This is a genomic window from Burkholderia singularis, from assembly GCF_900176645.1.
GTDB classification, from domain to species: Bacteria; Pseudomonadota; Gammaproteobacteria; order Burkholderiales; family Burkholderiaceae; genus Burkholderia; species Burkholderia singularis.
The window spans coordinates 1-112777 of sequence record NZ_FXAN01000126.1; the positions used below are offsets into that span (position 1 = coordinate 1).

The following is a 112777-nucleotide window of genomic DNA, read 5'->3' on the forward strand; positions in this document are numbered from 1 at the left end:
CGGCAGACCGGATTATTTCTTGGCCGCCACGGCGGCGGCAACGGCCGCGCCGCAAAGAGCGGGGGCGGCCAAGAAATAATCCGGTCTGCCGACTATCCGGGTGTGATGCCTCCTTCAGCCGCCGCTGCGGGCGGCGGATTCCCGCGGCTTGCCGCGGGCTTTTTGCATGGCGCGCGTGCGTCTGTCCGCTGGTTTACAATCGATCAATTGTTCGGCATCGGATATACGCGACGTTCATGGCTTACAAAACTATCGAAGACACCATCGGCAATACGCCGTTGGTGCAATTGGTCCGGCTGCCGGACGACGAAATTCGCGCGCGCAACAACGTGGTGCTCGCGAAGCTCGAAGGCAACAATCCGGCGGGCTCGGTGAAGGATCGTCCGGCGCTGTCGATGATCCGCAAGGCCGAGGAGCGCGGCACGATCAAGCCGGGCGACACGCTGATCGAGGCGACGAGCGGCAATACCGGCATCGCGCTTGCGATGGCCGCGGCAATTCGCGGCTACAAGATGGTGCTCATCATGCCGGAGGATCTGTCGGTCGAGCGCCGCCAAAGTATGGCTGCGTATGGCGCGGAAATCATCCTGACGCCGGTGAAGGGCGGCATGGAGTTCGCGCGCGATCTCGCCGATCAAATGCAGTGCGAAGGCCGCGGCGTGATTCTCGATCAGTTCGCGAACCCCGACAATCCGCTTGCGCATTACGAAGGCACCGGCCCGGAGATCTGGCGCGAAACCGAAGGCCGCATCACGCATTTCGTGTCCGCGATGGGAACGACGGGCACGATCATGGGCACGTCGAAGTATCTGAAGGAAAACAATCCGGCGATCGAAATCGTCGGTGCGCAGCCGGAGGAAGGCTCGCGCATTCCGGGCATCCGCAAATGGCCGGACGCGTATATGCCCAAGATTTTCGACAAGAGCCGTGTCGATCGCGTCGAAGGCGTGAGTCAGGCCGCATCGGAGTCGATGGCGCGCAAGCTCGCGTCCGTCGAGGGCATTTTCGCCGGTATTTCGTCGGGCGGCGCATGCGAAGTGGCGCTGCGCGTCGCGCGGCAGGTCGAGAATGCGACGATCGTGTTCATTGTCTGCGACCGCGGTGACCGATATTTGTCGACCGGAGTATTTCCCGCATGACACGCGTGAGCGATGGGCCGCACACGCGGCACGCCGCCGGATTGCATAAAAAAGCGCCGCTTGCGGCGCTTTTTCGTATCGGCGTGCGGCGGCGATTACGCTGCCGCGCGGCTCGACTTACTCCGATGGCGACGCGGCTTCGGCGGGCGCGTCGTCGCCGGTTGGCGTCGACAATGCGCCGTTCGCCGCCATCTGCGCTTTCACGCGCTCGCCGAGCTGATACACCGCGAGCGCATAAAAGAAGCTGCGGTTGTAGCGAGTCAGCACGTAGAAATTTTGCAGTCCGAGCTTGTATTCGGTTGGGCGGCCGGGCGTCGGCAGATCGACCACCAGCACGGGCGTGCTGCCCTCCGACGCGGCGTCGACGGCCGGCTCGTCGAGCGCGAGCCCCGCGCGCAGGAATTGCGACAACGTCCAATGCGGCTCGGGCTTGCCGTCTGCGGCCGCCTGCGCAACGCCACGGCTGCCCTGGTCGGGTGCGATGTTCCAGATCACCGGCCGGCCGGTTTCCCAGCCGTGCTGCTTCAGATAATTCGCGACGCTGCCGATCGCGTCGGCGGAACTGGCGCGCAGGTCGATATGGCCGTTGCCGTCGTAATCAACCGCGTATTCGCGGATGCTGCTCGGCAGAAATTGAGGAATGCCGATCGCTCCCGTATACGAGCCGAGCACCGAGGTCGGGTCGAGCTGGCTGTCGCGCGTCCACACGAGGAAGTCTTCGAGGTTTTTGCGGAACGTCGCCTGGCGGTCTTCGCGGTTAGGCGTGCTGGGGTAGTCGAACGCGAGCGTCGTCAACGCGTCGAGCGTGCGGAAGTTGCCCATGTAGCGCCCGTAGATCGTCTCGACGCCGATGATGCCGACGATCATCTCGGGCGGCACGCCGAATTCCGCCGACGCGCGTTGCAGCGTCGCACGGTTCGCGCGCCAGAACTTCACGCCCGCGTTGATGCGAACCGGATCGAGAAAGCGCGCCTGATAGACGCGCCAGTTCTTGACGGACGGCGTCGGCGCTGGCAGCACGAGCTTCGCGGCGGTTGCCGAATAGCTGACGCGCGAGAAGAGCGCGCGCAGCGCGTTTGCATCGAAGTCGTGGCGTGCGGCCATGTCGGCGATAAACGCGTCGATCTTCGGATTGTTCGCGTAACGCTGCGGGACGATTTCCTCTTCGAACGTCTGAGCGGCCGGCGCGGCCGGTTGCGGCTGCGCTTGCGCGACGGTGGCCGCGGCCGGCGTGGTTTGCGCGGCCGCGATGCCGGCCGACAGCAAAGCGGCGAGCGACAATGCGGCCAACGGCGTGCGAAGGCGCAAGGTGAACGAGACGGAGGATACTGACGGATTGAAATTCATGTCGAAGCGAAGCAGGCTGGCGAACGGACTCGGCGCAGTATAACCGACGCATCCACTACGCCCCGGCAGCGCGCGGCATGACGCGGTTATGGTAAGTTAGGCGCGAATCAAGTATGAAGCCGCGCACGACACGCGGTATCGCACACATCGATCATCACTGAGGGAGACCCGCCGCGCATCCGGCCGCCCGGCGGAATCAGCTTATGACAACGGCCTTTTATACCCACCCCGATTGCATGCTGCACGAGATGGGGCAGTGGCATCCCGAGTCGCCGGCGCGGCTGTCGGCGATTCAGGATCAGTTGATCGCGAGCCGCATCGACGAACTGCTTGCCCATGAAACAGCGCCTTTCGCGAGCGAGACCGCGCTTGCGCGCGTGCATACGCGGGCGCACATCGATTACATCCGCAATCTGATTCCGGACCAAGGGCACGTGACGATCGATCCCGACACGCTTGCCAATCCCCACACGTGGCGCGCGGCGATGCGCGCGGCGGGCGCCGCCGTCGACGCGACGGATGCGGTGCTCGAAGGGCGCTACGACAACGCGTTTTGCAGCGTGCGCCCGCCCGGCCATCACGCAGAGCCTGCGCGCGCGATGGGCTTTTGCTTCTTCAACAATATCGCAATCGCCGCGCGGCACGCACTCGATATCCACGGGCTCGACCGGGTGGCGATCGTCGATTTCGACGTTCATCACGGCAATGGCACCGAAGCCGCGTTCGCGAACGACGAGCGTGTGCTGATGTGCAGTTTCTTCCAATCGCCGTTGTACCCGTTCTCGGGCGTCGATCATCAGGCGCCGAACATGATCAATCTGCCGATGGCCGCGCGCACGAACGGAATGGCGGTGCGCGAGGCGGTCGAGATGATGTGGCTGCCGCGGCTCGAAGCGTTCCGGCCGCAGATGTTGTTCGTGTCGGCGGGCTTCGATGCGCATCGCGAGGACGACATCGGCGGGATGGCGCTCGTCGAGGCCGACTATGAATGGCTGACCGCGCGGATTTGCGATGTCGCGCGGCGGCACGCGCAAGGCCGCATCGTGAGCTGCCTCGAAGGCGGCTATAACCTTTCCGCGCTCGGGCGCAGCGTGGTCGCGCATCTGCGCGTGCTGGCCGGCGTTTGAGCGCCGCGCGCCGGCGCGTGCGGATTGCGGAATGCCGAGGCGTTTGCCGGGAAGGCCGGACATTCGCGCGCATGTCTCCGAAATTTCGTTGCTTCGAATCCGCCCGAACCCGCTTTGGGTGCGGCGCGCGGCAGGCCCGTCAGCCGCGCTTGGGCGTGCGCGACAGAATCCAGTCGATCAGCGCGCCTATCACGCGCTCGCGATCCAGATCGTTGATCGTTTCGTGATAGCTGCCTTCGTAGAGCGTCAGCGTCCGGTCGGGTGAGCCGACGTGCGCGCCGAAATCGCGGCTGCCGTCCGGTTCGGTCAGCTTGTCGGCCGTGCCATGATAGACGAGCACCGGCAGGCGAAGCGCCGCCCGGCCACGCTCGATTTCCTGCATCGCGGCGAGAATCCCGGCACCGGTGCGCGCCGGCACCGGGCCGTGATGCACGAGCGGGTCCGCGCGATTGGCAGCCACCACCGCCGGATCGCGCGACAGCAGCGCGGCATCGATCTTGAGCGCCGGAAACCGCGGCCAGATGCGGCTGACGAGGCGGCTCGCCGCCAGCATCCAGCGCGGCACGTCGCGGCCCGGCGCGAGCGCGGGGCTCGACAGGATCAGCCCGGCAAGCGCGCGCCGGCGGGCGGGCGCGCATTGGATCGCATAGAGCGCCGCAATCGCGCCGCCCATGCTGTGCCCCATGAGGAAAAGCGGCGTGCCGTCGTCGCGCGCGGCGGCGGCGACGATCGCGTCGGCATCTTCGAGAAACGCGTCGAAGCGCTCGACCCAGGCGCGCTCGCCGGGCGAGCATCCATGCCCGCGCAAATCGGCGCTGACGAGTTCGATGCCCGCCGCATTCAGCCGTTCGGCGAGCGCCTGATAGCGGCCCGCGTGCTCGGCGAGCCCATGGATGAGCGCCACGCTCGCGCGCGGCGCGCCGAACGATGCCGCGACGGGCCAGCGGTGCGCCGCGAGTTCGAGTCCGTCGGCCGTGCGCACGCGCGGCTGCTGTAATGCCGTGCCGCTGGCGGTTGCGGTGCGGTGGCCGGCTTCGGTCGAGGCGGTGGCGTCCATAGGTAGGTCTCCGGAATATGTCGTTCGTCGCCGAGCAGGGCGGTGCGCCGATCATAGACGCCGTTTGCGACGGCCCGCTCGGGCGCGGCCCTCTAATTGCGATTTGTTATGAAAAGGTTGGAATCGATTATTAAGAGATATGTTGCGAATGCGGTAAACTCGCGGGTCGTTTCCCGTATGCGGCGGTCGACTGGCGAGGCCCGACGTGAGAGGCCGCGCCGCCCGCCGTTCTGTTTACATGATTGAAATTCGTAATCTTTCGCAACGTTTCGAGGGGCCGCGCGGCTGGATCGAGGCGTTGCACAACGTCAATCTGACGATTCCGCGCGGCGAGGTGTTTGGGATCATCGGTCGCAGCGGCGCGGGCAAGAGCACGCTCGTGCGCACGATCAACCTGCTCACGCGGCCCTCGGAAGGCAGCGTGAGCGTCGACGGGCGCGATCTGACGAGCTTGTCCGCGAGCGAGCTGCGCGCGGCGCGGCGCGACATCGGGATGATCTTTCAGCACTTCAACCTGCTGTCGTCGCGCACCGTGTTCGGCAACGTCGCGCTGCCGCTCGAGCTTGCGGGTGCGAAGCGCCCGCAGATCGAGGCGACGGTGCTGCCGTTGCTCGAACTCGTCGGACTCGCCGCGCAGAAGGACCGCTATCCGTCGCAGATCAGCGGCGGCCAGAAGCAGCGTGTCGGCATCGCGCGCGCGCTCGCGAGCAAGCCGAAGGTATTGCTGTCTGACGAAGCGACATCGGCGCTCGACCCCGAGACGACGCGTGCGATCCTCGATCTGTTGCGGCGCATCAACCGCGAGCTTGGCTTGACGGTGGTGCTCATCACGCACCAGATGGAAGTGATCAAGGAGGTCTGCGACCGCGTCGCGGTGCTCGACGCGGGGCGCGTCGTCGAGGAGGGCAACGTGATCGACGTGTTCATGCGTCCGCATCACGAAGTCACGCGCGCGCTGATCGGCGACGTGATCGCGCAGGAATTGCCGCCGGCGATGAAGGTACGCGTCGCCGAGCGGTTGAAGGCGGGCGCAGGCCATCTGCTGCGGCTGGCGTTCACCGGCTCGGGCGTCGATCAGCCGATTCTGTCCGAGACGATTCGCCGCTACGAGCTGGACTTCAACATCCTGCATGGGCAGATCGACGAGATCCAGGGCCGCGCGTTTGGCTCGCTCGCGGTGCTCGCGACGGGCGAGCCGGGCAAGATGGGGCAGGCGCTCGCGTATCTGCGCGAGCAGGGTGTGGTCGTCGAGGAGCTGTCGCATGTTGAGTGAAATGTTCGATATGTTCGTGCAGTCGTTCTGGGAGACGCTGATCATGGTCGGCATCTCCGGCGCGCTCGGCGCGCTCGTCGGGTTGCCGCTCGGCGTGCTCGTTTATCTGACCGACCGTCAGGGCGTGTTGCGCAATCTCGCGGTCAATCGCGTGCTCGGCGGCGTCATCAACGCGGTGCGCTCGACGCCGTTCATCATCCTGCTCGTCGCGGTGATTCCGTTTACGCGTCTGGTCGTCGGCTCGTCGATCGGCACTGCGGCGGCGGTCGTGCCGCTCACGCTCGCGGCCGCGCCGTTCATCGCGCGGCTCGTCGAGACCGCGCTGCGCGAGGTCGATCGTGGCCTGATCGAGGCCGCGCAGGCGATGGGCGCGACGACGAGCCAGATCGTGTTCAAGGTGCTGCTGCCGGAATCGCTGCCGGGCATCGTCGCGGGGCTTACGATCACGTTCGTGTCGCTCGTCGGCTATTCGGCGATGGCGGGCGCGATCGGCGGCGGCGGGCTCGGCGATCTCGGCATCCGTTACGGCTATCAGCGTTACTTGCCGGAAGTGATGTGGATGGTCGTCGCGATCCTGATCGTGTTCGTGCAGATCGTGCAATCGTTCGGCGATTGGATCGTGCGGCGGTTGAGTCATAAATAATCATCGATGAGCGAAGGCGCTTGCGTGCCGCCTCGTGAGGCGGCACGGCTCGATTCGGTTTCGGAGATCGGAAGATGCGGCGAAGAATGATGCTGGGGCTCGTGGCGGCGCTGGGTGCGGCCGTCTGCGCGACGCTCGCGCACGGGCAGGCGCAGACGACGATCAAGGTGGGCGTGACGGGTGGTCCGCACGCGCAGGTGATGGAGCAGGTGAAGCGGGTGGCGGCGAGCAGCGGGCTCGACATCCGGATCGTCGAATTCTCCGACTACGTGCAGCCGAATGCCGCGCTCGCGGCGGGCGACATCGACGCGAACAGCTATCAGCACGCGCCGTATCTCGAGCAGCAGGTGAAGGATCGCGGCTACCGGATCGTCAACGTCGCGCAGACGGTCACGTTTCCGATGGGCATCTATTCGAAGCGGGTGAAGACGCTCGCCGAATTGCCTTCCGGCGCGCGCATCGCGATCCCGAATGATCCGACCAATGGCGGGCGCGCACTGTTGCTGCTGCAAAAGCAGGGGCTGTTGAAGCTGCGCGCCGGCGCGGGCCTGAAAGCGACCCGTTTCGACATCGTCGGCAACCCGAAGCAATTGAGGATCGTCGAGTTGGACGCCGCGCAGATTCCGCGCTCGCTCGTCGACGTCGAGGCCGCCGCGATCAATACGAATTATGCGATGGAGGCTGGGCTCAAGCCGAAACAGGATGCGATCGCGATCGAAGGGCCGGGCGGACCCTACACGAACGTGCTTGCGGTGCGCGCGGGCGACCAGGACAAACCGTGGGTCGCGAAACTCGTAGCCGCGTACCGGTCGCCCGACGTGAAGCGCTTTATCGAGCGGCAATATGGCGGCGCGGTGATCGCCGCGTGGTGAGCGCGGCGGCGCTTGCCGCGGATTAGAGGCGGCGGTCGAACCCCCGGGCTTGGCGTCCGGGTTTTTTCTCTTTTAAAATAGAACGATCGTTCGCTATTGGCGGCGTATCGCGACGTGGCGTTAGTATCGGCAGGCGCCGAGCGTCGGCCGCCGTAAATTGAATGGCCGGCTTAGCCGCCGCGCGGGCGAGTCGCGCTATAAAATGGCCGCTGGTCGTATTCGTAACTTTGGAGCGTGTGCATGAAAATCCTGGTGCCAGTGAAAAGAGTGGTCGATTACAACGTGAAGGTCCGGGTGAAATCGGACGGCACGGGCGTCGACATCGCGAACGTGAAAATGTCGATGAATCCGTTCGACGAAATCGCGGTCGAGGAGGCGGTGCGGCTGAAGGAGGCGGGCGTGGCGACGGAGGTGGTCGCGGTGTCGGTGGGCGTCGCGCAGGCGCAGGAGACGCTGCGCACCGCGCTTGCGATCGGCGCGGATCGCGCGATCCTCGTCGAGTCGAACGACGGCGTCGAGCCGCTCGCGGTCGCGAAGATCCTGAAAGCGCTGGTCGACAAGGAGCAGCCGCAGCTCGTGATTCTCGGCAAGCAGGCGATCGACGACGATTCGAACCAGACCGGCCAGATGCTCGCCGCACTTGCAAATCTGCCTCAGGCGACGTTCGCGTCGAAGGTGACGGTGGCGGACGGGAAGGTGAACGTGGCGCGCGAAGTCGATGGCGGCGCGGAGACGCTGTCGCTGACGTTGCCTGCCGTCGTGACGACGGATCTGCGTCTGAACGAGCCGCGCTACGTGACGCTGCCGAACATCATGAAGGCGAAGAAAAAGCCGCTGGAAACCGTGAAGCCGGAAGACCTCGGCGTGGACGTCGCGCCGCGCCTGAAGACGCTGAAGGTGGCCGAGCCGCCCAAGCGCGCGGCAGGCGTGAAGGTGCCGGACGTGAAGACGCTGGTCGAGAAGTTGAAGACCGAAGCGAAAGTGCTGTAAGGGGAGCGCATAAACATGACGATTCTGGTAATTGCCGAACACGACAACGCAGCGATCAAGGCGGCGACGCTGAACACGGTGGCGGCCGCGCAGAAGATCGGCGGCGATATTCACGTGCTGGTCGCGGGCCATAACGCGCAGGGCGCGGCGGACGCGGCGGCGAAGATCGCGGGCGTCGCGAAGGTGCTGCTCGCGGATGCGCCGCAACTGGCCGACGGTCTCGCGGAGAACGTCGAGGCGACGGCGCTGAACGTCGCGAAGGATTATTCGCACATCCTGCTGCCGGCGACGGCATATGGCAAGAACATCGCGCCGCGGATCGCGGCGAAGCTGGACGTCGCGCAAATCTCCGACATCACGGCGGTCGACAGCCCGGACACGTTCGAGCGCCCGATCTACGCGGGCAACGCGATCGCGACGGTGCAGTCGAGCGATCCGGTCAAGGTGGTCACGGTGCGCGCGACGGGTTTCGATCCGGTCGCAGCCAATGGCGGCAGCGCGCCGGTCGAGAAGATCGAAGCGGCGGCGGATGCGGGCGTGTCGCAATTCGTGAGCCGCGAAGTGACGAAGCTCGATCGTCCGGAACTCACGAGCGCGAGCATCATCGTGTCGGGCGGCCGGGGGCTCGGCAGCGGCGAGAACTACACGAAGGTGCTGGAGCCGCTCGCGGACAAGCTGCAGGCGGCGCTGGGCGCGTCGCGCGCGGCGGTCGACGCGGGTTATGTGCCGAACGACTACCAGGTGGGGCAGACGGGCAAGATCGTCGCGCCGCAGCTTTATATCGCGGTGGGCATTTCGGGCGCGATCCAGCACTTGGCCGGGATGAAGGATTCGAAGGTAATCGTCGCGATCAACAAGGATCCGGAAGCGCCGATCTTCAGCGTCGCCGATTATGGCCTCGTTGGCGATCTGTTCGCGCTCGTGCCGGAACTTGTCAACGAACTGGGCTGATGCATTCGGTGGTGCGCGCGATGTCGGCGCGCGTTGCATCGGCGGGTCGGACATGAACGAAGGGGCGCGGTGAGCGCCCCTTTTCACACCATAAGCGAGAAGGAGAGGAGCAAATGAGCTATACCGCCCCCGTCAAGGACATGCTGTTCGTGATGAAGGAGTTGGCCGGCATCGACGAGGTCGCGAAGCTGCCCGGCTATGAGGACGCCGGTTTCGATACGGCAGCCGCCGTGCTCGACGAAGCCGCGAAATTCTGCGGCGAAGTGCTCGCGCCGCTCAACGTCGACGGCGACAAGAACCCGAGCAGCTGGAAGGACGGCGCCGTCACCGCGACGCCGGGCTTCAAGGACGCGTTCCGGCAATTCGTTGAAGGTGGCTGGCAGGGGCTGCAGCATCCGACCGAATACGACGGCCAGGGGCTGCCGAAGCTGATCGCGACGCCGTGCATCGAGATGCTGAATGCATCGAACCTGTCGTTTGCGCTGTGTCCGTTGTTGACGGACGGCGCGATCGAAGCGCTGCTCACGGCGGGCACCGATGCGCAGAAATCCCGCTACGTGCCGAAGCTGATCTCCGGCGAATGGACCGGCACGATGAACCTGACGGAGCCGCAGGCGGGTTCCGATCTCGCGCTGGTGCGCTCGCGCGCCGAGCCGCAGGGCGACGGTTCGTACAAGGTGTTCGGCACGAAGATCTTCATCACGTGGGGCGAGCACGACATGGCGGCGAACATCGTCCATCTCGTGCTGGCGCGCACGCCGAATGCACCCGAGGGCGTGAAGGGCATTTCGCTGTTCATCGTGCCGAAGTTCCTTGTCAACGACGACGGCAGCCTCGGCGCGCGCAACGATGTGCATTGCGTGTCGATCGAGCACAAGCTCGGCATCAAGGCGAGCCCGACGGCGGTGCTGCAATACGGCGATCACGGCGGCGCGATCGGCTATCTGGTTGGCGAGGAGAATCGCGGCCTCGAATACATGTTCATCATGATGAACGCGGCGCGCTTCGGCGTCGGCATGCAGGGCATCGGTGTCGCGGACCGCGCGTACCAGAAGGCGGCCGAGTTTGCGAAGGAGCGCGTGCAGAGCCGGCCGGTCGATGGTTCGGCCAAGCAGTCGGTGACGATCATTCATCATCCGGACGTGCGCAGAATGCTCGCGACGATGCGCGCGCTCACGGAAGGCGCGCGTGCGCTCGCCTATGTCGCCGCCGCGCATAGCGACATCGCGCACCGTGCCGGCGACGAAGCCGTGCGAGCGAAGCATCAGGCGATCTACGAATATCTGGTGCCGATCGTGAAGGGCTGGAGCACCGAGATGGTCAACGACGTCGCGAGCCTCGGCATCCAGGTGCATGGCGGGATGGGCTTCATCGAGGAGACGGGCGCCGCGCAGTATTACCGCGACGCACGCATTCTCGCGATCTACGAAGGCACGACGGCAATTCAGGCGAACGATCTCGTCGGCCGCAAGACGGCGCGCGATGGCGGCGCCGTCGCCAACGCGATCGTCGCGGAGATTCTGCAGACGGTCGATGCGCTCGGCGGCCATGACAGCCCGGCGTTCGCGGTGATGAAGACGCAGCTTGCGAACGGGGCGCGGGCGTTGTCGGCGGCCGTCGATTTCGTCGTGGCGAACGGCAAGGCCGATCCGAACGCGGTGTTCGCGGGCAGCGTGCCGTATCTGAAGCTCGCGGGCATCGTGCTGTGCGGCTGGCAGTTCGCGCGCGCGCTGCTCGTCGCGCAAGCGAAGCGCGACGACGATCCGAAGTTCTACGACGCGAAAATCGCGATCGCGCAGTTCTACGCGGAGCACATTCTCGTGCAGGCGAATGCCTGCGAGGCGGCGATTACCAGCGCGAAAGGCGGGCAAGGCGTGCTCGCGTTGGCGGAAGATCAATTCTGATTCGCGGCGCGAACCGAGTGGCCGGCGGGCGGCTACGAATTGGCTGGCCAAACAACAAAGGGCACCCTTTGAACGGTGCCCTTTGAACCACACCCCAATGGCGGACATAGATCCAGCCCTTGGGGTGTTTTTCTTGAATTGCTCGTTTTTTGCGCCTTCGCTCGATTGAATCGACGCGAACGAATCGCGCCGCGCGCGCGGCGCAATGCGTTATGCGTAGGCAGGGCGATGCTCGCCGTCCGTCTCGCGCAAATACCGGTGCACCGACAGATCGTCCGCGCGGATCGCCGGCTGCTTGCCCGAGATCAGATCCGCGAGCAGTTGGCCCGAGCCGCACGACATCGTCCAGCCGAGCGTGCCGTGGCCGGTGTTGAGGAACAGATTCGATACGGGCGTGCGACCGACGATCGGCGTGCCGTCCGGCGTCATGGGCCGCAACCCGGTCCAGAACGTCGCGTTCGACGTGTCGCCGCCTCCGGGGAACAGATCGTTCACGCACATTTCGAGCGTCTCGCGGCGCGCTTCGCGCAGTCCCTTATCGAAGCCGACGATTTCCGCCATCCCGCCGACGCGGATGCGCTCGTCGAAACGGGTGATCGCGATCTTGTAGGTTTCGTCGAGCACGGTGGACACGGGCGCTTTCGCCGCATCGACGATCGGTGCGGTGATCGAATAGCCCTTGAGCGGGTAGACCGGAATCTTCACGAGATTCGCGACGAAGTTCGTCGAATACGCCCCGAGCGCGACCACGTATGCGTCCGCGCGCACGATCTCGGTGCCGCTATGCTCGCTGCCGCATTGCACGCCGGCGATCTTGCCGCCCGCGATCGCGAGCGCGTCGATGCGCGTATTGAAGCGGAATGTCACGCCGAGTTGCTCGGCGAGCGCGGCCAGGCGCGTCGTGAAAAGCTGGCAGTCGCCCGTTTCGTCGCCCGGCAGCCGCAGGCCGCCCGTCAGCTTGTGCGAGACGGCGGCAAGCGCCGGCTCGGCCTTTTGCAACTCGCTTGCCGACAGCAACTCGAACGGCACGTTCGCATCGCGCAGTACGGCGATGTCCTTCGCGGCGCCGTCGAGCTGCTGCTGCGTGCGAAATACCTGAAGCGTGCCACCCGTGCGGCCTTCGTATTGGATGCCGGTGTCGGCGCGCAGCGCCTGCAGGCAGTCGCGGCTGTATTCGGCGAGACGGACCATGCGGCCCTTATTCAAGGTGTAGCGCTCGGCGCTGCAATTGCGCAACATCTGCCACATCCATTGCAGCTGGAAGCGCGTGCCGTCGAGGCGGATCGCAAGCGGCGCGTGCTTTTCGAACATCCATTTGAGCGCCTTCAGCGGCACACCCGGCGCCGCCCATGGCGCCGCGTAGCCTGGCGAGATCTGGCCGGCGTTCGCAAAGCTCGTTTCGAGCGCGGGGCCGGCCTCGCGATCGATCACGGTGACTTCATGCCCCGCGCGCGCCAGATAATAAGCGCTCGCCACGCCGACCACGCCGCTGCCCAAAATAACCACACGCATAGCTGCTCCAGTTCGAAAACGGCGGATGATGCGCGGGTTGACCGATGGATCCTGCAGTCTTCATCCGACCTAGTTTTTTTTGCTATGGTATTTTTGTGTGTCTAGGTTTTGTTATTGTATTTTTTCGATTTTCAGTAAAAACCGATGAGAACTCAACGTCAGCCAGTACGCGCGCTCGACAAGCTCGACCGGCGCATTCTGAAGCTTCTGCAAATGGATGGCCGGATGGCGATGAAGGATCTCGCCGAGCGGGTCGGCCTGACCGTCACGCCTTGTATCGAGCGGGTGCGGCGCATGGAGCGCGATGGCGTGATCACCGGCTACCACGCGCATGTCGATCCGGCGCAACTCGGCGCGGCGCTGTTGGTGTTCGTCGAGATCACGCTCGACCACAAGAACGGCAACATGTTCGAGCAGTTTCGCCGGGAGGTGATGAAGATCGACGAGGTGCTCGAATGTCATCTCGTGTCCGGCGATTTCGACTACCTGATCAAGGCACGGATCGGTGAGATGGCCGACTACCGGAAGCTGCTTGGCGACATTCTGCTGCAGTTGCCGGGCGCGGTGCAGTCGAAGAGTTATGTCGTGATGGAGGAGATCAAGGAGACGCTGACGATCTCGGTCGGAGAATGAGAGTGCGATTGCCCGGGTAGGTCGGCGGATACGAAGCGCTTGGCGCGGTGGGTCGAATGCTGTATAAATATACAGTATCGACGGCCGTGTTCGGTGGCGGCCGTGGCTGCTTCCGAGGGGTGTGATGAGCGATCGATCCGACGTCGAATATCCGGTGGCGCCGCCCGTGCCGCGCAAAGGGCGCGGTGCGGTCGGCAATCTGCAAGGGCGTTACGAGACGCTCGAGCGCGAGATGGTCGACGACGGTTGGCAGCGCGGCGAGGAGGGCGAGCCGCCGGTGTTGCGCACGCAGGTATTCGAGGAGCGCGCGAGAACCATCCTCACGCGCAACGCGTCGCCGGACATTCCGTTCAACGTGTCGCTGAACCCGTATCGCGGTTGTGAACATGGTTGCATTTATTGTTTCGCGAGGCCGACGCACAGCTACCTCGGGCTGTCGCCGGGGCTTGATTTCGAAAGCCGGATCTATGCGAAGGTGAACGCGGCCGAGTTGCTCGAACGCGAACTCGCGAAGCCTCGCTACGTGCCGGAGCCGATTGCGCTTGGCGTCAGTACCGACGCGTATCAGCCAGTCGAGCGCGATCTGCGGATCACGCGGCAGGTGATTCAGGTGATGCGCGATCATGGCCAGCCGTTTGCGGCGATCACGAAGTCGTCGTTGATCGAGCGCGATCTGGATCTGCTTGCGCCGATGGCGGCACGCGGGCAGGTGATGGCGGCGGTCACGATCACGACGCTCGATGCCGAGCTTGCGCGTGCGCTTGAGCCGCGTGCGGCAACGCCCTCCCGCCGGCTCCGGACGATCCGGACGCTGAGCGAAGCGGGCGTGCCGGTCGGTGTGAGCGTCGCGCCGATGATTCCGTTCGTTACGGAGCCCGATCTCGAGCGCGTGCTCGAAGCTTGCGCGGACGCAGGCGCAACGCACGCCAGCTATATCGTGCTGCGCTTGCCATGGGAGGTGGCGCCGCTTTTTACCGAATGGCTGGCTGCCCATTTCCCTGATCGCGCTGAGCGGGTGATGGCTCGCGTGCGCGACATGCGTGGCGGGAAGGACTATGACGCCAATTTCAGTACGCGGATGAAAGGGGACGGAATGTGGGCGGATGTGCTCAAGCAGCGCTTTCGGATGGCGGTCAAGCGCTACGGGCTCAACGAGCGGACGCGCGGTATTCTCGATTTCACGCAGTTTCGTGCGCCGCCACGTCCATCCGTCGTCGCGAGGCCGCGGCGCATTGCGGCGCCGACGGGCGAGAGTCCGCAATTGGACTTGTTTTGAGCGTCGATTTCCGCTGCCTTCGGATCTTGGCGCGTCGATCGCGGGTACGCGCCCGTTATTGCGAAATCTGCTTCGCGGCTTCGACCTGGGCCTCGAAATACGTCTGGAAAGCGAGTGCGAGCCCCGTCATGAGCAGGAATGCGCCTATCAGCAGCGAGAAAATCACAATGAACACGACGCCCCAGCCCGATCGGCTATGCCGGCCAGTGCTGGCGTTGAATTGGGAATCCCATTTGTCGTCCGCGCGCAGTCCGTAGACGAGTGCAGCGAGAAACGCCGCGAGCAGCGAGATCGCGCCGGGTAACGCGAGGCCCCAGCCGAGCGTTGCAGTACGCTGCGTCGCCGCGAGCAGCAGGAAGCCAGGGATGCCGATGATCGTTGCGAGTACGTGTGCCCAGCCTGCGAGATCTTTCCAGCCGTACAGATAGAAGCGGTGCGCGCCGAGTGAGCCGAATAGGAAAGCGAGCAGAGCGGTGAGGGTCTTCGATCGGAAGCGAGGCGGCGTGGACGGGCTGCTTGACATGACTTGCCGGTTGAGGGTCTTTCTATGCGAACGCATCCGGGTTGCCGGAGCGCCGCGGCCGGCTGGCATTCTACGCTCAGGGGCGCTTCGTGGTCATGTGATGATTGCGTCAACGGGTCGCGCTCGTGGCGGGAGGTTCGCCATTTGCCATGTCATGTATCGGCGGCGAGCGGTCGTACCGTTGCCGTTTCCGGGCGATTTGCCGCCACCGCCATCATTCGACGACATTCGATATTCGGTGCGGCCTGGTGTCCAGCTCACAGCCGCCCGCGCAAACGGTGCCGAAGACGGCTGGTCGCGGCGCGCGAAACCAGCGGCGGTCACGAAATGCTGTGGCGAGAACGAGACATTTTTTGCTAAGCGTGCCGCCACAAAAAGTGCGCGAGCCGTCGGCAATAAGAAAGCGGCAAGGGCAACACGTATGACGTCAACATTTTTTGGCTGGTAAGTGTTTGTTGCGCCATCAAATTCGGGCTATAATCTCACGTTTCAGTAGTTTTCGAACCCGGTTTCCCGAAGGAATTCATATGGTCATCATCCGTCTGGCTCGCGGCGGCTCGAAGAAGCGCCCGTTCTACAACATCGTCGCTACCGATTCGCGTAACCGTCGTGACGGCCGTTTCATCGAGCGCGTCGGTTTCTACAACCCGGTCGCGACGAAGGGCGAAGCGCTGCGTATCGCTCAAGACCGTCTGACGTATTGGCAAGGCGTGGGCGCACAGCTGTCGCCGACCGTCGAACGTCTCGTGAAGCAAGCGCAGAAGGCGCAACCGGCTGCCTAATATGGCTCGGTTTGCCGGAAGTGCCGGCTGCGAGGTGGTCTGATGCCCGGTCACGATTCCGGCGGTGTGAAGCGCGGGCGGCCAGCGCCGTTCGGCGTATTTGTCCGCAAGCCGGTCGGGCACGCTCCGTCGGACGGAGCGGGTGGCGACCCGGCAGATTCAGAAGCAGTTCGCATCGAGTCGGCGCAGTCTTGGCCGGATGATGCGGTCGAAGTCGGCGCGGTGGTCGATGCATACGGTCTCAAGGGCTGGATCAAAATCGCGGCCCATGCCGGCGCAGGGCGTGGCGGCGACGCGCTGCTGAAGGCCCGCCACTGGTGGTTGCAAAAAGGCGGTGAGCGCAAGTCCACGCGTATCGTCCAGGCGAAGCCGCATGGGGACGCGATCGTCGCGCATCCGGCGGGCTTGGCCGATCGCGATGCCGCGCTCGCGCTGCGCGGCTTTCGCGTGTTCGTGCGCCGTGGCGATTTTCCGGCGCTGTCCGACGGTGAGTTTTACTGGGTCGATCTGATCGGCCTTGATGTGGTCAACGAGGCGGGCATCGCACTTGGCAAGGTCGCCGATATGATCGACAACGGCGCGCATTCGATCATGCGCGTCGAATATCCGGCGATCGGCAACGATGCTCAGCCGAAAACCGGCGAGCGGCTGATTCCGTTCGTCGGCGTATATGTAAAGGCGGTAGAGCAAGCGGCGGGGCGCATTGTCGTCGACTGGGAAGCCGATTACTGAAATGGACGAAGCCACGCAAAGCGCGATCCAGTTCGATGTCGTGACGCTGTTTCCCGAGATGTTCCGCGCGTTGACCGACTGGGGCATCACGAGCCGCGCGGCGAAGCAGGGGCGGTTCGGTTTGCGCACATGGAATCCGCGCGATTTCACGGCCGACAATTACCGTACCGTCGACGATCGGCCATACGGCGGCGGCCCAGGCATGGTCATGCTTGCGAAGCCGCTGGAGGCGGCGATCGGCGCGGCGAAGGCAGCTTTGTCGTCGCAGGGGATCGCGGCGCCGCGTGTCGTGATGATGTCGCCGCAGGGCGCGCCGCTCACGCACCAGCGAGTGATGCGGATGGCGAACGAGCAGGGCGTCGTGCTGCTGTGCGGTCGCTACGAAGCGATCGATCAGCGGCTCATCGACCGCTGCGTCGACGAGGAGCTGAGCCTCGGCGATTTCGTGCTGTCCGGCGGCGAACTGCCGGCGATGGCGCTGATGGATGCCGTTGTGCGGCAGCTGCCGGGCGTGTTGAACGATGCGCAGTCGGCGGTGCAGGACAGTTTTGCCGACGGGCTGCTCGATTGTCCGCATTACACGCGCCCGGAGGAGTACGAGGGCGCTCGGGTGCCGGACGTGCTGTTAGGCGGCCATCATGCCGAAATCGAGCGTTGGCGCCGGCAGCAAGCGCTGAAGAATACGTTCGCGAAACGTCCCGATCTGATCGAGCGGGCGCGTCGCGACAAGCTGTTGAGCCGTGCCGACGAGGCATGGCTCGCGAGTCTCGCGAAGGAAGCGAAGGCGCCTTGAGCGTCGCTCGTGCCGTTCGCGAAAAGGCGGCGCCGTCCATGCGTGGGCGGCGCCTGATGTAAATCCATCCTCTATCGGGGCCGAGCCGGGAGACCGGCAGGTGCGAACGCCGACAAGATGGCTATAGGAGTCAGTCATGAATCTGATTGCAAAACTTGAGCAGGAAGAGATCGAGCGCGCGCTCGCAGGCAAGACGATCCCCGAATTCGCCCCGGGCGACACGGTGATCGTGAACGTGAACGTGGTGGAAGGTAACCGCAAGCGCGTTCAGGCTTACGAAGGCGTCGTGATCGCGAAGCGCAACCGTGGTCTGAATTCGTCGTTCATCGTCCGCAAGATTTCGTCGGGCGAAGGCGTCGAGCGCACGTTCCAGACCTACTCGCCGCTGTTGGCCAGCATCGTCGTCAAGCGCCGCGGCGACGTGCGCCGTGCGAAGCTGTACTACCTGCGCGAGCGTTCGGGCAAGTCGGCTCGAATCAAGGAGAAGCTGGTGTCGAAGGATCGCACCGCTGCTGCTGCGCAAGAGTAAGAGCTGTAAGGAAAAAGCACCCGTCAGGGTGCTTTTTTTATTTCGGCGCGACAATGTGGCCATATTCATCGAATAAGAGCTTGTCCTTGATCCGTCGCCCTATCATCGACCCCGAAGCGTTGCCGATCGTCGCGACTGGCGCGGATTTGCCTCCCGTGCCGGCCGAGCGCCTGACGCCGGCGAGCCTGCGCGAACGGTTCGCGCGGCCGCCCGAGTGGCGGCAGGAGCCGCACGAGTCGCATTCGATCGATATCGAGCTGCGCAGCGCGTCCGTGCTGGTGCCGATTGTCGTGCGCAATCGCAGCCTCACGATGTTGCTGACGCAGCGAACCGATCATCTGAGCGACCATGCGGGCCAGATCAGTTTTCCGGGCGGGCGCCACGAGCCGGGCGACCGCGATGCGATTGCCACTGCGCTGCGCGAGGCGCGCGAGGAGATCGCGCTTGCGTCCGAGCACGTCGAGGTGCTGGGTGTGCTGCCCGACTATGTGACGAATACCGGCTTTTGCGTGTCGCCCGTCGTCGCGCTCGTGCATCCGCCGTTTACGGTCCAGGCAGACCCGTTCGAAGTGGCCGAGATCTTCGAAGTGCCGCTCGACTTTCTGATGAATCCGGCGCATCACGAGGAGCGCACATTTCATTGGCAGGGCGGTGAGCGCCGGTTTTTTGCGATGCCTTATCCGCGCGATGCGGGTGGCGGCCGGTATTTCATCTGGGGCGTCACGGCTGGGATGCTCCGTAATCTGTACCGTTTTCTCGCGGCCTAGTGCTCAGTCGCGCGCCTGTTTTGCGCGCCGCCGCCGCAGGTTCGCGAGTGGTTCACGCCGGGCGTGCATCGACCAGACGCCGCGGCGGATGCATGCGGCGAGCCATTGAACACGCGCTGTGCTATCGTTATGCGAAAAATCAATTATCCGTAAACACGGCTTTTCGCATGACTTTCTTCTCGGTTCTTCTTGCGCTCATCATCGAACAGATCCGCGCGCTGTCGCCGAACAATCCGGCCTTTGCGCTGTTTCAGTCTCATGCGGAAACCGCCGCGCACGGCTTTGACGCCGGCAAGGAGCGGCATGGGGTGCTCGCGTGGCTCGTCGTCGTGCTGCCGTGGGTGTTCGCCGTCGCCCTGATCTATTTTCTGCTGTACAAAGTGAGCTTCGTGCTCGCGTTCATGTGGAACGTCGTCGTCGTGTATTTCACGCTCGGCTTCCGCCAATTCAGCCATTACTTCACCGATATCCATCTCGCGCTCAACAACGACGATGTGCCGCGCGCGCGCGACATTCTTCGCGAATGGACGGGTATCGATACGGTCGATATGCCGGTCGGCGAAATCGTCCGTCATACGTTGATTCATGCCGTGGTCGCGTCGCACCGGCACGTATTCGGCGTGTTTTTTTGGTTCGTGCTGCCGGTTGGCCCCGCGGGCGCGGTGTTGTACCGGATCGCGGAATATCTGTCGCGTAGCTGGCGCGCGCCGGCGGACGAGCGTACTGCGGCGTTTTCGACGTTCGCGCAGCGCGCGTTCTTCGTGATCGACTGGGTACCGGCGCGTCTGACCGCGCTCGGGTTTGCGATCGTCGGCAATTTTGAGGATGCGATCTACGCTTGGCGCAATCATACGCGGCAGTGGCCTGATTCGAATGACGGCGTGTTGCTGGCGGCCGGCGGCGGTGCGCTCGGCGCGCGGCTCGCCGGGCCCCTCGCCGAACCGTCGAGCGTCGACGCGCTTGCATCGGGCGATACCGATCCGCTGACGGTCGGCGACGACTGCACGCCGCGCACGCTGCAATCGGCCGTCGGTCTGGTTTGGCGCGCGGTGATTTTGTGGATGCTGTTGCTATTGATGCTGACGATTGCCGTCTGGGTATCGTGACGGCGGCAAGAGGCAAACTTGCGTGGCTGGTCCGATAAGCAAAAAACTGGCTTCGCGCTTCGCTTGAATCGCACCCCAAAGATTGGACGCCCATCCGATTTTTGGGGTGTTTTTCATGAGCCGGCCTGGTGCGGCGTTTTTGCCGCTTCGGGTATCTTCGCGGATCGCGGCCTTCATCTCGCGGCAATGGCAAGGGCAATGACGGCGGCGACGGCATTTTGTGGGCGATATCGCATCTATCGCATGTCAGCTGTCGCGCGGATCGCGGCCCATGCCGCAGTGCCAGCAGGCGGTGAATTGCGGATCGAGCATCTCGCCGCAGTGCGCGCAGCGCCATGGCGACGCGCCGGGTGCCGGTTCGAGCGAGGCCGCCGCGAGCAGCCGCCGCGCCAGCGCTTCGTCGCGCTCATCGTCGAGCCATAGCTCGGGCAGGCACGCATCGAGCGGCAGGCCGCCGAGTGCGCCGCCCGCGTAGCGGTTGTGCAGCTCGCAGCCGATGCCGGCGACATCGAGCACATTGGCCCAGTGCTGGGCAGTGGCGAGATCGGGAGCCTTGAAGCGCATTGCGGAGTCCTCCTGCGTGCGGCCGAAACTCGAAAAGCAGCGAGCCGGCGGCCCGTCGACGGATGCGTCGAACGGGTTGTGAGCGTGGCCGCGCCGGCCCGCGCATCCGGCTGTCAATCAACGGACGACTTGACTCGCCTCGTGTACGAGCTGCGCATACAGCGCATGACGGGCTGGTGCGATCCGGCCGTCGGCGAGCGCGTCGAGAATCGCGCATCCCGGCTCGTGCAGATGGTGGCAATTATAGAAACGGCAGTGCGGCAGCAGCGGCCGGAACTCGGGGAATGCGCGTTCGAGGCGCCCTTCTGTCAGATGATAGAGGCCGAATTCCTGAAATCCCGGCGAGTCGATCAGCGAGCCGCCCTCCGGCAGCGGATAGAGGCGGGTGAATGTCGTCGTATGGCGGCCGCTGTTGAGCGCCGCCGAAATCTCCCGCGTTGCCGCTTCGGCGTCGGGCACAAGCAAATTGACGAGGGTCGATTTGCCCATCCCGGATTGGCCGAGCAGGATCGTCGCATGGCCGGCGAGGCGCGGCGCGAGCTGCGCGCGCGCGTTGTCGGGCGCGCCCTTGACCGACAGTTCGAGCACATCGTAGCCGAGGGCGCGGTATGGCGCGAGCCGCGCGCGCGCGGCCGGCAGCGCGGCGCCGACGTCGATCTTGTTCAGCACGACGATCGGCTTGAGTTCGTTCGCCTCCGCGGCGATCAGCGCGCGGCCGAGCAGATCCTCGCTGAAATGCGGCTCGGTCGCGAGCACGATCAGCAACTGATCGAGATTCGCGGCGAAAAGCTTCGATTTGAATTGATCGGAGCGGTACAGAAGATTGCGGCGCTCGTCGATGGCGACGATCACGCCTTGATCGGCCGACGTCTGCTCATAGCGCACGTTGTCGCCGACCGCGATCTCGCTTTTCTTGCCGCGCGGAAAGCATTGCAACAGCGGGCCGCCCGTGGCTGGCGAGACGATGTAGTGGCGGCCGTGCGCGGCGATCACGCGGCCTTCGGCGCGCTCGCCGCCGCGCGCGGCGGCCCTTGCCGCCTGCTTGGTCGACGCGCGCTTCATGAATGCTTGAGCAGCCGGTCGATGCGTTGCGACGCGGGCGGGTGCGAATAGTAGAACGCCGTGTAGACGGGGTCGGGCGTGAGCGTCGATGCGTTGTCCTCGTAGAGCTTGACGAGTGCGTTGACGAGATCGCGCGGGTCGGTCTGGCTCGCGGCGAACGCGTCGGCCTCGAATTCGTGCTTGCGCGAACTCAGGCTGCCCAGCGGCGTGACGAAGAACAGGAACACCGGCATCGCAAGGAAGAACAGGATCAATGCGACGCCCGCGTTGCTGCCCGACATCGACGGCATCACGCCAAGGCCCGCGTAAAACCACGCGCGCTGCGCAAGCCAGCCGAGGAGCGCGAGCAGCGCGAGGCTCAGCACGAACGACCAGACCATGCGCTTGAGCACGTGCCGGCGTTTGAAATGGCCAAGTTCGTGCGCGAGCACGGCCTCGATCTCGTTGCCGGACAGGCGCGCGAGCAGCGTATCGAAGAATACGATCCGCTTGGCCGCGCCGAAGCCCGTGAAATACGCGTTGCCATGCGCGGACCGGCGGCTGCCGTCCATCACGAACAGGCCCTTTGCCGCGAAGCCGCAGCGCTTCATCAAGCCTTCGATCCGCGTGCGGAGCGCGTCGTCGGACAGCGGCTCGAATTTATTGAACAGCGGCGCGATGAAGGTGGGGTAGAGCACCAGCACGAGCATTTGGAAGCCGCCCCATACGGCCCATGTCCAAAGCCACCAGTACGACCCCGCCTGATTCATCAGCCACAGCACGACGAACAAAAGCGGCAGGCCGAGCGCGGCGCCGAGCAGCGTGTTCTTCGCGAGATCGGTGAAAAAGAGCCGCTTTGTCATCCGGTTGAAGCCGAAGCGTTCCTCGATGCCGAACTGGCGGTAGTAATCGAACGGCAAGTCGATCGCGCCCGAAATCGCGAGCACGGCAGCGACGAGCGCCACCTGCTGGCCGTAGCCGTGGCCGAGCCAGCGCGTGAGCAGCGTGTCGAGCGCGCCGACGCCGCCGAACAACGTCAGCCCGACGAGCACCGCGGCGCCCGCGACAATCTCGATCATCGCGAAGCGGGTGCGCTCGATGGTGTAGTCGGCCGCGCGCTGATGCGCGGCGAGCGGGATGGTGGTGCTGAATTGCGCGGGCACGCGGTTGCGATGTGCGGCGACGAAGCGGATCTGCCGGGACGCAAGCCACAGCTTGGTGCCCGTCATCGCGACGAGCGCGGCGGCGAAGAGCAGGGTGAAGGTATAGGCGGACATCGAGGGCGTGAGTAGGTATCTATGCGAGAATTATATGTTCTTGTGCACACCGTCCGTTGGCGGGTTTGCCGGCGGGGCGGTCAGCTTTGCCGGCCGGCCGCCGGAGCGGCGCGCGGGGCGTTCCGCCATGTGCGCAGTGTGTTTTCGCATTTGCCAATTTCGCAGGATCGACATGACCGATATTTCCGCCGCGGCCGGCCAGCCCGCGCTCGTTCGCAATGAACTGAACCTCATCTGGCTCGATATGGAAATGACGGGTCTGAATCCGGATAGCGACCGTATCATCGAAATTGCCGTGGTCGTGACGAATTCGACGCTCGATATCGCGGTGGAGGGGCCGGTGCTTGCGATTCATCAAAGCGACGAAACGCTCGCGAAGATGGATGACTGGAACAAGAACACCCACGGCCGCTCGGGCCTGATCGAGCGCGTGCGCGCGTCGAGCGTCACCGAGGCGGCCGCCGCCGCGCAGATCGAAGCGTTTCTCGGCCAGTATGTGCCGCCCGGCAAATCGCCGATGTGCGGCAATTCGATTTGCCAGGACCGGCGATTCATGGCGCGCTGGATGCCGGAACTCGAGCGTTTTTTTCATTACCGCAACCTCGACGTCAGCACCCTCAAGGAGCTGTGCCGGCGCTGGCAACCGGCGGTCTACAAGGGCTTCCAGAAGCGTGCGATGCATACGGCGCTTGCCGATATTCACGAATCGATCGACGAACTCAAGTATTACCGCGAGCATTTCCTGATTCAGCCGGTGACGCAGGCTGCGGCCGGCGGGGCGGCGTAACGCGCCCGTTCGCGCTCGCGTGCGGCGCGCCGCGCCGCACGCTGCCGGCTTGCTGCAATGCGTCATGCGACGAACGTCACGTGCCGCATGACTTCGGGGCGCGCACCGCGCTCTTGGGCCGGAATGCCGCGCAGATGTGCGCATGCGTGTCGACGTAAGGTCCGCCGATCAGATCGATGCAGTACGGCACCGCAGCGAAGATACCGGGCACCTGAATCTTGCCATCGTCGCCGCGCAGCCCTTCCAGCGTTTCCTTGATCGATTTCGGCTGGCCGGGCAGGTTGACGATCAGCGCCGCGTGGTCCGGCGTTTCGCGGATGACCGCGACTTGCCGCGACAGGATCGCGGTCGGCACGAAATTCAGGCTGATCTGCCGCATCTGCTCGCCGAAGCCGGGCATTTCCTTCGTCGCGACCGCGAGCGTCGCCTCGGGCGTCACGTCGCGGCGCGCCGGGCCGGTGCCGCCGGTGGTCAGCACCAGATCGCAGCGTGCGATGTCGACCAGCTCGATCAGCGTGGCCGAGATCGTCTGCGCGTCGTCGTGGATGAGCCGGGTCTCGGCGCGCCACGGCGATGCGAGCGCGCCCGCGAGCCAGTCGGTCAACGCCGGAATGCCTTTGTCCTCGTAGACGCCGCTCGATGCGCGGTCGCTGATCGACACGATGCCGACCACGAGTTCGTCGGGATGATTACGCTGGGTCGTCATGATCGTCCTCGGCGGCGGGGGAATCCTCGCCGTGCGAATCTGCCGCGGCGCTCGCCGTCTTGATCCATTGGAACAGTTCGCGGAAGTAGCGCGGCGGCTTGCCCTGCTGCGCTTCCTTGCGCGCATTGCGAATCAGCGTGCGGCCCTCCTGCACGTCGGCCGACGGATATTCGCGGATGAACGCGGTGAGCGCGTCGTCGTTCGCGAGCAGGTGCTCGCGGGTGCGCTCGATCCAATGCAGCCGCGCGGTTTCGGCTTTATTGACGCCGCGCTGCGCGTCGAGCGCGGCGCGCAGCGCCGCCGTCTCGCCGTCGGACAGCGAGCGCATCACGCGGCCGACATATTGGACTTGACGGCGCTTGCCTTCGTGATCGGTGATCCGGCGTGCCTCGGCGACGGCGTCGGCGAGATCCTCCGGCATCGGCATGCGCTTGAGCGCGTCCTTCGGCAGTTCGACGAGGGCGGCGCCCAGTTCCTGCAGCGCGTGCATGTCGCGCTTCAATTGCGATTTGCTGGGGCGATCGTAGCCGTGGCCGGCATCGTCGGCGGCGGGCTCGATCGGTTGGATGCGGGTTTTGCGTGTCATGGGCGGCATTGTATCGCGGCGCAGCGTTCGCCGAACCGCGTCAGCGGCGCCGGACCTTGCTATGATCGCGGGATACGCACATTTCGAAACATGCGGGCGATCCGCCCGCCACCGGATACCACGACGATGGCTGCAAACCTCGCCGACGCCCCCGCGCGTCATTTTCCGCATACGCAGGACGAACTGAAAAACATCGCGGCCGACATCCTCCGGCACGCGAAGGCGCTCGGCGCGACCGACGCCGCCACCGAGATTTCCGAGGGCGACGGGCTGTCGGTATCGGTGCGGCGCGGCGCGATCGAGACGATCGAGCACAATCGCGACAAGACGGTCGGCGTGACGGTTTTCATCGGCAAGAAGCGCGGCAACGCGAGCACGTCGGATTTCTCGCCGGCGGCGCTGAAGGATACGGTCGCGGCGGCATACAACATCGCGCGCTTCACCGCCGAGGACGATGCGGCGGGGCTCGCCGAGGCCGAGCTGCTCGAGACCGAGCCGCGCGATCTCGATTTGTATCACCCCTGGCACGTGTCGGCCGACGACGCGGTTGAAATCGCGCGCCGCGCGGAGGACGCCGCGTTCGCGGTCAGCCCGCAAATCCGCAATTCGGAAGGCGCGAGCGTATCCGCCCAGCACTCGCAATTTGTGCTCGCGACGTCGCGCGGCTTCGTCGGCGGCTATCCATACTCGCGGCACTACGTCGCGTGCGCGCCGATCGCGGGCAGCGGGCGGCTGATGCAGCGCGACGACTGGTACACGTCCAAGCGCCGCGCGGACGATCTCGCGCCGCCCGAATTGGTCGGCCGTTACGCGGCCGAGCGCGCGCTCGCGCGGATCGGCGCGCGCCGTCTCGATACGCGCAAGGTGCCGGTGCTGTTCGAGGCGCCGCTCGCGGCGGGGCTGCTCGGCGCGTTCGTGCAGGCGGTAAGCGGCGGTGCGCTGTATCGCAAGACGTCGTTTCTCGTCGACAGCCTGGGCAAGCAAGTATTCGCGCCGCACGTGCAGGTGGTCGAGGACCCGCACGTGCCGCGTGCGATGGGCAGCGCGCCGTTCGACGAGGAAGGCGTGCGTACCCGCGCGCGCAGCGTCGTGAGCGACGGCGTCGTCGAAGGCTATTTTCTGTCGACGTATTCCGCGCGCAAGCTCGGCACGCAGACGACCGGCAACGCGGGCGGCTCGCATAACCTGGCGCTCAGGAGCGCGCAGACGCAGCCTGGCGACGATTTCGACGCGATGCTGAAAAAGCTCGGCACGGGCCTGTTGCTGACCGAATTGATGGGGCAGGGCGTCAATTATGTGACGGGCGATTATTCGCGCGGCGCGGCGGGCTTCTGGGTCGAGAACGGCGTGATTCAGTATCCGGTCGAGGAAATCACCGTCGCGAGCACGTTACAGGAGATGTTCCGCCATATCGTCGCGATCGGCGCGGATACGATCGTGCGAGGCACGAAGGAAACCGGCTCGGTGCTGATCGAGCAGATGACGATCGCGGGGCAGTAAGTGCGAGCGGCAGCCCAGCCGCCGCGTCGCAGTCGATAAAAAGCGCCGCTTCGCTTGTCGCGGCGCTTTTTGTTTGCGCTCGAGCGGCGGATTGCGCCGATATCGGCAACGCATGCCCGTTGCGCATGCGCCGGTGAATGCGGGGCGCCGATCCGTCGAACGGATGACGCGTCAACGCGTGCCGGTGTTGTTCAGCCCGGGTGTCTGCGCCGGTAAACGACGAATGCGTAGGCGAAATCATTCGGCATCGCCGCGCGATGCGCATCGCGCGACACTTCTTCCCACTGCGCCGTATCGGGCGTGGGAAACGACGCATCTCCTTCGAAATCCTGATCGATCTCGGTGACGAGCAGCTTGTCTGCTTGCCGGATGCCTTGTGCGTACAGTTGTGCGCCGCCGATCAGGAACGCTTCGGCCGCGCCGTCGCGCGCGGCGAGCGCGAGCGCCGCGTCGAGCGACGTCGCGGTGTCGCAGCCGTCGAAGCGCCGCGCGCCGTCGCGTGTGACGACGATATTGCGGCGGCCGGGCAGCGGCCGGCCGATTGATTCGTATGTCTTGCGGCCCATGATGACGGGCGCGCCCATCGTCGTTCGCTTGAAATACGCGAGATCCTCGGGAAGTTTCCACGGGAGCTGGTTGTCGCGGCCGATGACACCATTGCGGGCGCGCGCGACGATCAGGGTCAGCGTCGTCATGACGGAAAAGGAAGCGGAAAACGCAAAGGCCCGATTCTACCGGATTGCGCTGAGCGCGATGACGGCGCTCGCGCGGCCGCGCGGGGGCCATTGCCGGACGCGGGCACGGCCGGGCCGCGATTCGGCTGGCTTGCTAAAATGGGCGCGATGCGGCCGCTTGCCGCGGCCAAAGGAATTCGCATGAAACAGTATCTTGACCTCGTTCGCACCATTCTCGACACCGGCACCTGGCAGACCAACCGCACCGGCATTCGCACGATCAGCATCCCCGGTGCGATGCTGCGCTTCGATCTGCAACAGGGCTTTCCCGCCGTGACGACGAAGAAGCTCGCGTTCAAGTCGGCGATCGGGGAGTTGGTCGGCTTCCTGCGCGCGAAGCGCAGCGCGGCCGATTTTCGCGCGCTCGGCTGCAAGGTGTGGGATGCGAACGCGAACGACAATGCGCAGTGGCTCGCGAATCCGTATCGGCTCGGCGACGACGATCTCGGCGACGTATACGGCGTGCAATGGCGCCGCTGGCCGGGCTACAAGGTGCTCGATGCGCGGGCCGATGCGCAAATCACCGACGCGCTGTCGCGCGGCTATCGCGTAGTCGCGCAATTCGAGCACGGCGACGCGCGCAAAGTGCTGATGCATAAGGCGATCGACCAGTTGCGCGATTGTCTCGATACGATTGTCCGCGATCCGTCGAGCCGCCGCATTCTGTTCCACGGCTGGAATCCGGCGGTGCTCGACGAAATCGCGCTACCCGCGTGTCACCTGCTGTACCAGTTCTTGCCGAACGTCGAGCGGCGGGAGATCTCGCTGTGTCTGTACATTCGCAGCAACGACGTCGGGCTCGGCACGCCCTTCAATCTCGCCGAAGGCGCGGCGCTTTTGTCGCTCGTCGGCCGCTTGACGGGCTATGCGCCGCGCTGGTTCACGTATTTCATCGGCGATGCGCACATTTACGAAAATCAGCTCGACATGCTGAACCAGCAGTTGCAGCGCGAGCCGTTCGCGAGCCCGCGGCTGGAGATCGCCGAGCGGGTGCCCGAGTTCGCGAAGACGGGCAAGTATGAGCCGGAGTGGCTCGAGCGCATCGAGCCGTCGGATTTTTCGCTCGTCGACTATCGGCATCACGAGCCATTGACCGCGCCGATGGCGGTTTGAGCGACGCGTTGGCATTGCGGGTTCCGGCCCGTGTCTGCAGAGTAAAAAAACCCGTGAATTTCATGGGTTTTTTACTGGGTGCGTTATGTGTGCCGGCGTGCATTGAAGTGTGCGTCGAACGCGTGCGGCTGATCTGGGCGCATCGGATGGGCCGGTGCCTGGCGCGCGGGCGGGGAAGGCGCGCGCGGCGCGGGCTGCGGTGACGGTGCGGGGCGAGGCTCGATCCGGGGCGCTTCCATTGTCGGCAGGGACGCGGGCGGACGATAGTCGTTACGCGGCGCCGCGTTCGGCGGCGGCGTTTCGCGCTGGGTGCCGTGCGGCATCTGCCGGACGGCGAACTCGTTGCGCTGCGCTTGCCATGCCGGCTGCGGGCTTACCGGCGACGGCATTTGCGGTGTGGGCGCAGAGCGCGCCGCGCGGATCGGCGGCGGTGCGCTTGGCATCGGTGACCGGTAATCGGGCAACGTATCCGGCACGCCGTTCGGGCGCGATTGAGCGGCCGACGCAGGCACTGGCCGATCGTTCGCGCCGCTTGCGCGCTGCTGCGCGATCGGCGGATGCGGGACGGACCATGACGGCTGCGCGCGCGGCGTGTCACCCGGCGTGCCGGCATGGTTGCGCACGGAAGGCTCATCGAACGCGGGCGGCCTCGGCACGCCGTTGTTGGCCGATGGAGCGGGATTGACCGGCCGCATTGCGTTCGGCGGGACGGAAGCCCCGTGCGCAGCATTGTTTTGCGGCATCTCCGGTTGTGTCGCGTTCGCGGGTGGTGCGCCGGCTTGCGCACGCTGGGTGGCGCGCGCGGCCGCTGCCGGATTACCGCCGCCGGGTTGCGGGCCGCGCAGCGGCGGCGCGAGTGGCGTGTGCGTGTCGACGAGCTGTACGTTGCGCATCGCCCAGTGGCTTGGCTCGCCGGTATTGCCGATCGCGTGCATCTGCCGCATCGCGTAGTTCGGCGGCGCAGCGGTCTTCACGACGGGGACGCCGGCGCCCGGTACCAGCGCGCCGCTTTGCACCAGGTGCGCGGCGAGCCGGTCGCGATAGGCGGCGGGCACGACCGGATTGCGCGTCGCGACGATCGAGCGTTGTTCGACGGCTGCGGGCGGCCGGTACACCGCGTTGCGCAACTCGCCCGCCAAGCTCTGCCGCACGGGCGCAAGGCCGGGCGCGCCGGAGCCGATGCGTGCGTTGCGCCATTGCTGCGGATCGACCTTCTGCGCGAAATGCGCGACTGGCTGGCCGTGAACGAACGCCGTCGCGGGCACGGCCGTCACCGCGTTCGGCGCGTGGAAGTTGACATACGTGTTATGGATGTTCGTGATGTTCGTCACGTTCACCGTCTTGTTGACGTTGACCGTGTTGATCGTGCCGTTGTTGACGATCACGGTTTGATTCACGCGCTGATAGTAGTGCGGGCTCCAGCCGCCCCAACTCGGCCGCCACGGGTCGCGCGGGCCGAGCGGGAACCACGCGACGCCCGCCGCGGCGATGCCGCCGATCGCGAGGCTCACGCTCCAGTCGAACCCGCCGCCCGCGCCGCCGACGAAGGCGACGAGCGCCGGCGCATAGCACGGCGGCGGCGCACTGACGACGAGCGGCCCGGGCACCCATGCCCACGCGTTGCCGACATACGCCCAACGGCCATAGTGGTAAGGCGCGAAGCCCCATGGCTGATCGTCAATCCAGGTCCAGCCCCACGGCGCCTGCCAGATCCAATGGCCGGTCCGGTACGGCGCCCAATCGGCCGGCACCGCGCTCGGCACCCAGACTTCGCCGTAGTCGGGGGTGTCGCGCCACGTGCCGTTCGCGTCCAGATCCTGATAACCGGGAATGTCGCGCGACACGTAACGTGCCGACACCGAGCGCTCCTCGGCCGCATCGCGGCTCGCCGCCCATTCGTCGAGGCTGTTGGGCGGCGGTGCGGGGGTGGTGTCCGCCACCTGCAACGCGGTGCCCGTGAAGACGACGCGTTGGTCGGCCGATACCGGCATCTGCGTATTGTCGCCATAGACGGTCGCGCTGCCGCGTCGCACGGTGACGGCCGTGCTCGCGCCGTCGGGCGCGACATCGACGCGATAGTCGCCGGGCGAGCCGACGGCGAGCGCGAGATTCGGCGTGTCGATCTCATACGACGTGCCGGGCGCCAAGTCGCGCACGTGCGTCGACAGCGTGCCGAGCGGCACCTTGAGCTGCGCGTTCGTATCGTCGAGATTGAGGATCGACAGGCTCGTCGACTGTCCCAGGCGCACCGCGCTCGAACCGATGTGCAACTCCGAGCGCGCGCCCGCATCGTTCCACAGCTGGTCGCCCGTCGTCAGCGGACGGTTGACGGCCGCATATGACCAGTCGCTCGCGCCCGCGGGCTCTGTCGTGACGGCACCGGACAAATAATTCAGCCGCGCGACGCGGCTGGGCGGATCGCCGTCCGGTTGCTGCGTGGCGGCTGCCGCCGCGGCACGCGCGTCGAAGGTTTGTGCGAAAGCCGGTTGCCACGCGGCGAGCGCGGCCGCCGCGGCAATCGTGTAGCGTGCGATGCGTGGCAGATTGGGCAAAGCGCAGGCGGCTGACATGGTCGTGTGGTCTCTGTTATGTCCGGCGTGGCATGCGCCGTATGAGTCCACTCTATCCGCTGCGCATGTTTCAATGCCGGTCTTTTGTTATGCAATTTGATGCGCATGTAACAAGAGTTGTCCGCGCCGCCCGTTTCGTCAGAGCGATGAAAGCCCGCGTCATCGGCGGGTAAGCCATGCATCGAATGCGCGCTGGCCGGCCGGCGTCACGCGCAGCACGCGCGGCTTGCCCGCCTGCTCGATCCAGCCGTGCTGGTGAAAGCAGCCGAGCAGCGCCGCGCCGAGCGCGCCGCCGAGGTGAGGGCGCCGCTCGCTCCAGTCGGCGCACGTGCATGCGAAACGGCGGCGCTTCGCGCGCTCGCTGACGACGTCGATGCCCCATTGCGCAAATTGCGCGGTGCCCGTTGCCGTCACGTCGATCGTGCCGTTTTCGGCAGTCAGCCAACTGCGCGCGCTCAATGCGTCGAACATCTGCACCGCGAGCTCGCCCGCCATGTGGTCGTAGCAGGTGCGGGCGTAGCGCATGTCGAGCGGCACGGTGCGCGCGGCGCGCAGCGCCGGACGCTGCTGCGCCGCCGCCTGCGCGACGTTCGCCAGCGCCTCGATGGCCGCGGCGACGTCGGGCGATGCGATCCGGTAGTAGCGGTGCCGGCCGCGCACGTCGAGCGCCAGCAGGCCGCTGTCGGTGAGCCGCGCGAGGTGCGCGCTCGCCGCGGAAGGCGAGAGCCCGGCGATCAACGTCAACTCGCCCGCCGGGCGTGCGCTGCCGTCCATCAGCGCCCACAGCATCGTGGTGCGTCCGGGGTCGGCGAGCAGCGCGCCAATACGGTTCAGGCCGGGGAGGGATGGGTGGTGGTCGGAGGCGGGCATGGGCGATCCTGACGGGCGAAGGGGGCGGTTGGGAGTGTAGACGGTTGGCGGCTCCGATGTTTCCGGATTGGATGAAATATCGAATGCGCGGCGCGGGCGGGGCGCGCGTAAAATGCAACAATCCGCTGACTAAACGCGGCGCGCGGCCCTTGCGCGCCGCACGCTCGACCATGCTTCGTTCAATCAAGATTCTTGCGCCGATCCTGCTGATCGCAGCCGTCTGCGCGGGCTGCGCGCAAGGGGGCGCCAATGCGGGCGCCGGAACCGGGAGCATCGAAATGTACGGCACGATCGACCGTGGCGTGACGATTCGCAATTGAGGCTGCCGGTGCGCGATGAGGTGGTTCGGTCGCGCGGTTCCGACGGCATGTCCGGCGTCGGCGTTGCAACCGGCGGCCGCGCGCCGCCCGGTGGACGCCTACGGACCCGTGGCGGAGCGGCTCGCCGGCTGCGGCTTTATGTCGCGGCGCAGTATAATCGACGCGTCTTTTTGCATTGCCGCAATACTGGAGCCCGCCGAGATGCCAGCTACTCCCACCGCGCCTGTTGATCGCACCGAAACCGTTTTCCGCTTTCTCGCCGAGCCGACGTCCGTCAATTTCGGCGGCAAGGTGCATGGCGGCGCGCTGATGAAATGGATCGACGAGACCGCCTATGCATGCGCGGCGATCTGGTCGAGCCGTTATTGCGTGACGGTGAGTGTCGGCAACATCCGGTTTCAGCGGCCGATCCTCGTCGGCAATCTGGTGGAATTGAAGGCGCGTGTCGTGGCGACGGGGCGCACCAGCATGCACATTCACGTATCGGTGCACGCCGGCGACCCGAAGGGCGGCGTGCTGCGCCAGACCACCGATTGCCTCGTCGTGTTCGTCGCAGTCGACGAGAACGGCAATCCGGTGCCGGTGCCGCCGTTCGTGCCCGCTACCGACGAGCAGAAGCGCCTCGCGCAGTACGCGATGGACGTGAAGGACGCGCTCGACAAGATCGTCGAACTCAAGCCCGAGGAAGTCGCGAAAGGGGTGGTGTGACGAGCGGATGCCCGCGGGGGCGGCGCGACGGCGTTGCCCCCGCGGATCGATCATGCGCGCGCACCCCGCACTCCGCACCCCGACGCGCGCGGCGCGGCTAAGCACGCGATGCGGCGCGCGTCGCCCGGCCAAGGCGGCATGCGCAGCCGGGTGACGTGGGGCTCGGGCTTCGAGCTTCGAGCGGTGCCATGTGGTTGGGGCGGCTACCGCCTCGTTCGATCCGCTCAGGCCTATCCCGTGGCACGGCCTGCCGCCGGTGCCACCGTATCGCGCCTTCTCGAGCCGTTCGCGCGCGTTAATTGCCGACCATCTGCTCCGGACGCACCCATTCGTCGAACTGCGTTTCGGTGACGAAGCCGAGCGCGAGCGCCGCGGCCTTGAGCGTCGTGCCGTCCTTGTGCGCCTTCTTCGCGATCTGCGCGGCCTTGTCATAGCCGATATGCGGATTGAGCGCCGTCACGAGCATCAGCGATTCGTTCAGCAGCGTGTCGATGCGCGCGAGGTTCGGCTCGATGCCGATCGCGCAATGATCGTTGAAGCTTTGCGCGCCATCCGCGAGCAGCCGCACCGATTGCAGCACGTTGTGCGCGATCATCGGCCGGAACACGTTCAGCTCGAAATTGCCGCTTGCGCCGCCGAAGTTCACCGCGACGTCGTTGCCGAATACCTGGCAGCACAGCATCGTCACGGCTTCGGACTGGGTCGGATTGACCTTGCCCGGCATGATCGAGCTGCCCGGCTCGTTTTCCGGGATCAAAAGTTCGCCGAACCCGCAGCGCGGTCCGCTCGCGAGCCAGCGCACATCGTTTGCGATCTTCATCAGGCTCGCCGCAACGGTTTTCAGCGCGCCATGCGCGAACACGAGCGCGTCGGCCGCCGCCATCACCTCGAATTTGTTCGGCGCGCTCTCGAACGGCAGCCCGGTCAGCCGGCCGATCTCGGCCGCGACGCGCGCGGCGAACTGCGGATGCGCGTTCAATCCGGTGCCGACCGCGGTGCCGCCCTGCGCGAGTTGGTACAAGTGCGGCAGCGCCGATTCGACATGGCGAATGCCCTGATCGAGCTGCGCGACATAGCCCGAGAACTCCTGGCCGAGCGTGAGCGGCGTCGCATCCTGCAGGTGCGTGCGGCCGATCTTCACGATGCCGGCGAACGCGTGCGCTTTCGCGTCGAGCGTCGCGCGCAGCGTGCGCAGCGCGGGCAGCAGATGCGCGACGATCGCGCGCGCAGCGGCGACGTGCATCGCGGTCGGAAACACGTCGTTCGACGATTGGCCGCGATTGACGTCGTCGTTCGGATGCACGTTGCGATTTTCGCCGCGCTGCGCGCCGAGCAATTCGCTCGCGCGGTTCGCGATCACTTCGTTCAAGTTCATGTTGGTCTGCGTGCCCGAGCCCGTTTGCCAGACCGCGAGCGGGAACTCGTCAGGGTGCTGGCCCGCGATGATCTCGTCGGCGGCGGCGATGATCGCGCGCGCCTTGTCGTCCGGCAGCACGCCGAGTTCGAGGTTGACGGCCGCCGCCGCGCGCTTGATCAGTGCGAGCGCGTGGATCAGCTCGGGCGATTGCTTTTCGGTCGAGATCTTGAAGTTTTGCAGCGAGCGCTGCGTTTGCGCCCCCCATAGACGGGCGGCCGGCACTGCGATTTCTCCGAACGTATCGCGTTCAATCCGTACTGCTTCGGTCATGATGGCTCCTTTAGGTCACGGGAACGCCGCGCCGCACGCGGCACAGGTTTGCGGGGACGGGCACCGTTCTCGCGACGGCGGGTTCAATCGGCAAGCATAGCGCCGCGCGTGGTTTTGTGCCGCGATGCGAAGCGGATGGGATCGCCCAGCGAGAGGTGGCGCGGGCGCGATGCGCGGAACGAACGGTGGAAAGGAGGCGGCAGCCGCCGGATAGATGAGCGGCCAGGGGCTGGGGAGCCGTAGAGCCAGGGAGCCGGAAATCGGGAGCGCGGGGCGGAGAAACGGCGGGAAATCCGCCAAGCCGCGTTGTCTGCGAAGGAACGATTGGCTGGCGCATTCGAAGCGGTGCCGCGCCGCTTCGGCACGACATTCCGCAACCGGCGTCGCGATTCGCCATGCGCGCGGCCTGGCCAAACGCATCGCTGCGGCCAGCGGCCAGCGAGCCGATCAAGCGGCATGAGACGGCCCGGCATCAGCGCGCTTGCAAACCCGCGCGCGCCGGGGCGGCCTTCATCAAGGGCGGTTTCCCGGGCGCTCGACACGCTTACCCGTGCGCGCCCAGTGCCACGCTCTTGCGGTGGAAACGCCAGGTCATCAGCACGGCGACGCTCGCCAGGCCGGCCGCAAGCCCCCACCACAGCCCGCGCGCGCCGAGCCCCGCATGGAACGCGAACCAGTAGCCGGTCGGAAAACCGATGCCCCAGTAGCCGAGCGCTGCGGCGAGCATCGGCACGCGCGTGTCTTTCAGGCCGCGCAGACAGCCCGAGCCGACCGTCTGCATTCCATCGACGATCTGAAACACGGCGGCGATGCCGAGCAGCGATGTCGCAAGCGCGACCGTGTGCGCGTTGGCCGGATCGTCGAGTTTCAAGTAAAGGCCGACGATCGCATGCGGTGCGGCGATGAGCACGAGCCCCGATAGCGACATGAACGCAATGCCGAGCCCGAGCGCGACGAAGCCCGCGTGCCGCGCGGCGACGGCCGCGCCTGCGCCCGCCCAGTAGCCGACGCGAACGTTCGCCGCCTGCCCGATGGCGAGCGGCACCATGAACGCCACCGATGCGACGTTGAGCGCGATTTGATGCGCGGCGAGCGATGCCTCGCCGAGTACGCCGACGCTCAGGCCGGTGGCGAGAAATAGCGTCGATTCGACGCCGTAGGTGATCGCGACCGGCCAGCCGATGCCGAACAGCTCGCCCATCAGCGGCAGCCGCGGCCGCGACACGGCGACGAAATGCTTGAATGTCGACTGCCCGTGCAGCAGCGTGACGAGTGCGATTGCGCTAAGCCAGATCGTGATGGTCGTCGCGGCCGCGGAGCCGAGAAAGCCGAGCCTCGGCAATCCGAATGCGCCGTGGATCAAGCCGTAGTTGAGGAATGCGTTGACGCCGACGCTGGCGACCGATACCCACAGCAACCGCCGCGCGGCGCCGATCGCCGGCAGAAACGAGCGCATCAGCCCGACGCCGATCAGGCTGCCGGGTGCGGCGAAGCGCAGCACGGCCGCATATTCGCCGACGTTGCGCGCGAGCGTGGGCGGCTCGCCGAACGCGCGCAGCAACGGCTCGGCGAACGATAGCAACGCGAACGCCGGCACCGTGAGCACGAGCGACAGCGCGAAGCCCGTCCAGTAGATATGCGGCACGCGATGCTCGGCCTTCGCGCCGCGCGCGTGCGCGACGCTCACGCTGACCGACGTCAGCACGCCTTGCAGCAGCGTGACGACGACAAAAAAGAAGTTCGCGCCCAGGCCGCCGGCGGCGAGCGCGTCGGGGCCGAGCGAGCCGAGCAGCACGGTGTCGGTGACGCTCATCGCCATCTGCGCAAGCTGGGCGATCGCGAGCGGCGCGGCGAGGCGCGCGGTGTCCGCGGCATGGCGCGATAGCGTAGGCGGCGCGGCGGCCGCTCGTGTGAAACCGGAAGAGGGCATGGACGCGTTTGCGCAAGCGCTTTGCCTGCGCAATGCTTATTTTTGGGAGACGATCAGCTTACGGGTTTCGGCATTCGCTGTCGATTACGGCTGCCGATGGCCATGCGGCTGGCGTGGGCAAGCGCGGCTACGGCGCGCCATGCACGGCGATGCGCGTATCGCCGACGAGCACCGCCTGACCCGCGCGGATCTTGCAGGTCTTGCGCAGCTCGATGGCGCCGTCGACTTTGACGGCGCCTGATGCGACGAGCATCTTCGCCGAGCCGCCGCTGTCCGCGAGTCCGGTGAGCTTGAGCAGATTGTGGAGTTCGACGAATTCGCCGGTCAGCGTGAAATCGAGATTGGGCATGGCAATGAGACGAAAGGAACGCATGCGCGCGGCGCGGCGCGGTTGCGCATCATAAGCGAAGTGCGCGGTGAGCGGCCGTGTGCCGGCGGCGCGCGGCAGTTGCGGGAGCACGTGTGTAAAGGAGTGTATCGAAGTCGTCAGCAAATGAAACGGTGGGTAACAGTTGGCGAGAACGGCGAACTGCGCTCGAAACCGTCCGGTCTGTACATCCACTTGCCGCGCATGTTGCGGCAAGCCGGTTGTGACGGACCGTCCGCGTCCGTCGCTTCGACGACTTATCTTGAGGAGAATGGCAATGTCCAAGTTTCGTATGATGCTGATCGGTGCTGCTGCGGCGGCGTTGGCGACCTCCGCTTTCGCACAGACGGCAGGCGTGTCCACGCAGGGTTCGACGGGCGCGTCGGCCGAAGTGCTCGGCCAGAAGGCCGGCGTGAACGCGCAGCTTGGCGCGAGCGGCGATCTGTCGGCGGCTTCGCCGCAAGCCGCGGCGAATGCCGCGAAGCACTCCGCGAAGAAGCATGTGGCGCATGCGAAGAGCCATGCGAAGGCGAAGGCTGACGAGGCGGCGGAACTCGGCGCCGATGCGAAGTCGACGGCGCGCGGCGCGGTCGAAGGCGCGACGAACGCGACCGGCGATACCGTGAAGGCGGCAACGGGCGTGGCGGGCGGCGCCGTCAACGGTGCGGCGAATGCGGCCGGCAATGCCGTCGGCGGCGCGGTGAACGGCGCGACGGCCACGCTCGGCGGCGCAACCAGCGGGGTTGCGAACGGCACCGCGGGAGCGGCAAACGGCTCGCTGTCCGTCAACGGCAGCGCGAAGGCCGGCGCGGGCGAGTAATTTGCGTTCCGGTGCGGTGCGGGCGGCTTGCCCCGGAGCTGCTTGATCGCCGCACACCGGTTCGCAGCCGTGCGTCCGGATTCGCTCGAGACGAGCCGGACCGCCAACCGATGGCCAGTCCGATTTCTGCGTGGCGCAGCCAGCCGCGCAGGTGCCGGGCTGGCCATCGTCCGTCAGGATGATCGGCATTCGGGCGCTCGAACCTGCCTGGACGATGTCAGTCCGGCTGCGTTCGCGTCGGCCGCTTTCCGTGCGTTCTGTTTATGACTGGCGCCGCTGCCCAGGCGGCTGCGACGGCTGCTGCGCACCGCGCGCCGTCGCCTGCGCAGGCGTGAATACGCCGCGCAGCCACGCGGCGAGCCGCGCAAAGACGTCATGAGGTTCTTCCATGAAGATTTCAGGCTTCAAAAGCCGCAGATACTCCATCATCTGCTGCGCCTCCTGCTTCTGGAACGAACCGTGCGAAATGCCGAGCCGCAGCAGGGCACGCAATTCGCCGAGCTTTTCGCGCGCCGCGCTGCCGACGCTCATCTCGCAGGCGAGCTTGGCCTCGTATACGCGCTGCCGCAGCGATTCGGCGAGTCGCCACGCGGGTGTTTGCATCCGCTCCTCGAGTATCTGAATGTCGGTGACGGCTGCGTTGATCTGCGCGGCGAGCGGATCGACGAGCGCGGCATCGCCTTGCGCGCCGGAGACGATCGCCGCTGCCCAGTTGCGGCACGCTTGGGCGAGTTCGTCGGGCGTCCATTCCGAGCGCGACGCGAAACCGAAACCGAATTCGCCTGCCTGCCGGATCAGGATGGCGACGACATCCGGAAATTCCTTGTCGAGTGTGCGCTTTGCCCACGCGTACTGACCGCCTTGCAGCAGCCGCTGTACGGCATGCTCGGTGAGCGGCACCATGCTGTCGAGCAGCTTCGCGCGCAGAAAATCCTCGAACGATGGCGTCGCGAAATGCGGGTCGAGTTTCAGCGACACGCGCACGAACGCGTCGTAGTCCTTGCGCAGCGACGCGATGGTGTCTTCTTTCAGCGACAGGGTGATCTGGCCCATAGGTAGTCTCGGTGCTCGATGCCGTCGGTCTGACGGCGCTTGTGCTCATGCGCGGCCGCGGCGCACGGGCCGCTCAGGCTTGGCGGAAACGGGCGGGACGATTGGGGCGGCCGTCCCGCCTCGCGGGCTGCGTTGGCGGAGCAGCGCGCGGCACGGGTGTGCATCTTTTTAACGGCGGTGCGCGCGGGAACTTGAGGCCGGCCCTGTTCCGCGCGACGGGCGGGCGCGTCGCGACCGGGCGATCAGGTAACGCTCGGCACTCGCCTCGATGACGGGAGCCGCGTATGCATCGTGCCAATGCGGCGCAAACGCGTGATCGCGGTAAGCGGCCGCGACGAAATCCGCGTCCGGCAGCAGCGGTGTATGCCAATAGCGCACTTGTTCGCGCGAGCGCGCGGCGTGTGCCCGGCGCGCGTCACGGCGAGACTTTCGCGGAACGTGCGCTTACCTGGTCGGGATCGGCGTGTCGGCGGGCACCGGCACGGCGCTCACGCTGTTCTTCGGGCTGCCGGTGGCGATCCGGTCGCTGTAGGTCAGATAGACAAGCGTGTTGCGCTTCTTGTCGACGACACGCACGACGTGCAGCGTCTTGAAGATCAGCGACATCCGCTCGCTGAACACGTCGGTTTGCTGCCGCAGCGGTTCGCTGAACTTGATCGGGCCGACTTGCCGGCATGCGATCGACGTTTCGGTTGGATCTTCGGCAAGGCCGAGGCTGCCCTTGATGCCGCCCGTGCGTGCGCGCGACACGTAGCACGTGACGCCCACGACGAGCGGATCGTCGTAGGCTTCGACCACGACGCGGTCGGAGCCGGTCAGGCGGAAGTTGGTGTTGACGCTTGCGACTTCCTCGCCGCGCGCGGCCGGCGCGTTGAGCGAGAAGAGGGTGGCGCAGGCGCAGAGAGCGGCGAAATAGCGGTTTTTCATCGGCGGCGAACCAGGGACGTGTCGAGAAGAGAGCACGACTCTAGCATGCTGCCGTCGGCGCGAAGGTGCGCGGCGGGACAAAAGCGCGGAAAAGCAAAAAGGCCCGTCGCGCGCGACGGGCCTTCTATGTTTGGCTCCCCGACCTGGGCTCGAACCAGGGACCTACGGATTAACAGTCCGGCGCTCTACCGACTGAGCTATCGGGGAATAAAACGGTTCGGCATGTTTGACGCTCGCGCCGGCAAAAGCAGGAAGACGAGGCGGCCATGAAAAAGCCCGCTTGCACGGGCCTTTGCAATTCTTGGCTCCCCGACCTGGGCTCGAACCAGGGACCTACGGATTAACAGTCCGGCGCTCTACCGACTGAGCTATCGGGGAACAAACAGCAGAGAAACGAGATTCTATTGGCTAACTACATCCGTGTCAATACTTTGACGATCGTTTTTGCACATCGGCGCCGCAAACCGGTACCGGATCGGCACGCGTGCGATCAGCGCTCGAGCAGATGCAGCTTATCCTGGACGTCTTTCCACTCGTCGGCGTCGGCGGGGGCGGGCTTCGTTTTCGTGATCGACGGCCAGAGCTTCGCGAGTTCGGCGTTCAGCTGAGTGAACTTTTGCTGGTCGCCCGGCACGTCCTCTTCCGCATAGATCGCATTGGTCGGGCATTCGGCGACGCACACCGCGCAGTCGATGCACTCGTCCGGATCGATCGCGAGAAAATTCGGACCTTCACGGAAACAGTCCACGGGGCACACATCGACGCAATCCGTGTATTTGCACTTGATGCACGCTTCGGTCACAACGTGGGTCATTCAAAACGCTCCTGCGGCGGGGTATCTATATGTACGGGGGAAGGCGCGGCGCGCCAAAACCGGCATTGTAACTGATGCGTCAAACCCGCATCGCGCACCGCCCGTTCCGGCTTATACCGTTTCGTGATTAGTTTATGGCGGATCGGGGCGCGCCGCAGAGGCTGCGGCGCGCATTCGGGTAACATTGAACGGGAAGACGGGCGCGCTGCGCGCCCGCGCGCGAACCTCGTCTCGATTTTGGCCGCCTCGACACATGATCATCACTTCGCTGCTCGATACCGATCTGTACAAGTTCACGATGATGCAGGTCGTCCTGCATCATTTCCCGGCGGCGATTGTCGAGTACCGGTTCAAATGCCGCACGCCGGGCGCGGACCTCGTGCCCTATGTCGACGAGATTCGCGACGAGATCCGCGCGCTGTGTCGATTGCGCTTCACGCAGCCCGAGCTTGACTATCTGCGCCGGCTGCGTTTCGTGAAGAGCGATTTCGTCGATTTTCTCGAGCTTTTCCATTTGAACGAGAAGTACATCGACGTGTCGCCCTCGCCGAAGGGCAACGGCGAGATCGACATCGAGATTCGCGGGCCCTGGCTGCATACGATCCTGTTCGAGATTCCGGTGCTCGCGATCGTCAACGAAGTCTACTTCCGCAACACGCAGCGCGAGCCGGACTACCGCGAAGGGCGCGAGCGGCTGCGCGAGAAGATCAAGCTGCTCGGCGCGAAGCCCGAGTTCGCCGACTGCAAGATCGCCGACTACGGCACGCGCCGGCGCTTCTCGAAGGTCTGGCACGAGGAGGTCGCGCTCACGCTGCGCAACGGGCTCGGCCCGCAGTTCGCCGGCACGAGCAACGTCTATTACGCGATGAAGCACGGGCTCACGCCGCTCGGCACGATGGCGCACGAGTATCTGCAGGCGTGCCAGGCGCTGGGCCCGCGGCTGCGCGATTCGCAGATCTACGGCTTCGAGATGTGGGCGAAGGAATATCGCGGCGATCTGGGGATCGCGCTGTCGGACGTCTACGGGATGGACGCGTTTCTGCGCGACTTCGATATGTACTTCTGCAAGCTTTTCGACGGCGCGCGCCACGATTCGGGCGATCCGTTCGAGTGGGGAGAGCGGCTCATCCGGCACTACGAGGCGAACCGCTGCGATCCGCGCACGAAGGTACTGGTGTTTTCCGACGCGCTCGATATTCCGAAAGTCATGCAGCTGTACGAACGGTTCCGCGGCCGCTGCAAGCTCGCATTCGGCGTCGGCACGAACCTGACGAACGATCTCGGCTACAACCCGCTGCAGATCGTCATCAAGATGGTGCGTTGCAATGGTCAGCCGGTCGCGAAACTGTCCGATTCGCCGGGCAAGAACATGTGCGACGACAAAGCGTATCTCGCCTATCTGCGTCAAGTGTTCGGGATCGCACCGCCGAGCGATGAAGGCGGGGGGAATTAGCGCGGCGCGACGCACGACGGCGTGCCGCACGAAAGCATTCCGGGTGGTTTTGCGCGCGGGCACAAGCATGTTCGCGCAGATTCGGCCGTTATAATCGGGCGGGTATCGAAGGTCATCGTCACGCGGCGCGTCGCATCGCACATCGGCTGCCCGTTGCGTCGTCCTTGCACGCTTCGTCGCACAGTGTGCCGCGCGGCCTGCGCATGTGCGGCCCACCGCGCCGCGCGCCGTCCCCGGCGGTGATCTGGTCGACCGTTTCGTCGATCGAGCGTCGCGGCTCGATGCGGCTGCTTACCCCCTTGCGGCGCTGCGCGGCGTGTGTGCCGCGGTTGTCCATTTCGTTCGTTTGCCGCGGCGCGCGTGCGGCGAACTTCAGAGGGAGCCGCCGTCTCGCGCCGTCGGCATCGGGCGGCCGACTGGGGCCGGCCCGCTTAGGGTGTCGCGCTCACGCGAGCGCCGCACGATGTATCGCGACGGCTGCGTTATCCATTCGCACTTCAAGAGGACTTGACATGAAACGACATGCCGCCTGGGCAGGCATGACGCTGGCAGGCATGCTCGGCGCGACCGCCGCGCCCGCATCGGCCGCCACGCTCGACGCAGCCGCGCTTTCCGCGTTCTGGGCGATTCCGTTCGCCGGCATCCTGCTGTCGATCGCGCTGTTTCCGCTGATCGCGCCCGTGTTCTGGCATCACCATTTCGGCAAGATCGCCGCGGCTTGGGCGATTGCGTTTCTGATTCCGTTTGCCGCGACATTCGGCGCGCTCGCCGCGCTCGGTACGCTGGTGCACGCGCTGTTCGACGAATACATTCCGTTCATCGTGCTGCTGGGCGCGCTCTATACGGTCGCGGGCGGCATCTGCGTGCGCGGCAATTTGCACGGCACGCCGAAGCTCAATACCGGCATGCTCGCGCTCGGCACCGTGCTCGCGAGCGTGATGGGGACGACGGGCGCCGCGATGCTGTTGATTCGGCCGCTTCTGCGCGCGAACGACAACCGCAAGCACGTCGTGCATGTGGTGGTGTTCTTTATCTTTCTCGTCGCGAACGCGGGCGGCTCGCTGTCGCCGCTCGGCGATCCGCCGCTTTTCCTCGGCTTCCTGAACGGTGTCGATTTCTTCTGGACGACCGTGCATCTCGCGCTGCCGATGCTGTTTATCTGCGGCATCCTGCTTGTGCTTTTCTACGTGCTCGATACGTACTACTACCGCAAGGGCGGCGAGGAAAACAATCCGTTTCTCGATCCGACGCCGGATTCGCACGGCATCTCGATCGAAGGCAAGCTGAATTTCGTGCTGCTCGGCGTGGTGATCGCGCTTGTGCTGATGAGCGGTCTTTGGAAGCCGGGTGTCACGTTCAACGTGTTCGGCGCGCACGTCGCGCTGCAAAACGCGGTGCGCGACGTCGCGCTCGCCGCCGTCGCGCTCGTGTCGCTCGCCGTCACGCCGCGCTCGGCGCGCGAAGGCAACGCGTTCAATTGGGCGCCGATCGAGGAGGTGGCGAAGCTGTTCGCCGGTATTTTCGTGACGATCGCGCCGGTGATCCTGATCCTGCGCGCGGGCGCCGACGGCGTGTTCGCGCCGATCGTCCATCTCGTGACGGGCGCCGACGGCAAACCGGTCGACGCGATGTACTTCTGGGCAACCGGCCTGTTGTCGTCGTTTCTCGATAACGCGCCGACCTATCTCGTGTTCTTCAATCTCGCCGGCGGCGACGCGCAGACGCTGATGACGGCGGGCGCGACGACGCTCGCGGCGATCTCGGCGGGCGCGGTGTTCATGGGCGCGAACAGCTATATCGGCAACGCGCCGAACTTCATGGTGAAGGCGATCGCGGAATCGCGCGGGATTCGGATGCCGAGCTTCTTTGCCTATCTCGGCTGGTCGTGCGCGATTCTCGTGCCGATCTTCCTGTTGACGACCTGGGTGTTTTTTCTATGACCGATACATTGTGGCTCGCCGTCGTCGTTGTGTTGGCGGCGGCGCTCGTGGTCTCGCTTGTCGTGCTGTTCGCGTCGTCGCGCGGTGCCGCGCGCGGCGACGATCTCGCCCGCATCGTCGAGCAGATCGACGATGCGAACGACCGGCATGCGCACGCGTTCGAGCGTGTCGAGCGCGAACTGCGCACGCAGATCGCCGACAGCGCGCGCGGCTCGCGCACCGAGCTGTCCGGCAGTTTTTCGCAATTGCAGCAGACGCTTGCCGCGCAGCTCACGAGCGTTGCGACCGTGCAGAACAATCAGATCGACGGATTCGCGCAGCAGCTCGCGAAGCTCGTCTCCGGCAACGCGCAGCAGTTCGACGCGATGCGCGACGCGCTCGCGCGTCAGTCGCAGCTCGCGCGCGAAGAGCAGGGCGTCGCGCTCAAGGCGTTCGGCGACACGCTCAATCAGCAACTGAAGCATCTGAGCGATGCGAACGATCGCCGTCTCGGCGAGGTGCGCGCAACGCTCGAGACGCGCTTGAAGGAAATCGAAGCAAACAATGCCGCGAAGCTCGACGAGATGCGCCGCACGGTCGACGAGAAACTGCATGCGACGCTCGAGCAGCGCCTTGGCGAATCGTTCAAGCTCGTGTCCGACCGGCTCGAGCAGGTGCATCGCGGGCTTGGCGAGATGCAAACGCTCGCCGCGGGCGTCGGCGATCTGAAGAAGGTGCTGACGAACGTGAAGACGCGCGGCACCTGGGGCGAAGTGCAGCTCGAGGCATTGCTCGAGCAGATGCTCACGCCCGACCAGTACGCGAAGAACGTCGCGACAGTGCCGAAGAGCAACGAGCGCGTCGAATTCGCGATCCGGCTGCCTGGGCGCTCCGATGCGGGCGCGGGAAGCGACGCGCAGCCGGTATGGCTGCCGATCGACGCGAAGTTTCCGCGTGAGGATTACGAGCGCCTGATCGACGCGCAGGAGCGTGCGGATACGGCGGCCGTCGACGAAGCCGCGCGCGCGCTCGAAGCGCGGGTGCGCGCCGAAGCGCGCACGATTGCGGAGAAATACGTCGCGCCGCCGCACACGACCGATTTCGCGCTACTGTTCCTGCCGACCGAAGGGCTCTATGCGGAAATTCTGCGCCGCCCTGGGCTCACCGATCTGCTGCAACGCGATTACCGGGTGACTGTCGCGGGGCCGACGACGTTGACCGCGTTGCTCAACAGCTTGCAGATGGGCTTCCGCACGTTGGCGATCGAGAAGCGTTCGAGCGAAGTCTGGCAGGTGCTCGGCGCGGTGAAGACCGAGTTCGGCAAGTTTGGCGACGTGCTCGCGCGGACCAAGTCCCAGCTCGAGTCGGTCACGCGCTCGATCGAGGCGGCCGAGCAGCGCACGCGTGTGATGAACCGCAAGCTCAAGCAGGTCGAGGCGTTGCCGGGCGACGTTTCGAACGGTTTGCTGGGCAGCGACGGCGTGGAAGCGGACGAGAGCTGAAGCGGAGATGCGCGGGGCGGATACGTCGCCCCGGCGTGGCCGGATGAAAAACGGGGCGCTGCGTGCGCCCCGTTTTTTGGGGTGGCCGGGCCGGTTTACCGCCGGTGGCTGGCTCGGCGGCGTGCGGTATGCGCTTGTGCGCCGCGCTGTACCGGCCGCACATGTCAATCGTCGAGCAACAGGCCGCGCCGGCCGACGAACGACGAGACGCTATGCAAATACAGCAGATGGCCGGCGAGTGCGCGGCGAGCGCTTCGGCAGACGGCCGTGCGCCGAACAGCGCTTGCGCGGGATCGACCTCGGCCGGCGCGCGCACGGTGCTTATGCCTCTTCCGGCGCGTCCGACAGCACGATCTCAATGCCGCCGAAACGTGACGCAACCCAGTTGTACGCGTGGCACGCGATCCACAGCAACACGAAGCCGAGAATCGCATTCAGCAGCAGCGCGCTGAAGATCGTACTCAACTCGACCGCGCCATAGCGGACGAATGCAACGAGAATGCCGAGCAGCACGATCGGCACGCTGAACGTCAGATAGACGAGGATCAGTGCTTTCGCGGTCTGCCCCGGCGCGATCGATGAGATTTGTTTTTTCATATGCGAGTTGCCCCGTGGAAATGCTGAGAACGAATTCAGAGAGTGCCGTCGAACGGCAGGATGTCGACCGTCGCGCCAGCGTCGACATCGGCGGCATCGGCCGCGAGCACGATGAAGCAGTTTGCGTCGCTCAGGCTCTTGAGCGACGCCGAACTTTGCGAGCCAGTGGGCGCGACGCGCCAGACGCCGCTCGCGTCGCGCGTCGCATGGCCGCGCAGATATTCGGTGCGGCCCGCGCGCTTCGCGAGTGGCGCCGTGCAGACGGCCAGATAGCGGTGTTCGGGGCGCGGATCGGTACCCATCATCGCAAGCAGCGCGTCGCGCACGAGCGCGTGAAACGTCGCGACGACCGCGACCGGATTGCCGGGAAGCCCGAAGAACAGCGCCGAGCGCGCGCCGCGCTCGGCCGGCCAGATGCGCCCGCATGCCAGCGGGCGGCCGGGGCGCATCGCGACGTGGGCGAACGTGACGTCGCCGAGCTTGCCGAGCAGCGCGCGGGTGAAGTCCGCATCGCCGACCGACACGCCGCCCGATGTGATCACCGCGTCGGCATGCGCGGCGCCCCGGCGCAGTGTGTCTTCGAGCGCGCCGGGATCGTCGCGGACGATGCCGAGATCGAGTGTATCGGCACCGATGCGCGTCAGCATGCCGAACAGCGTCGCGCGATTGCTGTCGTAGAGGCCGCCGGCGGGCAGCGGCTCGCCGGGCGGATGGAGTTCATCGCCGGTTGAAAAGAACGCCACGCGCACCCGGCGACGTACCGCGATTTCGGTGAGGCCGAGCGACGCGAGCAGGCCGAGGTCGGCCGCGCGCACGATGCGGCCCGCGGCAAGCGCACTGGCGCCGCGCGCCAGATCCTCGCCCGCGCGCCGGCAATTGGCGCCGCGCATGACGGCCGATGCGGCAAAGCGCACCACGTCGCCAGCCGCTTCGACTTTTTCCTGTGCAATCACGGTGTCACAGCCGTCTGGCATCGGCGCGCCGGTCATGATCCGCACGCACGCGCCGGGCGCGATGCGCGCGCCGTCAAACGGATGGCCGGCGAGCGCGCGGCCGGCGACCGTGAGTGCGAGCACACCGTCGGCAGCCGGCGCGTCGAGCGCCGCACCGTCGAATGCGTAGCCGTCCATCGCGGCGTTGTCGTAGGCGGGAATGTTGAACGGCGACACGACATCTTCCGCGAGTACGCGGCCCAGCGCATCGCGCAGCGCGACAGCCTCGGTTTGCACGACCGGCGAAACGAAACGCAGCGCCAGCGCGCGCGCATCGTCGACGCTCAGCACGGCGGCGAGCTTCGGCGAGGTGGCGGAGGGCGGTGTGGTCTGCGTGGTCATGAGTGACGTGGCGCCGTCAGACGGCGAATTATTGGGTTCGTATCCGGGGCGCCGGGCACCGCGTTTTCGATGCGTGCGGGACGGATGCGCCGGGCGGAAACGATGCGCTATCCGTCAAGCGCGCTCGAGGCCGGCCAAGTCCCGCAAAGAATTTGCATTGTAAAACGCTCGCTCGTCGTCAAATGGCACTTCGATCGTCTTGTGGCGTGCGTACCACGCGCGTACTCGGCGTTGGCCTGCCGCAAGACATGCATACAGATCGTCGGCGAGCGCGGTGTTGATGAGCGCGAACACGGGATGAGGCGCTATGCCGCCGCTTGCGTCGAGGGTCGTCGCGAATGCGATGTCCGCGCGCTGCGCGTCGAGCGCGGCCGCAAGCCGGGTGGCAAGGTCGGCGGGCAGCAGCGGCGAATCGCATGGCACGCACAGCACGCGCGGCGTGCCGGCCATCCGCATCCCGGCGAGGAGGCCCGCGAGCGGGCCGGCGAATTCGCCGCTGCTGCCGGCGGCGGGGAGATCGGCGTCGCCGGGCATCGGGTGGAGGCGGGCGTCGCCGGCGTCGGCGCGATGCGTATTCGCCGGTGCCGGGCGTGTCATCGGGCGCGGGTTCGAGGCCGGCGAGCGTGCTGTGCCGGCCGCGCGCGCATCGGCGGCGTCGGCATCCGCATGTCCGGCTGCGGTGGTGGCGTATCCCGCAAAGGTATGGCCGACATCCGGTTGCGCCGCGCAAGGATGAGCCCTCCGCGCATCGGCTGGCTGCCCGTCCGCGCCGCGGCTTGGTGCGGCAAGCTCGCTTGCGATGGGCATATCCGCGACGATGCGCGCATGAAATGGCGCGCCGAGCGCCGCATAGGCGTCGAGATGACGATTGGCGCTGATGACGAGCGCATCGACTTGCGGCGCAAGCCGGCGCAGCACGTGCAGCGCGAGCGGCTCGCCGCGCAGCGGCTGCAGCCCTTTGTCGAGACCGCCCATCCTCATGCCCCGGCCGCCCGCGAGCAGCAGGCCGGTGACGGCGGTGGACGGATGCGGGCCGGTGGTCATGCTGGCAGTGAGCGGCTGCCCTAGCCGCCGATATAGGACATTTCGACGCGTTTTGCGTCGCCGTTGTCGTGACCGCTCGCTGGCGCACTGCCGCGCAATTGCGAGTAGCGGTCGGTGCGCGCACGCCAGATGCGGGAGATCGCGGCGGCGAGTTGGCCATCGCTCGCGCCGCCGCGCATGAGGCTGCGCAGATCGTGACCGGACGACGCGAACAAGCACAGATACAGCTTGCCCTCCGTCGACAGGCGCGCGCGCGTGCAATCGCCGCAGAATGCCCGCGTGACACTCGAGATCATGCCGATCTCGCCGCCGCCGTCCGCATAGCGCCAGCGTTGCGCGGTTTCGGACGGCGTGTGCCGTTCGAGCGGCACGACCGGGAAGTGCTCGGCGATGCGCGCGACCACGTCGGCGGACGGCAGCACTTCGGCCAGATTCCAGCCGTTCGACGTGCCGACGTCCATATATTCGATGAAGCGCAGCACGACGCCCGTGCCTTTGAAGCGGCGCGCCATCGGCACGATTTGCGCGTCGTTCGTGCCGCGCTTGACGACCATGTTGACCTTGACCGGCTCCAGTCCGGCGGCTTGCGCGGCGAAGATGCCGTCGAGGACGTCGGCGCTCGAGAAGTCGGCGTCGTTCATGCGTTTGAAAAGCGATTCGTCGAGCGCGTCGAGACTCACGCTCACGCGCGTGAGCCCCGCCTCCTTCAGGCGTTGCGCCTTGCGGGCGAGCAGCGAGCCGTTGGTCGTCAGCGTCAAGTCGAGCGGACGGGCGCTCACGGTTTCGAGCCGCGCGAGCCGCTCGATCAGAAATTCGATATTCTTGCGCAACAACGGTTCGCCGCCGGTGATGCGGATTTTCTCGACGCCATGCGCGACGAAAATCCGTGCGAGCCGTTCGACCTCCTCGAACCTGAGCAGCGCGTCGTGCGGCAGGAACGGATAGTCGTTGCCGAACACGGCGCGCGGCATGCAGTACACGCATCGGAAATTGCAGCGATCCGTGACGGAGATGCGCAAGTCGCGCAGCGGCCGCGCGAGCGCGTCGCGCAGCATGCCGGTCGGCTCGAGCGGCGTGTCGAATGCGGCGGGGGGCGCGCTGATCGGGGTCACGGGAATGAAGCGTTGGGGCATGGGCGTCGCGGGAAGGGCCGGGCTTCCATTTTAGCCGGAAGTGGCGGGCGGAACCGGACAGGGAAATCCGTGAAAATGCAGCACAGACGCAAGTAAGGGCGGCGCATCCGTCACACGGTCGGCATGTTGCGGCGCGGTATTGCCGGCCTTCATGCGCGGCTTATCCGATTGCTTGAGCCTTGGCCGTTCTTATGGCCGGGGATGAAAAAACAAAACCCCACGTTTTTCGGAACGTGGGGTTTGCTGGCGTCCGCCGGCCATCCGAGCCGTTTCGAAAGGCGGCCCGGATGGCGGACGCGGCTGGATCAGCGGTGCGTCGTTTCGATTTGCTGCATCGGCGTCGTGTCGACTGGCGGCAACGGCTTGCGCTCGCGCGGCACACGGACCGGCTGCGCAACATGCGCAGCGGCCGCTTGCGCGGCGCGCAGCTTGTTCGTGTCGGTGTTGACCCAGACGAGCCCGGCAGCCGCCAGCACCGAACCGAGGTCCGATGCGCCCGCGGCTTGCACATCGACTGGCTGCGCGGCGGCGGCAGGCGCTGCCGCGGGCATGTCGGCCGCCACGGCGGCGGGCGCCGGAGCGTGCTGCGGGACTTGATCGACGTTCGCATCGATCGGCGCGGCGGCGATGCTCGCAGGCGGCGGTTCCGCGGCGGCCGAAGCCGGCGCCTCGGCTACGGCGCGCGCCGGTTCAATCGCGGGTTCGATCGCCGGTTCAATTGCGGCCTCTGCCGCAGGCGCGGCATGCGTGTGCGCTTGCGCGGCGACGGCCGGCGCGGCGTCTTCCGTCCGGACGCTGTCGCTCGGAACCGATACGGTTTCTGCGGCCGCGCTGCCGACCGGAGCTGGCGTGACGCCCGCGTCGCCGGGCGCCGCGACAACCTCGGCCGGCGCCGCAGGCGCGACAGATGTGACGGGTGCGACGGGTACAGCGGGCGCGGCATCGGCTGCGGTCTCGACGGCTTGCGCCGGCGGCAGCGCCGGTTGCGCGTCATGAGCGGCAGGCACGTCCGCGGCTGTCGCGAGCGGCTCCGCCTTCACATTGCCGACGTCGTGAGCGGCGGGCGCGACGGCGGCCGTTGCCGCGGCCACGGCCGTGACGCTCGCGGCGACTTCCGCTTGTGTAACGTGATGCACTTCGCGGCCGGTATCCGGTGCCGCCTGCTGCGGCGCTTGCGCGGCCGGGGCTTGTGCTTGCACCGTCACGTGTTCGTCCGCTTGGGCCGGTTGTGCCGTGCCGATTGCGGTCTCCTCGTCGCGCTCGCGGCGGCCGCCACGGCGGCCGCGGCGGCGGCGGCGGCGTTCGTCGCCGTCGCGCGCGAGCGTATCGGCGTCGGCGCCGATATCCGTACCGGGCAACGGCTCGGCTTTTTCGACAGGCTCCACATGCGCGCTTTCGCCGCGATTGACCGTTTCGAGCGTGGCGACGTGCTGGACCGGCTTACGGCGGTCGCCCCGTTCACCCCGTTCGCGACGCTCGCCGCGCGCAGCCGGCTCGCCGTCGAGCGTTTCGACTCGCTCGCGCGGCTCGCGCTGTTCACGCGGCTCGCGAGCCTCGCGCGGCTCGCGGCCTTCGCGCTGGTCGCGGCCGCCGCGGCTCTCGCGGCCTTCGCGCGCGTCGCGATTTTCACGGCCCTCACGGCTTTCCCGCGGCTCGCGGTTGTCCTTACCCTCGCGCTCGGCGCGCGGCGACTGGCCACGCGTGCCCGCCGAAGTCTGCTCGCGGCCGCCCGTCTGCTGCGCGCCGTTGCCGCGGCGGTTGCGGTTGCGTTCGCCGCCGCGCTCTGCCTTCTCGCCGCGCTCGCGCGCCGGACGCGCCGCCGGTTCCTGGGCGGCCGGTGCGGCAGCGGGGGCCGCGGCCGGTTGCGGCTGCACGCCGAACAGGCTCTTTAGCCATTTGACGAAGCCGCCGGCCGCCGGCGCGGCTGCCACGGGCGCGGGTTGCTGCACGGGTGGCTGCTGACGTTGCGGCGCCGGCCGCTCGGGCGTAATGCCCTTGACGGCGGCTTCCTGGCGCGGTTTCGCCTCTTCGGCTCGCTTGCTGTAGCCGGTTTCCGCCTCGAGTTCGCGGGCCGCTTCCTCGGCCATCTTCCACGACGCGCGCGGATCGTCCAGGCGCGCATCGTCGTGGCGCAGGCGCTCGAGCTTGTAGTGCGGCGTATCGAGATGCTTGTTCGGGATCAGCACGACGCCGACCTTGAAGCGCGACTCGATCTTGTTGATTTCCTGGCGCTTTTCGTTGAGCAGGAACGCGGTCACCTCGACGGGCACTTGGCAATGGATCGCCGCGGTGTTTTCCTTCATCGCTTCTTCCTGAATGATCCGCAGCACTTGCAGCGCGGACGATTCGGTATCGCGGATATGGCCCGTGCCGTTGCAGCGCGGGCAGGTGACGTGGCTGCCCTCGGACAGCGCCGGGCGCAGCCGCTGCCGCGACAGCTCCATCAGGCCGAAACGCGAGATCTTGCCCATCTGCACGCGCGCGCGGTCGTGCTTCAGCGCGTCCTTCAGACGCTGCTCGACTTCGCGCTGGCTCTTGGCCGATTCCATGTCGATGAAATCGATCACGATCAGGCCGCCCAGGTCGCGCAGCCGCAACTGGCGCGCGACTTCGTCGGCCGCCTCGAGGTTCGTGCGGGTCGCGGTTTCCTCGATGTCCGCGCCTTTGGTCGCGCGCGCCGAGTTCACGTCGATCGCGACGAGCGCCTCGGTGTGGTCGATCACGATCGCGCCGCCCGACGGCAGCGGCACCGTGCGCGAGTATGCGGTCTCGATCTGGTGCTCGATCTGAAAGCGGGAGAAGAGGGGGACGTCGTCGTGATAGCGCTTCACTTTGCCGACATTGTCGGGCATCACGATGTCCATGAACGCGCGGGCCTGATCGTAGATGTCGGTCGTGTCGATCAGGATCTCGCCGATATCCGGCTGGAAATAGTCTCGGATCGCGCGGATCACGAGGCTCGATTCGAGATAGATCAGCATCGGCTCGCCGGCGCGGCCGCTTTGCGACGCGGCCTCGATCGCGCGCCAAAGCTGCAACAGGTAGTTCAAATCCCATTGCAGTTCCTCGGCGCTGCGGCCGATTCCCGCGGTGCGGGCGATCATGCTCATGCCGTCGGGGATTTCGAGCTGCGCCATCGTTTCGCGCAGTTCCTGGCGCTCGTCGCCCTCGATCCGGCGCGACACGCCGCCGCCGCGCGGGTTGTTCGGCATCAGCACGAGATAGCGGCCGGCGAGCGAGATGAACGTGGTGAGCGCCGCGCCCTTGTTGCCGCGCTCCTCCTTCTCGACCTGGACGATCAGCTCCTGGCCCTCGCGCAGCGCGTCCTGGATGCGCGCGGAGCGCATGTCGACGCCGTCCTTGAAGTACTGGCGGGCGACTTCCTTGAACGGCAGGAAGCCGTGGCGGTCTTCGCCGTAGTTGACGAAGCAGGCCTCGAGCGACGGCTCGATGCGGGTGACGACGCCTTTGTAGATATTGCCTTTACGCTGTTCGCGTCCGGCGGTTTCGATGTCGATGTCGATGAGCTTTTGCCCATCGACGATGGCGACGCGCAGTTCTTCTTGCTGCGTTGCATTGAACAGCATGCGTTTCATTGAACGACTCCAGCGGCTCGACCGCCGACGTCCAGGCCCTTGAGCCAAGCGACGCAGGCGACGGCAAGCCGCGCATTATTGTGTTGTCACAAGCACGCTGGAGCGGGAATGAGGGCGGGAAAATGGCCTGGATAGGCGCGAGCCCGAACGACGGGCTTCGGCCAATGGGCACCTGCGAACACGGCTTCAAAGCACACGGCGTCGACACTCCGCGCGCCTTGACGGCGCACCGAGCTCCGACCGGGCACCGCCGCGGGCGCGGCGCAAGGTGCGCGCGGCGCCGGAGGGCGGCAGGTGCGGCGGTTCGGCCGCAGCGGGGAGTATCGAATCCAGCCCGACTTTCCCGTCTGGGGTGTTCTTCCTTGGTTTGACGTCGCCAAGTCCCGCGCTTCTTGCAGGACCACATCGGGCGCACGCCGTTCTATTCGCAACAGGAAGCCGTGCCGTGCCTGCGATGCGCCGCGCCGCAGCTTCCAATCAAATTCTTTTTGTCCAACATTCCGTTACCGCGGCACGGCTCGGACCGAATCCGCCTGTGGGCGCGATCCCTGCCTGAGCGAGGTGCCGTGCGTGCAACTTGCTGCTTGTTTCACTCATGAGGGCGAGCAGCGCGCCCCGGGCGCAAGTAAAATAGCAGTTTGCGCTTGCGCCTCGTGCAGCCCGCCCGAAACGGCCGATCAGGTCGTTTCGCTGCGGAAAGCTGTGCAAAATTATATTCAGTATGAATGAGCTAGGCAAAATTTCCCAAAATCCGGTAGCAAGCGGTCAAGTTTCGCTGGTCGAAATCGACGAAAACACGGCCGGTCAGCGGATCGACAATTTTCTGCTGCGCGTATGCAAGGGCGTGCCGAAGAGTCATATTTACCGGATCTTGCGCAGCGGCGAAGTCCGCGTGAATAAGGGCCGGGTCGACGCGCAGTACCGGCTCGCTTACGGCGACGTCGTGCGCGTGCCGCCCGTGCGCGTCGCCGCGGCCGATCCCGCGCGCGCGGCGGAAGTGCCGGCAGCCGAATTCGACATTCTGTTCGAGGACGATGCGATCATCGCGCTGAACAAACCGGCAGGCGTCGCCGTGCACGGCGGCAGCGGCGTCGCGTTCGGCGTGATCGAGCAGATGCGCCGCGCACGGCCGCACGCGAAGTTTCTCGAACTCGCGCACCGGCTCGATCGCGAAACGTCGGGCATTCTGATGCTTGCGAAAAAACGCTCGGCGCTCGTCGGCTTGCACGAGCAGATTCGCGACAACCGGATGGACAAGCGCTATTTCGCGTGCGCGCACGGCCACTGGGCGCCCGACTGGGGGCGCCGCCGCGCGGTGAAGGCGCCGCTCTTCAAATATTCGACGCCGGACGGCGAGCGGCGCGTGCGCGTCCAGGACGACGGGCTGCCGTCGCACACGATATTCAATCTCGTCGAGCGCTGGCCGGATTACGTATTGCTGGAGGCGGAACTCAAAACGGGCCGGACCCATCAGATTCGGGTGCATCTCGCTCATCTGGGCTTGCCGATCGTCGGCGATGCGAAGTATGGCGATTTCGCGCTGAACAAGGCGCTGGCGCGTGCGAGCGCGGTGCCCTCGCTCAAGCGGATGTTCCTGCATGCGCACCGGTTGCGCCTCGCGCATCCGTTGACGGGCGAGCTGCTGCAATTCGACGCGCCGCTGCCCGCCGATTGCCGACGCTTTCTCGGCCAACTCACTGACCTGCGCGATACGCGCGACATGCATGGCTCGACAGCAATTTGACCTGATCGTCTTCGACTGGGACGGCACGCTGATGGATTCGACCGCGCACATCGCGCGCTGTATCCAGGCGGCCTGCCGCGATCTTGGCTTGCCCACGCCGTCCGACGAGTCCTCCCGCTACGTGATCGGCCTCGGCTTACGCGACGCGCTCGCCGTGACCGCGCCGAGCCTTGATCCCGCGGACTACCCCCGTCTCGCGGAACGCTACCGCTTTCATTATTTGCTGCAGGACCAGCGCACTGAGCTGTTCGCGGGCGTGCGGGAGTTGCTCGACGAGTTGCGCGAAGCCGGCTATTTGTTGGCGGTGGCCACGGGCAAGGGGCGCGTCGGCCTGAACCGCGCGCTCGCCGACGCCAAGCTCACGAGCCTGTTCGACGGCACGCGCTGCGCGGACGAGACGTTCTCGAAGCCGCATCCGGCGATGCTGCAGGAGTTGACGCGCGAATTGGGGCAGGATTTGTCGCGCACGCTGATGATCGGCGACACGACGCACGATCTGCAAATGGCGGCGAGCGCGGGCGCGGCGGGAGTCGGCGTCGCATACGGCGCGCATTCGACCGACGCGCTTGCGGCGTTGTCGCCGCGCTTCATCGCGCCCGACGTCGGCGCGCTCGCCGGCTGGCTGCGGGAGCACGCATGAGCGATCAGGCAGACGGCGCGCTTGCGCTGCGCGTGTGCGCGTCCAACGCGCTCGTCGACGGCGGCCGCGGCGTGCGGGTCGACGCCACGTTGCGCGGCGAGCCCGCCGTCGTATTCTTCGTTCGCTACGACGGCCGCGCGTATGGTTATCTAAACCGCTGTGCGCACGTTCCGATGGAGCTGGACTGGGTCGAAGGGCAGTTCTTCGAGTCGTCCGGCTTATACTTGATGTGCGCGACGCATGGCGCGATTTATGCTCCGGACACGGGGCAGTGCGTCGGTGGCCCGTGCCGCGGCGCGCGGTTGCGCTCCGTCAAGGTCGACGAACGGGATACGCCCGACGGCCGCGCGGTGTTCTGGCAGCCCGACGGCGACCTGCGTCCGGCTTCTTCCTGATTTCAGATAACGATACATGGCCGATCACATTACTCCACCCGATTCACCCACGCCGTCCGCGTCGAATGCCGCTGCCCGGGAGCCTGGCTGGGAGCGCGCGGCGCTCGAGCGCATCGCGCTCGCGGCCATCCACGAGCAGCGCGCCGCGCGCCGTTGGAAGATCTTCTTCCGGTTCGTGTTCTTGTTTCTGCTCATCGCGTTCGTCGTCGGGCTCGTCAAATTTGCCGGCGAGGGTGCGAAGCTCGCGAGCGGCCGCCATACCGCGCTCGTGACGATCGATGGCGAAATCGCGGCCGGCACGAATGCGAATGCCGAGGACATCAACACAGCGCTCGATCAAGCGTTCGAGGACAGCGGCACTGCGGGCGTCGTGCTGCGCATCAACAGCCCGGGCGGCAGCCCGGTGCAGGCGGGCATCGTCTATGACGAGATCCGCCGGCTGCGCAAGAAGTATCCCGATAAGCCCCTTTATGTCGTCGTCACGGATATTTGCGCGTCCGGCGGCTATTACATCGCGTCGGCGGCTGACAAGATCTTCGTTGACAAAGCGAGCGTCGTCGGCTCGATCGGCGTGCTGATGGAGGGCTTCGGCTTTACCGGGCTGATGGATAAGCTCGGCGTCGAGCGGCGGATGCATACGTCGGGAGAGAACAAGGGCTTCTTCGATCCGTTCTCGCCCGAAACGCCGAAGATGAACGCACATGCGCAGCAGATGCTCGACGAAATCCATGCGCAGTTCATCAAGGCGGTGAAGGACGGCCGCGGCGCGCGTCTGCACGAGACGCCCGATCTCTTCTCCGGGCTTTTCTGGACGGGCGCGAAGAGCATCGAACTCGGCCTTGCCGACGGTTTCGGCACGACCGACAGCGTCGCGCGCGATCTGCTAAAGGCGCCCGATCTCGTCGACTATACGGTCAAGGAAAGCCTGGGCGATCGCGTCGCGCGCCGGTTCGGCGCGGCGCTCGGTTCGGCGGCGATGAAGGCGGCGGCCGTCGGCGGCGAGTTGAAGCTGCGCTGAGGCGTGGCGGCGCGCCGGCGTGTGCCGCCGGTGCGCCGCGCCTTCCGACTCGGCCGCTCAATTCGCCAGCAGCAGAAAAATCGCAGGGCGCTTGTGCAGATCCGGCACAGGCGCCTTTTTCCATCCGCCGGCCGGGCGGCTCACGATCGTTTCGGTCGGCAGCGTCAGATCGGCCGCGACGCACACGAGCGTCGACGGCGCGCAAGTTTCGACGAGCGCATCGAGCATCGGCTGATTGCGATATGGCGTTTCGATGAAAATCTGCGTCTGGTTCGCCTTGCGCGACTGCTGTTCGAGTTCGCGCAGCCGCTTCGTGCGCGCGGCGGCATCGACGGGCAGATAGCCGTGAAACGCGAAACTTTGCCCGTTCAGCCCGGATGCCATCAGCGCGAGCAGAATCGAGCTTGGTCCGACCATCGGTACGACTTTCACGCCGCGCTCGTGCGCGCGCCGCACGAGCAGCGCGCCGGGGTCCGCGACCGCCGGGCAGCCGGCTTCCGACACGAGTCCTGCATCGGCTCCGGCGATGATCGGCGCAAGCAATCCGTCGATCGCGCCGGCGGGCGTCTTCACGTTCAACTCGCGAATCTCGATTTCCTGGATCGGCTGTTCGGTGCCGATTTTCTTCAGGAACGCGCGGGTCGTTTTCGCGTTTTCGCCGATGTAGTAGCGAAGCGATGCCGCCCGTGTTTGCACCGCGGCGGGCAGCACGGCCGCGAGCAGTGCGGCGTCGCTCTCGCCGAGCGTGTTCGGAATCAGGTAAAGCGTGCCAGCCGTCATTGCGTGGCGTCTCCCGTTGTGGCCTGAGCCTGCGTGCCGAAAAGCGGGTAGCCGGCCGTGCGCAGCATTCGTGTGAGCGCGATGAGCGGCAGGCCGACAAGCGCGGTCGGGTCGTCGGAGTCGATCGCGTCGAGCAGCGCGATGCCGAGACCTTCCGATTTCGCGCTGCCCGCCACGTCGTAAGGCGTCTCGGCGTGCAAATAGGCGTCGAGTTCCATGTCGGATAGCGCCCGGAAGCGCACGCGCGTCACGATGTCGTCGGTTTGCAGCGTGCCGCAGCGGCTGTCGTACAGGCAGAGCGCGCTATGGAATTCGACTTCGCGGCCGCGCATCGCCTGCAGTTGCGCGAGCGCGTGTGCATGCGAGCCGGGTTTGCCGATTTGCAGTCCGTCGAAGGTCGCGACCTGGTCGGAGCCGATGACGAGCACGCCGTCGAAGCCGGTTTGGTCGGCAGGGCCGAGGTGGCTGTCGGCGGCGATGCGTTCAGCGGCGGCGCGCGCCTTGTCGGCGGCGAGCCGCAAGGCGGTCGCGGATGGCGTCTCGTGCGGGTGCGGCGTTTCGTCGACGGCGGGCGTGACGACATCGAACGGCACGCGCAGGCGTTCAAGGAGCGCTCGCCGGTAGCGGGAGCTGGAGGCGAGAATCAGCCGCGGCGGGCGGCAAGCGTTATCCGGCATGATGTGGTGACTGACTGGGTGTCGATTCTAGGGATCGGGTGGTGTAGGGCGCCGTCGTGGGCGAGATGCGACAGTATGGACGGCGAGGTCTTAAGTATTTGACTCAAAAAGGTAAAACGGGTATGCTCTTGCGCTTTTCATCGGCAGCGGTCTCGCGAGAATGTCCGGCTGTGCTGCTCCGGGCGTGGCGCGTTTGCCGGGGAAACCGTCGCACCGGCCTGCTCAGCTTACCGGCTGCGGGCCGATACCGATGATGATACGGATAGATACGGCAGGGGAGCGCTCATGAATCCATCTTCAGGCAAGCCTGCGGTTTCGCTCGATCCGCATGCGATCGATCTGTTTGAATTCGCGCGTAGCGCTCGGCAGGCCGCGGGTGCGGTGCCGCTTTCGCAGTTGCCGCGCATGTTAAACGAAGTGCCGGCGGACGCGCCAGAGCGCGACGCCGCATTCACCTGGCAGGCGGAAGGTTCGACGCAGCCCGAACTGCAGGACGACGGCAGTGAAGGGCCGCAGCCTTATTTGCGGCTCGCGTTGCACGGCGCCGCGTGGCTCGAGTGCCAGCGCTGCCTGACGCCGTACCGGCAGGCATTCGATATCGACGTCGTGTACCGGATCGTCGAGACGGAAGAAGAGGCGGACGAGTTTCCGCTTGATGAGGATGAAGTGGATGTGATCGTCGGCTCGCGCCAATTCGATCTCGTCGACTTGATCGAAGAGGAGTTGCTGCTTTCACTGCCGATCGTGCCGAAGCACGAAGTCTGTCCGGCGGTACACGAAAGCCTCGCATCGGGCGCGAGCGGTCCTGCGGCCGATGCGGGCGACGATGCGCCCGACGAAACCGCTGCGGGCGAAAGCGGCCGGCCGAACCCTTTTGCGGCGCTCGAGGCGCTGAAAAAGGGTGGCGGCAATACACATTAGTTGGGGCGCGGGAAGGCGTGAGGCCGCAGGGCCGGGGTAGTGAAGCGCCGGATCGGGCTGTGTTAGAATCCGGAAAATTTTTAGGAGTTAGTCATGGCAGTTCAGCAAAACAAGAAGTCGCCGTCCAAGCGCGGCATGCACCGTTCGCACGATTTCCTGACGGCTGCGCCGCTTGCCGTCGAGCCGAGCACGGGTGAAGTGCATCTGCGTCACCACATCAGCCCGAACGGCTACTATCGCGGCAAGAAAGTCGTCAAGACGAAGAACGACTAAGCGTTTCCGTCTCCGTGGCGCGCGCCTGATGATGATTCGGGCTTTTCGCGCGACACCCGGTTCGCTTGACACTTTCCTGGCTCAACAAAAAGGCGGCATTCAACTGCCGCTTTTTTGTGCCTGAAATTCGTCGCATTCCATGACTGTAAAGCTCACAATCGATTGCATGGGAGGCGACCACGGCCCGTCCGTGACCGTTCCCGCTGCAATCAAATTCGTCCGCTCGCATCCCGACGCGCAATTGCTGCTCGTCGGCGTTGAAAGCGCGATCCGGGCGCAACTGAAGAAACATAAGGCGCTCAACGAGCCGGCGCTGTCCATCGTGCCAGCCACCGAGGTGATCGCGATGGACGATCCCGTCGAAGTGGCGTTGCGCAAGAAGAAGGATTCTTCTATGCGCGTGGCGCTCAATCACGTGAAGGACGGCGCCGCACAGGCTTGCGTGTCCGCGGGCAACACGGGCGCGCTGATGGCCGTGTCCCGCTACGTGCTGAAGACGCTGCCCGGCATCGAGCGGCCCGCGATCGCGTTTGCGCTGCCCAATCCGACGGGCTACACGATGATGCTCGACCTCGGCGCGAACGTCGATTGCGAGCCGCAGCATCTGCTGCAATTCGCCGAAATGGGGCACGCGCTCGTCGCGGCGCTCGAAGGCAAGGAACGGCCGACGATCGGTCTGCTCAACATCGGCGAGGAAGTCATCAAGGGGAACGAAACGATCAAGCGCGCGGGCGAGCTGCTGCGCGCGAGCACGTTGAATTTCCGTGGCAACGTCGAAGGCAATGACATCTTTAAGGGCACGGTCGACGTGATCGTTTGCGACGGTTTTGTCGGCAACGTCGCGTTGAAGACCTCTGAGGGTCTGGCACAGATGCTTGCCGATTTCATCAAGGAAGAGTTCAGCCGCTCGTGGCTGACCAAGCTGATGGCGATTCTCGCGCTGCCGGTGCTGATGCGCTTCAAGCGGCGAGTCGATCATCGACAGTACAATGGAGCCGCGCTGCTCGGATTGCGCAGTCTTGTCATCAAGAGTCACGGCTCCGCGGATGCGCACGCGTTTGAGTGGGCGATCAAACGCGGGTATGATGCCGTCAAAAATGGCGTGCTGGAGCGCCTTTCGCGAGCAATGGCGGAGAATGCCGCGCCATTGGGCGAAAGTGAACGCGAAGCGAACGGGGCCGGGCCGGCGAGCCCGTCCGCTGGCCAGTCAGCCGAGCCTTCCGCCGCGCTTTCCTCGAAGACATGATGGCCCAATCGACACTCTATTCCCGCGTGCTCGGCACGGGCAGCTACCTGCCGCCCAACCGGGTCACGAACCAGGATCTCGCCGATCGGCTCGCGAAAGACGGCATTGAAACGAGCGATGAGTGGATTGTCGCGCGCACCGGCATTCACGCGCGGCATTTCGCCGATTCCAACGTGACGACGAGCGATCTTGCGCTCGTTGCCGCGCGTCGCGCGATCGAGGCCGCCGATGTCGATCCGCAGTCGATCGACCTCATTGTCGTCGCGACGTCGACCCCCGATTTCGTTTTCCCGAGCACCGCGTGTCTGTTGCAGCACAAGCTCGGCATCAAGAACAACGGCGCGGCGTTCGACATCCAGGCCGTATGCTCGGGCTTCGCGTATGCGATTGCGACGGCCGATAACTTCATCCGTTCGGGTCAGCACCGCACGGCGCTCGTCGTCGGCGCGGAAACGTTCTCGCGCATTCTCGATTTCAAGGACCGCACGACCTGCGTGCTGTTCGGCGACGGCGCGGGCGCCGTCGTGATGTCCGCGTCCGACGAGCCGGGCATGCTGGGCAGCGCGCTGCATGCGGACGGCAGCTACTCCAGCATTCTTTGCACGCCGGGCAACGTGAACGGCGGCGTCATCGAGGGCAGCGCTTTCCTGCACATGGACGGCCAGGCCGTGTTCAAGCTCGCGGTGAACGTGCTCGAGAAGGTGGCGCTCGAAGCGCTGTCGAAGGCGGGGCTTGCGGCCGAGCAGATCGATTGGCTGATTCCGCATCAGGCCAATATCCGTATCATGACGAGTACCTGCCGCAAGCTCGGCTTGCCACAAGAGCGGATGATCGTGACCGTCGGCGAACATGGCAATACGTCGGCTGCGTCGATTCCGCTCGCGCTCGACGCGGCGATTCGCGACGGCCGCATTCAGCGCGGCCAGCACGTGCTGATCGAAGGCGTCGGCGGCGGCTTCACGTGGGGCGCGTCGGTCTTCCGTTATTGACCGGCTCTGTCTGCTCCCATCCGGCGCGTTTCTCGCGCCGCTCGAATCGATTCAATTAGGGGTGTTATGAAATTTGCATTCGTTTTTCCGGGGCAGGGTTCGCAATCGGTCGGCATGCTCAATGCATTTGCCGATGTCGCCGTCGTGCGCGAGACGCTCGACGAAGCGTCCGACGCGCTCTCGCAGGATATCGGCAAGCTGATTGCCGAGGGCCCGGTTGACGAACTCAACCTGACGGCCAATACGCAGCCCGTGATGCTGACGGCCGCATACGCGTGCTACCGTGCGTGGCGGCAGGCGGGCGGTCCTGCGCCGTCGATCGTCGCGGGGCATAGCCTGGGCGAATATACGGCGCTCGTCGCCGCGGGCGCGATCTCGTTTCGCGACGCGTTGCCGCTCGTGCGCTTTCGCGCCCAGTCTATGCAGACGGCCGTGCCGGTCGGCGCCGGCGCGATGGCCGCGATTCTCGGGCTCGACGACGACGCGGTGCGCGCGGTATGCGGCGAAGCGTCGGCGGCGGGCGTCGTCGAGGCAGTGAACTTCAATGCGCCCGCGCAGGTGGTGATCGCGGGCGAGGCGGCCGCCATCGAAAAGGCGTGCGAGATCGCGAAGGCAAAGGGCGCAAAGCGCGCGCTGCCGCTTGCCGTATCGGCGCCGTTCCATTCTTCGCTGCTCAAGCCTGCGTCGGACCAGTTGCGCGACTACCTCGCGAACGTCGAGGTGAAGGCGCCACAGATTCCCGTCGTCAACAATATCGATGTCGCCGTGGTGTCGGATCCCGCGGCGATCAAGGATGCGCTGGTGCGCCAGGCCGCGGGCCCGGTTCGCTGGGTCGAGTGCGTGCGGCACATCGCGGGCGCGGGCGTGAGCCACGTGATCGAATGCGGCCCGGGCAAGGTGCTCACCGGTTTGACGAAGCGCATCGACGGCAACCTCGTCGGTGCGTCGGTGTTCGATCCGGCGTCGCTCGACGAAGCGCTCAAGCTTGTCGTCGCTTGATCGCGGGTCACGCTCGCAAGCTTGCTGAATTCACCTGAAACACGGAATTTCTGCATGGACAAGATTCTCGATAAACAAGTGGCGATCGTTACCGGCGCGTCGCGCGGGATCGGCCGCGCGATCGCGCTCGAGCTTGCACGCCGCGGCGCAAAGGTGATCGGCACCGCGACCACCGAGGCGGGTGCCGCGGGTATTTCCGCCGCGTTCGGCGAGGCCGGGTTCACGGGCCGGGGCGCCGTGCTGAACGTCAATGACCCGGCGGCGGTCGACGGGCTGATCGACGCGACGCTTGCCGAATTCGGCGCGCTGAACATACTCGTCAACAATGCCGGCATCACGCAGGATCAACTTGCGATGCGCATGAAGGACGACGATTGGGACGCCGTGATCGACACCAACCTGAAGGCGGTGTTCCGTTTGTCGCGCGCGGTGCTGCGCCCGATGATGAAGGCGCGCGGTGGACGAATCGTCAATATCACGTCGGTGGTCGGCTCGGCGGGCAATCCCGGGCAGATCAATTATGCGGCGGCGAAGGCCGGCGTCGCGGGGATGACTCGCGCGCTCGCGCGCGAAATCGGCAGCCGCGGGATTACCGTGAACTGCGTCGCGCCGGGTTTCATCGATACCGACATGACGAAGGTGCTGCCGCCGGAACAGCAGGCCGCGCTGAAGACGCAGATTCCGCTCGGCCGCCTAGGCAGCCCGGAGGACATCGCACATGCGGTCGCGTTCCTCGCGTCGCCGCAGGCGGGCTACATCACGGGTACGACGCTGCATGTGAACGGCGGCATGTTCATGTCGTAACCGAATTCGGTTACCATCCGCGCCGTGCATGCGTCAAAGTGCATCCGGCGCTTGTTTGACCGCAAGGCCAGCATGCGTTTTGGCGGGCATCAAACCTGTTAAAATGCGCGCACTTGTAAATTTGAACTTTCCCTCGGAGGGGTAATGGACAACATCGAACAACGCGTCAAGAAGATCGTCGCCGAGCAGCTTGGCGTCGCCGAAGGCGAAATCAAGAACGAGGCATCGTTCGTGAACGATCTCGGCGCGGACTCGCTCGACACGGTCGAACTCGTGATGGCGCTCGAAGATGAGTTCGGCATGGAAATTCCGGACGAAGAAGCCGAGAAGATCACGACCGTTCAGCAAGCGATCGACTACGCTCGCGCGAACGTCAAGGCGTAACGGTTCGTACCGGATAGGGTACGCACCGTCTGCCGATTATTCGCACACGCTGCACGCTCGCTACGCATTGCAATGCGCGAATCGCGTCGGTGGTGCCGCCGGCCGAATAACAGCCACAGGGTTCGCAGGAGTGGCTCCTGTGGCCACTGTGGCTTTTGTTTTTGTCATCTAATGAAAAGAGGTTACCGTGAGCCGTCGTCGTGTTGTCGTTACTGGCCTCGGGTTGATTTCTCCCGTTGGCAACAATGTTGCCGACGGCTGGGCCAATCTCGTCGCCGGCAAGTCCGGCATCGTCAATATCACGAAGTTCGATGCGACGAACTTCTCGACGCGCTTCGCAGGTGAGGTGAAGGGCTTCAACGTCGATGAGTACATCTCGGCGAAGGAAGCGCGTCACATGGATACGTTCATCCATTACGGAATCGCCGCCGGCATGCAGGCAATGAGCGACAGCGGCTTCGAGGTAAATGACGAGAATGCGGAGCGCGTGGGCGTCATCGTCGGCTCGGGCATCGGCGGGCTGCCGCTGATCGAAGTCACGCAGACCGAACTCCTGAATCGCGGCCCGCGCCGGATCTCGCCGTTCTTCGTGCCGGCGTCGATCATCAACATGATTTCCGGCCATCTGTCGATGAAGTTCGGCATCAAGGGGCCGAACCTTGCGATCGTCACCGCCTGCACGACCGGTTTGCATTGCATCGGCGAGGCCGCGCGCCTCATCGAGTACGGCGATGCCGACGTGATGCTCGCCGGCGGTGCGGAAGCGACCGTGTCGCCGCTCGGCATTGGCGGTTTCGCGGCCGCGCGCGCGCTGTCTCAGCGCAACGACGATCCGGCGACGGCGAGCCGTCCGTGGGATCGCGATCGCGATGGTTTCGTGCTCGGCGAGGGCGCCGGCGTGATGGTGCTCGAGGAGTATGAGCATGCGAAGGCGCGTGGCGCGCGGATCTACGCGGAAATCGGCGGCTACGGGATGAGCAGCGACGCATATCACATGACGGCGCCGCTCGAGGACGGCGACGGCGCGCGCCGCTGCATGTTGGCCGCGATGCGCAATGCGGGCATCAACGTCGATCAGGTGAGCTACCTGAATGCGCACGGTACGTCGACGCCGCTCGGCGATCTCGCGGAAACCATCGGCATCAAGCGTGCGTTCGGCGATCATGCGAAGAAGATCGTCGTCAACTCGACGAAGTCGATGACGGGCCACCTGCTGGGCGGCTCCGGCGGGCTGGAATCGGTGTTCACGGTGCTTGCCGTTCACAACCAGGTGTCGCCGCCGACGATCAACATCTTCAACCAGGACCCCGAGTGCGATCTCGACTACTGCGCGAACGAGGCGCGGGAAATGAAGATCGACGCCGCACTGAAGAACTCGTTCGGCTTCGGCGGGACTAACGGCACGCTGGTCTTCAAGCGTATCTGACGCGGGGGCGCTTGACGGAGCCGTTCGATCCCGCTTCGCCGCACGCGCAGCACGTCGTGCTGCGCGCATCGGCTGGGCTTTGCGCGGTAATGGCGATTTTCGTGCTGACCGCCGCGACTGGGGTTCATGCGAGTGCGGCACCGCTGATCGGTTCATGGCCTGCGGCGATGCTCTCGGTAGTGCTTGCCGCGCTGATTGCGTTGCGTGTACGCGCCCTATGCGCGCGGCGCCAGCCGGCCGCATTGCGGATCGATGCCGGCGCAGGCTTGCTGACGGCGTTCGATCGCAACGGGCGGCTGCTCGCGCAAGGCCGGGTTGCCGGTTTCACGCAATGGAGCGATCTGCTCGTCGTGCTGACGGTGCAAGGCCGCGGCCGGCGCGCGGCGCGGCTCGTGATTCCCGCGGATGCGCTCGCCGCACCGGTGTTCCGCGCGCTCTGCGTGCTGGGCCGGCGCGCTATGCGCGGCTGAGCCGCGGCGTAACCGCAGTGGCGCTTGTCGGGCTGCGATTGCGCATGAGCGGGAACGCTACAATAGCGCTCCGCTTTGCATCCCTCGTTTACGGATTTGTCAGGTGAGTGAAAAAGAAATCGATCAGGTTCTGGTCGAACGCGTACAGAATGGCGACAAGGCGGCGTTCGAACTCCTGGTCTCCAAATACCACCGCAAGATCATCCGGCTGATCTCGCGCCTCGTGCGGGATCCGGCGGAGGTCGAAGACGTGGCTCAGGACGCGTTTATCAAGGCTTATCGCGCGCTGCCGCAGTTCCGCGGCGAGTCGGCGTTCTACACGTGGTTGTACCGGATTGCCGTCAATACGGCGAAGAACTACCTTGCGACTCAAGGTCGCCGCGCGCCGACTTCCACCGAGGCGGACGCGGAAGAGGCTGAAACTTTCTCGGATGCGGACCAACTAAGGGATATCAACACGCCTGAGTCGATGTTGATGAGCAAGCAGATCGCCCAGACGGTGAATGCCGCGATGGCGATGTTGCCGGAAGAGCTGAGAACGGCCATTACGCTGCGCGAGATCGAAGGTTTGAGTTATGAAGAGATCGCGGAGATGATGGGGTGCCCGATCGGCACGGTCCGGTCGCGAATCTTTCGGGCCCGCGAGGCGATCGCGGCAAAATTGCGGCCGCTGCTCGATACGCCGGAAGGCAAGCGCTGGTAAGCGCGGCGAATCGGGGCGGCTTGTGGGGTCTAGTTCGAAGTCGTGTGTCACGACGGGGTATATGGAAGATGGGGAGCATCATGGGGTCGGTCTCTACGCAGTCGCAGGCCAGCTCGCAGCGCGAGCGCGTGTCCGCTTTGGTCGACGGCGAGGCGCTTGACGGGCTGTCGCTGACGCAGATTCTGGCGGGGCTGGACGACGCCGGACGCAGTGCGTGGGCGCATTATCACGTGATCGGCGACGCGCTGCGTTCCGACGAACTCACGCTCGAGCCCGCCGAGAGCAGCGCGTTCATGGCTCGCTTGTCGGCGAGTCTCGCCGCGCAGCCGCATCTGCTCGCGCCCGCGCGCGGCACGGCTCGCGGGCTGCTCGGCTGGCGCCGCCGGGTGGCGCCGGCGTTTGCGATCGCGGCCGCGGCCGCGACGCTCACCTGGATCGTCGTGCCGCAGATGCAGCGCATCGGTGCGCCGGGCGGCGCCCAGCTGGCATCGGCCGGCGTCGCACCGCAAGCTCTGTTGCAGCGCGTGTCGGCCGATCAGCCGGCGCTGCAGGACGTGAACATCATCCGTGACGCAAGCCTCGACCAATATCTCGAAGCGCACCAGCAATTTGCGCAGCAGCCCGTCGTCACCGGTGCGATGCCGGTCATTCGCACAGCCGTTGCCACTACGCAGAGCCGATAATCCCAATGCGGACGTTGCAGTTGAATCAGGCCATCCTCGGTTGGAGGCGGCTGGCTGCGCTTTTGCTGTGCGCAGCCGCGCTTGTGTCGACCGAGTCTACCGTGCTCGCGCAGCAACCCGACGATTCCGTCGCCGCCCGCCGCTCGGCCGCCGAGTTGCTCGACCGCATTCAGCAAGCGGCGCAGCAACAGAGTTACGCGGGGACGTTCGTCTATCAGCGCGGCGCTTACGTGCAATCGTCGCGGATCGTCCATATTGCAACGAAGGGCGACGGCGAATACGAACGGATCGAAAGCCTCGACGGCAAGCCGCGCAAGCTGCTGCGCCATAATGACGATCTCTATACGTTCGTGCCGGAGCGCAAGCTCTGCGTGATCGAGCGCCGGCAGAACAAGGATTCGTTCCCGGCGCTGCTGGGCGCGAGCGGCGAGCAGGTGCTGTCCGTCTACGATTTGAAGCCGCTCGGACGCGACCGCGTCGCGGGCCTCGACGCGCAGGTCGTCGAACTGGTGCCGAAAGATTCGTACCGTTTCTCGTACAAGCTGTGGATCGACGCGAAGATGGGCCTGTTGCTGCGCTCGCAGACGCTGGACGCCGACGCTCACGTGCTCGAACAGGTCGCGTTCTCGCAATTGCAACTGAGCGGTGCGGCGGCGAGCGAGAAAGACAGGGGCGCGATCGCCGCGGGAATGCGCAATCTCGGCGGCTGGACGCTGGTGCGGCCACCGGTATCGTCGATCGACATCGAGGCGCAGGGCTGGCAGATCGCGCCGAGCGTTGCCGGTTTCCGCAAGATTCGCGAGGTGCGCCGCCCGATGGCCGCGCGTGATGCGGGCGATCCGCCGATTCCCGTCGATCAGGCCGTTTTCACCGACGGTCTGTCGACTGTATCGGTTTTCATCGAACCCACCGAAAAGAATAGCCGCAACGAAGGATCGGGCAGCACCGGCGCGACGCATGTGCTCGTCAAGCGCCGCGGCGATTTCTGGATCACCGTGCTCGGCGAAGTGCCGTTGGCAACATTGCAGCAGTTCGCGTCTGCCATAGAATACAAGGCTTACAAATAACCGTTCGGCTTTCGACATGAAGAATTTTTCGCTGCGCACTTCGCTCGTCGCGGCGGCGGTGGCCGCTGCCGTGCCGTTCGCCGCGCCGCTTGCGGCGGCCGCCTCCAATGTCACGGCAACGCCTGCGGCGGGCGCCGCGCCCGCAACCCGCGCGGGCCTGCCCGATTTCGCCGACCTCGTCGAGAAAGTCGGTCCGGCGGTCGTCAACATCCGGACCACGGCGAACGTGCCGACCGATACGCGCGGCGGGCTGCCGCCCGGATTCGACAACGGCGATATGTCGGAATTCTTCCGCCGCTTCTTCGGAATTCCGCTGCCGCAGCCGGGCGGGCCTAAAAATGCGCCGTCGCAGCCCGATGCACCGCCGGATACCGAACAGAATCGCGGGGTCGGTTCGGGCTTTGTGCTGTCGTCAGACGGCTATGTGATGACGAACGCGCACGTTGTCGATGACGCGGACACGATCTACGTGACGCTTACCGACAAGCGCGAATTCAAGGCGAAACTGATTGGCGTCGATGAGCGAACCGACGTCGCGATCGTAAAAATCAATGCAACGAATCTGCCGACTGTTGCAATCGGCGATTCGAACCGGGTTCGCGTCGGCGAATGGGTGGTCGCGATCGGCTCGCCGTTCGGCCTCGACAACACGGTCACGGCGGGCATCGTCAGCGCGAAGGGACGCAACACCGGCGATTATCTGCCGTTCATCCAGACCGACGTCGCCGTGAATCCCGGCAACTCGGGCGGCCCGCTCATCAATATGAGCGGCGAGGTGATCGGCATTAATTCGCAGATCTACAGCCGAACCGGTGGTTTCATGGGCATTTCGTTTGCGATTCCGATCGACGAGGCGATGCGCGTTGCCGAGCAGCTGAAGGCGTCGGGCAAGGTGACGCGCGGCCGGATCGCGATCGCGATCGGCGAGGTGACGAAGGATGTCGCCGATTCGATCGGCTTGCCGAAGGCGGAAGGCGCGCTCGTCAGCAGCGTCGAGCCGGGCGGCCCGGCCGACAAGGCCGGCCTGCAACCGGGCGACATCATCCTGAAGTTCAACGGCCGTCCGGTCGATACCGCGTCCGATCTGCCGCGGATGGTGGGCGACACGAAGCCGGGCGCGAAGGCGACGGTGACGGTCTGGCGCAAAGGGCAGTCGCGCGATCTGCCGATCACGATCGCCGAGACGCCGGGCGACAAGGTCGCGAAGATGGGCGGCCGCCAGAGTCCGCAGGCAAAGCCGCGCAGCAATGCGCTCGGACTGACGGTCAGCGATCTGTCGCCCGAGCAGTTGAAAGCGTTGAAGCTGAGGAACGGCGTGCAGATCGACGCGGCCGACGGCCCGGCCACGCGCGCGGGCCTGCAGCGCGGCGACATCGTGCTGCGCGTCGGCGATATCGATATCACGAGCGCGAAGCAATTCGTCGATGTGACGTCGAAGCTCGATGCGCAGCGCACGATTGCATTGCTCGTGCGGCGCGGTGACAACACGCAGTTCATCCCGATTCGTCCGCGCCAGAAATGAAGCCGGCGACGCGTGCTGCCGTGCGTTTCACGCTATACGGCCGCGGCTGGTGCCATTTGTGCGACGACATGCGCGACGCCCTGGCGGGCTTCATTGCCGAGCGGCGGGATGTGATCGACGCGAGCGTCGATTACGTCGATATCGACGCCGATCCGGCGCTTGTCGCACGCTATGACGAAGACGTGCCGGTGCTGCTGCTCGACGGGGTGCAGGTATGCCGTCACCGGTTCGACGTCGCGCAGGCGCAGGCGGCGCTTGCACGGTGCGTCCGGCGACCGGAGCGGTAGGGCAGCGGGGCGGGCTAGAGGCTGTGGCTGTGCGAGCGTTTGCCGACGGCGCGCAGTTGATATGCGGTTCAGGCGCGGTTGGCGCCCGTTGCTCGAATACGTTGCGCTGCCCGGCGGCGCTGCTGCCCCGCTTCGCGGCGCGCAACTCGCCGCAGCCGTCGGGGGCCGGGACACGCCGCTGGTAGCCACCCAAAATGCCGCCCCGAGCAAGGCTTTTCGGCTAAAATAGGCCGTTTTTTCACCGACTTACAAGGCGCGCTCCGCGGTCGTCGAGCGCGCCTTTTTCGCTTGATCGGCACTGAATGGATCATATTCGCAATTTCTCGATCATCGCGCACATCGACCACGGAAAGTCGACGCTCGCGGATCGCATCATCCAGCTTTGCGGCGGGTTGTCCGATCGCGAAATGGAAGCGCAGGTGCTCGACTCGATGGATCTCGAGCGCGAGCGCGGCATCACGATCAAGGCGCAGACGGCTGCGCTCACCTATCGCGCCCGCGATGGGAAGGTCTACAACCTGAACCTGATCGACACGCCGGGGCACGTCGACTTTTCATACGAGGTGAGCCGCTCGCTGTCCGCGTGCGAGGGCGCGCTCCTCGTCGTCGACGCGAGCCAGGGCGTCGAGGCGCAGACGGTCGCAAACTGCTACACGGCGATCGAGCTGGGCGTCGAGGTGGTGCCGGTGCTCAACAAGATCGATTTGCCGGCCGCGAACCCGGAGAACGCGATTGCCGAAATCGAGGACGTGATCGGCATCGACGCGTCCGACGCGACGCATTGCAGCGCGAAGACGGGCCTGGGCGTCGAGGACGTGCTCGAGGCGCTGATCGCGAAGGTGCCGCCGCCCAAGGGCGATCCGGATGGCCCGCTGCAGGCGCTCATCATCGATTCCTGGTTCGACAACTACGTTGGCGTCGTGATGCTCGTGCGGATCGTCAACGGCACGCTGCGTCCGAAGGACAAGATCAAGCTGATGGCGATGGGCGCGCAGTATCCGGTCGAGCACGTCGGCGTGTTCACGCCGAAGTCGCGCGATCTCGAATCGCTGTCGGCCGGGCAGGTGGGCTTCATCATCTCCGGCATCAAGGAGCTGACGGCCGCGAAGGTCGGCGATACCGTCACGCTCGCGAACAAGCCGGCACCCGAGCCGCTGCCGGGTTTCAAGGAGGTGAAGCCGCAGGTGTTCGCGGGGCTGTATCCGGTCGAGGCGAACCAGTACGACGCGTTGCGCGAGTCGCTCGAGAAGCTCAAGCTCAACGACGCTTCGCTGCAATACGAGCCGGAAGTGTCGCAGGCGCTTGGCTTCGGTTTTCGCTGCGGCTTCCTCGGGCTGCTGCACATGGAGATCGTCCAGGAGCGGCTCGAGCGCGAATTCGACATGGATCTCATCACGACCGCGCCAACCGTGGTCTACGAGGTCGTGCAGAGCGACGGTGCGACGATCATGGTCGAAAATCCGGCAAAGATGCCGGAGCCTGCGCGCATCGCCGAGATTCGCGAGCCGATCGTGACGGTCAACCTGTATATGCCGCAGGATTATGTCGGCTCGGTGATCACGCTGTGCGAGCAAAAGCGCGGCTCGCAGATCAACATGCAGTATCACGGCCGCCAGGTGCAGCTCACGTATGAAATTCCGATGGCCGAGATCGTGCTCGATTTCTTCGACCGGCTGAAGTCGGTGTCGCGCGGCTATGCGTCGATGGATTACGAGTTCAAGGAATATCGAACGTCCGACGTCGTGAAGGTCGACATGCTGATCAACGGCGACAAGGTCGATGCCCTCTCGATCATCGTGCACCGGTCGCAGTCGCAGTATCGCGGCCGCGAGGTGGCGGCGAAGATGCGCGAGATCATTCCGCGCCAGATGTACGACGTCGCGATTCAGGCGGCGATCGGCGCGCATATCATCGCGCGCGAAAACATCAAGGCGTTGCGTAAAAACGTGCTTGCAAAGTGCTACGGCGGCGACATCACGCGCAAGAAGAAGCTGCTCGAAAAGCAAAAAGAAGGCAAAAAGCGGATGAAGCAGGTGGGTTCGGTCGAGATCCCGCAGGAAGCGTTCCTGGCGATCTTGCGAGTCGAAGACAAATAACAGGGCTGATCCTTTATGAATTTTGCGTTGATTCTTTTTGTGCTCGTGGTCGTCACGGGCGTCGCGTGGGTGCTGGACAAGCTGGTGTTTTTGCCGCGGCGCAAGCAGGCGGCGCAGGCGGCGGTCGACGAGTTCGACCGTCAGCAGGCTCGCATCGGCGAGCGCTTCGCTGACGAGAACGCGCAGCAAACGCGCGCGAAGCTGCGCGACGAGAAGCTGCGCCAGCCGTGGTGGCTCGAGTACACGGCGAGTTTCTTTCCGGTGATCCTGGTCGTGTTCGTCGTGCGTTCGTTCATCGTCGAGCCGTTCAAGATTCCGTCGGGTTCGATGGTGCCGACGCTGCTCGTCGGCGATTTCATCCTCGTCAACAAGTTCGACTACGGCTTGCGCCTGCCGATCACGAACAAGAAGATCACCGAAGGACGGCCGCTCGAGCGGGGCGACGTCGTCGTGTTCCGTTATCCGAAGGACGAGTCGGTCGATTACATCAAGCGCGTGATTGGGCTGCCGGGCGATACGGTCGCCTACCAGGACAAGCAGTTGACGATCAATGGTCAGCCGGTGCCGGAGACGCCGCTGCCTGACTACTTCGACGACGAGCGGATGAATTACGCGAAACAGTTCGAGGAAACGATCGGCACGCGCAAGAACGCGATCCTGAACAATCCGGCGGTGCCGCCGTTCGTAATGGGCGCGGACGACTATCCGTATCGCGACAATTGCACCTACGACAACCGCGGCGTGATCTGCAAGGTGCCGCCCGGGCACTACTTCATGATGGGCGACAACCGCGACAACAGCGCTGACAGCCGTTACTGGGGGTTCGTGCCGGACAAGAACATCGTTGGCCGTGCGTTCTTCATTTGGATGAACTTCAGCAGCCTGAAGCGCATCGGTTCGTTCAACTGAGCACGCCGCATGTTGCGCCGCGCGAGGGCCGTGCGGCGCGGCGTCTTCCATCGAGGGCCTATTCACGTATGGAACGCGTCTGCGTTGCCACGGGAATGGCAGTCCGCCACCGGCGAATGCGGCGCGCGGCCATTCTCGTGGCAGTCGCGGTTCGAACATGCGCGGCGGCGCAGGTCGTCGCTTATGCCATAGCAAATATTTCGAGAACGTTTGGTCCCGCGGATGGCGCTTTTTTGTCGGGTTGGCCGCCGGCGCAGTACGTTGTGTTTGAGCGGGCGATTCCGCCATTCATATGCACGTTCGACACCTAAACCGATCCTGAGAACCGGCGGCAGCGCCGCCAAATCGCGCTTTTTCGCGTCGAGCGTCGCTTTCCGGGCGGCGCGGCGCCCGCGTTATACTCCTGTCCATGCCTTCATCCCAGTTGGAAAGCCGGCTGCGCTACGAATTTCGCAATGTGGAATTGCTGCGCCAGGCTTTGACCCATCGCAGTCATAGCGCCACGCATAACGAACGGCTCGAGTTTCTCGGCGATTCCGTTCTGAATTGCGCGGTGGCTGCCCTTTTGTTTCAGCGCTTCGGCAAGCTCGACGAGGGAGACTTGTCGCGCGTGCGCGCGAACCTCGTCAAACAGCAGTCGCTGTACGAAATTGCTCAGGCCCTCAATATTTCCGACAGCCTGCGGCTCGGCGAAGGCGAATTGCGCAGCGGCGGGTTTCGTCGGCCGTCGATTCTCGCGGACGCATTCGAAGCCATCATCGGGGCCGTATTTCTTGATGGCGGCTTCGAAGCCGCCCAAGGGGTGATCAAGCGTTTGTATGTGCCGATTCTCGATCACATCGACCCGCGCACACTCGGCAAGGACGCAAAGACGCTGTTGCAGGAATATCTGCAAGGACACAAGATCGCGCTGCCGGCTTATACCGTCGTCGCGACGCATGGTGCAGCGCATAATCAGCAATTCGAGGTCGAATGCGCGGTGCCGAAGCTCGACGTCAAGGTGTCCGGCTCCGGCGCGAGCCGCCGGGCGGCCGAGCAGGCCGCCGCGAAGAAAGCGCTCGACGAAGTGATGGCGCTTGCACCGATGCTGGCCGCGAAGCCGAAGCGTTCGAAGAGCGCGCGCGGCGCCAAGCACGTGGAGCCGGAGATCGTACCGGGCGTGAAAGGCGTGCAGGAGGCGCTCGATTTGCGCTCGCCGGAGCGCAAGGAGCGGCGCGTCTTGGCCAATGACGCGAAAGGGGCGGAAGGGAAGGTGGCGGAGACGAAACCCGCGGCCGAAACCCACGCCCTCGAATCGAAAGTGGCTGAAGCGAGGCCCGCCGTCGAAGCGAAACTGACCGAGACGAAGGTGGCCGATGCGAAACTGGCTGACCCGAAGGCCGCGGATGCCCGATCCGGCGAGCCGAAGCGGGACGAATCGAAGCCGTTGGCCGATGCGAAAGGTAAGACCGATACGAAAGCGGCCGAGATGCAATCCGGCGCGCATGCCGGTAGTGCGGCGGCGCCGGCCGATATGCCGGGCAGCGGTGCGGACGGCGGCGCGTTGCGGTCGCCTCTCGCGGTGATTCGCGCGGCCCACGTCGAGCATGGTCAGGACAAGACTGAGGCGCGCGCGGCAAAAGCGGCGGAAAAGGTATTGCCGGCTGACAAAGGGGCCGACAAGGCATTCGATAAAGTCACCGATAAGGCATCCGAGCGAGCCACGGAAAAGAACGACGCAGCCGCACGTCCGGCAGACCGGCCGGCGCGCGTTCGCGATCCGGCACACGCGCCGCAGGCGATTGACGATCCGGCCGCACCGGTGCGCGTTGCCGATGCCGGTCATTGACGCCGTTTCCATCGATCTCGCGGCCGCGTGCGAGCGCGGCCGCTCCGAACCCAGCAGCTCCTGATATGAACGCTCCCGCTTCCACCGGTTTTCGTTGCGGCATGATCGCGATCGTCGGTCGTCCGAACGTCGGTAAGTCGACGCTGATGAATGCGCTCGTCGGCCAGAAGATCAGCATCACGTCTCGCAAAGCGCAGACGACCCGCCACCGGATCACCGGCATCCGCACGCTCGACGATGCGCAATATGTATTCGTCGATACGCCCGGCTTCCAGACGCGGCACAGCACGGCGCTCAACCGCTCGCTGAATCGGGCGGTGACGTCCACGCTGACGTCGGTCGACGCGATTCTGTTCGTGATCGAGGCCGGCCGTTTCGGTCCCGACGACCAGAAAGTGCTCGACCTGATTCCACCGGGCACGCCGACGCTGCTGATCGCGAACAAGCTCGATCGCGTGTCCGACAAGGACACGTTGTTTCCGTTTTTCCAGAAGATGGGCGGTTTGCGCGAGTTCGCCGAGGTCGTGCCGCTGTCCGCGAAGCATCCGGACGACATCCGGCGTCTGATGGATACGCTCAAGCCGTACTTGCCGCAAGGCGAGCCGATTTACGGCGAGGACGATCTGACCGATCGCAGCTCGCGGTTCCTGGCGGCCGAAATCCTGCGTGAGAAGGTGTTCCGCTGGACGGGCGACGAGTTGCCTTATACGAGCACCGTCGTCATCGACAAGTTCGAGGAGGAGGGGCGGCTGACGCGCGTGTTCGCGACGATCCTCGTCGAGCGCGATGCGCACAAGGCGATGGTGATCGGCAGAAAGGGCGAGAAGCTCAAGCAGATCAGCACCGAGGCGCGGCTCGACATGGAGAAGCTGTTCGACGGCCCGGTCTACCTTGAAACGTTCGTCAAGGTGAGAAGCGGCTGGGCCGACAACGAGGCGGGGTTGCGTGCCTATGGGTACGAATGAAGGCGTCTCCGACGACGCGATGACCGACGACGCCGGCTTCGCGCGGCGTCCCTCCGCTGCGCCGGATGCCGCGGCGGCGAGCCTGCCGCCGGCCGTGCCCGATGCGGGCAAACCGCCGCGCAAGCCGCGCCGCGCCGCTGCGCGCACGTCCGAATTCCGGGTCGCCGAGCAGCCGGCGTTCGTGCTGCACAGCTATCCGTACCGCGAAACCAGCCTGGTCATCGACGTGCTGACGCGCGATCACGGGCGTCTCGCGCTCGTCGCGAAAGGGGCGAAGCGCCCGCATTCCGCGCTGCGTGGCGTGTTGCAGACGTTTCAGCCGCTTGCGCTGTCATGGTCCGGCAAAGCCGAGTTGCGCACGCTGACGGGCGCCGAATGGGTGGGCGGCATGCTGCCGCTCGCGGGCGACGCGCTGCTGTGCGGGTTCTATGCCAACGAGCTGCTCGTCAAGTTCTGCGCGCGCGAGGATCCTTATCCGGCGCTCTTCAAGCATTATCTCGTGACGCTGACGCGGCTCGCGCACGCCGAGCCGCCCGTGCAGGTGCTGCGCTCGTTCGAGCGCGTGCTGTTGCGCGAGACGGGTTATGCGATGTCGCTGGTGCGCACCGTCGCGCGGCGTGCGGTCGAGCCGGAACGGCTCTATGTGTTCGATCCCGAGCGCGGCGTGCGCGATGCGCTCGGCGATGCGCCGTCGCACTGGCCGGTGATTTCCGGCCAGACGTTGCTCGATATGGAACAGGACGATTATCATCGGGCGCAGACCGTTGCGCAAAGCAAGACGCTGATGCGCTTTTTGCTCAACACGTATTTGGGCGGCACACCGCTCGCCACGCGTCAGATTCTGATCGACCTGCAAAACCTATGAGTTTTTTCCTGACCTCGTCGAGCGCTATTGACCTGGGTGTCAATATTGACCACGTCGCGACTTTGCGCAACGCGCGCGGCACACGTTATCCGGACCCGGTGCGCGCCGCGCTCGAAGCCGAGGAGGCGGGCGCGGACGCGATCACGCTGCATCTGCGCGAGGACCGTCGCCATATCGTCGATGCGGACGTGCGCACGCTGCGCCCGCTTTTGAAGACGCGGATGAATCTCGAATGCGCGGTGACGTCCGAAATGCTCGACATCGCATGCGAGATCGGGCCGCACGACGCCTGCCTCGTGCCGGAAAAACGCTCGGAATTGACGACCGAAGGCGGGCTCGACGTCGCCGGCCATTTCGATGCGGTGCGTGCGGCATGCAAGCAACTCGCCGACATTGGCGTGCGCGTGTCGCTTTTCATCGATCCGCACGATGAGCAGATCCGCGCCGCGCACGAGGCGGGCGCGCCCGTGATCGAACTGCACACCGGCCGCTATGCGGATGCGCACGACGCGGCCGAGCAGCAGCGCGAGTTCGAGCGGGTCGCATCGGGCGTCGATTGCGGGCTTGCGCTCGGATTGAAGGTGAACGCGGGCCACGGACTGCACTATGAAAACGTGCAGGCGATTGCCGCGCTGCCCGGCATCAGCGAGCTGAATATCGGCCACGCGATCGTCGCGCATGCGGTTTTCGTCGGCTGGAACAACGCGGTGCGCGAGATGAAGGCGGTCATGGTCGCCGCGCGCGTCGCCGCGCTGCACGGCGGCCGCTGAAATGATGCGCGAGCGCGCGGGTTCCGTTCGCGGCGCTTGCCGCCGGGAAGGGGGCCTTCGGAGCACTTCCCGCGAGCGCTCGCAGCGGGGCGTTTGCCGAAAAAGGCATTGCCTGCTTCGCCGCGTTTGCCTGTGCGATTGCGCCCGGAATAAGTGCGGAAGGGAATGTCTGCGGCGCGCGGCGCAGCCGTCAGTCTCTTTGCTCCATCAAGATCTCCCGTGTGCGCGCCGCGCGGGATGGCCCGGCGGGCGTTGATATGGCGATCTACGGCATCGGCACCGATATCGTTCAGGTGAGCCGCATCGCCGCAGTGCTCGAGCGCACGAGCGGACGCTTCGCGGACAAAGTGCTCGGCCCTGACGAGCTGCGCGTGTTTCACGCACGGCGCGCGCGCTCGGAGGCGCGCGGCATTGCGTTTCTCGCGACGCGCTTTTCCGCGAAGGAAGCCTTCTCGAAGGCGATCGGCCTCGGCATGCACTGGCCGATGACGTGGCGCGCATTGCAGACGCTCAACCGGCCGAGCGGCGAGCCGTATATCGTCGCGTCGGGCGAATTGGCTACGTGGCTCGCGCAGCGCGGCATCACCGCGCGCGTGAGCGTCAGCGACGAGCGCGACTACGCGGTGTCGTTCGTGATCGCCGAGACGGCTGACGGCACCGCCGCGCTGCGTGCCGATGCCGCTTTCTGATTTTCCCCGGAGGAACGCAATTCAATGAAACCGACTCCCGGCCCGGTGATGCTCGACGTCGCCGGCAAGACGCTCACGCGCGACGACGCGCGCCGTCTCGCGCATCCGCTGACGGGCGGCGTGATCTTGTTCGCGCGGCATTTCGAGAGCCGCCGGCAACTCGTCGCGCTGACCGATTCGATCCGCGCGGTACGCGGCGACATCCTGATCGCCGTCGATCACGAAGGCGGCCGCGTACAACGCTTTCGCACAGATGGCTTTACCGTGCTGCCGGCGATGCGCCGCGTGGGCGAACTGTGGGACCGGGACGTGCTCGCCGCGACGAAGGTGGCGACGGCGCTCGGCTACGTGCTGGCGTCCGAACTGCGTGCGTGCGGGATCGACATGAGCTTCACGCCGGTGCTCGATCTGGATTACGGCCGCTCGCAGGTGATCGGCGATCGCGCGTTCCATCGCGATCCACGCGTCGTCGCGTTGCTCGCGAAGAGCGTCAATCATGGGCTCGCGCTCGCCGGGATGGCGAACTGCGGTAAGCATTTTCCGGGTCACGGCTTTGCCGAGGCCGATTCGCACGTCGCGCTGCCGACCGACGATCGTCCGCTCGACGAGATTCTCGCCAACGACGCCGCGCCCTACGATTGGCTTGGGCTGTCGCTGGCCGCGGTGATTCCGGCACACGTGATCTATACGCAGGTCGACAGCAAGCCCGCGGGTTTTTCGCGCGTTTGGTTGCAGGACGTGCTGCGCGGCCGGTTGCGCTTTACGGGTGCGGTGTTCAGCGACGATCTGTCGATGGAGGCGGCGCGCGAGGGCGGCACGCTCACGCAGGCGGCGCAGGCCGCGCTCGCGGCGGGGTGTGACATGGTGCTGATCTGCAATCAGCCGGAGGCGGCGGAACAGGTGTTGAACGAGTTGCGCGTGGCGCCGTCGCGGGAGTCGCAGCGGCGGATCAAGCGGATGCGGCCTCGGGGCAGAGCGCCGAGCTGGGACAAACTGATGCGCCGTCCGGAGTATCTGAGCGCGCAAGCGCTGCTGCGTGAGGCATTCGCCTGAATGCGGACGGTTCGCGTTTGCCCGGTTCGGGGCGACAGCCTGTGAACGGGGGGCATGTGGATGGACGATGGCCTGAACGAAGGGCGAGTGAGCGGCTCCGCCGAGCGGGCGGTCAGGCGGATTGGTTAAGCGGATTGGTTAAGCGGGGCAGCCGTGGGCGGCAATGTGGCAAGCGCGGTGCGCAGCCGCCCCGCCAGCGGTGGCCGCGCTCAACCCAGTTTCATCCGTTGCAGCTTGTTGTAGAGCGTTTTCGGGCTGATGCCGAGCAGCGTCGCCGCGCGATGGCGGGTGCCGCCCACCGCGTCGAGCGTCGCGCGGATCAGCAGATCCTCGACGTCCGCGAGCGGCGTGCCGACGCGCACCTGAACGCTGCTGCCGTTCAACGTTACGCCCGGCTGTAGATACGCATCGGCCTTGCGCAGCGTTTCGATGAAGTCGCCCGACGCATCGTATGCAAGCCGCACGCGCTCGCGCAGTTCGCGCACGTTGCCGGGCCACTCGTAAGCGAGGCATTCGCGGATGAAGCCGGGCGCAAGGCGCTTGTCGGTGATGCTCAGCCCCGCCGCGCGCGCATCGCGGTTCAACTCGTCGACGAACGCCTCGGCGATCCGGATCACGTCGTCGTCGCGCTCGCGAAGCGGCGGCAGGCCGATCGACGCGGCGTCCAGGCGCAGCCACAGATCCTCGCGCAATGTGCCGTTCGCAACGGCCTCGCGGGCCGGACGGCGTGTCGTCGCGATCAGCCGGAAGTCGCATGCGATTTCAGCCGTGCCGCCGACGCGCATGAAATTTTGCGAATCGAGCGTGCGCAGCAGCGCGTCCTGCAACGACAACGGCAGCGCGGTGATTTCGTCGATGAACAGGGTGCCGCCGCTTGCCTGCTCGAAGAGGCCCGGATCGCGGCGCTCGACGCCCGCATAGCCGGCGCGCTCGCGGCCAAGCAACATGCTTTCGATTGCGAGGCCATTGGTTTCGATGTTGCGCGGCGATTGCGCGGCGGCGCGGCAGTCGAATGCAACGAACGGGCCTTTGCGGCGGCGGCTCAACTGGTGCAGCGTGCGCGCGGCCGTTTCCTTGCCGGTGCCCGGCTCGCCCCACAGCAGGACCGCGGTTTCGGTCCGCGCGCTGTGCTCGATCATGTCGTAGACGTGCTGGATCGCATCGCTGCGCCCGACGAGCGTGCCGAACCGGCCGAGTTGACGAAGCGCGGTACGCAGCGACTGCACTTCCTCGATCAGTTCGTAAGGGCGTGGGATGCGTGCGAGCAGGCTGCGCAGCCGCGGGATGTTGACGGGCTTCAGCAGATAATCCCAGACCCCGTGCCGCAACCCTTCGATCGCACTTTCGACCGTGGCGTTGCCGGTCAGCACGATCACGGGCAGCGAGCCGTTCGGCTGCTGTTGCGGCAGATTTTGCAGCAGATCGAAGCCACTGCCGTCGGGCAGATTCAGATCGACGAGCACGACGTCGGGGATCGAACGTGCGAGCGCTCCGCGCGCTTCAGCGAGCGAGGTCGCGGTGTCGACGGAAAAACCGTCCGCAGCGAGCAGTGCGGTCAGACCAGACAAGCTATTGGGATCGTCTTCGACAATCAGGGCATGTGGCATGGTGTGCGCGAGTTCAAGAACCGGCCGGGTTGGCGAGCCGTCATACAGCCCCATTTCGGGATAAGGAACGCATTGTATGTCCGTCGCACGTTCAGTGGACGGTATTCGCCATCAACTACAAAATAGTTATCGGTGAGACGCATCGAATACCGCCAGAGCATTCTCAACGCATTGTTTATGATGTGGCGCCTTTATGCAACAAGCTGCGTCATATAAACAAAAAGCGCCCCAAAGGGCGCTTCGTGCGGCAGGGCGCGAAACCGCTCGCCTTAGGCGCGGCTGCGGTATTCGTTCGTGCGCGTATCGATTTCGATCTTGTCGCCGATATTGCAGAAAAGCGGCACTTGCAGTTCGAAGCCGGTCGCGATCTTCGCGTTCTTCAGCACCTTGCCCGACGACGTATCGCCCTTCACCGCCGGCTCCGTGTACGTGATCTCGCGCACGAGGACCGTCGGCAGTTCGACCGAGATCGCTTTTTCGTTGTAGAACACCACTTCGCAGGCCATCCCGTCTTCGAGATAGTTGAGCGCGTCGCCCATCATCTCGGCTTCGACTTCGTATTGGTTGTAGTCGGCGTCCATGAACACGTACATCGGATCGGCGAAGTACGAATACGTCACTTCCTTGCGGTCGAGCACCACGACGTCGAACTTGTCGTCGGCCTTGTAGACCGATTCCTGGCCGGCGCCCGTCAGCAGATTCTTCAGCTTCATCTTGACGACGGCGGCGTTGCGGCCCGACTTGTTGTATTCCGTCTTCGAGACGACCCATGCGTCGTTGCCGACCATCACGACGTTGCCTACGCGGAGTTCCTGTGCGGTTTTCATGACTAAAACTATCCTGAATGGGAGAAATTGCTTGAGCGTCGCTCAACGGCTAACGGCGCAAACAGTCCGGAAAGACCAGGCCGCACGTGTATGGAGCGTGCGGGCGACACGTTCGCGATATCTGCCGCGTATGTTGCACGTGTTGCATGCGCGGCTTCGGACGGATTTGCGTAGTGAGCCGTTGGATAACCGTTTATTTTAACTGAGTTTTTGTGAAATTCGCCAGATTTCCGGCAAGATCGCCGATGGCGGCGAGTTCGTCGGCCCAATCCGCTGCGCGCGCGCTCAGCGCGGCGCGATGGCGCTGAAAATCGGCCCAATCGGGCGTGCCCGCGCCGTTCCATGCATGCCAGAAGCGTTCGGCCGCCGCCCGTGCGGCCGGCGCGAGCCCCGCCGCATAGTGGGCGAGTGCGGCGTCGAGCTTGGGCAGATGGGCGTCGTCGGTTTGCGGGTAGATCTGCCAGACAAACGGCCGGCGTGCCCATTGCGCGCGCACGAACGAATCCTCGCCGCGCACGAAATTGATGTCGGATGCCCACAGCAGCTTGTCGTAATAGGGCTGCGCGACGAAGGCGAGCCCGTGCGCGCTCAGGTTGCCGCGCGTCGCGCGCGCGCCCGCGCCAAATCCGGCGGCTCCGAAAAAGCGTGCGACGCGCGCCGAGATCCGGCCTTCCGGCACGAGCAGTACGACCGGCTCGGCGCCGTCGCGCCATTGTTCGAGCAGCACGTCGACGGCCGGATTCTCGTAGGCGAACAGCGAGACGGATGTCATGCCGTTCGCGGGCGTAGGGCGGCCCGCGACGTCGCGCCACCAGACGTCGCGCGCGGCATCGAACGCGTGCCGCCGCGCGTCGAGGTCGCGTTCCTTGAGCACGCCGCCCGTGCCGGGGCCGAGGCCCGGGAAGAAGAACGTCTTGGTCAGCGGGTAGCGTGGGTGCGGCGACGGTCTCAGATGAAAGTCGCGCACCCAATCCTCGGCACTCAAGTATTCGAGATTGATCCATACGGGGGCCCGGGCGCGGCGCGCCATCGCCGCGACATACGCGCCGGGCAACTCGCAGGCGAACGCTTCGATCACGACGTCGGCGATCTCGAGCGTATCGCCCGCATGCGCAGGTTCGCGCCAATGCTCGACGACGACGCCGTCCAGCATCTGCCGCGCGGCGTCGATGTGCGCGGCGGGCTCGAGTCGCGCGAACGTCGACAGATCGTCGACGAAAAGCCGTACCTGCCAGCGATGTTCGGCGGCCAATTGGCGCGCGAGGCGCCAGCACACGCCGATGTCGCCGAAATTGTCGACGACCGCGCAGAAAATATCGGCGGCGATCGGCTCCGGCGTGTGGGGCGCCGAGCGGACAGGGCTGGCGGCGGCGGATGTGAGCGAGGCGGACGACTTCATTTTAAGGGCAATGAAAACGCACAAGCGAAGGCGGGCGGCGGGCGAGCGAACGGCGCACGGCGATCCGGACGAGTCGTGTGCGGAACGGCCGGACGAATCCGATGCTCTATCGCGCGCGGGCCGCGGAATCCGCGCGGCGAATGCTCTAAACTGACAAGTTTAAATGACCTCGTTCGCGCGCGCCGCTCGCGCCGATTGCGCATGACAGCCCCCGACGCACCTGATTCCTCTTTCGAACCCAAGCAGATCCTCGCCCAATTGCCGCACCTGCCGGGCGTTTATCGCTATTACGACGCGCAAGGCGCGGTGCTTTACGTCGGCAAGGCGCGCGACCTGAAAAAGCGCGTGTCGAGCTACTTCACGAAGACTCAGTTGTCGCCGCGTATCGCGATGATGGTGACGCGCATCGCGCGCGTCGAGACCACCGTCACGCGCTCGGAGGCCGAGGCGCTGCTGCTCGAGAACAACCTGATCAAGGCGCTTGCGCCGCGCTACAACATCCTGTTTCGCGACGACAAGTCGTACCCGTACCTGAAGCTGACCGGCCACCGTTTTCCGCGAATGGCGTACTACCGCGGCTCGGTCGACAAGAAGAACCAGTATTTCGGACCGTTTCCGAGCGCATGGGCGGTGCGCGAGAGCATTCAGATCCTGCAGCGCGTGTTTCAGCTTCGTACCTGCGAGGACTCGGTGTTCAACAACCGCACGCGGCCCTGTCTGCTGCATCAAATCGGACGATGCTCGGCGCCGTGCGTCGGCGCGATCGGCGAGGACGACTATGCGCGCGACGTCGGCAACGCGTCGCGCTTCCTGCTCGGCCGCCAGAGCGAGGTGATGGGCGAACTCGAGCAGAAGATGCATGCGTTCGCGGCCGAGCTGAAGTTCGAGCAGGCGGCCGCCGTGCGCAATCAGATGAGTTCGCTTGCGAAGGTGCTCCATCAGCAGGCGATCGAGGTCGGCAGCGACAGCGATGTCGATATTCTCGCCGTCGTCGCGCAGGGCGGCCGCGTGTGCGTGAATCTCGCGATGGTGCGCGGCGGCCGGCATCTCGGCGACAAGGCGTACTTTCCGGCGCATGTCGACGGCGCGCTGCCGCTCCCGGAGGCGGCGGCCGACGCGGAGCACGCGCAGCGGGACCGCGCGGCGGCGGGGGATGCGGCGCGCGACGTCGGCGGCGCGCCGGCGGAGACGGGGGCGGGCGGCGCCGATCCGCAGGATGCCGAAGTAGCGGTTGCCCGGAGTGGCACGACGACGGACCACGCGGCGCCACGCGGGCCGCAGGACGGCCGCGCGCGCGACGCCGAATCGGCGCAGGCCGAGACGGCCGAAGCCGACGAGGCCGCCGATAGCGCCGAAGCCGAAGTCGCGCCGCTCGAAACCGAAGTGCTCGAAGCGTTCATTGCGCAGCACTACTTGGGCAATCGCGTGCCGCCGGTGCTTGTCGTGAGCCATGCGCCCGCGAATCGCGAATTGTTCGATCTACTGACCGAGCAGGCCGGGCACAAGGTATCGTTGGTTCGGCAGCCGCAGGGGCAACGGCGCGCATGGCTCACGATGGCCGAGCAGAACGCGCGGCTCGCGCTCGCGCGGCTGCTGTCCGAACAGGGCTCGCAGCAGTCGCGTACCCGCGCGCTCGCCGACGTGCTCGGCTTCGAGAGCGACGATCTCGCGCATTTGCGCATCGAGTGCTTCGACATCAGCCATACGATGGGCGAGGCAACGCAGGCGTCGTGCGTCGTCTATCACCATCACAAAATGCAGTCGTCCGAATATCGGCGCTACAACATCTCTGGGATCACGCCCGGCGACGACTACGCGGCAATGCGTCAGGTGCTCACGCGTCGCTACGAGAAGATGATCGAGGAAGTGGCGGCCGAGACCGCGAGCGATGCGGCAGTCGGCATCGACGCGGATGCGGCGCAGGCAGCCGCGTCGGTCGCGCGGCTGCCGAACATCGTGCTGATCGACGGGGGGCGCGGCCAGGTGGAAATCGCGCGTCAGGTGTTCTCCGAGCTTGGGCTCGACTGCTCGATGCTGGTTGGCGTTGCAAAGGGCGAGGGGCGCAAGGTCGGGCTCGAAACGCTCGTGTTCGCCGACGGCCGCGCGCCGCTCGAACTCGGCAAGGACAGCGCGGCGCTGATGCTCGTGGCGCAGATCCGCGACGAGGCGCACCGCTTTGCGATCACCGGCATGCGTGCCAAGCGTGCGAAGGCGCGTCAGACCTCGAGGCTCGAGGAACTCGAGGGCGTCGGCGCGAAGCGCAGGCAGCGATTGCTCGCGCGCTTCGGCGGATTGCGCGGCGTCGTTGCGGCGAGTGTCGACGAATTGGCGAGCGTCGACGGCATTTCGCGCGCGCTCGCCGAGCAGATTTATCGGCAGCTGCATTGACCGAACGCTTTGAACGATTGCGCGCCGGGGCTTGAGGGCGCCGGCGCACCGGCGCCGACGGTTCGTTCGCGCTTGCGCCGCTTCGGCCCGCTTCGAGCCGCTTCGAGCCGCTTCGCGACGGCGATTCGCGCCGCTTCGGCCTGCCGCTGCGGGTGGCCGCGATTTCCCCCGGCCGGCATGTGCGTTGCCGCGATGGCCGCCGCTCACGCTCGTCCCCGCCGGGCGGCAAGTAGGATGCTAGGCCGGGCGCGTTGCTTGTGGCAGCGCGCCCGGCGCGGCACAATTGCACATCCTCCAACCGTATCGCATGCCATGCCGTTTAATTTCCCGATCTTTCTGACGTGGGTGCGAATCGTGCTGATTCCGCTCGTCGTCGGCGTGTTCTATTTGCCGGACGTGATGCTGAGTGCCGAGCACCGCAATCTGGCCGCGGCGGTGATTTTCATCCTCGCCGCGCTGACCGATTGGTTCGACGGCTTCTTCGCCCGCAAATGGAACCAGACGTCGGCGTTCGGCGCGTTTCTGGACCCCGTCGCCGACAAGCTGATGGTGACGGCGGCGTTGCTGATGCTCGTGCAGCTTTCGCGGATCGACGCGGCGATCGCGCTCGTGATCATCGGCCGCGAGATCGCGATTTCGGCGCTGCGGGAATGGATGGCGCAGATCGGCGCATCCAAGAGCGTGGCCGTGAATTCGCTCGGCAAGTTCAAGACTGCTTGCCAGATGACCGCGATTCCAATGCTGTTGTACTACGGCCAGTTGACGCTCGGCGGAGGCATTGCGCTCGACACGCGCACGTTGGGCTTGTGGCTCATCTATCTCGCGGCGGTGCTGACGATCTGGTCGATGCTGTATTACATGAAGCTCGCGTGGCCACAGATACGCGAGCGCGGCGGGGCAGCGTGAGCGTTCCGGAGCCGGACGCAGTGGCAGAAGAAAAAGGGCGCGAAAAACGCTTGACACACAAATCTAGTTTTCGCATAATCTCGTTTCTCCACTGCGAGGTGCTCTGAACGGCGCGGCGGAGAGAAGCAAAATGCGGGAGTAGCTCAGTTGGTAGAGCGCAACCTTGCCAAGGTTGAGGTCGCGAGTTCGAGACTCGTCTCCCGCTCCAGGTTTCAGTGCGGCATTTTGCTGGTATGTGGTTTGGCAAAGTCTGCAAATGCAGGATGATGCGGGAGTAGCTCAGTTGGTAGAGCGCAACCTTGCCAAGGTTGAGGTCGCGAGTTCGAGACTCGTCTCCCGCTCCAGAACAAGGGGAAGCCGGGCTTCCCTTTTTGTTTGATAGGCTCGCTGAGCTTTTGAATCCAATCTGCGAATCGTTCATGTGCCGCTGGCGCCGTGCCGATTCGACAGTCCGCTTACGGCGCGATAGCAAAGCGGTTATGCAGCGGCCTGCAAAGCCGTTTAGGCCGGTTCGACTCCGGCTCGCGCCTCCAAGTAGAACGAGAAAAAGCCCTGAGAAATCAGGGCTTTTTCTTTTTCTAGCCTCGCTTTCATTCTTGCAAGAAAGTTGCCTAGAGTGGCTGTGAAAGAACGTGATCGGGCTACAAAGGTCGATTACACCTCTTGTCCCGTGCACGAATCGACCAATGCCGCGACAGTCGGATTGGGGTCCTTCCTCCGCCACACAAGGGCGACTTCGTATGGCACCGGTGTCCCGGGGCCGGTGAGTCGCCTGAACTTCACGCTCGCCATATCGGTTGACGCGAGCGCTTCGGGCACCAGGCCAACGCCCAGGTTCGCCGCTACGAGTCCGATGATCGTGTCCATTTGCGTTGCACGCTGTACCACGTGCGGAGCGAAGCCGGCGGCGACGCATGCGTTGACGATTGTTGCGTACAAGCCGGGCCCTTCAGTCGGTGGAAACAGAATCCAGGGTTCGCGTGCGAGTGCCGCGAGCGGTACGGAACGCCCAGGCGCCACAGCCAGCGGATGATCTGCAGACAAAACGGCAACCATGCGACTCTTCAACAATCTGCGCTGCGCAATATGCAGGCCGACCTCGGGCTCAAGGGGTAATACAACAATCCCGGCATCGATCCGGTCCTCGTCCAGCGCGGCAAGCTGCTGGCTGGTGGTCGCCTCGGTGAGATCGAGCGCCACGCCGGGATGGGTGTGTCGAAAACGCGAAATCAAGGGCGGCAAGACATGCCGTGTGGCGCTCGCAACAAAACCTATTCTGAGGGCGCCTATCAGCCCCTGACCCGCACGCTGGGTAAGTTCAATTGCGCGCTGTGCCTGGTCCAGCGTTCTGCGCGCCTCTTCGCGTAGAACCGCGCCCGCCGTCGTCAAAGCCGTCACGCGGTTGCCGCGTTCCAGCAGGCGCACGCCCAGCAGTGATTCCAACTGCCGGATTGCAGCCGTCAGCGGCGGTTGAGCCATGTTTAACCGCTCGGCCGCGCGATGGAAGCTCATGGTTTCCGCGACGGCGAGAAACTGTTCAAGTTGGCGAAGTGTAAGGGTAGCCATATGATGAGAGTATCAAACCTGGTGCTTAATCGTATTGGACGTATCGTGGTTTCGGTCTTAATTTGTACTCTTTCAAACGAATCGAGCCAGAAAATGACCGAGAAAAAACATGCAGTCGTGACGGGGGGCGCGAGCGGTATCGGGTTGGGGATTGCGCGAGCCTGCATCGACGCGGGCTACCGCGTGACGATCATAGGTCGAAACGAGCAGCGACTGCGAGAAGCCGTCGCGACGCTAGGGCCTGCAGCCACTTATAGACAGGCCAATGTAGGCCAGCGCAGGGAAGTCGAGCACGCACTCGTGAATATCGAGCGCGTGGATTTGCTGGTCAATGCGGCGGGGTTCATGCGGCCCGTGAGCCTTGGCGCCGCGCTCGAGCAGGCGGAATCCGATTGGGATGCGATCATCGAAGCCAACCTCAAAGGCAGTTTTTTAATGGCGCACGTCGTCGCATCACGCTTGCCCCGTACCGGCGGGCGTATTGTCAATATCAGTTCGATCGGCGCGCAGACCGGCGGCAGCCGGTCCGGGGGCATGGCGTATGCGGCGGCGAAGGCTGGTTTGCACGGCCTTACCTTCGCACTTGCGAGAGAACTCGCGCCGCGTGGCTGTACGGTTAACGCGATTGCGCCGGGTTTTATCGCTGGGACGGGATTCACTGGCGCATGGTCTGACGAACGTGTTGACGCGATCGTCGCAGAAACCCCGGTGGGCCGGCCAGGCACGCCGGACGACGTGGCCGCAGCGGTCGTTTGGCTCGCTTCGGAGGCTGCGAGCTTCGTGACCGGCACCGTCATCGCTGTCAATGGGGGATGGCGGATAGGCTAAACATTTCCGCCGTCTCCGGATCATCCGGCTCAAGCGCTTCAGCGCCCATGCGACTGTCGCATTTATCTCGGGACGAGTTGGGTTACCCGCAATTCAAGGCGGATCGACCCAATTCTTTCCGGGTGTAGGATTTCATCTGCGCCTCGACATGGCAGGGCTGCCGCTTCCCAAAGGGGCTCCCTGCCGGGCATAGAGGGTTTTGATGAGCGATGCGCCCGCCCGCCGTATCGTCGGCCGGCGCGTCAGTTCCGATCCCCTTTGCTAGCAGAGGGCTTTCGATCCATCACTGCCTCCCGGAAAGAAACACTATGCGAATCTATGTGACGAGCATCTTCGTCGATGATCAGGCCAAGGCGTTGGCTTTCTATACCGGCAAGCTCGGGTTCGAGCTGAAGCGCGATGTCCCGGCCGGGGCGTATCGCTGGCTGACCGTGGTGTCGAAAGCGCAGCGCGACGGAACGGAACTGCTGCTCGAACCAAGCGTTCACCGCGCCGTGGCGCCTTACAAGCGTGCGCTATTCGAGGATGGAATCCCGGCGACTTCGTTCCAGGTCGATGACATCGACGCCGAGTTCAAACGGCTGGAGAGCCTGGGCGTCAAGTTCACACAGGCGCCGATGGATGCAGGCCCGGTGCGCATCGCCGTCTTCGATGATACGTGCGGCAACCTGATCCAACTGGTGCAAATGCTTGGCGAGCAGGGCTGATGTAGGTGCGCATCGGTTCGCGCCGTCCGCGAAAAGAACGGCCGTTCCCGAGCCTCTTGCTTCCTCGTGTGTTCCGATGCGCGTGGCGCAGCGTTCGACTTTCCATTCTGACGCATGCCGGCGGCGTGGCAGAATGCGCGAGTGCGCCTTTGGCCCGTATTGGCGGTTCGAACGATGCGGCATCGATCGCGCGCGCGTCCGTTCATCTCATCGCCCGGTAAAGCCCGCATGCACCCACCCGTCAACGAATCACGGCAGCCCGTATCGTCGCCGTGCGCGATGCGGCGCAGGCTGCGTCGGATCGTCTTTGGCCCGCACGGCATTCGCGCCGGGTGGGGCGTGTTGCTGTTCGTAGCGATCTTTGCGCTGTGCATCGGCGCGATGGCGTTCGTCGCGCGCCGGCTGATGCCGATGCCGCATGACGACGGCTCATTGTCCGTTGCCGCCGGTTTCGGGATGGAGTGCATGCAATTGGCGGCCGTCGCCATTGCGACGGCCGTGCTCGCGAAATGCGAGCGGCGCTCGCCGTTCTCGTTCGGCCTGCAGGGCCGCGCTCGTGTTCGCCGCCTGTTGTTCGGCGTCGGCTACGGCTTCGTCGCGATTTCGTGTCTCGTTCTCGTGCTGTCGTATGCGGGCTATTTGAGGCTCGATGCGCCGTCGTTGCACGGCGGCCGTACCTGGGTCTATGCGGGGGTCTGGGGGGCGTCGTTCATGATGACCGGCCTCTTCGAGGAAACGCTGTTGCGCGGTTATTTGCAGTACACGCTGACGCGCTGGATCGGGTTCTGGTGGAGCGCCGTAGTGCTGTCCGCGTTGTTCGGCGCGATGCATGCGCTGAGTTCGGCCGAAACGGCGGCCGGGCTCGTGTCGGCGGCGCTGTTCGGCGTCGTTTTTTGCTTGTCGCTCTGGTATACGGGCTCGCTGTGGTGGGCGATCGGCTTCCATGCGGCGTGGGATTGGGGCGAATCGTATTTTTACGGCGCGGCGGACAGCGGCCGGCTCGTCGAGGGCGTGCTGTTCACCGCGCATCCGGTTGGCAACGCATGGTTGAGCGGCGGGGCTGCCGGCCCCGAAGGCAGCTTGCTCGTGTTCGTGGTGCTCGCGGTGATGGCCGTTGCGATGCGTGCGTGGTGGGGGCGCCGCCATGTGCGTTCGCCGTTCGCAGACAAACAGCGGCTCGCGCCGGACAGGCGTTGAGCAGCGGGCGCGGTTGCGTCGTGCCCGCTGCGCTCGGGCGGCTACGAATCGCACTCACGCGATGCGCGGGCTATGCCCGCCACGTGCCAGGCATGCATCGATGGGCTCGTTGGCGCGCTCGTTCAGCGGCGTTCGGCGTGCCGCGCCCACGCGAGTTCGACGAACACCTCGCATAGCGCTTCCATGCCGTTCGCATCGTCGTCATCGAAGCGCGCGACATGCGGGCTATCGACATCCCATACCCCGATCAGCGTGCCGTCGCGTGCGACGAGCGGCACGACGATTTCCGACTGAGTCGCCGAATCGCAGGCGATATGGCCGGCAAACGCATGTACGTCGCGCACGACTTGCGTGCGGCGGGCCTGCGCGGCGGTGCCGCATACGCCTTTGCCGAGCGCAATGCGCACGCACGCTGGTTTGCCCTGAAATGGCCCGACGACCAGTTCGCGGCCGTCGTAAAAATAGAAGCCGGCCCAGTTCAGCCCGTCGAGCGAGTGGTAGACGAGCGACGAGAAATTCGCCGCGTTGGCAACGATATCGGTTTCCGCTTCGATCAACGCGCGCGCCTGTTGCGCGAGTGTGGCGTACAGCGCGGGTTTCGACGTTGGAAGCGCTTCAGAAAGTTGGAACATGGTCAATCGGGATCAGCATGAACGAGCCGGGTAAAACGGCAATTTATCTAGTTTACGGGAAATTCGGCGTCGAGCCGGGGCATAATCGGAATCCACGCACGCATTGTTTCATTCGGACATTCGGAAGTCAGATCATGCCTCTATCTCCGCACCCCGGTTCCTCGTCGACTGCCGCTCCCCAGCCGTCTGCGCTGCTCGAATGGCGCTGGAAGCCGTTCGATGCGCTCACGCCGCATGAAATCTACGCGATTCTCGCCGCGCGCAACGCGGTGTTCATCGTCGAGCAGCACTGCGTGTACGGCGACGTCGACGGCGTGGACCAGAAGGCATGGCATCTCGGCGGATACGATGAGGCCGGCCGTCTCGCATGCTATGTGCGGGTGTGGCTGTCCGATGCGCCGGAGCCGGACGTGCTGATCGGCCGCGTGCTGACGACGCAGCCGTTTCGCGGCATGGGCGTCGGCAACGCGATGCTCGGGACCGTGCTCGAGCGCATTCGCGAGCAATGGCCGAATCGACCGATCAGCCTGCATGCACAGGCGCATTTGCAGGCGTTCTATCGCGCGTTCGGTTTCGCGCCGAGTTCGGACGTGCATGACGAGGACGGCATCGCGCACGTGTGGATGCGGCTGCCCGCATGACGAGCGGCGGCACACGGGCCGCGCGCTGGGGCGGGTGGCGGCCTGATCCTCGCCGAAGCTTCTTCGGCAGCCGGCCGCGCGTTGGCGGGCTGCTTGTCCCTCGTTTGCTGTTTGCCGATCGTCCGTGGGGACCGCCGGCCGCGCGGCGCGTAACGGTTGTTCGTTCCGATACGGACGCGCGGCTTGCCGCGTCACGGCGCCGGGCGGGCGGTGCGCGAGCGCCGTGGCGGCATGTCGGCGCGGGCAAGCCGTTCGTCGCGCAAACGGCCGCGCGCCGATAGACGCAGCCAATGACGCAGCGCGATCAGCGCGCCGATCACGCTCATCATCGAGCCGGGAATCCACAGCAGCAGCCCGCCGATCTGTTGGTCGCGCAGCGGGCTCAACCAGGTGAATGCCCGTCCGCAGATCGAATAGATCGGATACAGCTCGCGCGGCGTGAAAAAAATCAGCGCGCCGAGCACGATCTGCGGCACGATCGCGGCGACCACGACCAAGATCCGGCGGCCGGGCGCGAGCCGCGCGGGCGGCGCGGGGCGGGGATCGACGACGAGCCACCAGAACAACAACCCGTCGATCACCATGCTCCAGTTCATCACGCGATAAAGCCGCCAGTCGAGCATCGCGACGAAGTGGATCGGTGACAGCAGCCAGAAATAGATCAGTCCGACGAACAGCACGACCGCGACGACCGGATGGAAGACGACGTCGAGCGTCGCGCGCACGAACGGCTGCGCGAATGCGGGGCGCACGAAGCGGCGGCGCCACGCGAGCGGCATGCCGGCGCGGATCGCCGCGCCCGGATACGACAGCGCGATGAAGAACGGCCCGAGATGATGCAGCACCAGATGCTGCGCACGATGCATGAAGAACTCGTGCTCGAAGAAGTAGTCGAGCCGCGTGTGCAGCGCGACGTAAAGCGCGGCGAGCCCGAACCAGAACGACACGCGCCGCGATGTCGATACGCGGGCCTTGCGCGCGCCGCGCGCGAACAGCACGGCCGCGGCGAGCACGGCGATCACGACCGTCGGAGAGGGCTCCCACGGTTCCAGCCAATACAGCAGATTCATCGCGCGCCGCCCGGTGGTTACTGAGCCGTGGCAGGCGCTTTCACGGCGAACGGCGTATCGAGTTTCTCGCCGTCCGAGAATTCGAGGCGCAGGTGCACGGTATCGCCCGGCTTGATCGCGTGCTTGGGCTCCTCGAGCATCAGGTGATAGCCGCCCGGCGCGATATCGACCTTGCCGTGCGCGGGGATCGTCAGCTTGTCGACCATTTCCATCTTTTGCGTCGAGCCGTTCGACACGGTCCGGTGCAGCATCACCATCCCGTAGTCGGGGCTGTCGACGTCGACCAGATCGACCGGCTTGTCGCCGGTGTTGACGAGCGTCACGTAGCCGGCGGCCGGCAGCTTGTTCGGCAGCCAGCGCAGCCACGCGTTCTGCGCGGCGATCGGTGCGGGGCCGGCGGCGGCTGCATGCAGGCTGAGCGAGAGCGCGGCGAGCGTGACGACGGATTTCAGTTTCGAGTTCATAGGCGGGACGTTGAGTGAGTTCCGGTTCAGGAACGACGGTCGATGATCCGGCGCAGATCAGCGGCGATCGCGTCGGGGGAATCCTGATCGGTCGCGAGCAGGCGTGCGCGGCCTTGCGCGTCGAATACATAGACGGCGGAGCTGTGCGTGACTTCGTAGCCGCCGCACGGATCGCGCTTTTCCATCTGGTACGCGACGCGATAACGCTTGGCGAGCTGCTCGATCTGCCGCTCGCTGCCGGTGAGGCCATAGGCGTGCTCGGCGTCGAATGCGCCGACATAGTCGCGCATGGCGGCGGGCGTGTCGCGCGCCGGATCGACCGACACGAACAGGATGCGCACGTCGCGCGCGCCGGGGCCGAGCAGCGCGAGCACCTGCATCAGCCGCGCCATCGTGGCCGGGCAGACGTCCGGGCAATGCGTGTAGCCGAAGTAGACGAGGGCGGCGCGGCCGCGGAACGCGGCTGCGTCGATAGGCTTGCCGTCCTCGCCCGTCAGCGAGAACGTCAGGTCGGGCAGGTGGCCGGTGACGTTCGTCAGGCGCCACGGCTCGCCGCCCGGCGAGCAGGCGGCGAGCGCGAGCGCCGCCACGCATGCGCCGGCAATGCCCGCGATACGCGGGCGTCGCGTCGTGGCGGGTGCCGCGACGCGGCGGCGCGGCGTGAAAAATGCAAACGGCAGCGGAAGCGGCATCGGCAAATCCGGTTCGAATCGATTTCGCGCGCGACGGCGGTGGGCGGGCAGCGCTTCAGACGACGGCCGGCGGCGCCGGCTACTGTGGCGCGCCGTGCGTTGCCACGAGCACACGGCAGCGCTCAATCGCGGCTTTTGCCGTATCGCGGGCCGGGCCGCCATCTCGAAAACCACCGCGGCGAATGCGGCACGGTCTGCGGCGGACGGGCCGGCGAAGCCCGCGCGGAGCGCGCTCGGCGGTTGCGACTGTAGCGCAATTTGATCGGGATCGTCTTTTCGAAATGCGGGGCGCGCGCCGAAGCGGGGCAAAATGTCGCAGTGCCGCGTGTGTGCCGGAGCATCGGCGGCCGGCGGTTGCCGCCGCGCTTTTTTCATCGCGCGGGTAAGGCGCGGTAAGATGCGCACATTCGCACGGCGGGCGCGCCCGCCGGCGGCCATTCTGATCAGCGAATCGATGCAATCCGTTCCGGCTTCCGTTCCTTTTACCCGTACCGCGTTCTTCTTCGATTTCGACGGCACGCTCGTCGATCTTGCGCCCACGCCCGACTCGATCCACGTGCCGCCCGATCTGCCCGCGCTTGTCGACACGCTGCGGCGCCTGTCGCACGGCGCGGTCGCGATCGTATCGGGACGCGGAATCGACAGTATCGATGCGTTCCTGAACCTGTCCGATCTGCCCGTCGCCGGCCTGCACGGCGCGGAGCGGCGCGACGCGAACGGCGATACTCAGCGCATCGGCTTCGACGATCCGCGCCTGCTGCGCATCGAGCGCGAACTCGCGGCGCTGGTCGACCGCCATCCGGGGATGCTGCTCGAAATCAAGGGCGCGGCGCTCGCGCTGCATTTCCGGAATGCGCCGGAGCGCGAAGGCGTCGCGCGCGCGGCGCTCGAACGGTTCGTCGACGACTATCCGGACGCCTACGTGCTGCAACCGGGCAAGATGGTGTTCGAGATCAAACCGAAGGGCGTCGACAAAGGGCGCGCGGTGGCGGCGTTCTTGAACGAGCCGCCGTTCGCCGGCCGCATGCCGGTGTTCGCGGGCGACGATCTGACCGACGAACAGGGCTTTGCGGTCGTCAACGCATGCGGCGGGCTGTCGATCAAGGTCGGCGCGGGCGATACGATGGCGCGCGCGCGGATCGACTCGGTCGCCGCGCTGCGCGCGCAGCTCAAGCGCTGGATCGACGCGGAGCGCGCGCCGGCATGAGTCGTCTGATCATCGTGTCGAATCGCGTCGCGCCGATCTCGGAAGGGGAACCCGCGGCGGGGGGGCTGGCGATCGGCGTCTACGACGCGCTGCGGGAAACGGGCGGGATGTGGTTCGGCTGGAGCGGCGAGGTCGTCGCGTCGGGCGCGCCGCAGATCCGCATCGACGAGCACGGGCCCGTGACGTTCGCGACGATCGGCCTCGCGCGACGCGATTACGATCAGTACTACCGGGGATTCTCGAACGCGACGCTCTGGCCCGCGTTCCATTACCGTACGGATCTGATCCAGTACGACCGCCACGAATTCGACGGCTACGCGCGCGTGAACGTGTGGCTCGCGCGGCAACTCGTGCCGCTGCTGCGCGACGACGACGTGATCTGGGTCCACGACTATCACCTGATTCCGTTCGCCCAGGCGCTGCGCGCGGCGGGCGTCGCGAACCGGATCGGGTTTTTTCTGCATATTCCGTTTCCGGCCGCGCAGGTGCTCGTCAACGTGCCGCCGCACCGCGAGCTGGTCGAGGCGCTGTGCTCGTTCGATCTGCTCGGCTTTCAGACCCGGGTCGACCTGCGGGCGTTTTGCGATTACGTCGAATCCGAGGCGGGCGGCGAGGTCGAGCGCCGCGCGACGGGCCCGGCGATCGTGCGCGCGTTCGGGCGCACGCTGCGCGCGAACACCTATCCGATCGGCGTCTACCCGGACGAGATCGCCGCGCTCGCAAAGGCGGGCGAGAACGGCCGCGCGGTGCGTTCGCTCGCCGCGTCGCTGCGCGGGCGCCAGCTCGTGATGAGCGTCGACCGGCTCGACTATTCGAAAGGGCTCGTCGAACGCTTTCGCGCGTTCGAGAAGCTGCTCGAGCATGAGGCGTCGTTCCGCAATCGGGTGTCGTTTCTGCAGATCGCTCCGTCGACGCGCGCCGATTTGCGCGCGTATCAAGACATGCGCCGGCAGCTCGAGGGCGAGTCCGGGCGGATCAACGGGCGTTTCGCGGAACTCGACTGGGCACCGATTCTGTACATCCACCGGCAGTACGAGCGGCCGGTGCTCGCCGCGCTATACCGGCTCGCGCGCGTCGGCTATGTGACGCCGTTGCGCGACGGGATGAATCTCGTCGCGAAGGAGTATGTGTCCGCGCAGAATCCGGACGATCCCGGCGTGCTCGTGCTGTCGCGTTTTGCCGGCGCGGCGTGCGAACTCGACGGCGCGCTCGTCGTCAATCCGATCGATATCGCGGGGATGGCCGATGCGCTCGCGCGCGCGCTGTCGATGCCGCTCGCCGAGCGGCGCGCGCGTCATGCGGACATGCTCGCGCGGCTGCGCGAGAACAACGTGTCGGTCTGGCGGGACAATTTTCTGCGCGATCTGTCGCGCACGGGCGCGGACGGCGCTGCCTGACGGCGTCCGCGCGACGCTGGCGCAACCTGCCGGCGGCCCGGTGGAAGCGGGGCGGGCGTCGCAGGCCCGTGCAGGTATGGCTGCCGCGCAATGCGCGAAACTCGGCGCGGCGCGGTGTGCGGCTTTTACGCGACGCGTTCGCCGTCCGCCGAAGGCGCGTTGCCGCTCTCGGCGGCGGGCGCATGCCGCCCATGCTGCTTGGCGAGCAGATCGCGATAGAGGCCTGGGCGGTTGCGCAGCACGTCGGGGCTGCCGTCGTCGATCACCTTGCCCGAACTCATCACGATGATCCGGTCGAAGTTGCGCAGCGTCGACAACCGGTGCGCGATCGCGATGACCGTGCGGCCCGTCATCAGCCGGTCGAGCGCCGCCTGGATCGCCTCTTCGGACGCGCTGTCGAGCGCCGAGGTCGCCTCGTCGAGCAACAGGATCGGCGCGTCCTTCAAGATCGCGCGCGCGATCGCGATCCGCTGCCGCTGGCCGCCGGAGAGTTTCACGCCGCGATCGCCGACGATCGTCTCGAAGCCTTCCGGCAGCGCCTCGATGAACTCGGTGCAGCGCGCGTCGCGCGCGGCGGCCAGCACTTCCTCGTGCGTCGCGTCGGGACGGCCGTATGCGATGTTGTCGTAAATCGAGCGGTGGAACAGCGAGATGTCCTGCGGCACGAGCGCGATCGACTGACGCAGGCTGTCCTGCGTGATCGACGCGAGATCCTGGCCGTCGACCTTGATCGTTCCTTTCTGTACGTCGTAAAAGCGTTGCAGCAGCGCGAGCACGGTGGATTTGCCCGCGCCCGATTTGCCGATCAGGCCGACGCGCTGGCCTGCCGCGATGTGCAGGTCGAAGTGGTCGAGAATCGGCCGGCGGTGCGGGTACGCGAACGTCACGCGCTCGAAGTCGACGCGCCCGCCCTTCGGCGCGAGCGCGACCGCGTCGGAACGGTCGGGCATGCCGTGCGGCTCGAGCAGGGTCTGCACCGCTTCGGCCAGGCGTGCGACATGCTGCGTGACGTCGACGAGCGCGACGGCGAGATCGCGCGTGCCGTGCAGGATCGTAAAGCCGAGCGAGCTGACGAGCACGATGTCGCCGGACGTCGCGCGCCCCTGGTTCCACAGCCACAGCGCCCAGCCGAGCAGGCCCGCCGACAGCATCGCGGTGATCACCGCATGCAGGAGCCGCAGCTTCTCGAGATAGAGCAGGCTTTGCTGGCGCGCATCCATTTCGGCCTTGACGGTGGCGGCAAAGCGCTTTTGCTCGCGCAGCGTCATGCCGAACGCGCGCACGAGCCCCATGTTGCCGATCACGTCGACGAGTTCGCCGTCGACGGCCGCCGCCTTCGACGCGAACCGGTGATGGCGCACCGAGCCGCGCTTGGCGAGCCTGAACAGCACGACGGCGAGCACGGCCGAGCACGACAGCAGGCCGAGCGCCATCTGCGGATTGACGACGATGATCATCAGGATCGCGCCGAGCACGGCGATGCACGGCGGCAGCACGTTCCACGCCATCGTGTTCTCGGCCGTATAGATCGCGTTCGACGTTGCGGTGATCCGGCTCGCGAGCGTGCCGGGCTGCTTCTCCGCGTAATAAGTCTGCGAGTGGCCGCTCAGATATTGAAACAGGTCGCGGCGCAGATCGCCGGTGACCGCGACGAACGTGTGCGCGGCCACCCAGCCGCCGACGCGCCACATCAGGTTATCCGCAGCGATCAGGCCGACGAGGAGCGCGAACGCGCTCCATAGCGGGCCCGGATGATTGCGCCCGGCCGCGAGCACGTCGATCAGGTGCTTGATCGCGTACTGCGAGCCGAGCGCGCAGCCGACCGCCGTGAGCACGCTCGCGAGTACGACGATATGCGCGACCGGATGCATCCGGATGTAGCGCATCAGGAACGCAAGCGGGCGCTGCGCGTAGCTCGCGAGCTTCGCGTTGTGGGCATTGCGTTGAGCGGGAGTGAGAGCTTCCAAAATCAATGCGTGTGGAGAAACGAGGGTTGAGTGTCGCGTGTTGGCCGCCGTGCCGCAAATGGTTCGGAATCTGTCCAAAAAGCGGGCATGAACGAGCGGGCGAAAGTCGGCATTGTAAACAAGCCGGCGGATGCGTTGCGCCTGGCCGGTGGCACGCGTGGGGATGCAATGCGTTTTAGGATAAAATCTCCGGTTTGGCAGCGGAACCGGACACAATTACTCTAAAGTGGTCTGCTGGTTTGAAGATCGACAAAATGTTGCATCTTTGTAACAACGTAAAGAGTTTGAAATGCCGCGCGTCGGCCCGCGCGCGATCACCGATAATCCCATCCGGGTTTGCCCTTATCCGGCACTGTTTTACGGAAATCTGTCAACGGATTGACCGCTGAACCGTTATACGCGCGGTGTAATCGATCCGCGGCAGCTTTGCTCTGTTTTCTTGCCGATTTTTTTAGGAGGTACGCATGCGAATCGCTCAAATCGCTCCGTTGCACGAAGCGGTTCCCCCGAAACTGTACGGCGGTACCGAACGGGTGGTGTCCTATCTGACCGAAGCGCTCGTCGAGATGGGGCATGACGTCACGCTGTTCGCGAGCGGCGATTCGCAGACCTCCGCGAAGCTCGAGGCGGTGTGGCCGCAGGCGCTGCGCCTCGATCCGACGATTCGCGACGTGATGGCGCCGCACATGCTGCTGCTCGAGCAAGTGCGCCGCCGCGCGGACGAATTCGACGTGCTGCACTTCCATATCGACTATTACCCGTTCTCGCTGTTCTCGCGCCAGCCGGTGCCGCATCTGACGACGCTGCACGGCCGCCTGGATCTGCCGGAGCTGCAGCCGATCTTCAACACGTTCGACAACGTGCCGGTGGTGTCGATCTCCGACAACCAGCGCATGCCGCTGCAACAGGCGAACTGGCTGTCGACCGTCCATCACGGCCTGCCCGAGAACCTGCTGAAGCCGCTGCCCGGCGTGAAGCCGAGCTACCTCGCGTTCCTCGGCCGCATCTCGCCGGAAAAACGCGTCGATACGGCGATCCGGATCGCCGAGCAGGTAGGCATGCCGATCAAGATCGCGGCGAAGCTCGACAAGGCGGACCGTGCGTACTACGAAGAGAAGATCAAGCCGCTGTTCTCGCTGCCGCACGTCGAGTATATCGGCGAGATCAGCGAGGCCGAGAAGGCCGAATTCCTCGGCAATGCGCATGCGCTGCTGTTTCCGATCGATTGGCCGGAGCCGTTCGGTCTCGTGATGATCGAGGCGATGGCGTGCGGCACGCCCGTGATCGCGTTCAAGCGCGGCTCGGTGCCCGAGGTGATCGAAAACGGTGTATCCGGCTTTGTCGTCGAGGACGAGCTGTCGGCGGTCGCCGCGGTCAAGCGCCTGTCGACGCTGCCGCGCGAGCGCGTGCGCGCGGCGTTCGACGCGCGCTTCACGTCGAAGGTGATGGCGCGTAATTATGTGAAGGGTTACGAAGAGCTGCTGCGCCAGAAACGCCGCACGGTGCTGCGCGAAGTCAGCGCAGGCTGACGCGCGCGTCGTCGCGCGGCGCTTGCATGCGCCGCGGCGCCGTACATCGATGGATGCCCCGCCGGGCTTGGTCCGGCGGGGCATCGTGCATTTCGGCGGGCGGTTTTTCCGCCATTCGGCGCGCCGACGGGCATCCCAGATGCTATGGCGCATCCCGAGGCGGCGCGGCGCCGGCCTCGCGCGCGAGGCCAGCGGTGCCGATTGCGCGCCGCCGTGGCGGCCCGCGTCGCCGGGCCGCCGGCATTGGCACGCGTTGCCGCCGATCTGTTGTATCCGCGCCGCGCCGCCACGGCGGGAATCGCCGCAAACCGGCGATTTGCCGCCTGCCGGCGTCAGCCTGACAAGCAATGTCCCTATAATGGCCGTGCCGTAAAATCCCGCCCCGGCAGGGCCGTCATGAGGAGAAAGTTTTGGCGAGAACGAAAACCACGCGCGCGACACCGGCTCCCGGCTCGGGGACCATTTTCGCGTTGCGAGCCATCGGTCTCGTGTTCCTCGCCCGGTGGCTCTTCTCGATGTCGCTGATGGGATACCGCGCATCGCTGTCGGCGATGGCGTCGTCGCCGTGGGCGTGCATCAACGTCGTCCTGATTTTCCTGCTGCTCGTTCTTCCCGGCGCGCAAGCGCGCGCCGAGCGTCCGTACCATCCGCTGCCGCAGTGGCTGCGCCAGGCGCTGCGCCTGTTCGCGCTGCTCGGCTTCGTGTTCGCCGCGTGGTCGGTGGGCGTGTTCGCGTGGGCGGCCGGCTGGCGGCGCGCGCTGCATGCGCTGGCTGTCAGCAACGGCTGGCTGCTCGCCGCGCCGGCGCTCTATGCGGCCGTCATCTGGATGTGCCGGCCGCGTGCGCTGTGGCGCACGAATGTCGCCGCGCGCCGGTTTGCGATCGGCCGCTATGCGATCGCGCTCGATGGGGTGACGCGCACCGTCGTCGTCTGGATGGAAAGCCGCAAGGTCGGCCAGTACGACGCACGCGAGCTGTCGGTTCGCTGGCCGGAGGCGGCCGGCGCCGCCGGGCGGCGGGGCGGCGCCCAAGGAATGTCGTCGCCCGCTGCGGGGGCGATGCCGGTTGCGACGGCGGAATCGGTTTTGATCGAGCGCGCGGCGCCAGGCGATGCGGGGGCTTCGCAACAGGGTGCGGCGTCGGACGGCGCATCGGGATTGGCCGGCACGCAGGCTTCGAGCGATGCGCGGCCTTCGGTTGAGACGCCGGTTTCCGGTGCGGCGCCGATCGCGGCCGCCGCGCCGAGCGATACGCCCGCGCCAAACGAAGCGCCGCCTCCGGCCAGCGCGCCGCGGCCCGTTTCGCCGGAACCAGCGCCGGCCCCGGCTGCGTCGGCTGTGTCGGCCGCGAGGCCGGCCAGACGCGGATTCGCGCGGCCGAAGATCGAACTCGTTTGGGATTCGCCGGCCGCGGTCGGCCACAATCGCCAGCTCGTGCTGCGCACGCCGCTCGCGACCGAAGGCGATCGTATCGCGGCGCGCGCGCTCGACGCGTCGCTCAAGCAGATCGCGTAACGTATCGCGCGGCGCGCTCGCCGCCGCTTGCGCGCTGCCCGCTTCCGACACCAGGAGGACCGATGCTGACCGTTCGATGGTTGCTGGCTGCCGTGCATCTGATTGCGTTCGGTTTTGCGCTGACGTCGATCGCTGCGCGCAACCGCGCGTTACGGCGTGTCGCGGCGTCCGCGCAGCGGGCCGATCTGCCCGGCGTGTTCAGCGCGGACGCGATTTGGGGCATTTGCGCGCTCGTGCTGATCGCGACAGGCGCCGTCCGCGCGTTCGGCGGCTTCGAGAAGGGTGGCGATTTCTACCTGCACGCGCCGCTCTTTCATCTGAAGATGGGCGCGCTCGCGCTGATTCTCGTGCTCGAACTCATTCCGATGGTGGGGCTGATCCGTTGGCGTCTGACGTTGCGGCGCGGGTTGATGCCTGATCTGGGCCGCGCGCGCGCCTATGCGCAGATCGGCCACGTGCAGGCGGTGCTGATGATCGTGATGGTGTTTGCCGCGGCCGGGATGGCGCGCGGTGTTGGATTCTGACGCTGCGCGCCATCCCGATTTGCGATTCGATTTGCGATGCGTTGCGGGCGGCGGCGCATATCCACCGCACCGGCGCCTCAGCGCCCCGCGCCCCCGCGCCCCGCGCGTCAGACGACGTTGCGCTCGACGATCGGCCGCCCCGCGAGTACGCGCTCGAAGCCGAACGGCGACAGGTCGAGCGATACATACCGCCCGTGCAGAATCCATTCCGCGACGCCGCGTCCCGCCGCCGGCCCCTGCTGCAACCCATGTCCGGAGAAGCCGTTCGCGAAGAGGCAATTGTCGAGGTCCGGATGCGGGCCGATGATCGCGTTTTGATCGAGCACGTTGTATTCATAGTAGCCGGACCAGCTTCGCACGACCCTGAGCGCCTCGAACTGCGGCACGCGATGCGCGAGGGTCGGCCAGATCAGTTCGTCGAACAGCGCGTGATCGACGTCTTCGAGCGGCAGATCGTCGAAATCGCGTTCGGCGGGCGGCGCCGCGCCGCAGAGGAACGACGCGCCCTCGGGCCGGAAGTAGACGCCGCTCGGATCGACGACGAGCGGGCAATGCGGCAGCTCGGCCGGCGAAGTGACGTTGAAGATGCTGCGGCGGCGCGCATGCACCGGCAGGTCGATGCCGACGAGCGCGGCGAGCGCGCGCGCCCACGGCCCGGCCGCGTTGACCGTCACGTCGCAATCGTAGGCGCGGCCGTCGCCGGTCATCAATTGCCGCACGCGCCGCCCGTCGATCCGCGCGTGCGTCACGTCCGCGCGCACATATTGCGCGCCGAGCGCCTGCGCCTTCCTGCGCAGTGCCTGCACGAGCCCGTAGCCGTCGAACCAGCCTTCGCCGCGCTCGCCGAAGCAGCCCGACGCGAGATCGCCGGTATGAAGCCACGGGAACGCGGCGGCCAGCGCGTCGCGCGGCAGGTAGCGGATCTGCGCGCCGAGCGAGGTCTGCAGCGCGTGGTTGGCGCGTAGCGTCGCATCGCCGTCGGGCGTCGCGACGAACAGATAGCCGCCTTCGCGAAGGTCGACCGACGGCCGCTCGCCGTCCACTTCGAGCCGTTCGCCGATCGAGCGCAGAAATTCGATGCCGAACAGCGACATCCGCACCGACAGCGGCGTCGAGAACTGCTGCCGGATCGACGCCGCCGACAACGCGGACGACGCGCGCGCGTAGGTCGGGTCACGCTCGATGACGGTGACGGCGACGCCGGGGTCCATCGCGCGCAGATGGTAGGCGGTTGCGCTGCCGATCACGCCGCCACCGACGATGACGACTTTCGAATGCATCGGATCTCCATTAAAAAGAAAACACGAACGGCGCACCGAGACGGGTGCGTGGCGCGTCTGTCAGCCGCCCTTCGTGACGATGGTCTGCCAGACGCCGTTTTTCACGCGGTACAGCGTCGACATGCCGCTTTTCAGCGAGCCGTCGCCGCTGAATGCGATGCGGCCCGTGATGCCGTCGAAGTCGATCTTGGCGAGCACGGGCCGCCAGCGCGCGGGCTCGGTCGAGCTTGCGGCCTGCATCGCCTTGATCGCGGCCCACGCCGCGTCGTAGCCGAATTGCGCATACGATAGTACGTCGACTCCGAAGCGTTGCTTGTAGCGGCGCTCGAAATCCTTGCCTTGTGGCAGTTGATCGAGCGGCCGGCCGTATTCCCACGCCATCGCGCCTTCCGCCGCGGGGCCGGCGATCTTGATGAATTCGGCATCGCGCACGCCGCCGCCGCCAACGAACTGCGCACTCAGCCCCAACTGGCGCATCTGCTTGATGAAGTTCGCGGCAAGCGAATCGAGGCCGCCGAAGAACAGCAGGTCGACGTTCCTGCTCTTCAGGCTCGTGATCTGTGCGCGGAAATCGACCGCCTGATTGTTCGTGTATTCGCGCGCGACGATCGAGCCGCCGGCGGCTTTCACCGCGCGCTCGAATTCGTCGGCTTCGCCCTGGCCGAACGCCGTGCGGTCGTCGACGATCGCGATGCGCTTGGCCTTCGTGACCTCGACCGCGTAGCGGCCCGCGTTGCCTGCGTTCTGGCCGTCGGTCGCGATCACCATGAACACGTTCGCGAGCCCGCGCGACGCGATGACGGGATTGGTCGCGGCCGGATCGATGACGGGAATGCCCGCCTTGTCGTAAATGACCGACGCCGGGATCGTCGTGCCGGAATTGAAGTGGCCGACCACCGCCGACACTTGTTTGTCGACCAGGCTTTGCGCGGCCTGCACGCCGATGCGGGGATCGGCCTGATCGTCCTCGACGACGAGCTCGAAGCGCGCGGGCTTGCCGGCGATCTTGATCTGTTGCGCGCGGGCATCGTCGAGCGCGAGCTGCACGCCGTTTTGCAGGTCCTTGCCGTAGCCGGCATTGACGCCTGTGAGCGGCGCGGCGAAGCCGATTCGCACCGGCGTTTCGTCGGCGGCGCGCACGGCGGCGGATGCGCTGAGCATGCCGCAAACGAGCGCGACGCGGCAGGCGGCCCAAGAGGGTGACGAGCGGAGTTTCATGTGGCTTCCTTGATGGCGATACATGAACGGGTAGCGCGGCGTGTACGCGGGCGCGATGCTTGCGGGCCGCCTGCCGTTGACGCGGGCGGCGCTCGCGATCTCTTTATAGGGAGCCAAATTGAGCGAGTCTTGTCGGTTTGGGATGCGCCGGATGCGGATTTGCGCACAAGGCGGGCTGTGGACGGGAAGCCGCGGCGTGTGGTGAGCGACGGCACGGTCGCGAAGGAAGGGGGCAGGGGCGGCGCAACTGCGATCGCGTGCGGCGGCGCGGCCTGGGCTGCAACGCGACGGAAGATGTGCCGGCGGCGGCAGCGCAATCGAATGGCGGGACTTGGCGAGCGGTCGCGACGACGCCGCGCGACGGCAGCTTGCATCGACTGCGAGCAACGACAACAAGCAACGGCCGCAAGCAATGGCAAGATGCCGGCGGAGCGATGCGGCAAAACCCGGCCGAGCCGTTCCACGCCGACGGTACGCGCGGGTTGCGCTCCCGAAACGCAATGCGGCGACGCATACGGCAGTGTGCGGCGCCGCGACTGACCGGACTAGGCCGGGCGGATGGCGGTGGAAGGGCCGGCGCCGCGCTCCCGCGAGCGCGGCGATCGGCTAGCGCGATCTAGGACGAGAAATCGCGCGCGCGGATCGGCACACACGCGCCGAGCGCCGGCTCGCCCCCGCGCCCGCGGTGCGAGCCGCGCAAGCCGCCGTCAAGGCATCGCGCGCCGTCGCTTACGCCGTTGCGATCAGCGGATCGCTGGTGCTCGGCCGGCCCGTCTCGACGTGACCCGCGAAGCGGCGCAGGAAGCCGTTCGGGATGCCGTCGGTGATCGACAGGTCGTACCAATGATGGCTGCCGCGCAGGTCCCAATAATCGTCGATCTGTTGGCCCGGCCTGAGTTCGTGCACGCGCGGGCTGCCGCCGTAGGCATTGGTCACCGTCAGGCGCACCGTCTTGCGTCCGCGGTTCGTCAGGCGCAGCGTGATATTGCCGTTCGCAACGTCGTAGCCGTAGATCACTTCCGGGTTCGCGGTGAGGCCGAGCGCGGCCGCCGTCGAGCCGCGGAATTGGCACAGGAAGCCGTTCGGGCCGTACACCGACAGGTCGTAGACGCTCAGCGTGAGCGCCGTGCTCCATTCGTCCGACAGCCGTTTGCCCGCTTCGACCGTGTATGCCCACGGGCCGTCGATGCGATTGGCGGCCGTGACCTGGAACGCCGCGCCGGCGCGGCCGCGATTCGCGAAGGTCAGCTTGAACTTGCCGGTCGAGGTATCGATGCGGCCGAATACGAACAGCTCGTAGGGCAGCGCACGCGCGGCGCGCAGGCCCGCTTCCTGTTTCGGCAGCGATTGCGCGACGGGCGGCACCGGCACGTAGCTCGAATGGCGGTTGCGATCGGGCGGCGCATAGCCGCTCGTGTCGGGCAGCGTCGGCCAGCTCGCGTCGGGCGACGCGAAGTTGAACGCCGACGTCAGATCGCCGCACACCGCGCGCCGCCAGGGCGACACATTGCCGGCCGTCGCGCCGAAGCGCTGTTCGAGGAATTGCAGCAGCGACGTGTGATCGAACGTCTGCGAGCAGACCCAGCCGCCCTTCGTCCACGGCGACACGACGAGCATCGGCACGCGCGGCCCGAGGCCGTAAGCGCCGGCCATGTGGGTGGCGTCGCCCGGATAGATCTCGTTGGTGGTCGCGACGCTCGACAGGCCGTTGTCGCGCGATTGCGGCGCGAACGGCGGCGCGACGTGATCGAAGAAGCCGTCGTTTTCGTCGTAGGTGATGAACAGCGCGGTCTTGCTCCACAGTTCCGGATTCGACGTCAGCGTCTTGAGCACCTGCTCGATGTACCACGCGCCATAGTTCGCGGGCCAGTTCGGATGCTCGGAATAGGCTTCCGGCGCGCAGATCCACGACACCTGCGGCAGCGTGCCGTTGGCCACATCGGCCTTGAGCACGTCGAACAGCGTGCCGCCCGCGCTGATATTGGTGCCGGTGCGCGCTTTCTCGTACAGAGGGCTGCCCGGCTGCGCGTTCTGGTATTGCTTGAAGTAAAGCAGCGAATTGTCGCCATAGTTGCCGATGTACGGGTTGTTCGTCCAACCCCACGAACCGGCTGCGTTCAGGCCGTTGCCGACGTCCTGATAGATCTTCCACGATACGCCCGCTTGTTCGAGCGCTTCCGGATACGTGCTCCAGCCGTAGCCGGCCTCCTCGTTGCCGAGCACCGGGCCGCCGCCCGCGCCGTCGTTGCCGACGTAGCCCGTCCACATGTAGTAGCGGTTCGGGTCGGTCGAACTGGGAATCGAGCAGTGATACGCGTCGCAGATCGTGAAGGCGTCGGCGAGTTGATAGTGGAACGGGATGTCGTTGCGCTCGAGGTAGGCCATCGTGGTCGTCCCTTTGTTCAGGACCCATTGGTCGCAACGGCCCTTGTTCAGCGCGCCGTGCGTGTCCTGCCAGCCGTGCGGCAGATCCTGGATGAACTGCATGCCGAGATTTTGCGCATCCGGATGGAACGGCAGCAGTTCCGCGAGCGGCAGCAATTGATTGGGCACCGGCTGATGGAATACCGATTTGCCGTTTTGCAGGATCAGCGCACGCGGATCGCCGAAGCCCCGCACGCCGCGCAGCTTGCCGAAATAATGGTCGAACGAGCGGTTCTCCTGCATCAGGATGACGACGTGCTCGATGTCGCGGATCGTGCCGGTCCGATAGTTGGCGGGGATCGCGAGCGCCTCGCGGATCACGGGCGGAAAAAGCTGCAGAGCGGCCGCGCCTGCCGTGCCGGCGGCGAGCCGCAGAAAATCGCGGCGATTCTGGGTGGTCATGTCGTGGCTTCCTGGATGGGGATGGGCAGCTTCGATGGCCTGCGTGATGGCGGTCGGCCGCGTGCGCCCTGCGTCGGGCGGCGCGCCGTTCTGGGTAGCGTGACGAATGGTGTGAGAAAACGGTGACACCGATATGAAAGCGGCGTCGGGAGGCGCTGCCGCCCCTTTTGCTCGACGAGCGCATGCGCGGATAGGGCAGGGCGGCGGCGCGCTGCCGCGCGAGCGGCGCGCATTCACCGTCCGCCGTCCGCCGTCGGCTGGCGCGCCGCCGGGCGGGCGCGGGCGGCGCGTTATTCCGCGCCGGTGAGCCACGCGCCGAACCACTCGCTTGGCCGCGCGATCTCGTCTTGTGCGGCGACGAGTTCAAGCTCGTAGCGGCGCGCGTCGTAGGTTGCCTTGACGACCGCGTGCACGGCGGCAAGCGTATGTTCGAATGCGGCGCGCACGCTGTCGCCGCGCAGGCGGCGCGCGACGAACACGGCGCTCGTCAGATCGCCGACGCCGACCGGATGCCGGGGAAACGCGTACAACGGCCGCTGGCCGATCCACGCCTCGGTTTCGGTGACGACGAGCATATTGAAACGGTCGGCGGGACTATTGCGGTCATGCAGGTGCTTGACCAGGATCAGCTTCGGCCCGCGACGGATGATCGTGCGGCAGGCGTCGATTGCTTCGGGCACCGTCTCGATGCGCCGCCCGGCAAGCTTTTGCAACTCGCTGTGATTGGGCGCCATGCCGTCCGCAAGCTCGGGCAGCTCGGCGACGATCAACTCCTCCACGCCGGGCTCGGGCCGGATGCCGCCCGTCTGGCCCATCGCCGGGTCGCAGAAATACCACGCGTTCGGGTTGGTCGCCTTCACGGTGCGCACGATGTCGATGGCCGCACGCGCTTGCGCGGGCGAGCCGAGAAAGCCCGACAGCACCGCGTCGCAGCGTTTGAGCGCGCCGATTGCGGCGATGCCGTCGACGAGCTGCTCCATCTTTGCCGCATCGATCGCGCTGCCTGCCCAGTGGCCGTATTGCATGTGATTCGAAAGCTGCACGGTGTTGAGCGGCCAAACGTTGACGCCGAGCCGCTGCATCGGAAACACGGCGGCGCTATTGCCCGCATGGCCGTAAATGACGTGCGACTGGATGCTGAGGACGTTTTTCATGATGGGTGGGGCATACGGCAGGCTCGTCGGACTATGCCGCAAGATACATGACTTTCCCCGATTCGCGGAAACATCCGGTGCGCTTCGTTTCGTCCGCGCGGGCCCGGTGAACGTACAATGGCTCGCGGTTCGCGGCCGGGCGCGCAGGCCGGGCTCGCCGCGCTCCGGTTTCTTTCGACCTTCTTTATTGGCTTCGTTCGGCTTCGATGATGGCTCCGGTTCGCAAAATAGGGTGGTTCGCGCGGCTTGCCGCGTGGGCTTGTGCCGCCGCCGCGGCGGCGCTGCAGGCGGCCGCCGTGGCGGCACCGGCGCACGGCACGTCTTCGGCGAGTGAGGTCGCGGCGCCGGCGTCCGGGCCGCCGACGGCGGCTTCGCCGCCCGCGGCGGCGTCAGCCGGCGGCCGGCCGGCGGGCTTGTCGCCTGCCGAGGCCACGGGCCGGGCGGCAGTCGACGCGCCGGTGTACGGCGAGCAGCTCGAAGGTTTCGCGTATGCGTATCCCGTGCGGCATTACGCGTTCACGTCGCAGCGGGAAACGCTGCAAATGGCCTATCTCGACGTGCATCCGGAGCATCCGAACGGCCGTACCGTCGTGTTGCTGCATGGGAAGAATTTCTGCGCGGGCACCTGGGAACAGACCGTCGGCGTGCTGACGAAGGCCGGTTACCGGGTCGTCGCGCCCGATCAGATCGGTTTTTGCAAGTCGACCAAGCCCGAGCGCTATCAGTACAGCTTCCAGCAGCTTGCCCACAACACACACGCGCTGCTCGAATCGATCGGCGTGAAGGCGGCGGCGATCGTCGGCCATTCCACCGGCGGCATGCTCGCGGTGCGCTATGCGCTGATGTACCCGAAAGACACGCAGCAGCTCGTGCTCGTCAATCCGATCGGCCTGGAGGATTGGAAAGCGCTGGGCGTGCCGCCGCTGTCGGTCGATTACTGGTACGCGCGCGAACTGAAGACGACAGCCGACGAGATCCGCCGCTACGAGCAGCATACGTATTACGCGGGCGAGTGGTCGCCGGCTTACGAGCGCTGGGTGCAGATGCTCGCCGGCATGTATCGCGGACCGGGGCGGGACGCGGTTGCGTGGAATTCGGCGCGCGTCTACGACATGATCTTCACGCAGCCGGTGGTCTACGAGTTCGGTGCGATCAAGGCGCCGACGCTGCTGTTGATCGGCGACAAGGACACGACCGCGATCGGCAAGGACGCCGCGCCGCCCGACGTGTACGCGAAGCTCGGCCGCTATCCGGTGCTCGCCAAGCGCGCGCAGGCGGCGATTCCGGGCGCGGTGCTGCGCGAGTTTCCGCTGCTCGGCCATGCGCCGCAGATTCAGGACCCCGCTGCGTTTCATGAGGCGCTGCTCGATGGGCTCGCGCACGTCAAGCCGTCGGGGCCGGCGCCCGCCGCGCGCGGGGCCGCAGAGTAGGCAGGCGTTCGCGCGGCGCGCGCCGGCGCCGGGGCGCTGCCACAGGAGCACGGGCGACGGAAAGGGCGCAGCGAAGCGCAAGCGGCCGGGCCGCCGGGGTCAGGTTTTCGGTGCAACGCGCGCCGCCGCCCGTGCTCGTCCGTTCGCCCATCGGGTGGCCGGGCGGGCGCGCGGCGAGTACCCGCCCGGCGCCGGCCGGATCAGGCCGCGCTCAACGCGTCGCGCACCTGCGCGGTGAGTTCATACGAACGAAGCCGCGCGCCATGATCGTAGATCTGCGCGGCGACAATCAGCTCATCCGCGCCTGTCTGCGCAATCAGTTGGCCGAGCCGTTCGCGCACCGTGGCGGGCGAGCCGACCGCCGCGAACGACAGTGCGCGCTCGATGCTCGCGCGTTCCAGCTCGGTCGCGCCGAGCGCGTCGATCGATTCGACGGGCGGCGGCAACTGCTGCGGCGTGCCGCGCCGCAAATTCAGGAACTGCTGCTGCACCGACGTGAACAGACGCCGCGCCTGATCGTCGGTATCGGCGGCGAACACGTTGACGCCGACCATCGCATACGGCTTGTCGAGCGCCGCGGACGGCCGGAACTGCGTGCGATAGACGTCGAGCGCGCGCATCAGGTAATCCGGGGCGAAGTGCGACGCGAAGGCGAACGGCAGCCCGAGCATCGCGGCGAGCTGGGCGCTGAAGAGGCTCGAACCGAGCAGCCAGATCGGCACGTCGAGGCCCGCGCCGGGCACCGCGCGCACCTGCTGGCCGGCCACGGGCGCGGCGAAGTAGCGCTGCAACTCGACGACATCGTCCGGAAATGCGTCGGCGCTCGTGAGCAGCTCGCGCCTGAGCGCGCGGGCGGTGGTCTGGTCGGTGCCGGGCGCGCGCCCGAGGCCGAGATCGATGCGCCCCGGGTAGAGCGAGGCCAGCGTGCCGAACTGCTCGGCAATCACGAGCGGCGCATGGTTGGGCAGCATCACGCCGCCGGAGCCGACGCGGATCGTCTGCGTCGCGCCCGCGACATGGCCGATCACGACCGCGGTCGCCGCGCTCGCGATGCCGGGCATGTTGTGGTGTTCGGCCAGCCAGTAGCGGCGATAGCCCCAGCGTTCGGCATGCCGGGCGAGATCGGCACTGTGGCGCAACGCCTGCGCGGCGTCGGCGCCGGCGGGGATCGGCGCGAGATCGAGTACGGAAAACGGAATCATGGCGAAAACGGGGCGGATGGCGTGAATGGATGGGGCACGGGCCGATGAGCGCCGCAGATGATGCATGCGCGCAACAAACGCAGCAGATTGTGCCAAAGCGATTCGCGTTTCGCTGACGGCGGGAACATACCCCTGTCGCGATGAGGGGTGGAACGGCGTGACGATGTGCCGCAACCGGGCGCCGGAGATTGTTCTTGCAATGCACGGTAATCGAACGGAATGCCATGAAATTTCGGGCGATTCGATGCGAATATTTCGCGCTATCTTAAAAAACACGCAATATGCTTACGTTTGCAGCGCCAGTGTCCTGCAAAATGCTTACGCGAACGCACGGCTATTGCATGGAAATAGCGCTCATCTGCACCGATTTTTCTTGTAGGGCAACAGTCTTTCCACGCAAGTCGCGAGCGCGGCGGGCTCGGCACTGCTAAAATTCGCCGCCTGTATCCATCGCGCTCACGGATTCCGTTCCATTCCCCCTGCGCTTCGCCGCAAAGCTGCACGGGAGCCTCGGGATATTGGCCGCACGGCCTGTTCCGGTGCGTTGCGTGCCGTCGAAAGTGCAAGAAGAGGAGTTGGGATCGTGCCCAGAATCGTCCCTGCTGAAACATCGCCGCCCCGTTTTGCCCCGCGTGCGCCCGTTCGGAGGCGCGCGGCATGACGGAGCCGGTTTCTTTCGTCGAATGGGTGCTGCTCGCGCTGATTTGCGCGGCCTGCGCTTACGCGGCGTTCGCCGCGTTCGCGCCCGCGCCGCGCGTGCCGCGCACGGCCGCGCGCGACGGCTTCGAGCCTGTCAGCGTGCTCAAGCCGTTGTGCGGGTTCGAGCCGCATCTATACGAAAATCTCGCGACCTTCTGCGAACAGCGTCATCCGCGCTATCAATTGCTGTTCGGCGTCGCCTCGGCGGCCGATCCTGCCGTGGCCGTGGTGCGCCGCCTGATCGCCGCCTATCCGGAAACCGACATCGAGCTGGTGATCGACGCGCGCGTGTACGGCAAGAACCTGAAGGTCAGCAATCTCGTCAATCTTGCCGAGCGCGCACGCTACGGGCGCATCGTGATCGCGGATAGCGACATCGCGGTCGAGCCGGATTACCTGACGCGTGTGAGCGCGCCGCTCGCGGACCCGTCGGTCGGCGTGGTCACTTGCCTGTATCATGCGCGCAGCGTCGGCGGCTTCTGGGCGCGGATCGGCGCGCAATTCGTCGATGCGTGGTTCGCGCCGTCGGTACGGATCACGCATTTCGGCGGATCGAGCCGGTTCGGGTTCGGCGCCACGCTCGCGCTCACGCGCGCGACGCTCGACAAGATCGGCGGTTTCCATGCGCTGAAGGACGAACTGGCGGACGATTACTGGCTCGCCGAGCTGCCGCGCCGGTTCGGCCTGCGCACGGTGCTGTCCGAGGTGATCGTCGCCACCGACGTGACCGAGGCGAAGGTCGTGCCGCTGTGGCTGCGCGAAACGCGCTGGCTGCGCACGATCCGCTCGCTGAAT

General features: G+C 65.8%; 103 protein-coding genes, 5 tRNA genes and 3 pseudogenes (1 of these 111 cut by a window edge). 67 read left to right on the forward strand and 44 right to left on the reverse strand.

Features of this window, described 5'->3' with window-relative positions; genetic code table 11:
• Positions 1 to 236 precede the first annotated feature (236 nt).
• A complete protein-coding gene (cysM, locus tag BSIN_RS23900; protein ID WP_089342261.1) occupies positions 237 to 1139 on the forward strand; it encodes a cysteine synthase CysM in 903 nt (300 codons plus the stop codon).
• 117 nt (positions 1140 to 1256) lie between these two features.
• On the opposite strand, the gene mltB is transcribed toward cysM, so the two are convergent.
• Positions 1257 to 2486, reverse strand: coding sequence for a lytic murein transglycosylase B (gene mltB, locus BSIN_RS23905; RefSeq protein ID WP_089342262.1), 1230 nt, complete (start codon positions 2484 to 2486; stop codon positions 1257 to 1259).
• A gap of 203 nt (positions 2487 to 2689) precedes the next feature.
• On the opposite strand from mltB, the gene BSIN_RS23910 reads away from it, so the two are divergent.
• Positions 2690 to 3613, forward strand: coding sequence for a histone deacetylase family protein (locus BSIN_RS23910; protein WP_089342263.1), 924 nt, complete (start codon positions 2690 to 2692; stop codon positions 3611 to 3613).
• Between the two features lie 139 nt (positions 3614 to 3752).
• Here BSIN_RS23910 and BSIN_RS23915 read toward each other — a convergent pair whose 3' ends face one another.
• On the reverse strand, positions 3753 to 4595 hold the full coding sequence (locus BSIN_RS23915) for an alpha/beta hydrolase (RefSeq protein ID WP_256584055.1): 843 nt from the start codon (positions 4593 to 4595) through the stop codon (positions 3753 to 3755).
• A gap of 313 nt (positions 4596 to 4908) precedes the next feature.
• Between BSIN_RS23915 and BSIN_RS23920 the strand changes: the two genes are divergently transcribed.
• The 6 genes from BSIN_RS23920 to BSIN_RS23945 all read left to right on the forward strand — a co-directional run bounded on the left by BSIN_RS23920 (position 4909) and on the right by BSIN_RS23945 (position 11303).
• Positions 4909 to 5943 carry a methionine ABC transporter ATP-binding protein gene (locus tag BSIN_RS23920; protein WP_089342265.1) on the forward strand — a complete coding sequence of 345 codons (1035 nt, stop codon included), beginning with the start codon at positions 4909 to 4911 and terminating at the stop codon, positions 5941 to 5943.
• Positions 5933 to 6586, forward strand: coding sequence for a methionine ABC transporter permease (locus BSIN_RS23925; protein ID WP_059519081.1), 654 nt, complete (start codon positions 5933 to 5935; stop codon positions 6584 to 6586). The genes BSIN_RS23920 and BSIN_RS23925 overlap by 11 nt, the downstream gene beginning before the upstream one ends.
• Before the next feature lie 74 nt (positions 6587 to 6660).
• Positions 6661 to 7458 carry a MetQ/NlpA family ABC transporter substrate-binding protein gene (locus BSIN_RS23930; RefSeq protein WP_089342266.1) on the forward strand — a complete coding sequence of 266 codons (798 nt, stop codon included), beginning with the start codon at positions 6661 to 6663 and terminating at the stop codon, positions 7456 to 7458.
• A 240-nt stretch (positions 7459 to 7698) separates the two neighbouring features.
• Entirely contained in the window at positions 7699 to 8448 is a 750-nt protein-coding gene (locus BSIN_RS23935) for an electron transfer flavoprotein subunit beta/FixA family protein (protein WP_069234045.1), read from the forward strand.
• A 15-nt stretch (positions 8449 to 8463) separates the two neighbouring features.
• The gene (locus BSIN_RS23940) at positions 8464 to 9399 is read left to right on the forward strand and encodes an electron transfer flavoprotein subunit alpha/FixB family protein (RefSeq protein WP_089342267.1); all 936 of its coding nucleotides are present in this window, start codon (positions 8464 to 8466) and stop codon (positions 9397 to 9399) included.
• A gap of 113 nt (positions 9400 to 9512) precedes the next feature.
• Positions 9513 to 11303: an acyl-CoA dehydrogenase gene (locus tag BSIN_RS23945; protein WP_089342268.1), complete on the forward strand. Its 1791-nt coding sequence runs from the start codon at positions 9513 to 9515 to the stop codon at positions 11301 to 11303.
• A 210-nt stretch (positions 11304 to 11513) separates the two neighbouring features.
• Here the strand turns inward: BSIN_RS23945 and BSIN_RS23950 are convergent, their stop codons facing one another.
• On the reverse strand, positions 11514 to 12815 hold the full coding sequence (locus BSIN_RS23950; protein WP_059519089.1) for a D-amino acid dehydrogenase: 1302 nt from the start codon (positions 12813 to 12815) through the stop codon (positions 11514 to 11516).
• 144 nt (positions 12816 to 12959) lie between these two features.
• On the opposite strand from BSIN_RS23950, the gene BSIN_RS23955 reads away from it, so the two are divergent.
• Together BSIN_RS23955 and BSIN_RS23960 are read left to right on the forward strand one after the other, a co-directional pair.
• Complete coding sequence (locus BSIN_RS23955) at positions 12960 to 13448, forward strand: Lrp/AsnC ligand binding domain-containing protein (RefSeq protein WP_059519091.1); 489 nt, start codon at positions 12960 to 12962, stop codon at positions 13446 to 13448.
• Between the two features lie 124 nt (positions 13449 to 13572).
• Positions 13573 to 14724, forward strand: coding sequence for a PA0069 family radical SAM protein (locus tag BSIN_RS23960; protein WP_089342269.1), 1152 nt, complete (start codon positions 13573 to 13575; stop codon positions 14722 to 14724).
• 55 nt (positions 14725 to 14779) lie between these two features.
• On the opposite strand, the gene BSIN_RS23965 is transcribed toward BSIN_RS23960, so the two are convergent.
• Positions 14780 to 15247: an NINE protein gene (locus BSIN_RS23965; RefSeq protein WP_089342270.1), complete on the reverse strand. Its 468-nt coding sequence runs from the start codon at positions 15245 to 15247 to the stop codon at positions 14780 to 14782.
• A 527-nt stretch (positions 15248 to 15774) separates the two neighbouring features.
• Here BSIN_RS23965 and rpsP point away from each other — a divergent pair.
• The 6 genes from rpsP (at position 15775) to BSIN_RS23995 (ending at position 19956) form a co-directional block, all read left to right on the forward strand.
• Positions 15775 to 16029 carry a 30S ribosomal protein S16 gene (rpsP, locus tag BSIN_RS23970; protein ID WP_004189402.1) on the forward strand — a complete coding sequence of 85 codons (255 nt, stop codon included), beginning with the start codon at positions 15775 to 15777 and terminating at the stop codon, positions 16027 to 16029.
• A 42-nt stretch (positions 16030 to 16071) separates the two neighbouring features.
• Positions 16072 to 16761, forward strand: coding sequence for a ribosome maturation factor RimM (gene rimM / locus BSIN_RS23975; RefSeq protein WP_089342271.1), 690 nt, complete (start codon positions 16072 to 16074; stop codon positions 16759 to 16761).
• Position 16762: 1 nt separating this feature from the next.
• Positions 16763 to 17554, forward strand: a complete 792-nt coding sequence (gene trmD / locus BSIN_RS23980) for a tRNA (guanosine(37)-N1)-methyltransferase TrmD (protein ID WP_089342272.1) — start codon at positions 16763 to 16765, stop codon at positions 17552 to 17554.
• A gap of 136 nt (positions 17555 to 17690) precedes the next feature.
• Positions 17691 to 18083 (forward strand): 50S ribosomal protein L19, encoded by a 393-nt coding sequence (gene rplS / locus BSIN_RS23985; RefSeq protein WP_059519105.1) that lies wholly within the window; start codon positions 17691 to 17693, stop codon positions 18081 to 18083.
• Between the two features lie 86 nt (positions 18084 to 18169).
• Complete coding sequence (locus BSIN_RS23990) at positions 18170 to 18850, forward strand: CoA pyrophosphatase (protein WP_143757543.1); 681 nt, start codon at positions 18170 to 18172, stop codon at positions 18848 to 18850.
• Between the two features lie 167 nt (positions 18851 to 19017).
• On the forward strand, positions 19018 to 19956 hold the full coding sequence (locus BSIN_RS23995; protein WP_089342273.1) for a CobD/CbiB family protein: 939 nt from the start codon (positions 19018 to 19020) through the stop codon (positions 19954 to 19956).
• A 246-nt stretch (positions 19957 to 20202) separates the two neighbouring features.
• On the opposite strand, the gene BSIN_RS24000 is transcribed toward BSIN_RS23995, so the two are convergent.
• The 3 genes from BSIN_RS24000 to BSIN_RS24010 all read right to left on the reverse strand — a co-directional run bounded on the left by BSIN_RS24000 (position 20203) and on the right by BSIN_RS24010 (position 22838).
• On the reverse strand, positions 20203 to 20520 hold the full coding sequence (locus tag BSIN_RS24000) for a putative signal transducing protein (protein WP_089342274.1): 318 nt from the start codon (positions 20518 to 20520) through the stop codon (positions 20203 to 20205).
• Between the two features lie 117 nt (positions 20521 to 20637).
• Complete coding sequence (rsgA, locus tag BSIN_RS24005) at positions 20638 to 21582, reverse strand: ribosome small subunit-dependent GTPase A (protein ID WP_089342275.1); 945 nt, start codon at positions 21580 to 21582, stop codon at positions 20638 to 20640.
• Entirely contained in the window at positions 21579 to 22838 is a 1260-nt protein-coding gene (locus tag BSIN_RS24010; protein WP_089342276.1) for a M48 family metallopeptidase, read from the reverse strand. Before BSIN_RS24010 ends, rsgA begins: the two co-directional genes overlap by 4 nt.
• 172 nt (positions 22839 to 23010) lie before the next feature.
• Between BSIN_RS24010 and orn the strand changes: the two genes are divergently transcribed.
• Positions 23011 to 23625 carry an oligoribonuclease gene (gene orn / locus BSIN_RS24015; RefSeq protein WP_089342277.1) on the forward strand — a complete coding sequence of 205 codons (615 nt, stop codon included), beginning with the start codon at positions 23011 to 23013 and terminating at the stop codon, positions 23623 to 23625.
• Positions 23626 to 23701: 76 nt separating this feature from the next.
• Here orn and mog read toward each other — a convergent pair whose 3' ends face one another.
• Positions 23702 to 24331, reverse strand: a complete 630-nt coding sequence (gene mog / locus BSIN_RS24020; RefSeq protein WP_173678751.1) for a molybdopterin adenylyltransferase — start codon at positions 24329 to 24331, stop codon at positions 23702 to 23704.
• Positions 24315 to 24917 carry a ribosome biogenesis factor YjgA gene (yjgA, locus tag BSIN_RS24025; protein WP_305883051.1) on the reverse strand — a complete coding sequence of 201 codons (603 nt, stop codon included), beginning with the start codon at positions 24915 to 24917 and terminating at the stop codon, positions 24315 to 24317. The genes mog and yjgA overlap by 17 nt, the downstream gene beginning before the upstream one ends.
• Before the next feature lie 126 nt (positions 24918 to 25043).
• On the opposite strand from yjgA, the gene pmbA reads away from it, so the two are divergent.
• Positions 25044 to 26417: a metalloprotease PmbA gene (gene pmbA / locus BSIN_RS24030; RefSeq protein WP_089342353.1), complete on the forward strand. Its 1374-nt coding sequence runs from the start codon at positions 25044 to 25046 to the stop codon at positions 26415 to 26417.
• A 191-nt stretch (positions 26418 to 26608) separates the two neighbouring features.
• Here pmbA and BSIN_RS24035 read toward each other — a convergent pair whose 3' ends face one another.
• Positions 26609 to 27112, reverse strand: coding sequence for a dihydrofolate reductase (locus BSIN_RS24035; protein ID WP_089342279.1), 504 nt, complete (start codon positions 27110 to 27112; stop codon positions 26609 to 26611).
• 180 nt (positions 27113 to 27292) lie between these two features.
• Between BSIN_RS24035 and BSIN_RS24040 the strand changes: the two genes are divergently transcribed.
• Entirely contained in the window at positions 27293 to 28264 is a 972-nt protein-coding gene (locus tag BSIN_RS24040; protein ID WP_089342354.1) for a thymidylate synthase, read from the forward strand.
• Positions 28265 to 28347: 83 nt separating this feature from the next.
• Here the strand turns inward: BSIN_RS24040 and BSIN_RS24045 are convergent, their stop codons facing one another.
• Together BSIN_RS24045 and BSIN_RS24050 are read right to left on the reverse strand one after the other, a co-directional pair.
• Positions 28348 to 30834 carry a DUF6600 domain-containing protein gene (locus BSIN_RS24045; RefSeq protein ID WP_089342280.1) on the reverse strand — a complete coding sequence of 829 codons (2487 nt, stop codon included), beginning with the start codon at positions 30832 to 30834 and terminating at the stop codon, positions 28348 to 28350.
• Positions 30835 to 30993: 159 nt separating this feature from the next.
• On the reverse strand, positions 30994 to 31704 hold the full coding sequence (locus tag BSIN_RS24050; RefSeq protein ID WP_089342281.1) for an ArsR/SmtB family transcription factor: 711 nt from the start codon (positions 31702 to 31704) through the stop codon (positions 30994 to 30996).
• An 83-nt stretch (positions 31705 to 31787) separates the two neighbouring features.
• Here BSIN_RS24050 and BSIN_RS24055 point away from each other — a divergent pair, with 83 nt between their 5' ends.
• Positions 31788 to 32024: a hypothetical protein gene (locus BSIN_RS24055; protein ID WP_143757545.1), complete on the forward strand. Its 237-nt coding sequence runs from the start codon at positions 31788 to 31790 to the stop codon at positions 32022 to 32024.
• Positions 32025 to 32225: 201 nt separating this feature from the next.
• A complete protein-coding gene (locus BSIN_RS24060; RefSeq protein WP_059571944.1) occupies positions 32226 to 32732 on the forward strand; it encodes an acyl-CoA thioesterase in 507 nt (168 codons plus the stop codon).
• Between the two features lie 295 nt (positions 32733 to 33027).
• On the opposite strand, the gene fumC is transcribed toward BSIN_RS24060, so the two are convergent.
• The 3 genes from fumC to BSIN_RS24075 form a co-directional block, all read right to left on the reverse strand.
• A complete protein-coding gene (gene fumC / locus BSIN_RS24065) occupies positions 33028 to 34419 on the reverse strand; it encodes a class II fumarate hydratase (RefSeq protein ID WP_089342283.1) in 1392 nt (463 codons plus the stop codon).
• Positions 34420 to 34963: 544 nt separating this feature from the next.
• Positions 34964 to 36349 carry an MATE family efflux transporter gene (locus tag BSIN_RS24070; RefSeq protein ID WP_089342284.1) on the reverse strand — a complete coding sequence of 462 codons (1386 nt, stop codon included), beginning with the start codon at positions 36347 to 36349 and terminating at the stop codon, positions 34964 to 34966.
• A gap of 127 nt (positions 36350 to 36476) precedes the next feature.
• Positions 36477 to 36698 (reverse strand): RNA-binding S4 domain-containing protein, encoded by a 222-nt coding sequence (locus BSIN_RS24075; RefSeq protein ID WP_059519328.1) that lies wholly within the window; start codon positions 36696 to 36698, stop codon positions 36477 to 36479.
• A 295-nt stretch (positions 36699 to 36993) separates the two neighbouring features.
• Between BSIN_RS24075 and BSIN_RS24080 the strand changes: the two genes are divergently transcribed.
• Positions 36994 to 37536: a hypothetical protein gene (locus BSIN_RS24080; protein WP_059519131.1), complete on the forward strand. Its 543-nt coding sequence runs from the start codon at positions 36994 to 36996 to the stop codon at positions 37534 to 37536.
• 261 nt (positions 37537 to 37797) lie between these two features.
• On the opposite strand, the gene BSIN_RS24085 is transcribed toward BSIN_RS24080, so the two are convergent.
• The 6 genes and pseudogenes from BSIN_RS24085 to fdxA all read right to left on the reverse strand — a co-directional run bounded on the left by BSIN_RS24085 (position 37798) and on the right by fdxA (position 40330).
• Positions 37798 to 38589: a DUF4088 family protein gene (locus BSIN_RS24085; RefSeq protein WP_089342285.1), complete on the reverse strand. Its 792-nt coding sequence runs from the start codon at positions 38587 to 38589 to the stop codon at positions 37798 to 37800.
• A gap of 246 nt (positions 38590 to 38835) precedes the next feature.
• A pseudogene (locus tag BSIN_RS26670) lies at positions 38836 to 38967 on the reverse strand (AraC family transcriptional regulator); the annotation flags it as partial.
• A 66-nt stretch (positions 38968 to 39033) separates the two neighbouring features.
• Positions 39034 to 39516, reverse strand: coding sequence for a CreA family protein (locus tag BSIN_RS24095; RefSeq protein WP_089342287.1), 483 nt, complete (start codon positions 39514 to 39516; stop codon positions 39034 to 39036).
• Between the two features lie 131 nt (positions 39517 to 39647).
• Positions 39648 to 39723 (reverse strand) — tRNA-Asn (locus BSIN_RS24100).
• Positions 39724 to 39818: 95 nt separating this feature from the next.
• Positions 39819 to 39894, reverse strand: a tRNA-Asn gene (locus BSIN_RS24105).
• 112 nt (positions 39895 to 40006) lie between these two features.
• Positions 40007 to 40330, reverse strand: coding sequence for a ferredoxin FdxA (gene fdxA, locus BSIN_RS24110; protein ID WP_059519138.1), 324 nt, complete (start codon positions 40328 to 40330; stop codon positions 40007 to 40009).
• Positions 40331 to 40583: 253 nt separating this feature from the next.
• Between fdxA and pncB the strand changes: the two genes are divergently transcribed.
• Positions 40584 to 41783, forward strand: coding sequence for a nicotinate phosphoribosyltransferase (pncB, locus tag BSIN_RS24120; RefSeq protein ID WP_059519140.1), 1200 nt, complete (start codon positions 40584 to 40586; stop codon positions 41781 to 41783).
• Between the two features lie 118 nt (positions 41784 to 41901).
• On the opposite strand, the gene BSIN_RS24125 is transcribed toward pncB, so the two are convergent.
• Positions 41902 to 42120: a hypothetical protein gene (locus BSIN_RS24125; protein ID WP_089342288.1), complete on the reverse strand. Its 219-nt coding sequence runs from the start codon at positions 42118 to 42120 to the stop codon at positions 41902 to 41904.
• Between the two features lie 175 nt (positions 42121 to 42295).
• Here BSIN_RS24125 and BSIN_RS24130 point away from each other — a divergent pair, with 175 nt between their 5' ends.
• Entirely contained in the window at positions 42296 to 43723 is a 1428-nt protein-coding gene (locus BSIN_RS24130; protein ID WP_089342289.1) for a sodium:proton antiporter, read from the forward strand.
• Positions 43720 to 45204, forward strand: coding sequence for a DNA recombination protein RmuC (locus tag BSIN_RS24135; RefSeq protein ID WP_089342290.1), 1485 nt, complete (start codon positions 43720 to 43722; stop codon positions 45202 to 45204). Before BSIN_RS24130 ends, BSIN_RS24135 begins: the two co-directional genes overlap by 4 nt.
• Positions 45205 to 45525: 321 nt before the next feature.
• Here BSIN_RS24135 and BSIN_RS24140 read toward each other — a convergent pair whose 3' ends face one another.
• From BSIN_RS24140 to BSIN_RS24160, 6 genes and pseudogenes are all read right to left on the reverse strand, one after another.
• Entirely contained in the window at positions 45526 to 45801 is a 276-nt protein-coding gene (locus BSIN_RS24140) for a hypothetical protein (RefSeq protein ID WP_059519152.1), read from the reverse strand.
• 35 nt (positions 45802 to 45836) lie between these two features.
• Positions 45837 to 47135 carry a molybdopterin molybdotransferase MoeA gene (gene moeA / locus BSIN_RS24145; RefSeq protein WP_089342291.1) on the reverse strand — a complete coding sequence of 433 codons (1299 nt, stop codon included), beginning with the start codon at positions 47133 to 47135 and terminating at the stop codon, positions 45837 to 45839.
• 114 nt (positions 47136 to 47249) lie between these two features.
• Positions 47250 to 47666 (reverse strand): annotated as a pseudogene (locus BSIN_RS25920) (NTP transferase domain-containing protein); the annotation flags it as partial.
• Positions 47667 to 47846: 180 nt separating this feature from the next.
• Positions 47847 to 48179 (reverse strand): annotated as a pseudogene (locus BSIN_RS25925) (NTP transferase domain-containing protein); the annotation flags it as partial.
• 20 nt (positions 48180 to 48199) lie between these two features.
• Positions 48200 to 49312, reverse strand: a complete 1113-nt coding sequence (gene moaA, locus BSIN_RS24155; protein WP_089342293.1) for a GTP 3',8-cyclase MoaA — start codon at positions 49310 to 49312, stop codon at positions 48200 to 48202.
• Positions 49313 to 49617: 305 nt separating this feature from the next.
• On the reverse strand, positions 49618 to 52908 hold the full coding sequence (locus BSIN_RS24160; RefSeq protein ID WP_089342294.1) for an Rne/Rng family ribonuclease: 3291 nt from the start codon (positions 52906 to 52908) through the stop codon (positions 49618 to 49620).
• A gap of 721 nt (positions 52909 to 53629) precedes the next feature.
• Here BSIN_RS24160 and BSIN_RS24170 point away from each other — a divergent pair.
• From BSIN_RS24170 to BSIN_RS24185, 4 genes are read left to right on the forward strand one after another with little or no spacing between them, the layout of a single operon-like run.
• Entirely contained in the window at positions 53630 to 54652 is a 1023-nt protein-coding gene (locus BSIN_RS24170) for an RluA family pseudouridine synthase (protein WP_089342295.1), read from the forward strand.
• Complete coding sequence (locus tag BSIN_RS24175; protein WP_059519161.1) at positions 54633 to 55292, forward strand: HAD-IA family hydrolase; 660 nt, start codon at positions 54633 to 54635, stop codon at positions 55290 to 55292. The genes BSIN_RS24170 and BSIN_RS24175 overlap by 20 nt, the downstream gene beginning before the upstream one ends.
• Complete coding sequence (locus BSIN_RS24180) at positions 55289 to 55687, forward strand: Rieske (2Fe-2S) protein (protein WP_089342296.1); 399 nt, start codon at positions 55289 to 55291, stop codon at positions 55685 to 55687. The genes BSIN_RS24175 and BSIN_RS24180 overlap by 4 nt, the downstream gene beginning before the upstream one ends.
• A gap of 16 nt (positions 55688 to 55703) precedes the next feature.
• Positions 55704 to 56705, forward strand: coding sequence for a S49 family peptidase (locus BSIN_RS24185; RefSeq protein WP_089342297.1), 1002 nt, complete (start codon positions 55704 to 55706; stop codon positions 56703 to 56705).
• A gap of 57 nt (positions 56706 to 56762) precedes the next feature.
• Here BSIN_RS24185 and BSIN_RS24190 read toward each other — a convergent pair whose 3' ends face one another.
• Both BSIN_RS24190 and BSIN_RS24195 read right to left on the reverse strand, forming a co-directional pair.
• Positions 56763 to 57485: an SAM-dependent methyltransferase gene (locus BSIN_RS24190; protein WP_059571867.1), complete on the reverse strand. Its 723-nt coding sequence runs from the start codon at positions 57483 to 57485 to the stop codon at positions 56763 to 56765.
• The gene (locus BSIN_RS24195; RefSeq protein WP_089342298.1) at positions 57482 to 58162 is read right to left on the reverse strand and encodes a Maf-like protein; all 681 of its coding nucleotides are present in this window, start codon (positions 58160 to 58162) and stop codon (positions 57482 to 57484) included. Before BSIN_RS24195 ends, BSIN_RS24190 begins: the two co-directional genes overlap by 4 nt.
• A 285-nt stretch (positions 58163 to 58447) precedes the next feature.
• On the opposite strand from BSIN_RS24195, the gene BSIN_RS24200 reads away from it, so the two are divergent.
• The 22 genes from BSIN_RS24200 to nagZ all read left to right on the forward strand — a co-directional run bounded on the left by BSIN_RS24200 (position 58448) and on the right by nagZ (position 79111).
• The gene (locus tag BSIN_RS24200; RefSeq protein WP_059519171.1) at positions 58448 to 59083 is read left to right on the forward strand and encodes a DUF177 domain-containing protein; all 636 of its coding nucleotides are present in this window, start codon (positions 58448 to 58450) and stop codon (positions 59081 to 59083) included.
• Between the two features lie 93 nt (positions 59084 to 59176).
• Entirely contained in the window at positions 59177 to 59356 is a 180-nt protein-coding gene (rpmF, locus tag BSIN_RS24205; RefSeq protein WP_006401275.1) for a 50S ribosomal protein L32, read from the forward strand.
• Positions 59357 to 59495: 139 nt separating this feature from the next.
• Entirely contained in the window at positions 59496 to 60602 is a 1107-nt protein-coding gene (gene plsX, locus BSIN_RS24210; protein WP_069234074.1) for a phosphate acyltransferase PlsX, read from the forward strand.
• Complete coding sequence (locus tag BSIN_RS24215; protein ID WP_069234075.1) at positions 60602 to 61591, forward strand: beta-ketoacyl-ACP synthase III; 990 nt, start codon at positions 60602 to 60604, stop codon at positions 61589 to 61591. The genes plsX and BSIN_RS24215 overlap by 1 nt, the downstream gene beginning before the upstream one ends.
• A gap of 66 nt (positions 61592 to 61657) precedes the next feature.
• The gene (gene fabD / locus BSIN_RS24220; RefSeq protein WP_059519177.1) at positions 61658 to 62590 is read left to right on the forward strand and encodes an ACP S-malonyltransferase; all 933 of its coding nucleotides are present in this window, start codon (positions 61658 to 61660) and stop codon (positions 62588 to 62590) included.
• Positions 62591 to 62644: 54 nt separating this feature from the next.
• The gene (fabG, locus tag BSIN_RS24225) at positions 62645 to 63394 is read left to right on the forward strand and encodes a 3-oxoacyl-ACP reductase FabG (protein ID WP_089342299.1); all 750 of its coding nucleotides are present in this window, start codon (positions 62645 to 62647) and stop codon (positions 63392 to 63394) included.
• Positions 63395 to 63538: 144 nt separating this feature from the next.
• Positions 63539 to 63778, forward strand: a complete 240-nt coding sequence (gene acpP, locus BSIN_RS24230; protein ID WP_012735022.1) for an acyl carrier protein — start codon at positions 63539 to 63541, stop codon at positions 63776 to 63778.
• Between the two features lie 187 nt (positions 63779 to 63965).
• A complete protein-coding gene (gene fabF, locus BSIN_RS24235) occupies positions 63966 to 65204 on the forward strand; it encodes a beta-ketoacyl-ACP synthase II (protein ID WP_059519181.1) in 1239 nt (412 codons plus the stop codon).
• A gap of 11 nt (positions 65205 to 65215) precedes the next feature.
• Positions 65216 to 65674, forward strand: coding sequence for a protein YgfX (locus BSIN_RS24240; protein ID WP_089342300.1), 459 nt, complete (start codon positions 65216 to 65218; stop codon positions 65672 to 65674).
• A gap of 103 nt (positions 65675 to 65777) precedes the next feature.
• Positions 65778 to 66377, forward strand: a complete 600-nt coding sequence (rpoE, locus tag BSIN_RS24245) for an RNA polymerase sigma factor RpoE (RefSeq protein WP_059519185.1) — start codon at positions 65778 to 65780, stop codon at positions 66375 to 66377.
• An 80-nt stretch (positions 66378 to 66457) separates the two neighbouring features.
• On the forward strand, positions 66458 to 67060 hold the full coding sequence (locus tag BSIN_RS24250; RefSeq protein WP_089342301.1) for a sigma-E factor negative regulatory protein: 603 nt from the start codon (positions 66458 to 66460) through the stop codon (positions 67058 to 67060).
• Between the two features lie 5 nt (positions 67061 to 67065).
• On the forward strand, positions 67066 to 68127 hold the full coding sequence (locus BSIN_RS24255) for a MucB/RseB C-terminal domain-containing protein (protein ID WP_089342302.1): 1062 nt from the start codon (positions 67066 to 67068) through the stop codon (positions 68125 to 68127).
• A 16-nt stretch (positions 68128 to 68143) separates the two neighbouring features.
• The gene (locus tag BSIN_RS24260) at positions 68144 to 69649 is read left to right on the forward strand and encodes a DegQ family serine endoprotease (RefSeq protein WP_089342303.1); all 1506 of its coding nucleotides are present in this window, start codon (positions 68144 to 68146) and stop codon (positions 69647 to 69649) included.
• On the forward strand, positions 69646 to 69936 hold the full coding sequence (locus tag BSIN_RS24265) for a glutaredoxin family protein (RefSeq protein WP_089342304.1): 291 nt from the start codon (positions 69646 to 69648) through the stop codon (positions 69934 to 69936). The genes BSIN_RS24260 and BSIN_RS24265 overlap by 4 nt, the downstream gene beginning before the upstream one ends.
• 302 nt (positions 69937 to 70238) lie before the next feature.
• Positions 70239 to 72032 carry a translation elongation factor 4 gene (gene lepA / locus BSIN_RS24270; protein ID WP_089342305.1) on the forward strand — a complete coding sequence of 598 codons (1794 nt, stop codon included), beginning with the start codon at positions 70239 to 70241 and terminating at the stop codon, positions 72030 to 72032.
• Between the two features lie 15 nt (positions 72033 to 72047).
• Positions 72048 to 72941, forward strand: a complete 894-nt coding sequence (gene lepB / locus BSIN_RS24275; RefSeq protein ID WP_059519196.1) for a signal peptidase I — start codon at positions 72048 to 72050, stop codon at positions 72939 to 72941.
• A 409-nt stretch (positions 72942 to 73350) separates the two neighbouring features.
• Positions 73351 to 74769 carry a ribonuclease III gene (gene rnc / locus BSIN_RS24285; RefSeq protein ID WP_089342307.1) on the forward strand — a complete coding sequence of 473 codons (1419 nt, stop codon included), beginning with the start codon at positions 73351 to 73353 and terminating at the stop codon, positions 74767 to 74769.
• A gap of 65 nt (positions 74770 to 74834) precedes the next feature.
• Positions 74835 to 75734, forward strand: coding sequence for a GTPase Era (era, locus tag BSIN_RS24290; protein ID WP_059519199.1), 900 nt, complete (start codon positions 74835 to 74837; stop codon positions 75732 to 75734).
• Positions 75721 to 76599, forward strand: coding sequence for a DNA repair protein RecO (recO, locus tag BSIN_RS24295; protein ID WP_089342308.1), 879 nt, complete (start codon positions 75721 to 75723; stop codon positions 76597 to 76599). The genes era and recO overlap by 14 nt, the downstream gene beginning before the upstream one ends.
• Positions 76596 to 77369 (forward strand): pyridoxine 5'-phosphate synthase, encoded by a 774-nt coding sequence (pdxJ, locus tag BSIN_RS24300; protein WP_089342309.1) that lies wholly within the window; start codon positions 76596 to 76598, stop codon positions 77367 to 77369. Before recO ends, pdxJ begins: the two co-directional genes overlap by 4 nt.
• Positions 77370 to 77626: 257 nt before the next feature.
• Entirely contained in the window at positions 77627 to 78058 is a 432-nt protein-coding gene (gene acpS / locus BSIN_RS24305; protein ID WP_059519332.1) for a holo-ACP synthase, read from the forward strand.
• Positions 78059 to 78082: 24 nt separating this feature from the next.
• Positions 78083 to 79111: a beta-N-acetylhexosaminidase gene (nagZ, locus tag BSIN_RS24310; protein ID WP_089342310.1), complete on the forward strand. Its 1029-nt coding sequence runs from the start codon at positions 78083 to 78085 to the stop codon at positions 79109 to 79111.
• 209 nt (positions 79112 to 79320) lie between these two features.
• Here the strand turns inward: nagZ and BSIN_RS24315 are convergent, their stop codons facing one another.
• From BSIN_RS24315 to earP, 3 genes are all read right to left on the reverse strand, one after another.
• The gene (locus BSIN_RS24315) at positions 79321 to 80718 is read right to left on the reverse strand and encodes a sigma-54-dependent transcriptional regulator (RefSeq protein ID WP_059519334.1); all 1398 of its coding nucleotides are present in this window, start codon (positions 80716 to 80718) and stop codon (positions 79321 to 79323) included.
• 269 nt (positions 80719 to 80987) lie between these two features.
• Positions 80988 to 81545: an elongation factor P gene (gene efp / locus BSIN_RS24320; protein WP_059519207.1), complete on the reverse strand. Its 558-nt coding sequence runs from the start codon at positions 81543 to 81545 to the stop codon at positions 80988 to 80990.
• 193 nt (positions 81546 to 81738) lie between these two features.
• Positions 81739 to 82944, reverse strand: coding sequence for an elongation factor P maturation arginine rhamnosyltransferase EarP (gene earP, locus BSIN_RS24325; RefSeq protein ID WP_089342311.1), 1206 nt, complete (start codon positions 82942 to 82944; stop codon positions 81739 to 81741).
• Positions 82945 to 83145: 201 nt separating this feature from the next.
• On the opposite strand from earP, the gene uvrC reads away from it, so the two are divergent.
• The 5 genes from uvrC (at position 83146) to BSIN_RS24355 (ending at position 86771) form a co-directional block, all read left to right on the forward strand.
• A complete protein-coding gene (uvrC, locus tag BSIN_RS24330; RefSeq protein WP_173678752.1) occupies positions 83146 to 85332 on the forward strand; it encodes an excinuclease ABC subunit UvrC in 2187 nt (728 codons plus the stop codon).
• A gap of 312 nt (positions 85333 to 85644) precedes the next feature.
• A complete protein-coding gene (gene pgsA, locus BSIN_RS24340) occupies positions 85645 to 86238 on the forward strand; it encodes a CDP-diacylglycerol--glycerol-3-phosphate 3-phosphatidyltransferase (RefSeq protein ID WP_089342314.1) in 594 nt (197 codons plus the stop codon).
• A gap of 132 nt (positions 86239 to 86370) precedes the next feature.
• A tRNA-Gly gene (locus BSIN_RS24345) sits at positions 86371 to 86446 on the forward strand.
• Positions 86447 to 86506: 60 nt separating this feature from the next.
• Positions 86507 to 86582, forward strand: a tRNA-Gly gene (locus BSIN_RS24350).
• 115 nt (positions 86583 to 86697) lie between these two features.
• Positions 86698 to 86771 (forward strand) — tRNA-Cys (locus BSIN_RS24355).
• Between the two features lie 121 nt (positions 86772 to 86892).
• Here the strand turns inward: BSIN_RS24355 and BSIN_RS24360 are convergent.
• Positions 86893 to 87804, reverse strand: a complete 912-nt coding sequence (locus BSIN_RS24360) for a LysR family transcriptional regulator (RefSeq protein WP_089342315.1) — start codon at positions 87802 to 87804, stop codon at positions 86893 to 86895.
• Positions 87805 to 87897: 93 nt separating this feature from the next.
• Between BSIN_RS24360 and BSIN_RS24365 the strand changes: the two genes are divergently transcribed.
• The 3 genes from BSIN_RS24365 (at position 87898) to BSIN_RS24375 (ending at position 90536) form a co-directional block, all read left to right on the forward strand.
• Positions 87898 to 88632, forward strand: coding sequence for an SDR family NAD(P)-dependent oxidoreductase (locus BSIN_RS24365; RefSeq protein ID WP_069234091.1), 735 nt, complete (start codon positions 87898 to 87900; stop codon positions 88630 to 88632).
• Between the two features lie 308 nt (positions 88633 to 88940).
• Entirely contained in the window at positions 88941 to 89339 is a 399-nt protein-coding gene (locus BSIN_RS24370; RefSeq protein WP_069234092.1) for a VOC family protein, read from the forward strand.
• A 228-nt stretch (positions 89340 to 89567) separates the two neighbouring features.
• The gene (locus BSIN_RS24375) at positions 89568 to 90536 is read left to right on the forward strand and encodes a CPBP family intramembrane glutamic endopeptidase (RefSeq protein ID WP_089342355.1); all 969 of its coding nucleotides are present in this window, start codon (positions 89568 to 89570) and stop codon (positions 90534 to 90536) included.
• A gap of 122 nt (positions 90537 to 90658) precedes the next feature.
• Here the strand turns inward: BSIN_RS24375 and msrC are convergent, their stop codons facing one another.
• Positions 90659 to 91168 carry a free L-methionine (R)-S-oxide reductase MsrC gene (gene msrC, locus BSIN_RS24380; RefSeq protein ID WP_059519223.1) on the reverse strand — a complete coding sequence of 170 codons (510 nt, stop codon included), beginning with the start codon at positions 91166 to 91168 and terminating at the stop codon, positions 90659 to 90661.
• A gap of 134 nt (positions 91169 to 91302) precedes the next feature.
• Between msrC and BSIN_RS24385 the strand changes: the two genes are divergently transcribed.
• Positions 91303 to 91809, forward strand: a complete 507-nt coding sequence (locus BSIN_RS24385) for a GNAT family N-acetyltransferase (protein WP_059519225.1) — start codon at positions 91303 to 91305, stop codon at positions 91807 to 91809.
• Positions 91810 to 92000: 191 nt separating this feature from the next.
• Here the strand turns inward: BSIN_RS24385 and BSIN_RS24390 are convergent, their stop codons facing one another.
• The 3 genes from BSIN_RS24390 to BSIN_RS24400 are packed head-to-tail and all read right to left on the reverse strand — an operon-like array spanning position 92001 to position 94035.
• Positions 92001 to 92879 (reverse strand): cytochrome c oxidase assembly protein, encoded by an 879-nt coding sequence (locus BSIN_RS24390; RefSeq protein WP_089342316.1) that lies wholly within the window; start codon positions 92877 to 92879, stop codon positions 92001 to 92003.
• A 17-nt stretch (positions 92880 to 92896) separates the two neighbouring features.
• A complete protein-coding gene (locus BSIN_RS24395) occupies positions 92897 to 93343 on the reverse strand; it encodes a copper chaperone PCu(A)C (RefSeq protein ID WP_059519229.1) in 447 nt (148 codons plus the stop codon).
• A 26-nt stretch (positions 93344 to 93369) separates the two neighbouring features.
• Complete coding sequence (locus BSIN_RS24400) at positions 93370 to 94035, reverse strand: SCO family protein (RefSeq protein ID WP_173678753.1); 666 nt, start codon at positions 94033 to 94035, stop codon at positions 93370 to 93372.
• A 397-nt stretch (positions 94036 to 94432) separates the two neighbouring features.
• Between BSIN_RS24400 and otsB the strand changes: the two genes are divergently transcribed.
• Positions 94433 to 95242, forward strand: a complete 810-nt coding sequence (gene otsB, locus BSIN_RS24410) for a trehalose-phosphatase (RefSeq protein WP_089342317.1) — start codon at positions 94433 to 94435, stop codon at positions 95240 to 95242.
• Complete coding sequence (gene otsA / locus BSIN_RS24415; protein WP_089342318.1) at positions 95239 to 96639, forward strand: alpha,alpha-trehalose-phosphate synthase (UDP-forming); 1401 nt, start codon at positions 95239 to 95241, stop codon at positions 96637 to 96639. The genes otsB and otsA overlap by 4 nt, the downstream gene beginning before the upstream one ends.
• A gap of 125 nt (positions 96640 to 96764) precedes the next feature.
• On the opposite strand, the gene BSIN_RS24420 is transcribed toward otsA, so the two are convergent.
• The gene (locus BSIN_RS24420) at positions 96765 to 98606 is read right to left on the reverse strand and encodes an ABC transporter ATP-binding protein (RefSeq protein ID WP_089342319.1); all 1842 of its coding nucleotides are present in this window, start codon (positions 98604 to 98606) and stop codon (positions 96765 to 96767) included.
• Between the two features lie 464 nt (positions 98607 to 99070).
• Between BSIN_RS24420 and BSIN_RS24425 the strand changes: the two genes are divergently transcribed.
• The 3 genes from BSIN_RS24425 to BSIN_RS24440 all read left to right on the forward strand — a co-directional run bounded on the left by BSIN_RS24425 (position 99071) and on the right by BSIN_RS24440 (position 102173).
• Positions 99071 to 100135 (forward strand): glycosyltransferase family 4 protein, encoded by a 1065-nt coding sequence (locus BSIN_RS24425; protein WP_089342320.1) that lies wholly within the window; start codon positions 99071 to 99073, stop codon positions 100133 to 100135.
• A gap of 410 nt (positions 100136 to 100545) precedes the next feature.
• The gene (locus tag BSIN_RS24435) at positions 100546 to 101649 is read left to right on the forward strand and encodes a hypothetical protein (RefSeq protein WP_089342322.1); all 1104 of its coding nucleotides are present in this window, start codon (positions 100546 to 100548) and stop codon (positions 101647 to 101649) included.
• Positions 101650 to 101711: 62 nt separating this feature from the next.
• A complete protein-coding gene (locus tag BSIN_RS24440; RefSeq protein ID WP_082712031.1) occupies positions 101712 to 102173 on the forward strand; it encodes a DUF2214 family protein in 462 nt (153 codons plus the stop codon).
• A gap of 107 nt (positions 102174 to 102280) precedes the next feature.
• On the opposite strand, the gene BSIN_RS24445 is transcribed toward BSIN_RS24440, so the two are convergent.
• The 4 genes from BSIN_RS24445 to pdxY all read right to left on the reverse strand — a co-directional run bounded on the left by BSIN_RS24445 (position 102281) and on the right by pdxY (position 108651).
• Positions 102281 to 103453: an NAD(P)/FAD-dependent oxidoreductase gene (locus tag BSIN_RS24445; protein ID WP_089342323.1), complete on the reverse strand. Its 1173-nt coding sequence runs from the start codon at positions 103451 to 103453 to the stop codon at positions 102281 to 102283.
• Positions 103454 to 103513: 60 nt separating this feature from the next.
• Complete coding sequence (locus BSIN_RS24450; protein WP_089342357.1) at positions 103514 to 104671, reverse strand: branched-chain amino acid ABC transporter substrate-binding protein; 1158 nt, start codon at positions 104669 to 104671, stop codon at positions 103514 to 103516.
• A gap of 729 nt (positions 104672 to 105400) precedes the next feature.
• Entirely contained in the window at positions 105401 to 107497 is a 2097-nt protein-coding gene (locus tag BSIN_RS24460; RefSeq protein WP_089342325.1) for a phosphocholine-specific phospholipase C, read from the reverse strand.
• A 290-nt stretch (positions 107498 to 107787) separates the two neighbouring features.
• The gene (gene pdxY, locus BSIN_RS24465) at positions 107788 to 108651 is read right to left on the reverse strand and encodes a pyridoxal kinase PdxY (protein ID WP_059519246.1); all 864 of its coding nucleotides are present in this window, start codon (positions 108649 to 108651) and stop codon (positions 107788 to 107790) included.
• Positions 108652 to 108860: 209 nt separating this feature from the next.
• Here pdxY and BSIN_RS24470 point away from each other — a divergent pair, with 209 nt between their 5' ends.
• Positions 108861 to 110081: an alpha/beta fold hydrolase gene (locus BSIN_RS24470; RefSeq protein ID WP_143757548.1), complete on the forward strand. Its 1221-nt coding sequence runs from the start codon at positions 108861 to 108863 to the stop codon at positions 110079 to 110081.
• A gap of 200 nt (positions 110082 to 110281) precedes the next feature.
• Here BSIN_RS24470 and BSIN_RS24475 read toward each other — a convergent pair whose 3' ends face one another.
• The gene (locus BSIN_RS24475; RefSeq protein WP_069234101.1) at positions 110282 to 111283 is read right to left on the reverse strand and encodes an LLM class flavin-dependent oxidoreductase; all 1002 of its coding nucleotides are present in this window, start codon (positions 111281 to 111283) and stop codon (positions 110282 to 110284) included.
• Positions 111284 to 111940: 657 nt separating this feature from the next.
• On the opposite strand from BSIN_RS24475, the gene hpnI reads away from it, so the two are divergent.
• On the forward strand, positions 111941 to 112777 hold the 5' portion of the coding sequence (gene hpnI, locus BSIN_RS24480) for a bacteriohopanetetrol glucosamine biosynthesis glycosyltransferase HpnI (protein ID WP_059519251.1). 339 nt of this gene lie beyond the right edge of the window; the window shows 837 of its 1176 coding nt (coding positions 1-837); its start codon is at positions 111941 to 111943; its stop codon lies beyond the right edge, outside the window.

Bases quoted from the DNA above. Each gene is read 5' to 3' on its own strand.
- pncB (WP_059519140.1), top strand. From the start codon at position 40,584: ATGATCATCACTTCGCTGCTCGATACCGATCTGTACAAGTTCACGATG.
- BSIN_RS24200 (WP_059519171.1), top strand. From the start codon at position 58,448: ATGAATCCATCTTCAGGCAAGCCTGCGGTTTCGCTCGATCCGCATGCG.
- lepB (WP_059519196.1), top strand. From the start codon at position 72,048: ATGAATTTTGCGTTGATTCTTTTTGTGCTCGTGGTCGTCACGGGCGTC.
- BSIN_RS23945 (WP_089342268.1), top strand. From the start codon at position 9,513: ATGAGCTATACCGCCCCCGTCAAGGACATGCTGTTCGTGATGAAGGAG.
- fabG (WP_089342299.1), top strand. From the start codon at position 62,645: ATGGACAAGATTCTCGATAAACAAGTGGCGATCGTTACCGGCGCGTCG.
- BSIN_RS24260 (WP_089342303.1), top strand. From the start codon at position 68,144: ATGAAGAATTTTTCGCTGCGCACTTCGCTCGTCGCGGCGGCGGTGGCC.
- BSIN_RS24095 (WP_089342287.1), bottom strand. From the start codon at position 39,516: ATGAAAAACCGCTATTTCGCCGCTCTCTGCGCCTGCGCCACCCTCTTC.
- rpmF (WP_006401275.1), top strand. From the start codon at position 59,177: ATGGCAGTTCAGCAAAACAAGAAGTCGCCGTCCAAGCGCGGCATGCAC.
- trmD (WP_089342272.1), top strand. From the start codon at position 16,763: ATGGACGAAGCCACGCAAAGCGCGATCCAGTTCGATGTCGTGACGCTG.
- acpS (WP_059519332.1), top strand. From the start codon at position 77,627: ATGGCGATCTACGGCATCGGCACCGATATCGTTCAGGTGAGCCGCATC.
- BSIN_RS24135 (WP_089342290.1), top strand. From the start codon at position 43,720: ATGACCGATACATTGTGGCTCGCCGTCGTCGTTGTGTTGGCGGCGGCG.
- BSIN_RS24000 (WP_089342274.1), bottom strand. From the start codon at position 20,520: ATGCGCTTCAAGGCTCCCGATCTCGCCACTGCCCAGCACTGGGCCAAT.
- BSIN_RS24070 (WP_089342284.1), bottom strand. From the start codon at position 36,349: ATGCCCTCTTCCGGTTTCACACGAGCGGCCGCCGCGCCGCCTACGCTA.
- BSIN_RS24040 (WP_089342354.1), top strand. From the start codon at position 27,293: ATGAAACAGTATCTTGACCTCGTTCGCACCATTCTCGACACCGGCACC.
- uvrC (WP_173678752.1), top strand. From the start codon at position 83,146: ATGACAGCCCCCGACGCACCTGATTCCTCTTTCGAACCCAAGCAGATC.
- BSIN_RS24395 (WP_059519229.1), bottom strand. From the start codon at position 93,343: ATGAACTCGAAACTGAAATCCGTCGTCACGCTCGCCGCGCTCTCGCTC.
- fdxA (WP_059519138.1), bottom strand. From the start codon at position 40,330: ATGACCCACGTTGTGACCGAAGCGTGCATCAAGTGCAAATACACGGAT.
- BSIN_RS24190 (WP_059571867.1), bottom strand. From the start codon at position 57,485: ATGACGGCTGGCACGCTTTACCTGATTCCGAACACGCTCGGCGAGAGC.
- earP (WP_089342311.1), bottom strand. From the start codon at position 82,944: ATGAAGTCGTCCGCCTCGCTCACATCCGCCGCCGCCAGCCCTGTCCGC.
- rplS (WP_059519105.1), top strand. From the start codon at position 17,691: ATGAATCTGATTGCAAAACTTGAGCAGGAAGAGATCGAGCGCGCGCTC.
- pgsA (WP_089342314.1), top strand. From the start codon at position 85,645: ATGCCGTTTAATTTCCCGATCTTTCTGACGTGGGTGCGAATCGTGCTG.
- BSIN_RS23995 (WP_089342273.1), top strand. From the start codon at position 19,018: ATGACTTTCTTCTCGGTTCTTCTTGCGCTCATCATCGAACAGATCCGC.
- BSIN_RS23960 (WP_089342269.1), top strand. From the start codon at position 13,573: ATGAGCGATCGATCCGACGTCGAATATCCGGTGGCGCCGCCCGTGCCG.
- BSIN_RS24215 (WP_069234075.1), top strand. From the start codon at position 60,602: ATGGCCCAATCGACACTCTATTCCCGCGTGCTCGGCACGGGCAGCTAC.
- rimM (WP_089342271.1), top strand. From the start codon at position 16,072: ATGCCCGGTCACGATTCCGGCGGTGTGAAGCGCGGGCGGCCAGCGCCG.
- BSIN_RS24255 (WP_089342302.1), top strand. From the start codon at position 67,066: ATGCGGACGTTGCAGTTGAATCAGGCCATCCTCGGTTGGAGGCGGCTG.
- BSIN_RS24425 (WP_089342320.1), top strand. From the start codon at position 99,071: ATGCGAATCGCTCAAATCGCTCCGTTGCACGAAGCGGTTCCCCCGAAA.
- fabD (WP_059519177.1), top strand. From the start codon at position 61,658: ATGAAATTTGCATTCGTTTTTCCGGGGCAGGGTTCGCAATCGGTCGGC.
- rpsP (WP_004189402.1), top strand. From the start codon at position 15,775: ATGGTCATCATCCGTCTGGCTCGCGGCGGCTCGAAGAAGCGCCCGTTC.
- cysM (WP_089342261.1), top strand. From the start codon at position 237: ATGGCTTACAAAACTATCGAAGACACCATCGGCAATACGCCGTTGGTG.
- BSIN_RS24140 (WP_059519152.1), bottom strand. From the start codon at position 45,801: ATGAAAAAACAAATCTCATCGATCGCGCCGGGGCAGACCGCGAAAGCA.
- BSIN_RS23930 (WP_089342266.1), top strand. From the start codon at position 6,661: ATGCGGCGAAGAATGATGCTGGGGCTCGTGGCGGCGCTGGGTGCGGCC.
- pdxY (WP_059519246.1), bottom strand. From the start codon at position 108,651: ATGAAAAACGTCCTCAGCATCCAGTCGCACGTCATTTACGGCCATGCG.
- nagZ (WP_089342310.1), top strand. From the start codon at position 78,083: ATGAAACCGACTCCCGGCCCGGTGATGCTCGACGTCGCCGGCAAGACG.
- mltB (WP_089342262.1), bottom strand. From the start codon at position 2,486: ATGAATTTCAATCCGTCAGTATCCTCCGTCTCGTTCACCTTGCGCCTT.
- BSIN_RS24075 (WP_059519328.1), bottom strand. From the start codon at position 36,698: ATGCCCAATCTCGATTTCACGCTGACCGGCGAATTCGTCGAACTCCAC.
- BSIN_RS24185 (WP_089342297.1), top strand. From the start codon at position 55,704: ATGGCCGATCACATTACTCCACCCGATTCACCCACGCCGTCCGCGTCG.
- BSIN_RS24080 (WP_059519131.1), top strand. From the start codon at position 36,994: ATGTCCAAGTTTCGTATGATGCTGATCGGTGCTGCTGCGGCGGCGTTG.
- pdxJ (WP_089342309.1), top strand. From the start codon at position 76,596: ATGAGTTTTTTCCTGACCTCGTCGAGCGCTATTGACCTGGGTGTCAAT.
- BSIN_RS24130 (WP_089342289.1), top strand. From the start codon at position 42,296: ATGAAACGACATGCCGCCTGGGCAGGCATGACGCTGGCAGGCATGCTC.
- plsX (WP_069234074.1), top strand. From the start codon at position 59,496: ATGACTGTAAAGCTCACAATCGATTGCATGGGAGGCGACCACGGCCCG.
- BSIN_RS23925 (WP_059519081.1), top strand. From the start codon at position 5,933: ATGTTGAGTGAAATGTTCGATATGTTCGTGCAGTCGTTCTGGGAGACG.
- BSIN_RS24440 (WP_082712031.1), top strand. From the start codon at position 101,712: ATGCTGACCGTTCGATGGTTGCTGGCTGCCGTGCATCTGATTGCGTTC.
- otsB (WP_089342317.1), top strand. From the start codon at position 94,433: ATGCGCACATTCGCACGGCGGGCGCGCCCGCCGGCGGCCATTCTGATC.
- msrC (WP_059519223.1), bottom strand. From the start codon at position 91,168: ATGTTCCAACTTTCTGAAGCGCTTCCAACGTCGAAACCCGCGCTGTAC.
- BSIN_RS24360 (WP_089342315.1), bottom strand. From the start codon at position 87,804: ATGGCTACCCTTACACTTCGCCAACTTGAACAGTTTCTCGCCGTCGCG.
- BSIN_RS23940 (WP_089342267.1), top strand. From the start codon at position 8,464: ATGACGATTCTGGTAATTGCCGAACACGACAACGCAGCGATCAAGGCG.
- BSIN_RS24460 (WP_089342325.1), bottom strand. From the start codon at position 107,497: ATGACCACCCAGAATCGCCGCGATTTTCTGCGGCTCGCCGCCGGCACG.
- BSIN_RS24375 (WP_089342355.1), top strand. From the start codon at position 89,568: ATGCACCCACCCGTCAACGAATCACGGCAGCCCGTATCGTCGCCGTGC.
- BSIN_RS23935 (WP_069234045.1), top strand. From the start codon at position 7,699: ATGAAAATCCTGGTGCCAGTGAAAAGAGTGGTCGATTACAACGTGAAG.
- BSIN_RS24085 (WP_089342285.1), bottom strand. From the start codon at position 38,589: ATGGGCCAGATCACCCTGTCGCTGAAAGAAGACACCATCGCGTCGCTG.
- moeA (WP_089342291.1), bottom strand. From the start codon at position 47,135: ATGACCACGCAGACCACACCGCCCTCCGCCACCTCGCCGAAGCTCGCC.
- BSIN_RS24175 (WP_059519161.1), top strand. From the start codon at position 54,633: ATGGCTCGACAGCAATTTGACCTGATCGTCTTCGACTGGGACGGCACG.
- BSIN_RS24385 (WP_059519225.1), top strand. From the start codon at position 91,303: ATGCCTCTATCTCCGCACCCCGGTTCCTCGTCGACTGCCGCTCCCCAG.
- BSIN_RS24470 (WP_143757548.1), top strand. From the start codon at position 108,861: ATGGCTCCGGTTCGCAAAATAGGGTGGTTCGCGCGGCTTGCCGCGTGG.
- BSIN_RS24475 (WP_069234101.1), bottom strand. From the start codon at position 111,283: ATGATTCCGTTTTCCGTACTCGATCTCGCGCCGATCCCCGCCGGCGCC.
- BSIN_RS23920 (WP_089342265.1), top strand. From the start codon at position 4,909: ATGATTGAAATTCGTAATCTTTCGCAACGTTTCGAGGGGCCGCGCGGC.
- BSIN_RS24170 (WP_089342295.1), top strand. From the start codon at position 53,630: ATGAATGAGCTAGGCAAAATTTCCCAAAATCCGGTAGCAAGCGGTCAA.
- rsgA (WP_089342275.1), bottom strand. From the start codon at position 21,582: ATGAAGCGCGCGTCGACCAAGCAGGCGGCAAGGGCCGCCGCGCGCGGC.
- BSIN_RS24060 (WP_059571944.1), top strand. From the start codon at position 32,226: ATGCCAGCTACTCCCACCGCGCCTGTTGATCGCACCGAAACCGTTTTC.
- rnc (WP_089342307.1), top strand. From the start codon at position 73,351: ATGCCTTCATCCCAGTTGGAAAGCCGGCTGCGCTACGAATTTCGCAAT.
- BSIN_RS24315 (WP_059519334.1), bottom strand. From the start codon at position 80,718: ATGCCACATGCCCTGATTGTCGAAGACGATCCCAATAGCTTGTCTGGT.
- otsA (WP_089342318.1), top strand. From the start codon at position 95,239: ATGAGTCGTCTGATCATCGTGTCGAATCGCGTCGCGCCGATCTCGGAA.
- BSIN_RS24250 (WP_089342301.1), top strand. From the start codon at position 66,458: ATGGGGTCGGTCTCTACGCAGTCGCAGGCCAGCTCGCAGCGCGAGCGC.
- moaA (WP_089342293.1), bottom strand. From the start codon at position 49,312: ATGCCCCAACGCTTCATTCCCGTGACCCCGATCAGCGCGCCCCCCGCC.
- BSIN_RS24390 (WP_089342316.1), bottom strand. From the start codon at position 92,879: ATGAATCTGCTGTATTGGCTGGAACCGTGGGAGCCCTCTCCGACGGTC.
- pmbA (WP_089342353.1), top strand. From the start codon at position 25,044: ATGGCTGCAAACCTCGCCGACGCCCCCGCGCGTCATTTTCCGCATACG.
- BSIN_RS24370 (WP_069234092.1), top strand. From the start codon at position 88,941: ATGCGAATCTATGTGACGAGCATCTTCGTCGATGATCAGGCCAAGGCG.
- BSIN_RS24045 (WP_089342280.1), bottom strand. From the start codon at position 30,834: ATGTCAGCCGCCTGCGCTTTGCCCAATCTGCCACGCATCGCACGCTAC.
- yjgA (WP_305883051.1), bottom strand. From the start codon at position 24,917: ATGACACGCAAAACCCGCATCCAACCGATCGAGCCCGCCGCCGACGAT.
- BSIN_RS24365 (WP_069234091.1), top strand. From the start codon at position 87,898: ATGACCGAGAAAAAACATGCAGTCGTGACGGGGGGCGCGAGCGGTATC.
- BSIN_RS24195 (WP_089342298.1), bottom strand. From the start codon at position 58,162: ATGCCGGATAACGCTTGCCGCCCGCCGCGGCTGATTCTCGCCTCCAGC.
- BSIN_RS24055 (WP_143757545.1), top strand. From the start codon at position 31,788: ATGCGCGGCGCGGGCGGGGCGCGCGTAAAATGCAACAATCCGCTGACT.
- BSIN_RS24050 (WP_089342281.1), bottom strand. From the start codon at position 31,704: ATGCCCGCCTCCGACCACCACCCATCCCTCCCCGGCCTGAACCGTATT.
- efp (WP_059519207.1), bottom strand. From the start codon at position 81,545: ATGAAAACCGCACAGGAACTCCGCGTAGGCAACGTCGTGATGGTCGGC.
- BSIN_RS24450 (WP_089342357.1), bottom strand. From the start codon at position 104,671: ATGAAACTCCGCTCGTCACCCTCTTGGGCCGCCTGCCGCGTCGCGCTC.
- BSIN_RS23965 (WP_089342270.1), bottom strand. From the start codon at position 15,247: ATGTCAAGCAGCCCGTCCACGCCGCCTCGCTTCCGATCGAAGACCCTC.
- mog (WP_173678751.1), bottom strand. From the start codon at position 24,331: ATGACGACCCAGCGTAATCATCCCGACGAACTCGTGGTCGGCATCGTG.
- BSIN_RS24265 (WP_089342304.1), top strand. From the start codon at position 69,646: ATGAAGCCGGCGACGCGTGCTGCCGTGCGTTTCACGCTATACGGCCGC.
- acpP (WP_012735022.1), top strand. From the start codon at position 63,539: ATGGACAACATCGAACAACGCGTCAAGAAGATCGTCGCCGAGCAGCTT.
- BSIN_RS23910 (WP_089342263.1), top strand. From the start codon at position 2,690: ATGACAACGGCCTTTTATACCCACCCCGATTGCATGCTGCACGAGATG.
- BSIN_RS23955 (WP_059519091.1), top strand. From the start codon at position 12,960: ATGAGAACTCAACGTCAGCCAGTACGCGCGCTCGACAAGCTCGACCGG.
- BSIN_RS24010 (WP_089342276.1), bottom strand. From the start codon at position 22,838: ATGTCCGCCTATACCTTCACCCTGCTCTTCGCCGCCGCGCTCGTCGCG.
- BSIN_RS24180 (WP_089342296.1), top strand. From the start codon at position 55,289: ATGAGCGATCAGGCAGACGGCGCGCTTGCGCTGCGCGTGTGCGCGTCC.
- era (WP_059519199.1), top strand. From the start codon at position 74,835: ATGAACGCTCCCGCTTCCACCGGTTTTCGTTGCGGCATGATCGCGATC.
- BSIN_RS23950 (WP_059519089.1), bottom strand. From the start codon at position 12,815: ATGCGTGTGGTTATTTTGGGCAGCGGCGTGGTCGGCGTGGCGAGCGCT.
- fumC (WP_089342283.1), bottom strand. From the start codon at position 34,419: ATGACCGAAGCAGTACGGATTGAACGCGATACGTTCGGAGAAATCGCA.
- BSIN_RS24400 (WP_173678753.1), bottom strand. From the start codon at position 94,035: ATGCCGCTTCCGCTGCCGTTTGCATTTTTCACGCCGCGCCGCCGCGTC.
- BSIN_RS24445 (WP_089342323.1), bottom strand. From the start codon at position 103,453: ATGCATTCGAAAGTCGTCATCGTCGGTGGCGGCGTGATCGGCAGCGCA.
- recO (WP_089342308.1), top strand. From the start codon at position 75,721: ATGGGTACGAATGAAGGCGTCTCCGACGACGCGATGACCGACGACGCC.
- orn (WP_089342277.1), top strand. From the start codon at position 23,011: ATGACCGATATTTCCGCCGCGGCCGGCCAGCCCGCGCTCGTTCGCAAT.
- BSIN_RS24125 (WP_089342288.1), bottom strand. From the start codon at position 42,120: ATGGACAACCGCGGCACACACGCCGCGCAGCGCCGCAAGGGGGTAAGC.
- BSIN_RS24160 (WP_089342294.1), bottom strand. From the start codon at position 52,908: ATGAAACGCATGCTGTTCAATGCAACGCAGCAAGAAGAACTGCGCGTC.
- BSIN_RS24035 (WP_089342279.1), bottom strand. From the start codon at position 27,112: ATGACGACGCTGACCCTGATCGTCGCGCGCGCCCGCAATGGTGTCATC.
- lepA (WP_089342305.1), top strand. From the start codon at position 70,239: ATGGATCATATTCGCAATTTCTCGATCATCGCGCACATCGACCACGGA.